This window comes from Pseudomonas sp. RW409 (assembly GCF_003184125.1).
Classification (GTDB): domain Bacteria; phylum Pseudomonadota; class Gammaproteobacteria; order Pseudomonadales; family Pseudomonadaceae; genus Aquipseudomonas; species Aquipseudomonas chlororaphis_I.
Genome location: NZ_QHHP01000041.1, coordinates 861,277 through 975,642 on the forward strand (window position 1 = coordinate 861,277; position 114,366 = coordinate 975,642).

Below are 114,366 nucleotides of genomic sequence, written 5' to 3' on the forward strand. Positions count from 1 at the left end.
ATCGGCGTCAGCCCCTGGGAATCCTTGTAGACACCGACGCCGAGGTCGAACTTGCGTGGGTTGCTGTCCGACGCATAGGCCTCCATCAGGCCAAGAATCGGGTCGCCGGGTACTCGGCCTATGGCGTCGAAATGCATTACTTGCGTCCTTCTGCGGTCTTGGCCACTTCGTCGGTGCGAGCGGCCATGATGAAGTCGTTGCGGTGCAGGCCCTTGATGGAGTGGCTCCACCAGGTCACGGTGACCTTGCCCCATTCGGTGAGCAGGCCAGGATGATGACCTTCTGCCTCGGAAATTTCACCCATTGCGTTGGTAAAGGCCAGGGCAAATTTGAAGTTTTTGAACAGGAAGACTTTTTCCAGCTGCATGACGCCATCGCGCACTTCGATGTTCCAGTCGGGGATCTGCTTGATCAGCACCGGCAGTTCTTCGTCGCTGACTTGTGGGGCATCGGCGCGGCAGGCTTCGCAATGGGCTTGGTTGAGAGCGGTCATGGTGGGTTCCTGAAATCGGTTCTTGTTGGAAATTACGGGTTTTATGAGCGCTGCGCGAGGGCAGGGTGCTCAGGCCGCCTTGGGTTTGGGCGGAAACTTGGGTGCGTGCAGGCCCATCTGCATGCCCTGGTGCACCAGGGCCATGATGTCTTCATGGGCCAGGTCGAACAGGCGCTTGAGGTTGGGCAGCACAAAGTAGATAGGTTGCAGGATGTCGATGCGGTACGGGGTGCGCATCGCTTCCAGCGGGTCGAAGGCCTGGTGTTCGGGCACGTCCGACAGGCAGTAGACGGTTTCCTTCGGCGAGGAGAGGATGCCGCCGCCGTAGATGCGCTGGCCTTGCGGGGTGTCCAGCAGGCCGAATTCGATGGTCATCCAGTACAGGCGCGCCAGGTACACCCGTTCTTCCTTGGTGGCCTGCAGGCCGAGCTTGCCGTAGGTGTGGGTGAATTCGGCGAACCAGGGATTGGTCAGCAGCGGGCAGTGGCCAAAGATCTCGTGGAAGATGTCCGGCTCTTGCAGGTAGTCCAGTTCTTCGCGGGTACGAATAAAGGTCGCGACCGGAAACTGTTTGCTGGCGAGCAATTCGAAGAAGGTCTGGAAGGGGATCAGCGCCGGCACCCGGGCTACCTGCCAGCCGGTGGTTGCGCCCAGCACCTTGTTGATTTCGCCCAGCTGCGGGATGCGGTCGTGGGGCAGGCCGAGTTTCTCGATGCCGTCCAGGTATTCCTGGCACGCGCGACCCTCGATCACTTTCAGCTGACGAGTGATCAGGGTGTTCCACACCGCGTGTTCTTCATCGGGGTAGTGGATAAAACCTTGCGCGTCGGGCTCGCGGGCCACGTACTGCGTCTGCTTCATGCTGCTCTCCTGTCAGGGGCTGCTTCTTGTTATCAGTTGACGCTAGAGATAACCCAAGGTTGCAGCCCATGCAGCAGGTTGACGTGAACGTAATGGGCGGATCAGGGCTGATTTCGTAAAGTTTTCGTTACGAAAGCGTCGCAGGTCCGCTATTACTGAGAATAGTCGATTTGAAAAGGCCGGTGACTGTCACATAATCTTGACGATTATCTGCGCCACACCGCAGAAAGTTCGTGCCGGACGGTGCCAAAAACGCCGCTTTCTGGCGTTCACGCCCTCCATTACCTGTTTCGGGCCTTTCCTTTATGCGTATCAAAGTCCACTGCCAGAATCGCATCGGCATCCTGCGCGACATTCTCAACCTGCTGGTGGAGTACGGCATCAACGTCGCCCGGGGTGAGGTGGGCGGCGAGCATGGCAATGCCATCTATCTGCATTGCCCGAACCTGATCAACCTGCAGTTCCAGGCGCTGCGGCCGAAGTTCGAGTCGATCGCCGGGGTGTTCGGGGTCAAGCGGGTCGGGCTGATGCCCAGCGAGCGGCGGCATATGGAGCTCAATGCCCTGCTCGGGGCGCTGGAGTTCCCGGTGTTGTCCATCGACATGGGCGGTTCCATCGTCGCCGCCAACCGCGCGGCGGCGCAGCTGTTGGGCGTACGGGTGGACGAGGTACCGGGGATTCCGCTGTCGCGCTATGCCGAGGATTTTGACCTGCCGGAACTGGTGCGGGCCAACAAGTCGCGGATCAACGGCCTGCGGGTCAAGGTCAAGGGTGACGTGTTTCTGGCGGACATCGCGCCGCTGCAATCGGAGCACGACGACAGCGAGGCCATGGCCGGCGCGGTGCTGACGCTGCACCGCGCGGATCGGGTGGGCGAGCGTATCTATAACGTGCGCAAGCAGGAGTTGCGCGGCTTCGACAGTATCTTCCAGAGCTCGAAAGTCATGGCCGCGGTGGTGCGCGAAGCGCGGCGCATGGCACCGCTGGACGCGCCGCTATTGATCGAGGGCGAAACCGGCACCGGCAAGGAACTGCTGGCGCGCGCCTGCCACCTGGCCAGCCCGCGCGGACAATCGCCGCTGATGGCGCTCAACTGCGCCGGCCTGCCGGAATCCATGGCCGAGACCGAGCTGTTCGGCTACGGGCCGGGGGCCTTCGAGGGCGCCCGGGCCGAAGGCAAGCTCGGGCTGCTGGAACTGACCGCCGGCGGCACGCTGTTTCTCGACGGGGTCGGGGAGATGAGCCCGCGCTTGCAGGTCAAGCTCCTGCGCTTTCTGCAGGACGGCTGCTTTCGTCGGGTCGGCAGCGACGAAGAGGTGTACCTGGACGTGCGGGTGATCTGCGCGACCCAGGTCGACCTGTCGGAACTGTGCGCCCGCGGTGAGTTCCGCCAGGACCTGTATCACCGGCTCAATGTCCTGTCCCTGCATATCCCGCCGTTGCGCGAATGCCTCGACGGCCTGACGCCGCTGGTGGAGCACTTCCTCGACCAGGCCAGCCGACAGATCGGCTGCGCCTTGCCCAAGCTGGCGCCGGCGGCCATGGAGCGCCTCAGCCATTACCACTGGCCAGGCAACGTGCGGCAGCTGGAAAACGTGCTGTTCCAGGCGGTGTCCCTGTGCGACGGCGGCACGGTCAAGGCCGAACACATCCGACTGCCGGACTACGGCGTGCGCCAACCCCTTGGCGACTTCTCCCTGGAGGGTGGCCTCGACGAAATCGTCGGGCGTTTCGAAAAGGCGGTGCTCGAACGCCTGTATTCCGAACACCCCAGCAGCCGCCAGCTGGGCAAGCGCCTGGGCGTGTCGCACACCACCATCGCCAACAAGCTGCGCGAATACGAAGTGGGCAAGGGCGCTGGCGAGAGCTGAACTCTTGTAGCCGCTGCCGCAGGCTGCGATCGAGTCCGAAGGACTCGCAAGGCTGGCAGCGTATTACCTCGATCAGATCGCGGGTATGGGGTTGGCGTCTGCTTCGCAGTCAATCGCAGCCTGCGGCAGCGGCTACAGAGCCTTGTTGCGCTGCAGAGGCCGAGCCTTGCCGTAAGCGGCATATCTGCGCCGGTTTTTCGTCTTTGACACAATCGCTCGATTTCCTTCGATCGCCCTCAAGCTCCCGGATTTCCTGCCTTCGGCCGCCCGAAAAACAAGTTGGTGCGCTTATTGCTTATGGCTCAGCAGTACAGCGGTGGACGGCAAACGTCCGACATGCAGAGGAAAGACTGTGGACAAGTACCTTTATGTGGCCATGACCGGTGCCAGCCAGAATGCGCTGGCGCAAAAGGCGCATGCCAACAACCTGGCGAACATCTCCACCAACGGTTTTCAGCGCGACCTGGAGCAGGCGCGTTCGATGCCGGTGTTTGGTGACAGCTTTCCGGCGCGGGCCTTTGCCATGTCCGAGCGTCCGGCTACCGATTTCACCCCGGGCTCGCTGGTGGAAACCGGTCGTGATCTCGACGTGGCGGTCAGCGGCAATGGCTGGATCGCCGTGCAGACCCCGGATGGCGGTGAAAGCTACGTGCGCACCGGCAGCCTGAATATCGACGCCCTGGGCGTGTTGCGTGCCGGCAACGGCATGCCGGTGATCGGCAACGGCGGCCCGATCGCCGTGCCGCCGGAGCAGCAGGTGGAAGTCGGCCAGGACGGCACCATCAGCATCCGCGCCATGGGTGAAGGCCCACGGGTGATGGCCGAGGTCGACCGCATCAAGCTGGTCAACCCGGACCTGAAGAACATGACCAAGGGTCTGGACGGTTCGATCCATACCAAGGACGGCAAGCCGGCAGCGGCTGACGCCAATGTGCAACTGGTCTCGGGTTTCCTCGAGTCGAGCAACGTCAATGCGGTCGAGGAAATGACCTCGGTGCTGGCGCTCTCCAAGCAGTTCGAACTGCACATCAAGATGATGAACACCGCCAAAGAAGACGACCAGGCCATGGCTCGGGTCTTGCAGATCAGCTAATTACCAGTACGTCGCGCCGTAAAACAGGCGCACGAGGAGAATCGAATGCTTCCGGCTCTGTGGGTTGCCAAAACAGGTCTGTCCGCCCAGGACACTAACCTGACCACCATTTCCAACAACCTGGCGAACGTTTCGACCACGGGTTTCAAACGTGATCGCGCCGAGTTCCAGGACCTGCTGTATCAGATCAAGCGTCAGCCTGGCGCCCAGTCGACCCAGGACAGCGAGCTGCCGTCGGGCCTGCAGCTGGGTACTGGTGTGCGCATCGTCGGCACCCAGAAGAACTTCACCGCCGGCAGCCTGCAGACCACCGAGCAGCCGCTGGACATGGCCATCAACGGCCGCGGTTTCTTCCAGATCCTGCAACCGGACGGCACCACTTCCTACACCCGTGACGGCACCTTCCACCTGGACTCCAACGGCCAGATCGTCACCGCCAACGGCTTCGCGCTGGAACCGGCGATCGTCGTACCGAACGATGCCCAGACCTTCACCGTGGGCCAGGACGGCACCGTCTCGATCACCACCGCCGGCAACCCGGCCTCGCAAGTGATCGGCAACCTGCAGACCGCCGACTTCATCAATCCGGCCGGCCTGCAAGCGACGGGCAACAACCTGTTCCTGGAAACCGCCGCCAGTGGCGCGCCGCAAGTCGGTACCCCGGGCCTCAACGGTTTCGGCACCACCCTGCAGAACACCCTGGAAACCTCCAACGTCAGCACCGTTGAGGAGATGGTCAACATGATCACCACCCAGCGCGCCTACGAGATGAACTCCAAGGTGATCTCCACCGCCGACCAGATGCTCTCGTTCGTCACGCAGAATCTGTAATCAAGTCCTAGGGGCGGCCCAGCGGCCGCCTGCAGCACCATGAGGTAGGGTCATGAATCGCTTTGTATCTGTTCTCGCACTGAGTGGGTTCGTCGTGCTCGCGGGCTGCGTGGCCCCGCCACCGAAGCCCAATGACCCGTATTACGCTCCGGTGTTGCCGCGTACTCCGTTGCCGGCTGCGGCCAACAACGGCTCGATCTACCAGGCCGGCTTCGAGCAGAACCTGTACAGCGACCGCAAGGCGTTCCGCGTGGGCGACATCATCACCATCACCCTCAACGAGCGGACCCAGGCGAGCAAGAACGCCAACTCGCAGATCGACAAGAACAGCAAGACCGGCATCGGCCTGACTTCGTTTTTCGGTGGCGGCCTGAGCACCAATGACCCGATAGGTAGCGGTGACCTGAGCCTCGATGTCGGCTACAGCGGCGACCGGGCCACCAAGGGCGACAGCAAGTCCGGCCAGAGCAACAGCCTGACCGGCTCGATCACCGTGACGGTGGCCGACGTGTTGCCCAACGGCATCATCGCCGTGCGCGGCGAGAAGTGGCTGACCCTCAACACCGGCGACGAGCTGGTGCGGATTGCCGGCCTGGTGCGTGCCGACGATATCGCCACCGACAACACGGTGTCCTCGACCCGCGTCGCCGACGCGCGCATCACCTATTCGGGCACCGGTGCCTTTGCCGATGCGAGCCAGCCGGGCTGGTTCGACCGTTTCTTCCTCAGCCCGCTGTTCCCTTTCTAGGTGGCTACGTTGAATTTCAAACGCCTCATGCTGGCCGCGCTGTTGCTCTCGGCGGCCTGCAACGCTCACGCCGAACGGCTGAAGGACATCGCCAGCATTTCCGGCGTGCGTTCCAACCAGTTGATCGGCTACGGCCTGGTGGTCGGGCTTAACGGCACCGGCGACCAGACGACCCAGACACCCTTCACCCTGCAGACCTTCAACAACATGCTGTCGCAGTTCGGCATCAAGGTACCGCCGGGTTCCGGCAACGTGCAGTTGAAGAACGTCGCGGCGGTATCGGTGAGTGCCGATCTGCCGGCGTTCGCCAAGCCGGGGCAGCAGGTGGATATCACCGTGTCCTCCATCGGTAACTCCAAGAGCCTGCGCGGCGGCACCTTGCTGCTGACGCCGCTCAAGGGGATCGACGGCAACGTCTACGCCATCGCCCAGGGCAACCTGGTGGTGGGCGGTTTCGACGCCGAAGGTCGTGACGGTTCGAAGATCACGGTCAACGTTCCGTCGGCCGGTCGCATCCCGGGCGGCGCCTCGGTGGAGCGCGCGGTGCCGAGCGGTTTCAACCAGGGCAACAGCCTGACCCTGAACCTCAACCGTTCCGACTTCACCACCGCCAAGCGCATCGTCGACAAGATCAACGACATGCTCGGCCCGGGCGTGGCCCAGGCCATCGACGGCGGTTCGATCCGTGTTACCGCGCCGCTCGATCCGAGCCAGCGCGTCGACTACCTGTCGATCCTCGAGAACCTGGAAATCGATCCGGGGCAGGCGGTGGCCAAGGTCATCATCAACTCGCGTACCGGCACTATCGTCATCGGCCAGAACGTCAAGGTCTCGCCAGCCGCCGTGACCCACGGCAGCCTCACCGTGACCATCACCGAAGACCCGATCGTCAGCCAGCCGGGTCCGCTGTCCAACGGCCAGACCGCGGTCGTGCCGCGTTCGCGGGTCAACGCCGAGCAGGAAGCCAAGCCGATGTTCAAGTTCGGCCCGGGCACCACCCTCGACGAGATCGTGCGTGCGGTGAACCAGGTCGGCGCGGCACCGGGCGACCTGATGGCGATCCTCGAAGCCTTGAAACAGGCCGGCGCGCTGCAAGCCGACCTGATCGTGATTTGAGGTAGGGGTCATGGATATTCGCAAGAGCGGTCTGGTCAGCAGCGGCGATTCGGGTTCCTACTCGGACCTCAACCGGCTTAACCAGCTCAAGGTCGGCGACAAGAACAGCGACGCCAACATGCGCAAGGTGGCGCAGGAGTTCGAGTCGCTGTTCCTCAACGAAATGCTCAAGTCCATGCGCTCGGCTACCGAAGCGCTGGGCAAGGACAACCCGCTCAACACTCCGGCGGCCAAGCAGTACCAGGAAATGTACGACCAGCAGCTGGCGGTTTCCATGTCCCGCGAGGGCGGTGGTATCGGCCTGGCCGATGTGCTGATGCGCCAGATGTCGAAGAACAAATCCACCACTGCGGCAGCGGCCTCGACCTTGCCCGGTGGCCAGGCTGAAAAGGTCGCGCTGACTGAAAAGGTCGCGACGCCAACCGCCATCGCTGCCGGCACCACGGCATTGGGCGGCCCGTTGTCGCGGGTCAATGGCCAGCGTCCGCTGTGGGCCTCCCGTGCGCTGGAGCCACAGCGCGCCGCCGACAGCGGTACCCATAACGATATGGCGCTGCTCAACCAGCGGCGCATTTCCCTGCCGAGCAAGCTGACCGATCGCTTGCTGGCGGGCATCGTGCCGTCGGCCGACAGTGCCGCCACCAACCGGACGGCCTTGCCGGAGCGCACCACGGCCGCTACCGACGCGCTGGTCAAGAACAGCTCGCGCAGCTTTGCCGCGGTGCCGCACGGACGCATGCAGATCTACGGCCGCGCCGTGGCCCAGCCACCGTTGGCGCCGGCGAAGAAAGCCTTCAGTTCGGCGGATGAATTCGTCGCCACCATGCTGCCGATGGCGCAGCAGGCCGCCGACCGCATCGGGGTCGATCCACGCTACCTGGTCGCCCAGGCGGCGCTGGAAACCGGTTGGGGCAAATCGGTGATGCGCCAGCAGGACGGTAGCAGCAGCCACAACCTGTTCGGCATCAAGGCCGGCAGCAGTTGGAAGGGCGACCAGGCACGGGCGATCACCAGCGAATTCAGAAATGGGCAGATGGTCAAGGAGACGGCCGAGTTCCGTTCCTATGCCTCGTATCAGGACAGCTTCCACGACCTGGTGACCTTGTTGCAGAGCAACAATCGCTATCAAGAAGTGCTGAAGGCGGCCGATAACCCCGAACAGTTTGTACGTGAATTGCAGAAAGCCGGGTATGCAACCGACCCGGACTACGCAAGCAAGATTTCGCAGATTGCCAAGCAGATGAAGAGCTACGAGAACTACGCTGCGGCGGGCGCTTCCACGAATTTATAAGGTCTGAATCATGAGTTTGCTCAATATCGGGATGTCGGGGCTGTCAGCCAGCCAAACGTCGTTGATGACCACGGGTAACAACATCGCCAACGCCGATACCGCCGGTTACTCGCGCCAGCAGACCGTGCAGGGCAGCAAGGCTTCGAACCAGTACGGTAACGTCTTCATCGGCAGCGGTACTACCCTGGCCGACGTGCGCCGGGTGTACAACAGCTACCTGGATGCCCAGCTGCAGACCACCACCTCGCTGAACAGCGATGCCGCCGCTTACCTGGGCCAGATCACCCCGGTGGACAAGCTGCTGTCGGACAGCGGCACCGGTATCACCGGCGCGCTGACCAAATTCTTTGCCTCGATGCAGAACGTCAACGCCAAGCCGGCCGACGATGCCTCGCGCCAATTGCTGCTCAGCGACGCGCAAGCCCTGAGCAACCGCTTCAATTCCGTTTCCAGCCAGTTGAACGAGCAGAACGCCAATATCAACGGCAACCTGAGCAGCATGGCTGACCAGGTCAACAAGCTGGCGGCCACTGTCGCCCAGCTGAACCAGAAGATTTCCGAAGTCTCCAGCGGCGGCGGAATGCCCAACGACCTGCTCGACGCGCGCAACGAGACGCTGCGCCAGCTGTCGCAGTTCGTCAAGGTGGATGTCTCGGAGCGCGGCTCGAGCGTCGACCTGTACCTGGGCAGCGGCCAGCCGCTGGTCGTGGGTAACACCACCAGCAAGCTGGAAGTGGTCCCTGGCAAGACCGACCCGACCCGTTCTTCGCTGCAACTCAATCGCGGCTCGAGCACTATCGATGTGACCTCGGTGGTCACCGGTGGCGAGATCGGCGGCCTGTTGCGCTATCGCAACGAGGTGCTGGACCCGGCGATGAACGAACTGGGGCGCGTGGCCCTGGTGATCGCCGACCAGGTCAACAGCCAGCTCGGACAAGGTATCGACAAGAACGGCGAGTTTGGCGCGGCGCTGTTCAACAACATCAACAGTGCGGCCCTGATCAGCCAGCGCAGCATTGCCAACGGTAACAACAGCGCCGGCTCGGGCAACCTCAATGTGACCATCAAGGACACCGGCAAGCTGACTATCAGCGACTACCAGGTGACCTTCACCAGCGCCACCGACTACACCGTCAAGCGCTCCGACGGCACCAGCCTGGGCGCGTTCAGCACCACCACCACGCCGCCACCGGTGATCGACGGTTTCACCCTGAGCCTCAATGGCGGGGCTATGAGCGCCGGCGACAGTTTCAAGATCACCCCGACCCGCAACGCGGCGACCACGATCAAGACCGAACTGACCGACGCCAAGCGCCTGGCCATCGCCGCGCCGCTGAATGCCGAAGTGCTGCCAGGGGCCACCGGTTCGCTGAGCATTCCAGGCCTGCCGACAGTCAAGCCGGCGCTGGACATCTACAACTCGGCCGCCAACGCCGAGATGCAGACCGCGATCAAGAACTCGGTACCGGTCAAGCTGGTCTTCGACGCCCCCGCGGGCGGTAGCCAGGGCTACAAGTACTACGATGCCAAGGGCACGTTGATGGGCACCGGTTCGATCGTACCGGGGCAGAACAACACGCTGAACCTGCAGATCAAGATGGTCGATGCCAGCGGCAACCCGATCACCGACGGCGGCACACCGCCGGTGCAGAAAACCTTCACCGTGGAAATGAGCGTCGCCGGCTCGCCGAAGGACGGCGAAGGACTGAACGTCAAGTTCAACGGCGCCGGTTCCACCGACAACCGCAACGGCATCGCGCTGGCGGGGCTACAGACCAAGCAGACCGTGGATACCGGTTCGGCCAGCAAGGGCATCACCCTGGTCGACGCCTACGGCAAGCTGGTGGAGAACGTCGGTGCCAAGGCCAGCCAGGGCAAGCTCGACAGTGCGGCCACCGAGGCGATCCTGGCCAACGCCAAGGGCGCGCGGGACTCGTTGTCCGGGGTCGACCTGGATGAAGAGACCGGCAACCTGGTCAAGTACCAGCAGTACTACACCGCGTCCTCGCAAATCATCAAGGCGGCGCAGGAAACCTTCGCCACCCTGATCAACAGCCTTTAAGGAGTCGTAGTCCATGCGTATTTCCACCGCCCAGTTTTACGAGTCCTCGGCTGCCAACTACCAGAAGAACTTCGCCAATGTGGTCAAGAGCAGCGAAGAGGCCAGCAGCCTGGTTCGCGTCAACACCGCGGCCGACGATCCGGTAGGCGCCTCGCGCCTGCTGCAACTGGGCCAGCAGGCTTCGCTGTTGAGCCAGTACTCGGCCAACACCACCTCGATCAAGGCATCCCTGGGCCAGGCCGAATCGGTCCTGACCAGCATCACCAACGTTCTGGCACGTGCCCAGGAACTGGCGAGCGGAGCCGGCAACGCCGGTTACACCGACGATGACCGCAAGGCCAATGCCGCCGAACTGGCGCAGATCGAAGAGCAGCTGTTGAGCCTGATGAACACTCAGGACGAAAACGGCAAATACATCTTTGCCGGTTCCCAGGGCGACACCGTGCCGTTCACCCGCAATTCCGACGGCACCTACAGCTACAACGGCGACCAGACCACGCTGAACCTGCCAGTGGGCGACACCATGTCCATGGCCACCAACACCACCGGCTGGGCCGCCTTCCAGCAAGCCATCAACACCAGCCGCAGCCAGGTCAGCATGACTGCCCCGGCAGTGGATGACGGTCGGGTGACGCTGTCCAACGGCCAGGTGTCTTCGAATCCGAAGTACAACAGCGAGTTCCGCAGCGGCGAGCCGTACACCATCAGCTTCCTCAGCAGCACTCAGTTCAAGATCACCGACAGCGCCGGCAACGACGTGACGTCCGAGGCCAGCCAGAATGGCTCCTTCTCCTCCAGCAAGGGCGCCGAGGCACAGACCGTCAGTTTCCGTGGCGTCGATCTGCGCCTGAGCATCAACCTGAAACCCGGCGATGCCACCCCCCCGAACACGGAGATCGCCGGTCACAGCTTCACCCTGGCGGCCAAGCCCGACTCCTTCAATGTCTCGCGCAGCCCGGGCAACCCGTCGACCGCGGTCGTGACTGGTGCCAGCGTCAGCAACAACAACGCCTACAACGCCAGCTTCCCGAGCGGCGGTGCGATCCTCAAGTTCACCAGCGCCACCGACTACGAGCTGTATGCGTCGCCGTTGACTGCTGACAGCAAGCCGGTTTCCACCGGCACCATGGCCGGCTCCACCGCCACCGCGTCTGGTGTGAACTTCACCTTCAGCGGTACCCCGGCGGCGGGCGACCAGTATGTGGTGGCGGTCAACAACCACCAGACCCAGAACGTCCTCGATACCATCAGCCAGCTGCGTACGGTGCTGAATACACCGACCAACGGGGATCCGGTCGCCATCCAGAAACTCAATGCCGGGTTGCAGGCGGGGATGGCCAACCTGGCCAGCGGCGCCAACCAGGTGGCGAGCGCGGTCAGCGACATCGGCGGCCGGGGTTCGGCGCTGGATATCCAGAACGAGACCAACCTGAGCCTGAGCGCGGCCAACACCCAGACCCAGTCGGCGATCCGCGATTCCGACCCGGCCGAGGTGATGACCCGCCTGACCCTGCAACAGACCATGCTGCAAGCTTCGCAACTGGCCTTCAGCAAGATTGCCCAGCTGGGCCTGTTCAACAAGGTCTGAGCCTGAGCCGGTCGCGCTCCTGTGAGCGCGGCCGCGCCGTCGAGCCGTCAACCGTCTTCATTAAGCGGTTTCGGGGCCCGCGCCTGACCAGGCCGGGCCCGCCGCTCGAGAGTTTCCCGCCGTGAATCAACGCCCTCTAGTCAGCATCGTCATCCCAGCCTTCAATCCGCGCTTCTTCAGCCAGGCGTTCGAGAGTGCGCTGGCCCAGACCTGGGAGCGGGTCGAAATCGTCATCTGCGACGACTCGGCCGGCGACGAGATTCGTGAGGTGGTCGAGGCCATCGTAGAACCTCCCCATCCGGTGCGTTATCTGCGCAACCCGCAACGCCTGGGCCTGCAGAAGAACCTGCTGCGCTGTGTCGAAGAGGCGCGGGGCGAGCTGATCAAGATCCTCTGTGACGACGATCGCCTGTTCGCCCCGAGCATCGCCCTGCAGGCCCAGGTGCTGGTCGATCATCCCGAGATCAATCTGGTCTGCGCCCTGCGCATGATGAGCGATGCCGGTAACTTCATTCTGCCGCCGCGGGTCGAGAACGCCCGGCTGTCGCCGAACGACGCCATGCTCAAGGGCGACGACATGCTGGCGATCCTCGAGAGCACGCCACGCAACTTCCTTGGCAATTTCAGTTCGACCCTGATGCGTCGCGCCGACGTGCTCGAGCTGTTGCCAGCCTTGACCCAGGAGGGCGCAGGTTTCCTCGCGTTGCTGGATCTGGCGCTGTTCGTGTGCCTGATGCGGCGTGGCAACCTGGCGCTACTTAACACTGTGCTGAGCACCGAGCGCCTGTATCCGGAACGCTTGAGCAAGCAGCCGGAAATGCAGCGGGCGGAGAAGATCGAATGGGACTGGCTGGCGCAGATGCTCGCCGCGCGCAGCGGCGAGTCGGCCCCGGCCTCGGGCTGGGTGCGTTGCGTCGACCTGGCAAAAATGTCCGAGCCATCCTGGCAGTGGGACGAACTCTGCGTGACCCGGGTGCTCGGCAACCGCAACACCGTGGTCAGTGGTCGGGTCGGCGGCGAGAGCGAAAGTTATGCCGACTTCTACCAGGAGTGGCTGGCGATCCGGCGTTTCAGCGAGACCGAGAAACGCCATCTGCCACAGCGTATCGCCAGCTGGTCAGCGCGACCGCAGATCGTGCCCGTGGTGATCGATGTGGATGCGGATGGTGTGGCACTGGAGTCGACCTTGCAAAGCCTGGCGCAGCAGCTGTATGCGCCGCAGGCAATCCTGGTCCTGTCCAATGCCGAATGCGCGGAGCACGAACGCGTGCTGCAACTGCCACTGGAAACACCGTGGCCGCAGCAGCTCAATGCGCTGGTGCCGCAGCTGGAAGGTTGCCACTGGTTTTACCTGCTGCGCGCCGGCGACCTGCTCCAGGAATCGGCGCTGCTGATCCTCGCCGAGCGCATCGCCGCGACGCCGGGCGCGCTGTGCATCTACAGCGATGAAGGCGCGCGGATCGAGGGCGAGTCCAGCGATCCGGTGTTCAAGCCGGACTTCAACCTGGACCTGATGCGCGGTTACCCCTATGTCGGCCGGATGCTGGCATTCGAGCGCGAGCGTTTTCTGGCTCTGGGCGGTTTCGATCCGGCCTTCGGCGAACTGGCCCCCCATGACGTGCTGTGGCGCCTGGTGGAAGAGGCGGGGCCACAGACCATCGGACACATTGCCGAGATCCAGGTCGAGAGCCCATACAATTTCGCCGACTGGCTGTCGCTGCCCGAAGTGATCGAGGGCAACGCCGGCCTGGTCGGTGCGCATCTGGACAGGATCGGTGTCGAGCACCGGATTCGTCATGACGAATTGCCGCTGCTCAACCACATCGACTACCTGTTCCCGCAGCGGCCGCTGGTGTCGATCATCATCCAGGCCGGCGATTCGCTGGCGGCCTTGCAGCGCTGCACCGAAAGCCTGATCGAAAAGACCGCCTACAGCCATTACGAGATCCTGATCGTCGATAGCGGCAGCCGCGACCCGGCCATGGCCGCTTGGCTGGAGGCGATGGCGCAGCTGGGCGCCGACATGCTGCGGGTGTTGCCGTTCGCCGGCAGCGGCACTGAGGCGGCGGTACGCAATTACGCAGCGCAACAGGCGCGCGGCGAATACCTGCTGTTGCTCAGCGCCAATGCCCTGATCTGCTCCGGTGACTGGCTGGACGAACTGCTCAATCACGCCCGGCGGCCGGAAGTCGGCGTGGTGGGAGCACGGATGCTCGGCCTGGACGGCTCGATTGTGCATGCGGGGCTGATCCTTGGCCTGGCCGGCGCTGCCAGTTCGCCGTTCCAAGGCGAGGCCGCCAGCGCCCGCGGTTACATGCAGCGCTTGCAGGTGCCGCAGAGCTGGAGTGCGGTCAGTGGCGATTGTCTGATGGTGCGCAAGGAAGTCTTTGACAGTGTCGGCCAGCTGGATGAGGTCAGCTATTCCCGGGGGCTGAGTGATGTCGACCTGTGCCTGCGGGTCAACCGCGACGGTTACCTGGTGGTCTGGACGCCCTATGCCAGCTTGATGCTGGCGCCCGTCGAGCAGGCGCCGCAAGAGCCAGGAGCCCTGGAGCGACAGGAGCGCGAGCACGACACCTTCTATCGCCGCTGGATGCCTCTGGTCGCCCGCGATCCGGCCTACAACCCGGCCCTGAGCCTGGGGTATTCCAGCTTCAGCCTGGAGGTGGGGCTGCGCGACAACTGGAACCCGTTCTCGACCCGGGCCTTGCCGCTGGTGCTCGGCTTGCCGGTAACCAAAACGGCAGTGGGCCATTACCGGGTGACCGCGCCCCTCATGGCGCTGGAAGAGGAAGGGCGGCTGCTCGGTCGGTTCGCCTATGAGTCCCCGTCGAGTGTGGAGATTGAGCGCCTGTCCCCCGATTCGATCATTCTGCAATGTCGCTACAGCGGCGGCGCGGAGAGCGATATCCAGCGTATGAAAAACTACTCCAGTGCCCTGAGGGTATTCGAGCTGGACGACTACGTGATCAGCGCGCCGAAGAAAAACTCCCATGCGCGCAACACGCCGGTCAATACCGAAGAAATGCTGCGCCAGAGCATTGCTCTGTGTGATCGGGTAGTGGTCACCACGCAACCGCTGGCCGATACGCTGTCGGGAATGCACAGCGATATCCGGATCGTGCCGAACATGCTGCCGGTCGATCCCTGGGGCAGTCTGACCAGCCGCCGCGGCACCTCGAGCAAGCCACGGGTAGGCTGGGGGGGAGGGACCAGCCACACCGGCGACCTGGAAATTATTGTCGATGTGGTGCGTGAGCTGGCCAATGAAGTCGAGTGGGTGTTCTTCGGCATGTGTCCGGACGAGCTGCGGCCTTATGTCCATGAGTTCCACTCCGTCATTAGTCTGCAGGCCTACCCGTTCAAACTGGCCAGCCTCAACCTCGACCTGGCCCTGGCGCCGCTGGAGTTTCACATCTTCAACGACTGCAAGAGCAACCTGCGCCTGTTGGAATACGGTGCCTGCGGTTACCCGGTGATCTGCACCGACACCGAGGCCTATCGCGGCTACCTGCCGTGTACCAAGGTCGTGAGTAACAGCACCCAGGAGTGGATCGAGGCGATCCGCATGCACCTGGCCGACCCCGACGCCAGCTACCGCATGGGCGATGCGCTGCGCGAAGAAGTCCTGCGCGACTACATGCTGCGGGGCAACAACCTGAATCTATGGCTGCAGGGGTGGCTGCCGGATTGATGGGGTGCGGGAACACAACCAGCCAGGCTTAGACGCCTGGCTTTTTTATGGCGGCGATTCAGGGGCAGGTTTCGCCGCTCAAGCACCTCTTGTCGTACTGTCCCATGGCCTATTCCACAGCCCCAGGGTCATGGACCCGGGACCCAGGAGCTGGCGCGTTTCCTGCAAGCCCCCCTCGATATCGCCATAAAACGAGCGTTTTCGCTGACCCGCGAAACGCCGTCAACGGCACAAGGTTTTATCCAGAAGGCCCGCAAAAAGCTCGGTACAGCTTGGCAGAGCCCTGTGACGAACAAGAGGGGAGACGATGAAGGCAGTTATTTTGGCGGGTGGCCTGGGTACGCGCATCAGCGAGGAGTCCCATCTCAAGCCCAAGCCGATGATCGAGATTGGTGGCAAGCCAATTCTCTGGCACATCATGAAGCAGTACTCCGCCCACGGCATTCACGACTTCGTGATCTGCCTGGGCTACAAGGGGTACGCGATCAAGGACTTCTTCGCCAACTACTTTCTGCACACCTCCGATGTCACCTTCGACATGCGGGAAAACCGCATGGACGTTCACCAGAACTACAGCGAGCCCTGGCGCGTGACGCTGATCGACACCGGTGAGGAAACCATGACCGGCGGCCGTCTGCGCCGGGCCGGGCGTTACCTGGAGAACGAAGAAGCCTTCTGCTTCACCTACGGCGACGGTGTGTCCGACCTGAATATCGGCGCCCTGGTGGACTTCCACCTGGCCCACGGCAAGCACGCGACCGTCACCGCGGTGCAGCCGCCCGGCCGTTACGGCGCTCTGGAGCGCGACGGCGACAGCGTCCTGGGCTTTACCGAAAAGCCCCGCGGTGACGGTGGCTGGATCAACGGTGGCTTCTTCGTGCTGTCGCCCAAGGTGTTGCCGCTGCTGAGCGCCGACGACACGGTGTGGGAAGCCGAGCCGCTGACTACCCTGGCCCGGCAAGGCCAGTTGCACGCCTTCCAGCACGACGGCTTCTGGCATCCGATGGACACCCTGCGTGACAAGAACCACCTGGAGCAGCTCTGGCAGAGTGGGGAGGCCCCATGGAAGCAATGGGACTGAGCCCGCAATTCTGGCGCGGCAAGCGGGTCCTGCTGACCGGCCACACCGGCTTCAAGGGCAGCTGGCTGACCCTGTGGCTGCAAAGCCTGGGGGCCGAAGTCAGCGGTTTTTCCCTGGACCCTGCGACCGAGCCGAGCCTGTTCGAGCTGGCGCGGGTCGCCGAGGGCATCAACGACCAGCGTGGCGACCTGCGCGATCTTGGCGCCTTGCTGGAGCTGATCGCCGAGACGCAGCCGGAAATCGTCCTGCACCTGGCGGCGCAACCGTTGGTACGCGAGGGCTATCGTGACCCGCTGGGCACATACTCGAGCAACGTGATGGGTACGTTGAACCTGCTGGAAGCGATCCGCCAGGTCGGCGGCGTGCGCGCCTGCGTGCTGGTGACCACCGACAAGGTCTACGCCAACCAGGAATGGCTGTGGCCCTACCGCGAAAACGAAGCCCTGGGTGGGCATGACCCCTACAGCAGCAGCAAGGCGTGCTGCGAATTGCTGGCGCAGTCCTATGCCGCCTCATTCTTCCCGGCCGACAAGTACGCCGAACACGGCCTGGCCCTGGCCACCGCGCGTGCCGGCAACGTGCTGGGCGGCGGCGACTTTGCCCCGGAACGGCTGATTCCCGATGTGCTCAAGGCCTGGTCGGCCGACGAGCCGGTAACCCTGCGCTACCCGCAGGCGGTGCGCCCGTGGCAGCACGCCCTGGAGCCACTGGCCGGCTACCTGCAACTGGCCGCCGGGCTCTACGAACAAGGGCCGCAGTTCGCCGGGGCCTGGAACTTCGGGCCAAGCGAAGCGGACATGTGCAGCGTCGGCGAAGTGGTCGAGTTGCTGGCCGCGCGCTGGCCGGCGGCCCCCGGCTTGCGCATCGAACCGAGCGACCTGCACGAGGCCGGCCTGTTGCGCCTGGACAGCAGCCGCGCACGCCAGCTGCTGGCCTGGCAACCGCGCTGGTCGCTGCAGCAATGCCTGGCGCAGACCCTGGATTGGCACCTGGCCTGGCAACGTGGCGACGATATGCGCGCTGTGACCCTCGCCCAACTGAACCTGTACCGGGGCGCGCTGTGAGCGAGTTTTCCTTGAAACAGCTGCCGCTGGCCGGGCTGTTCAGCGTCCAGCACAAACGCTTCGAAGATCAGCGCGGACACTTCGCCCGGCTGTTCTGCGAAGGCAGTCTGAGTGCATTCGGCAGCGAGTTTCATATCCGCCAGATCAACCATTCCTGTACCCGCGAGAAGGGCAGTGTGCGCGGTCTGCATTACCAGAACGCCAATGCGCCGGAAGCCAAGCTGATTACCTGCCTGCGCGGCGAGGTGTGGGATGTGGCGGTGGATCTGCGTCCGGACTCCGAGACCTTTCTGCACTGGCACGCCGAGCACTTGAAGGCCGGCGATGGCCGCAGCCTGCTGATCCCGACCGGATTCGCCCACGGTTTTCAGACCCTCACCGACGACGCCGAGCTGCTCTACCTGCACAGCGCCGATTACACGCCGGAGCACGAGGGCGGTCTGTCGGTGAATGATCCACGGCTGGCGATTGCCTGGCCGTTGCCTGTCAATAATCTGTCGGCCCGGGATTCCAGCCATCCCGCGCTCGATCAACACTTTGCTGGAGTGCGTCTATGAACTGCCGTGGGTGCGCCGCGCCGCTGAGCCTGCCGTTGATCGACCTCGGCACCTCACCACCGTCCAACGCCTATGTGCATGCCGAGCGTCTTGAACAGGCCGAGCAATGGGTGCCGCTGAAGGTTGCCGTGTGCCAGCAATGCTGGCTGGTACAGACCGAGGATTACACCAGCGCCGAAAGCCTGTTCGATGCCGAATACGCCTATTTCAGTTCGTTCTCCAGCACTTGGCTGGCCCACGCCGAGCGCTATGTGGCCGAGATGGTCGAGCGCTTTGGCTTGACGGCTGACAGCCGTGTGGTGGAAGTCGCCGCCAACGACGGTTACCTGTTGCAGTACGTGGCCGCTCGCGGGATCAAATGCCTGGGCGTCGAGCCGACCCGCAGCACCGCGCAAGCCGCGCGGGAAAAAGGCCTGGAGATTCGTGAGCTGTTCTTCGGTCGCGACACCGCCGCGCAGCTGAAAAACCAAGGCTGGGCGGCAGACCTGATGGCGGCCAACAATGTGCTGGCCCATGTACCGGACATCAACGATTTCCTCGGTGGTTTCGCGACGCTGCTCAAGCCGACCGGCGTGGCCACCTTCGAATTCCCGCAACTGCTGACGCTGATGGCCGGCGCGCAGTTCGACACCCTATATCACGAACACTATTCCTATCTATCCCTGACCGCCGTGCAGGCACTGTGCGAGCGCAACGGACTGGAAGTCTTCGACGTCAGCCAGTTGACCACCCATGGCGGTTCGCTGCGGGTTTTCGTCCAGCGCAAGGACGGCGAACGCCGCGCCGTGCAACCGGCGGTGCAGCAGCAGTTGCAAACCGAGTTCGACGCGGGCGTGAAGACCCCCGAGTACTACGCAACCCTGGCGCCGGCCGCCGAGCGCATCAAGCATGAGCTGCTGCGCTTCCTGCTCCAGGCCAAGGCCGAAGGCAAGCGCGTGGTGGGTTACGGCGCCGCGGCCAAGGGCAACACCTTGCTCAATTACGCCGGGGTCAAGCCGGACCTGCTGGCCTGGGTCGCCGACGCCAGCCCGCACAAGCAGGGCAAGTTCCTGCCCGGCAGCCGGATTCCGGTGGTCGCGCCAGAGCGTATCGACAGCGAGCGCCCGGACTATGTGCTGGTGCTGCCGTGGAACCTGTTGGCGGAAGTCAGCGAGCAGCTGGCCCACGTTCGCCAGTGGGGCGGACGTTTCGTGATCGCCGTGCCCGAGTTGAAGCTGCTGTGAGTGGCTTGAAGGTACTGGTCACCGGGGCCAGCGGTTTTGTCGGCCGGCATCTGGTCGCCGCCTTGCTGGCCCGCGGCTGCCAGGTGCGGGCGCTGGCCCGTGATCCACAAAAGCTGGCCGCCATGCCCTGGGCTGGAGCGGTGGAGCGGGTGGCCGCGGACGTGCATGCCGTCGATAGCGATATCGCCTCCCTGGTCGAGGGCGTCGATGCCTTGGCGCACCTGGCCTGGCCGGGGCTGCCGAACTACAAGGCGCTGTTCCATCTCGAGCACAACCTGATGGCCGACTACCGGTTCATCAAGGCCGCGGTCGAGGCGGGCGTGCCCCAGGTCATGATCACCGGTACCTGTTTCGAATACGGTATGCAGAGCGGTCCGCTCGACGAGCAGACACCGGCGCAGCCGAGCAATCCCTATGGGTTGGCCAAGCACAGCCTGCGGCTGTTCCTGGAAAACCTGCAGCAGCAGCTGCCTTTCACCTTGCAATGGGCGCGGCTGTTCTATCTGCATGGTGTTGGGCAGAACCCCAACAGCCTGCTGGCCGCCCTGGACCGGGCGATCGACGCCGGCGATGCGGTGTTCGACATGTCCGCCGGCGAACAGCTGCGCGATTACCTGGCCATCGAGGACGCCGCCGCCAGCCTTGCGGCGCTGCTGCAACGGCGGGATTTTTCCGGGGTGGTCAACTGTTCCAGCGGCCAGCCTATATCGGTTCGTGCGCTGGTCGAACGACGGGTGCGCGAGCGCGGCTCGATGATCCGCCTGAACCTGGGGCATTACCCCTATCCCGCCCATGAGCCCATGGCGTTCTGGGGGGCGAACCAGCGCCTGCAACAACTATTGGGAGCAGAACATGGGGCATGAGTTGTATCGGGTCATGGACCTGCCGGTGCTGCAGAACCGCACCTTCGCCGACGCGCAGAGCGCCAGGGCGTCGGCCTCTGCCGACATGGTGCTGGTGCAGGACGAGGAGAGCGGCCTGATCTTCAACCAGGCTTTCGACCCCGACAAGCTGAGCTACGACAGCGACTACCAGAACGAGCAGGCCCACTCGGCGCAGTTCCAGCGCCACCTGCAGGATGTCGAGGGCATCATCGCCCGGCATTTCAAGGGTCGCGAGTTGATCGAGGTCGGTTGCGGCAAGGGCTATTTCCTCGAACTGCTGCGTGAGCGGGGCTACCGCATTACCGGTATCGACCCGGCCTACGAGGGCGATAACGCCGATGTGATCAAGGCGCCCTTTACCCGTGGCCTGGGCCTGTCGGCCGATGCCGTGGTGTTGCGCCATGTGCTGGAGCATATCGCCGACCCGCGGGCGTTCCTGGCGGAGATGGCCGAGGCCAACCAGGGCGGGCAGATCTACATCGAAGTACCGTGCTTCGACTGGATCGTCGAGCATCGCGCCTGGTTCGACGTGTTCTACGAGCATGTGAACTACTTCCGCCTGGATGACCTGCGGCGGATGTTCGGCACCGTGCACGAAGCCGGTCACCTGTTCGGCGGCCAGTACCTGTACGTGGTGGCCGACCTCGGCACCTTGCGTGAGCCGGGCGAGACAGCGGTCGAGCGCCTGGAGATGCCGCTGGATTTCACCGCCAGCATCGAGCGCGCCAAGCAGATCATCCAGGCCCAGCCCGAGGCGGGTTCGGCGATCTGGGGCGCGTCGTCCAAGGGCGTGATCTATTCGCTGTTCCTGCAGCGCGCGGGCGTTTCGGTGGACCAGGTGGTGGATATCAATCCGGCCAAGCAGGGCCGTTATCTGCCCCTGAGCGGCGCCCGCGTGTCGTCCCCCGAAGAAGTCATGGCGACCTTGCCCGAGGGCGCCAACCTGTTTGTGATGAATTCCAACTATCTCGACGAAATCAAGCGCATGACCGATGGGCGTTATGTCTATCACGCAGTCGACAGCGCTTCGTTCCAATGACGTTTATTGAGACCCGACCATGACCGACAACAGCATCAACCAAGCCTTCGAAGCCGAGTGTCAGGCGCAGATCCGCGCCCAGGGCGAAGACCAGAAACTCAAGGGCCTGGCGCGCGACTTCTTCAACGAGTCCGCCGGCCACAAGTACAGCTATCACTTCTCCTGGATGGGCCGCCCGATCATCCAGCTGCCCCAGGACATGATGGCCATGCAGGAGATCATCTGGCGGGTCAAGCCGGACCTGGTGATTGAATGCGGCATCGCCCACGGCGGCTCGATCATCTACTACGCCTCGCTGCTCGAACTGCAGGGCCACGGCGAAGTGCTGGGCATCGACCTGGATATCCGCGCCCATAACCGCGAAGCCATCGAAAGCCATCCGATGAGCAAGCGCATCAAGATGATCGAAGGCTCGAGCATCGATCCGGCGATTGCCGAGCAGGTGCGTGCCGCGGCCGCGGGCAAGAAAGTCATCCTGGTCCTGGACTCCAACCACACCCACGAGCACGTGCTCGAAGAGCTGCGCCTGTATGCGCCGCTGGTGTCGGTGGACAGCTACTGCGTGGTGATGGACACCGTGGTCGAGGATATGCCGGCGGACTTCTTCCCGGACCGTCCATGGGGCCCGGGCGACAACCCGAAAACCGCGGTCTGGGCCTACCTGGAAGAGAACCGCGACTTCGAGATCGACTACCAGATGCAGAACAAGCTGCTGATCACCGTGGCGCCGGATGGCTATCTGCGTCGCGTTCGTTGAATTCAATGGTTTGCAGGTAACAGCACTTTGCCGGTTGTGGGGAAACACTGATGCAGGTTCAAGACAAGGCTCAAAACACTAGTGCACCGTTGAGCGAGCGTTTCACGCTGGTGGTGATGTCCCACAATCGCAAGGCGTTCTTGCGCCGCACCTTGCAGTACTACAGCACCTACCCCTGCAAGATCCTGGTGCTGGACTCTTCGCTGCACGCCGACGCAAGCCTGGCCGGGCAGTTCCCCCAGGTCGACTACCGGCATCTGCCGCAGTACACCTACAAGGGCCTGCAGGACAAGCTGACCTACGGTGTCGGGCAGGTGACGACGCCGTACATGGTGTTTGCCGCCGACGACGACTTCCTGCTGCATGGCGCGCTGACCGAGTCGGTGGAGTTTCTCGAAGCCAACCCCGACTACGGCCTGTGCCACGGCTACGGGATGATGTACCTGGCCCGCGCCGCCGAGGTGAACTACTACCGGCGCGATTGCCGGGTGATCGAGGACTACGCCTCGGAAGATGCCGGCGAGCGGGTCATGGCGTTCATGAGCCATTTCCTGCCGCCGTTCTACGCGGTGACCCGCACCGACCTGCTGCAACAGTGGTACAGCCTGCTGCCGCCGGGGACCAGCTTCGAATGGCAGGAAATCGGCCATACCTTCTTCCTGCTGGCCTCGGCCAAGGCACGGATCCTGCCGATCCCGTTCGCCGTGCGGGAGGTCAACTACAACGCATCGGAGCACAACACCGATGTGTTGACGGTGCTGACCTACGGCGACGCCAAGTCGGTGGCCCAGCGCGAGGAGTTCGCCGGGTTCCTGGCGTCGTTGCCCACCGGCTTGAGCGCCCAGGGGCCGCAACAGGCCAAGCAGCTTGCCCTGGACAGCTTCAGGGCCATGGCCGAGTGCCTGCTCACCGGGCGCTCGCTCAATGGCAAGATGATTTTCCGTTCGGCCTGGGTCGAGCCCGGGGCCGAGCCGGTGCGTTCGTTCGGCCCGGAGCAGTTCGTCGAGATGCCGTTCTACAACAAGCCGATGTTCGACCTGTTGACCGAGTTCGAATTCCTCATGCATGCGATGCCGGCTGGCCGCCTGCAGCTCCAGGAGCTTGAAGGCGTACTGCTCAAGCAGCAGGAACTGATGCAGGTACAACCCAACGACACCAACCGCACCCTGCGCAGCCGCTTGTGGGAGGCGCTGTCGTGCAACCTGTTCAACCTTGAGGTGGTCCGGCGTCTGGCGGCCTCGCTGCAGGCTTCCACGGAGCAGGACTCCGAGGAACAGAACGATGCCCGCAAATTGCAGGCCTGGGCCGAGCGCCTGGCGTCGGTGCCTTTCCAGGACGGCCCGGGGCTGCTGGAGAACATGCCTTCGGGTCGCCTGCTGAAGTGGCTGGAGGCGCGCAACCCCGAGGCGCAGCAGCTCAAGGCGATCAACGAGCACCTGGCCCGGCACAACGGTGGGCCGAGCTTCGGCATCCTGCTGCTCGACCTCGACGCGGACATGGTCAAGTTGCAGGCGACCTTCGACAGCCTGGTCAACGGCCATTGCCGGTCCTTCCAGGTGGTGGTCTTCACCACGGGCGACCTGCCGGCGACCACCACTGCCCAGGACACCGTGCATTTCGTCAAGGTCAGCGCCAGCAACTATGTGGAACGAATCAACCAGGTCGCGGCGCAATCCTCCCGTGACTGGTTGCTCCTGGCCCGTGCCGGCGAGCGTTTCACCGCCAGCGGCCTGCTGCGCGCGAGCCTGGAACTGCTCGGCGCGCAAGGGTGCCGCGCGGTGGCCATGGACGAAATCCACTACGGCGCCGATGGCGCGCTGAAGGATGTGTTCCGCCCGGGTATCAACCTCGACCTGCTGCAAAGCGTGCCGGACATGATGGCCGGCCACTGGCTGATTCGCCGGGATGTGCTGGCGGCTGCCGGCGGCTATTCGACGGCCTTTCCACAAGCCATGGAATACGACCTGCTGCTGCGCCTGATCGAAGACGGCGGGCTGGCGGGCCTGGCCCACCTGGCCGAACCGCTGTTGCTCGGCCAGGCCCCGACAGCGCAGGAGAACACCCAGTACAGCCAGGTGTTGACCCGTCATCTGGGCAAGCGTGGCTACCGGGCCCAGGTCAGCTCGGCGCAAACCGGCGTCTACCAGATCAACTACGGTCATGGCGAACGTCCACTGGTCTCGATCATCCTGCGCAGCGAAGACAACCTGGAGCAGTTGCAGCCTTGCCTGGTCAGCGTGCTGCAACGCACGCGCTACCAGCGTTACGAAGTGGTCATCAGCGACAACCATAGCCAGTCCGAAGAACTGGCCAGCTGGCTCACCAGCCTGGAACAGAAGGGCGATCGTATCCGCGTGCTGCGCAGCCCGCAGCGCCTGAGCGGCGCGGCGCTGTACAACGCGGCGAGCCAGGAGGCCCGCGGCGACTACCTGGTGCTGCTGGCGGCCGACGGCGAAGTGGTCAATGCCGACTGGATGGAAAGCCTGCTCAATCAGGCGCAGCGGCCGGAAGTGGGGATCGTCGGCGCGCGCCTGGTGGACGCCAAGGGTGGGACCACCTCGGCCGGCCTGGTGCTCGGGCTGAACGAGCATCTGGGCGCGGCATTCGCCGGTGAGCCGAAAGGCGCCAGTGGCTACCTGAACGGCTTGCTGGCCGAGCAGAACTATTCGGCCGTCTCCGGCGCCTGCCTGATGATTCGCAAGGACGTCTACAACGCCGTCGGCGGCCTGGACGAAGAACATTTCGCCGAGGCATTCGCTGATGTCGACCTGTGCCTGAAGGTCGCCGATGCCGGGCTGTTGACGGTCTGGACCCCGCAGGTGCAGATCCTCCATCCGGGCACCCTGGCGGACGATGCCCAGGCCGCGGCGGCGCTGCGTGACAAATGGCAGGCCCGCTTCGAGCACGATGTGGACTACAACCAGAACCTGAGCCGGAGCGGCAAGGGCTTCACCCCTGGCGCTCCTGCCAGTGTCGACTGGGCGCAGCTGCTCGCATAAGCCTGGCTGACAGGAAAAAGGACTCAAGGCATGTTCAACGGCAAATCGATTTTCATCTCCGGCGGCACCGGTTCGTTCGGGCGCAATTTCATCCGGCGTCTGCTGGAGCAATACCAGCCCAAGCGGGTGGTGGTGTTCTCCCGCGATGAACTGAAACAGTACGAAATGCAGCAGACCTTCAATGCGCCCTGCATGCGTTATTTCCTTGGCGACGTGCGCGATGCCGAGCGCCTGCGCCAGGCCATGCGCGGGATCGACTATGTGGTGCACGCCGCGGCCCTGAAGCAGGTGCCGGCCGCGGAATACAACCCCACCGAGTGCATCCGCACCAACGTCAACGGCGCGGAAAACATTATCGCCGCGGCCATCGACAATGGCGTGAAGAAAGTGGTCGCGCTGTCCACCGACAAGGCGGCCAGCCCGGTCAACCTGTATGGCGCGACCAAGCTGCTGTCGGACAAGCTGTTCGTCGCGGCGAACAATATCGCCGGCGACCAGCCGACCCGTTTTGCCGTGGTGCGCTACGGCAACGTGGCCGGCTCCCGGGGTTCGGTGGTGCCGTTCTTCAGCAAGCTGATCGCCGAAGGCGCCCGCGAGCTGCCGATCACCGACGAACGCATGACCCGTTTCTGGATCACCCTGGATCACGGGGTGCAGTTCGTGCTCGACAGCTTCTCGCGCATGCATGGCGGTGAAGTCTTCGTGCCGAAGATCCCGTCGATCCGGATCGTCGACCTGGCGCGTGGCATGGCGCAAAACCTGCCGCACAAGCAGGTGGGCATTCGTCCGGGGGAAAAACTCCACGAGCTGATGGTGCCGCTGGATGACGCGCGCATGACCCTGGAGTTCGCCGATCACTACACCATCCAGCCGTCGATCCGCTTTACCAACGTCAATGTCGATTTCGCCGTGGACGGCCTGGGCGAGCGCGGGCGACCGGTGGACGAGCAGTTCGAATACCGCTCCGACACCAATCCGCATTTTCTCTCGGTGGGCCAGATCGCCGAGCTGCATGCCGGGCTGTCGGCATGATTCCCTACGGGCGCCAGAGTCTCGACCAGGCGGACATCGATGCGGTGGTCGCGGTGCTGCAGTCCGACTGGCTGACCCAGGGGCCGACCATCGAACGCTTCGAACAGGCCATGGCAGCCCGCTGCGAGGCCGGCCATGGGGTGGCGGTATGCAACGCCACGGCGGCCTTGCACATTGCCTGCCTGGCCGCCGGGCTGGGACCGGGAGACCGGCTGTGGACCACGCCCAATACCTTCCTGGCCTCGGCCAACTGTGGCCGTTATTGCGGCGCCGAGGTGGATTTCGTCGATATCGATCCGCACACCTGGAACATGGATGCCCGGGCGCTGGCGCACAAGCTGGAGGCCGCCGAACGCACGGGCCGCCTGCCCAAGGTGGTGGTGGCGGTGGCGTTCTCCGGGCAAAGCTGCGACATGCACGCCATGGCGCAGCTGGCGCAGCGTTATGGCTTCGTGCTGATCGAGGATGCCTCCCACGCGGTGGGTGCCTCCTATGCCGGGCGGCCGGTGGGCTGTGGCGAATTCGCGACGATGACGGTGTTCAGCTTTCATCCGGTGAAGATCATCACCAGCGCCGAGGGCGGCATGGTCCTGACCAACAGCCCGCAACTGGCGGACCACCTGCGGCGCTTGCGCAGCCACGGCATGACCCGCGACCCGGCGCAGATGACCGAGCCCAGCCACGGACCCTGGTACTACCAGCAGACCGAGCTGGGCTTCAATTACCGCATCACCGATCTGCAGGCGGCCCTGGGCTTGTCCCAACTGGACAAGCTCGACGCGTTCATTGCCAGGCGCCGGCAGCTGGCGGCCCGTTATGACCACCTGCTGGCCGATCTGCCGCTGACCCTGCCGCAGGCTCAGGAGCAGGCGCAGTCGGCATGGCATCTGTACGTGGTGCGCTTGCAACCCGAACGCATCCGCCGCTCCCATCGCGAGGTATTCGAGGCATTGCGCGAGGCCGGGGTCGGGGTCAATCTGCATTACATCCCGGTGCATCTGCAGCCGTATTACCGCGACCTGGGATTCGCCGCGGGGGATTTCCCCGAGGCCGAGCGCTACTACGCCGAGGCCATCAGCCTGCCGCTGTTTCCGGCGCTGGAGGATGATCAGCAGGTGTATGTGGTCGAGCAATTGCGCCAGCTTATCCAGGAGCCCGCCCAGCCTTGAGTGCCATCGCCATCATTCCCGCCCGTGGCGGCAGCAAACGCATCGCGCGCAAGAACCTCAAGCCGTTCGACGGCGTGCCGATGATTGCCCGCTCGATTGCGACGGCGCTGCGCTCCGGGTTGTTCGATCAGGTGCTGGTCAGTACCGACGACCCGGAGATCGCCGAGCTGGCCAGGGCCAGCGGCGCCACGGTGCCGTTCATGCGCCCGGCCGAGCTGGCGGACGATTTCACCGGCACTGGGCCGGTGATCGTGCATGCCTTGAATACGTTGCGCGAGCGTGGCGAGACCTTCGATTACACCTGCTGCATCTATGCCACCGCGCCCTTGCTGCAGCTGCGCTACCTGCGCCAGGGCCTGGCGGCGCTGGAGGCTCATCCTGAGAAGTCCTTCGCGTTTTCCGTGTGCAGCTTCGCGTTTCCGGTGCAGCGGGCCCTGACCCTCGACGAGCAGGGCGCGCTGACCTCACTTTATCCGGAGTTTCGCAACACGCGCTCCCAGGACCTGCCGCCGGCCTATCAGGATGCCGGGCAGTTCTACTGGGGGCGCAGCGAGGCCTGGCTGCGCGGCGACCTGGTGTTTTCCCCGCTCAGCCTGCCGGTGATCCTGCCGCGCCATCTGGTGCAGGACATCGACACCGAGGAAGACTGGCTGCGCGCGGAGTACCTGTACGCGGCGCTAAAAGCCGGTGGAGAGCTGGAGTGAGGGTGCTGATCCGGGCCGATGCCTCGCCGGCCATTGGCAGCGGCCATATCGCCCGCTGCCTGACCCTGGCCAGGGCGTTGCGCGAGCAGGGCGCCACAGTGGCATTCGCTTGCCGAAGCTTGCCCGGGCAGCAGTTGGAGCGTCTGGCCGAGCTGGGTTTCCAGACGTTCGCCCTGCCGGCGAGTTATCCGGGTGAATGCGCGCAGGACATCGAGGCGCCGCTGCCCTGGCAGGCGGATATCGCCACCTTGCAGGCTGCGTTGCAGGATCAGCCGCGATTCGACTGGGTGCTGGTCGATCACTACGGCCTCGACTGGCAGTGGCAGCAGGCGGCGCGGCAATGGGCACCGCGGATTGCCGCCATCGATGACCTGGCCAACCGACGGCATGCCGTCGACCTGTTGCTCGACCAGAATTTCAGCGGCACACCGCAGGCCTATGCCGGCCTGATCGACGCTGAATGCCGGGCGCTGTTGGGGCCGCACTTCGCCTTGCTGCGCGAGGAGTTCCGCTGCCCGCCGATCGCCATTCGCGAGCGAGCGAATCGGGTGCTGGTGAATTTCGGCGGTTTCGATGCGGCCAGCCAGACATACCAGGCGATGCTGGCCTTGAGTGCGTTCGACGGCCTGGAAGTGGATTTTGTCGCCGGGGCCGCTAACCCGGCCTGGGCGCAGATGCAGGAACTGGCGGCCGGTCGCGGGCATTGGCGCTTGCACGCCTATGTCAGCGACTTTTCCCGCTTGATGGCCGAGGCCGACCTGTTTATCGGTGCCGGCGGCGGCACCAGCTGGGAGCGCGCCGCCCTGGGCCTGCCGACCCTGTGCATCAGCGTCGCTGGCAATCAAGAGGCCAATGCCCGGCTGTTGGCCGAGGCAGGCATGCATGTCTACCTGGGGCCCAGCGAGCAGGTGAGCGTCGAGCAGATCCGTCAGGCGGTCGCGGCGCTTGTCGGCGATTACCCGCAGCGCCAGAGCCTGGCGCAACGCTCCCGGCAATTGGTCGACGGGCAGGGCGCATCGCGGGTGGCGGCGGCCCTGTTCGAGATGACCCGCAATCCATTGCGTCGCGCCGGGGATGACCTGGCCACCGGCGAATTTACGCGTGAATCGAAGGAAAACCCCAATGACTAGCTTCAAGATCGGCTCGCGCTCGATTGGCGCCGGCTCGCCGCCGTTCATCATTGCCGAGATGAGCGGCAACCATAACCAGTCGCTGGACGTTGCCCTGCAGATCGTCGAGGCCGCGGCCAAGGCCGGCGCCCATGCCCTGAAGTTGCAGACCTATACCGCCGACACCATGACCCTGGACCTGGAGCATGGCGAATTCTTCATCAAGGATCCGGCCAGTCTCTGGGCCGGTTCCTCGCTGTATGCCCTGTATGAAAAGGCCCACACACCCTGGCAGTGGCACGCGTCGATCTTCGCCCGCGCCAGGGAGCTGGGGATGCTGGCGTTCTCCACGCCGTTCGATGAGAGCGCGGTGGACTTCCTCGAAAGCCTCGACGTGCCGGCCTACAAGATCGCCAGTTTCGAAAACACCGACCTGCCGCTGATTCGCCGGGTCGCGGCCACCGGCAAGCCGCTGATCATTTCCACCGGCATGGCCAGCATCGCCGAGCTGGACGAAAGCGTGCGCGCCGCCCGGGAGGCGGGTTGCAAGGACCTGGTGCTGCTCAAGTGCACCAGCACCTACCCGGCTTCGCCGGAGAACAGCAACATCCTGACCATCCCGCATTTGCGCGAGCTGTTCGGCTGCGAGGTCGGTTTGTCCGATCACTCCATGGGCGTCGGGGTTTCGGTGGCCGCCGTGGCGCTGGGCGCCACGGTGGTGGAGAAACACTTCACCCTCGACCGCGCCGCCGGCGGGGTGGATGCGAGTTTTTCCCTGGAGCCGGCGGAGCTGCACAGCCTGGTGGTGGAAACCGAACGTGCCTGGCAGGCTCTGGGCCAGGTGCGTTACGGCGCGACCGAGGCCGAGCGGCAATCGGTGTTGTACCGCCGTTCCCTCTATGTCACCCGCGATATGGCGGCGGGGGAGGTGTTCAGCAGCGATAACGTCAGGGCCATTCGTCCGGGCCTGGGGCTGGCCCCCAAGCACATCGACGCAGTCCTCGGGCGTTGCGCGCGCCAGGCCCTCAAGCGCGGCACCGCACTGGATTGGGCATTTGTCGAATAGCCGTTTGTATGGCTGATTCGGCAAAATAGCGTGACCTGCGAGTCATAACGCGCATCTTCACTGTATTGTATTGACCGGGGAGATGGCGCCTGGCCGGTAAACGGTGCAGTGATAGCCTTCTATTCTTCCCGCTGTCGCCCGTCAGGGGCGCCAGGATGTCTGTTTGTCGGCAGCCCCGGTCCCGGTGGTCGGGGTATTCAGCTGTTTATTATTGGGAAGCCGTAATGATTGGCATAAAGAGCATTGCGAGCTACGTGCCTGTAGCCGGCGTAGACAATTACGCACAAGGTGCAAAATTCGAGAAGGATGAAGAGTTCATCCTGGGCAAGATCGGTTCGGCCTTCCTGCCGCGCAAAGACGCCACGCAGGAAACCTCGGACCTGTGTGTCGAAGCAGTCAATGCGCTGTTCGCCAACAACCCGCAACTGTCGCGCGAGTCGATCGACGCGCTGATCGTCGTCACCCAGAACGGCGACGAAGAAGGACTGCCGCACACCGCCGCTATCGTCCAGGACAAGCTGGGCCTGCCGACTCACGTCGCGGCCTTCGATATTTCCCTGGGCTGCTCCGGTTATGTCTACGGCATCTACGCGCTCAAGGGCTTCATGGAAGCCGCGGGCCTGAAGAACGGCCTGCTGGTCACCGCCGACCCTTACTCGAAGATCGTCGATCCGGAAGACCGCAACACCACCATGCTGTTCGGCGATGCGGCGACCGCGACCTGGATGGGCGAAGACGCTCCCTGGCAGCTGGGCAAGGCCAAGTTCGGCACCGACGGTTCCGGCGCTCCGCACCTGAAAGTCACCGATGGCGTGTTTTTCATGAATGGCCGTCAGGTGTTCAACTTTGCCTTGCTGAAAGTCCCGGCGCACTTGAACGAGTTGCTGGATGAGTCGGGCCTGAAGGAGGAGCAGATCGATGCGTTCTGTATCCACCAGGGCAGTGCGGCGATCGTCGACGCCGTGGCGCGCCGTTTCGAAGGCGAGCCGGAAAAGTTCATCAAGGACATGGTCGAGACCGGTAACACCGTGTCGTCGAGCATTCCGCTGCTGCTGGAAAAGCACGTGCTCGAATCGAAGTGGCAACGTGTGGCCCTGAGTGGCTTCGGTGTGGGGCTGTCCTGGGGCTCGGCGATTATCTATCGCCCATGAGTTGATCCCGCGGCATCCAAAAATAGCGCCCAGGGTGTACCCTGAGCGCTATTTTTTTGCATGAAGATAGGCGAGACAGCATGAGCGAAAGCTTCGAGGGCAATGCCCAGGCAATACAGGCTCGCTGGCCACGACTGCTTGAACGGTTGCTGGCGGAAGACAGTGCCGGGTTGCAGGCGGATCTGGTCGAAGGCCTGGGTTCGACCTTGAGTATTTCCGGCATTCAGCTCACCAGCCGCCACGATCGCACGGCGGAAGCACGAACCCAGGCGGCGAGCCTGCCGGCCGACAGCCCGGTGATCCATCTGTACGGCACCGGCTTGGGCGACTTGCAGCAGATACTGCTGGAAAACCCGGCGCTGCAACGTTTGCAGGTGCACATCCTGAACGGCGCCGTATTTGCGCTGGTACTGCAATTGCTCGATCAGCAGGCCTGGTTGAACGATCCTCGAGTCGAACTGGGGTATGCCGGCGATCTGGCGGAAATCCAGTTGCCGTTCTTTGCCTTGCCCTCCGAGCTGGTGCTGGCGGATGACTACAACGCCAAGATCCGCGATCGCCTGGTCAGTGAGGTACACCTGGCCTTCAATAACCGTGATTTCGTGGCCGATTCCCCGGAGGTCACCCTGCGCCTGCAATCGAGTGCCGAACTGGTAGCCAGTGACAGTGACGTGGCCCAGTTGTTCGGCACCCAGCCGGGGCGCGAGGTCTTCGTGATTGCCACCGGGCCGAGCCTGGAACGGCATTTCGAGCGCCTGCGCGAGATTCGCGCCCAAGCCCGGCGTCCTCTGTTTATCTGTGTCGATACCGCCTACCGGCCGCTGCTCAAACAGGGGATCGAGCCGGACATTGTGGTCAGCATCGATCACCGGATTTCCGGCCTGCACCTGCCGCCAGAAAAATCGGCAGCCATCACCCTGGTTTATCTGCCGATGGTCGATCCGCAGATTCTGGCGCTCTGGCAGGGGCCGCGTTATGTCGGGTATTCCGCCAGCCCGATTTATGCGCGGATGCGCGAGCAACTGCCCAAGGCACAGCTGTATGTCGGTGGCAGCGTGATTCATCCGGCGGTGGACCTGGCTGTGAAAATGGGCGCCGAGCAGGTCACCCTGTTCGGTGCCGACTTTGCCTTCCCGATGAACAAAACGCATGCCGGCTGGCTCGACGGTGAGCTGGGGCCGCAGCTGGGCGCGGCTAGGCACTGGGTGCTGGATGGGCATGGCCAGCGGGTCAGGACCCAGCTCAATTTCCGCAGTTACCTGTGCGAGCTGGAGCGCTTTATCGCCGGTCATCCGCGGGTGCGCTTCTATAACAGCAGTCGGGACGGGGCGATGATCGCCGGGACGACCTATCATCCGGAGTTCAGCCAATGAGCGAAATCGAAGGGTTGATCGCCCGCTTGCAGCAATGCGCCCAGGGCTTTCGCCTGGGGCGTGATGTTGAGGCGGCCATGACCATGGTCCAGTTGATGGGGGCGATCCAGCCGGTGATCGATAGCGCGTCGCAAGAGCAGCGCCAGGACTGGGGGGCGTTGCTTGGCCTGATGTTCGAATGCCAGCAAGAACAAAACTGGCTGGCCCTGGCCGACTACCTGCAATACGAATGTGTTGAAGTGCTGTGTTCCCTCTCGACGGACTGAAATATTTCCTGCCTGCCCGGGCGACCTCCTCGCTCGGGCCCTCTCCGGCATTTTTCTGGCGTCATTTTTCCACGGCTTAAGAACGCCGAGCCCTTGATTTACGAGGGGTGGCACGCTGATGGCAAAATTTTTTGAAAATCCCCTAAAGCAACTTGCATTGCCGACGATAACTATTACGAAGGTTCTCTAGGCCATACCCGGCGGTTGCCAGGGCCGGAAGCCGCAGTACCCAACCAACGAGGAATTCGTCATGGCTTTAACAGTAAACACTAACGTCACATCGTTGAACGTTCAGAAGAACCTGAACCGTGCTTCCGACGCTCTGTCGACTTCGATGACTCGCCTGTCTTCCGGCCTGAAAATCAACAGCGCAAAAGACGACGCCGCCGGCCTGCAAATCGCTACCCGTATGACTTCGCAGATCCGCGGTCAGACCATGGCGATCAAAAACGCCAACGACGGTATCTCCATCGCTCAGACCGCTGAAGGCGCGATGCAGGAATCCACCAACATCCTGCAACGTATGCGTGAACTGGCCGTTCAAGCACGAAACGACTCCAACGGTACTGCTGACCGTGTTGCACTGAACAAAGAATTCGCTTCGATGTCGGACGAGCTGACTCGTATCGCCAAGTCGACCAACCTGAACGGCAAGAACCTGATCGACGGTACTGCTGGCACCATGACCTTCCAGGTCGGTTCCAACACCGGTGCTACCAACCAGATCACCATCACTCTGGCCAGCGGCTTCGACGCTACCACCCTGGGTGTTAACTCCGGTGCTATCGCCATTACCGGTAACAACAGCACCACCGCCGAAGCCAGCTCCAAGGCTTCGATCGACGCGATCGACAAGGCTCTGGCAACCATCAACTCCAGCCGTGCTGACCTCGGTGCTGCACAAAACCGCCTGACCAGCACCATTTCCAACCTGCAGAACATCAACGAAAACGCCAGTGCTGCACTGGGTCGCGTACAAGATACCGACTTCGCTGCTGAAACTGCACAGCTGACCAAGCAACAAACTCTGCAACAAGCTTCCACCGCAGTTCTGGCACAGGCCAACCAACTGCCGTCCGCTGTACTGAAACTGCTTCAGTAATAGCTGACTAAGCTTTGGCGGGGGAGTGCGCTGGTCGTGCTCTCTCGCTTTTTACTTTAAGAGGTGATGGACATGGATATGAGCATGAAGCTGAACTTGTCTTATCCTGCGGCCAAGCCGGCAACGCCTGTTGCTGACAAGCCTGTGGAGAAGCCTCGAGCGGACGTTGTGGCGCTGCCGACTGTCAAGGAAGAGAGTAAGAGTGCGCAAACCGAGCAGGACAAACTGAAAATGGCCATTAAGGAAATTGAAGAGTTTGTGCAATCGGTCAAACGTAACCTGGAATTTTCTATCGACGAGCCTTCTGGCAAGGTTGTCGTCAAGGTCATTGCCAGTGACTCCGGTGAGGTGATTCGTCAGATCCCCAACGAAGAAGTCCTGAAGTTGGCCAATAGTTTGAATGATGCGAGCAGCTTGTTGTTCAGCGCTAAAGTCTGACAGCTGGCATGAAAATTGTTGCTATGTTCTTTTGGACGTTGTAATGGTCAAAAGACCGGCGACACACTGAAGGGAGATCTCCATGGCAAGTCCAATTCTACCGGGTACCGGTCTAGGCTCCGGCCTCGATACCGGTGCTATCGTCAAAGCCTTGGTGAACGCTGACAAAGCGGCCAAGCAAGGTCAGATCGACCGGGGAACTGCGAACAACACCGCAAGCATCTCCGGCATTGGCACCTTGAAGTCCTTGTTGTCGACCTTTCGGACCACCATTACCGAACTCAGCAGCAAAACCAACCCGCAGTTTCCCGGCTATGCCGCCACTACTTCCGACAACAAGTATGTAACAGCGGTCGCTGGCAATACCGCGGTCAATGGCAACTATGTTGTCGCTGTGCAGAATCTTGCGACTTCCTCGAAAGTCACCAGTGCTGCCTTCGCTGGCGGTACTACAAGTGCTATTCCGACTGGTACCCTGAAAATCAGTCAAAATGGCACTAACTACAACCTCGATGTAAAAGCCGGCGCTACCCTGCAGTCGGTGCGTGACTCGATCAACGCCGACGCATCGCTCAAAAGCGCGGGTATCAGCGCGAACATCGTGACCGACTCCTTTGGATCGCGTCTGGTGGTGGGCTCGACTACTACCGGTGCGGGCTCCGATATTTCCCTTAGCGGTATTGCTGGCCTGGAAATCGACGGCAGTACTGTCGTTGGTGCTCCCGGTTCGCCGATGACTGCGACCTCTGCCGGTTCCATTGGTGCCCTGGCAGTGGATGCCAAGTTCACCGTCGACGGCATGGCGCTGACCAGCAAGAGCAACTCGGTGGACAAGGCGGTTTCCGGGATGACCTTCAACCTGGTCGCTCCAGGTACCTCGACCATTACCGTCGCGGCCAACACCGATGGCTTGAAGGCTTCGATCCAGAAGTTCGTCGATGCTTACAACGCAGTGGCCAACAGTGTTACCGCGCTGACCAAGCCGTCCCTGGATGACGACGGCAAGCCGACCATCCCGGCCCAGTTGACTGGCGACTCGTTGCCACGCTCGATCCTGGCGGCCATTCGTGCGCCGCTGTCGGAAGTCGGGTCCGGCGACAAGCTGACCGTTCTGGCGCAGTTGGGGATTACCACCAACCAGAAGACCGGTGCCCTGGACTTCGACTCCACCAAGTTCACTGCGGCGATGAACGACAAAAAGCTCGGTGGCGAGGTGCAGACCCTGTTCACTGGTGAAAACGGCCTGCTGGACCGCATGGACAAGGCCATCGCGCCTTTTGCCCAGACTGGCGGCGTTCTCGATCAGCGCACCACTGCGCTGAACAAGACCAAGACCAAGCTGGCTTCGGATCAGGCTGCCCTGGACCGCCGTATCGAGACCCTGACGGCAGTACTGACCAAGAAGTACAACGACATGGACACCCTGGTGGGCAAGTTGAAAGCCACCGCCAGCAACATCACCTCGATGTTCGAGGCGTTGACCGCGCAACAGAAAGGCTGATTGATACAAGGCGACAAAAGCCCGGCAACGTTCATGACGTCCCGGGCTTTTGGCTTTTGATCTAAAGTTTTTTGACGCCAGGTCGATACGCTGGTTATACGAACCCTTGAGTTTTGATGAGGTAGAACATGAATCCGATGTTAGCCCTTCGGCAATACCAGAAGATTGGTGCCCAGGCGCAGACTTCCGAAGCCAGCCCCCATCGTCTGGTGCAGATGCTGATGGAAGGCGGCCTGGATCGTATCGCCCAGGCCAAGGGGGCGATGGAGCGCAAGGATATTCCCAACAAAGGTATATTCATCAGCAAGGCCATCGGCATTATCGGCGGCTTGCGTGAAGGGCTCGATCTGGAAAAGTCACCTGACACCCTGGGTGATCTAGACAGCTTGTACACCTACATGATGACGCGCCTCACCGAGGCGAACATCAAGACCGATCCAAAGATTCTCGACGAGGTCGCCGATCTGCTGCGCACCGTCAAGGAAGGCTGGGACGCCATCGCTGCGCCGGGTCCGCAGTTCTAAGGAGATCACCATGAGTCTTGTATTGCAGCGCATCGAAGAAACCCGTGAAGCACTGGTCGCCGCCCTGGCCGAGCGTAACTGGGAAGCGATCGGTCAGTTGGATCTGGCCTGCCGTTCCTGCATGGAAGACATCTTGAGTGAAACTCCGGAAGATGAAGCCGCGTTGCGCGAGAATCTGCAGGAGCTGCTTGGGGTTTATCGGCAGCTTCTGGAAGTGACGACAGGGGAGCGTCAGGCGATAGTCGACGAGATGTCGCAGATCCATCAAGCACAGAACGCAGCAAAGGTTTACCATCTGTTCGGTTAATTAACCCCTAAGTTAATCCGAATCCAGTGCGCCATAAATTTGACTGTGCACGCTTTTTTGACTTAACTAGTGGCTGTTTTCAGATTTCAGACGTCTACCAGGCTCAAAATGCCTACAAGCGTCTAGCTTGCCCTGATTCCGGGCATTGAGTTGACTAGGGAAGTTGCTATTGCATGTGGCGTGAAACCAAAATTCTGCTGATTGATGACGATAGCGTCCGCCGCCGCGACCTGGCGGTGATTTTAAATTTTCTTGGCGAAGAAAATTTACCCTGCGGTAGCCATGACTGGCAGCAGGCTGTCGGCTCATTGTCATCAAGTCGTGAAGTAATCTGTGTCCTCATCGGGACTGTAAATGCTCCTGGTGCACTTTTGGGCCTGTTAAAGACACTCTCAACCTGGGATGAGTTCCTTCCAGTTTTGTTAATGGGCGATAATTCTTCCATTGACTTGCCGGAAGACCAGCGTCGTCGAGTGCTTTCCACCCTGGAAATGCCACCCAGCTACAGCAAGTTGCTCGATTCTCTGCACCGTGCCCAGGTCTATCGTGAGATGTACGATCAGGCCCGCGAGCGCGGTCGCCATCGCGAGCCCAACCTCTTTCGCAGTCTGGTCGGCACCAGCCGGGCGATCCAGCATGTGCGGCAGATGATGCAGCAAGTGGCCGATACCGACGCCAGCGTGCTGATCCTCGGCGAGTCCGGGACTGGCAAGGAAGTGGTTGCGCGTAACCTGCACTATCACTCCAAGCGTCGCGAAGCGCCGTTCGTGCCCGTCAACTGTGGCGCGATTCCGGCCGAGTTGCTTGAGAGCGAACTGTTTGGCCATGAGAAGGGCGCCTTCACCGGAGCTATCACCAGCCGTGCCGGGCGTTTCGAGCTGGCCAACGGCGGCACCCTGTTCCTCGACGAAATCGGTGACATGCCGCTGCCGATGCAGGTCAAGCTGTTGCGCGTGTTGCAGGAGCGTACCTTCGAGCGCGTGGGTAGCAACAAGACCCAGAGCGTCGACGTGCGGATCATCGCGGCGACTCACAAGAATCTCGAGAGCATGATCGAGGTCGGCAGTTTCCGCGAAGATCTGTACTACCGCCTGAACGTGTTCCCGATCGAGATGGCGCCGCTGCGTGAGCGCGTGGAGGACATTCCGCTGCTGATGAACGAGCTGATCTCGCGCATGGAGCACGAGAAGCGTGGTTCGATTCGCTTCAACTCCGCGGCGATCATGTCGCTCTGTCGCCACGGCTGGCCGGGCAACGTCCGCGAGCTGGCCAACCTGGTGGAGCGCATGGCGATCATGCACCCCTACGGCGTTATCGGCGTGGTCGAGTTGCCGAAGAAGTTCCGCTATGTCGACGACGAAGACGAGCAACTGGTGGACAGCCTGCGCAGCGACCTGGAAGAGCGGGTGGCGATCAATGGCCACACGCCGGACTTCGCCGCCACCGCCATGCTGCCGCCGGAAGGCCTGGACCTGAAGGACTACCTCGGTGGTCTGGAGCAGGGCCTGATCCAGCAGGCGCTCGACGATGCCAACGGCATTGTCGCGCGGGCCGCGGAGCGCCTGCGTATCCGCCGCACCACGCTGGTGGAAAAAATGCGCAAGTACGGCATGAGCCGTCGCGAGGGTGATGAACAGGCGGATGATTGACGCCTGTTTTTTAACCTGTTGAAAACCGGGCGGTTTTTTTTCGGCACGGGTATTGCTAAGTCTCTCTCAACGTTCCGTTTAACTGACGGTCAGCCACGCGAGAGAGCACGATGCCCCAAGCCGCCCAGATGTCTCCTGTTCCTGAAACCCAGGGGCAATCGTCGTCCGTAGAGCAGGCAAGCCGGCTTGGCCTTGAGCAGGCGTTCGCCTTGTTCAACCAGATGTCGAGCCAGCTTACCGACTCCTACAGCATGCTTGAGGCTAGGGTGACCGAGCTCAAGGGCGAGCTGGCCGTGGTCAGCGCCCAGCGCATGCAGGAGCTGGCGGAAAAAGAGCGTCTGGCCAACCGTCTGCAAAACCTCCTCGATCTGCTGCCTGGCGGCGTCATCGTCATCGATGCCCAGGGCATTGTCCGTGAAGCCAATCCTGCTGCCTGCGACCTGCTGGGCCTGCCTCTCGAGGGCGAGCTATGGCGGCATGTGATCGCCCGCTGCTTCGCGCCACGAGAAGACGACGGCCATGAAATTTCCCTGAAGGACGGGCGGCGATTGTCGATCGCCACTCGTTCTCTGGATGCTGAGCCAGGCCAGCTGGTGCTGCTCAATGACCTGACTGAAACCCGTCACCTGCAAGATCAGCTGGCCCGTCATGAGCGCCTGTCGTCCCTTGGGCGCATGGTGGCGTCCCTGGCGCATCAGATTCGTACGCCATTGTCCGCCGCGCTGTTGTACGCCAGTCACTTGACCGAGCAAGAACTGCCCGTCGCCACCCAGCAGCGCTTTGCCGGGCGGCTGAAGGAGCGGTTGCATGAGCTGGAGCATCAGGTCCGCGACATGCTGGTGTTCGCCCGGGGCGAACTGCCGCTGACCGATCGCGTGACGCCCAAGGCGCTGCTGCAATCGCTGCAGGCAGCGGCCCTGACCCATGTGCAGGACGTGCCCGTGCGCTGGCAGTGCGACAGCCATGCCGGCGAGTTGCTGTGCAACCGCGACACGCTGGTGGGGGCGGTGCTCAACCTGATCGAGAACGCGATCCAGGCGAGTGCCGGCCAGGTGCGCCTGAAAGTCCATCTTTATACCCGTGGCAGCAGCCTACGGCTGTGCGTCAGCGATAGCGGCAGTGGTATCGACGCTGCTGTGCTGGAGCGCCTGGGTGAACCGTTTTTCACCACCAAGACCACGGGAACCGGCCTGGGCCTGACAGTCGTCAAGGCGGTGGCGCGTGCCCATCAGGGAGAATTGCTGCTGCGCTCGCGTCCTGGGCGCGGCACATGTGCGCTGGTGGTTCTGCCACTGTTCTGCGGCGCTCAAGGAGTGGAGTGAAGGTAATGGCAATCAAGGTTCTACTGGTTGAAGACGATCGCGCCTTGCGCGAGGCCCTGGCGGATACGCTGCTGTTGGCCGGTCATGACTACAAGGCGGTCGGCAGCGCGGAAGAAGCGCTGGAGGCGGCGTCTGGCGAGTCGTTCAGCCTGGTGGTCAGCGACGTCAACATGCCGGGCATGGATGGCCATCAGTTGCTGGGCCTGCTGCGTGCGCGCCAACCGCAATTGCCAGTCTTGCTGATGACCGCCCATGGCGCGGTCGAGCGGGCGGTTGAGGCTATGCGTCAAGGCGCCGCCGACTATCTGGTCAAGCCCTTCGAGCCCAGGGCCCTGCTGGATCTGGTGGCGCGACATGCCCTGGGTTGCCTGGGGGCGGCCGAGGGTGAAGGGCCGGTGGCATTCGAGCCGGCCAGTGCGCAGTTGCTCGAGCTGGCAGCGCGGGTCGCTCGCAGTGATTCCACGGTACTGATCTCGGGCGAGTCCGGCACCGGCAAAGAGGTGCTGGCGCGCTACATCCACCAGCAGTCCCATCGCTCCAGCCAGCCCTTTATCGCCATCAACTGCGCAGCGATTCCGGACAACATGCTCGAGGCCACACTGTTCGGTCACGAGAAGGGTGCCTTTACCGGCGCCATCGCCGCTCAGCCTGGCAAGTTCGAACAGGCCGATGGCGGCACCCTGCTGCTGGACGAGATCTCCGAAATGCCCCTGGCTTTGCAGGCCAAGCTGCTGCGGGTGCTGCAGGAGCGCGAAGTCGAGCGGGTCGGGGCGCGCAAGCCCATTGCCCTGGATATCCGGGTGGTGGCGACCACCAACCGCGACCTGGCCGGCGAAGTGGCGGCGGGGCGGTTCCGGGAGGATCTTTACTATCGGCTGTCGGTATTCCCGCTGGCCTGGCGTCCGCTGCGCGAGCGCACCGCCGATATCCTGCCGCTGGCCGAGCGTCTGTTGGCCAAGCACGTCAATAAAATGAAACACGCGGCCGCCCGATTATCCGCCGAAGCGCAGGCATGCCTGCTCGGTTATCCGTGGCCGGGCAATGTGCGTGAACTGGATAACGCCATCCAGCGTGCGCTGATTTTGCAGCAGGGCGGCCTGATCCAGCCGGAAGATTTCTGCCTCGGCGGACCGCTGGCCTGTGCGCCCTTGCCGGCCGTGGCCCCAGCCGTGGTAGCGGCGGCGCGCAGTGCGCCGGTGGAGGCCGAAGTGCCGCCCGCCGAGTCGGCGGGGGCCTTGGGCGACGATCTGCGGCGTCGGGAATTCCAGATGATCATCGACACCTTGCGGGCCGAGCGCGGCCGGCGCAAGGAAGCGGCCGAGCGCCTGGGTATCAGCCCGCGAACCTTGCGCTACAAGTTGGCGCAAATGCGCGATGCCGGAATGGATGTCGAGGCGTATCTGTTTGCAACATGAGTCGTTTAAGGCTGAAGCCGTGCAGGCTTTTGTTCGGTGTCTCCGCGGAGCTGGCACCCTTGTTGCTAACACCTCACTAACCGCTGCGTGAGTGTCAAAAAATTGCGGGTCGTCGGAGAGAGTAGACCATGAGCCAAGGTATTGAATTTAATCGGTTGATGTTGGACATGCGGGCCATGCAAATGGACGCCATGGCCCAGCCAAAATCGGCCGCGGTGCCGCAGGTGAGCGGCAGCAGTTTTTCCGACATGCTTGGGCAGGCGGTGAACAAGGTCAACGACACTCAGCAGGCGTCCAGCCAGCTGGCCAGCGCCTTCGAGATCGGCAAGAGCGGTGTCGACCTGACTGACGTGATGATCTCCTCGCAGAAGGCCAGTGTGTCCTTCCAGGCGTTGACCCAGGTGCGCAACAAGCTGGTTCAGGCGTACCAAGACATCATGCAGATGCCGGTTTAAGGACGAGATTGAGTCATGGCAGAAGCAGTCGCCGATAACGTACCGGCCAAGGCCACTCCGACAGAAGGCAAGCCGCCGCTGTTCGGGTTGTCTTTTCTGGAAAACCTCTCCGAGATGACCATGTTGCGTCAGGTTGGCCTCATGGTCGGTCTGGCTGCCAGTGTGGCGATTGGTTTTGCCGTGGTGTTGTGGTCCCAGCAACCCGATTACCGTCCGTTGTACGGCAGCCTTGCCGGCATGGACGCCAAGCAGGTCATGGACACCCTGGCCTCCGCCGACATTCCCTATACCGTCGAGCCCAATTCCGGCGCCTTGCTGGTCAAGGCCGACGACCTGCCGCGTGCGCGCCTCAAGCTGGCCGCTGCCGGCGTGGCCCCGGGCGACGGCAATATCGGTTTCGAGATTCTCGATAAAGAGCAGGGCCTGGGCACCAGCCAGTTCATGGAAGCGACCCGTTACCGTCGCGGCCTGGAAGGCGAACTGGCGCGGACCATTTCCAGCCTGAACAACGTCAAGGGCGCACGCGTGCACCTGGCGATCCCGAAAAGCTCGGTGTTCGTGCGCGACGAGCGCAAGCCCAGCGCTTCGGTACTGGTCGAGCTGTATTCCGGTCGTTCGCTGGAGCCGGGCCAGGTGGTGGCCATCGTCAATCTGGTGGCGACCAGCGTTCCCGAACTGAGCAAGTCGCAGATCACCGTGGTCGACCAGAAGGGCAACCTGCTCTCCGACCAGGCGGAAAACTCCGAACTGACCATGGCCGGCAAGCAATTCGACTACAGCCGCCGCATGGAAAGCATGCTGACCCAGCGGGTGCACAACATCCTGCAACCGATTCTGGGCAACGACCGCTACAAGGCTGAAGTGTCCGCCGATGTGGACTTCAGCGCCGTCGAGTCGACTTCCGAACAATTCAACCCGGACCAGCCGGCCTTGCGCAGCGAGCAGTCGGTCAACGAACAACGCTCCAGCAGCCTGGGCCCGCAAGGCGTTCCTGGCGCCCTGAGCAACCAGCCGCCGTCGCCGGCCAGCGCGCCTCAGACTACCGGTGGCTCTACCGCTGCCGCTGGCATGGTGCAGCCAGGCCAGCCGCTGCTGGACGCCAACGGCCAGCAGATCATGGACCCGGCCACCGGCCAGCCGATGCTGGCGCCGTACCCCAACGACAAGCGTCAACAATCCACCAAGAACTTCGAGCTGGATCGCTCCATCAGCCACACCAAGCAACAGCAGGGTCGTCTGAACCGGCTGTCGGTGGCGGTGGTGGTGGACGATCAGGTCAAGGTCAATGCGGCCAACGGCGAAACCACCCGCGCACCCTGGAGCGCCGACGAATTGGCGCGCTTTACCCGCCTGGTGCAGGACGCCGTGGGTTTCGACGCCAGCCGTGGCGACAGCGTCAGTGTGATCAACGTGCCGTTCTCCGCCGATCGCGGTGAAGTGATCGCCGACATTCCGTTCTACTCGCAGCCCTGGTTCTGGGACATCGTGAAGCAGGTCCTGGGCGTGCTGTTTATCCTGGTCCTGGTGTTCGGCGTGCTGCGCCCGGTGCTCAACAACATCACCGGTGGCGGCAAGGGCAAGCAACTGGCGGGTCTCGGCAGCGATGTCGAACTCGGCGGCATGGGCGGCCTGGATGGCGAACTGGCCAACGATCGCGTCAGCCTCGGCGGCCCGCAAAGCATCCTGCTGCCGAGCCCGAGCGAAGGCTATGACGCACAGTTGAACGCAATCAAGAGTCTGGTGGCAGAAGATCCGGGTCGCGTGGCCCAGGTCGTGAAAGAGTGGATTAACGCAGATGAGTGATAACCGAGCCGCTACCGCCAAACTGACCCGGGTCGACAAGGCCGCGATTCTGCTGCTGTCCCTGGGCTCCACCGATGCCGCGCAGGTGCTGCGCCACATGGGCCCCAAAGAGGTCCAGCGAGTGGGCGTGGCCATGGCGCAGATGGGCAACGTGCATCGCGAGCAGGTCGAGCAGGTGATGAGCGAGTTCGTCGACATCGTCGGCGACCAGACCAGCCTGGGCGTGGGCTCCGACGACTATGTGCGCAAGATGCTCACCCAGGCCCTGGGCGAGGACAAGGCCAACGGCCTGATCGACCGCATCCTGCTGGGCGGCAACACCAGCGGCCTGGACAGCTTGAAATGGATGGAGCCGCGCGCTGTGGCGGACGTGATCCGTTACGAGCACCCACAGATCCAGGCGATCGTGGTGGCGTACCTCGATCCGGACCAGGCGGGCGAAGTGCTCGGCAACTTCGACCACAAGGCGCGCCTGGACATCATTCTGCGGGTTTCCTCGCTCAATACCGTACAGCCGGCCGCCCTGAAAGAACTCAACCAGATTCTCGAGAAGCAGTTCGCCGGCAACTCCAACGCCTCGCGTACCACCTTGGGCGGTATCAAGCGTGCTGCCGACATCATGAACTTCCTCGACAGCTCGATCGAAGGCCAGTTGATGGACTCGATCCGCGAAGTCGACGAAGACCTGTCCGGTCAGATCGAAGACCTCATGTTCGTGTTCAACAACCTTGCCGATGTCGACGACCGCGGCATCCAGGCGTTGCTGCGCGAAGTGTCTTCCGACGTGCTGGTCCTGGCCCTCAAGGGGTCGGACGAAGGCGTCAAGGAAAAGATCTTCAAGAACATGTCCAAGCGGGCTGCCGAACTGCTGCGCGACGACCTCGAGGCCAAGGGCCCGGTGCGCGTCAGCGATGTGGAAACCGCGCAGAAGGAAATCCTCACCATTGCCCGCCGTATGGCCGAAGCCGGAGAAATCGTTCTCGGCGGGAAGGGCGGCGAAGAAATGATCTAAGGTCGCTTTATGTCGTCCAGCAGTGATGAATCCCACAGCGACTTGATTCGCGCTCGGGACGTCGGTGGTTTCGATGTCTGGGCGCTGCCCAGTTTCGACCCCCATGTCCCCGAGCCCGAGCCGGAGCCGGTTGAAGAGCCGCCAGCGGAGATCGAGGAAGTGCCGCTGGAAGAAGTCCAGCCACTGACCCTCGAAGAGCTCGAGAGCATTCGCCAGGAAGCCTATAACGAAGGCTTCGCCACGGGCGAAAAGGAAGGTTTCCACAGCACCACGCTGAAGGTCCGCCAGGAAGCCGAAGTGGCCCTGAGCGCCAAGCTGGCAGCGCTGGAAACGCTGATGGGCAATTTGTTCGAGCCGATCGCCGAACAGGACACACAGATCGAAAAAGCCCTGGTCAACCTGGTGCAGCACATGACGCGCCAGGTGATCCAGCGCGAGCTGGCCATCGACTCCAGCCAGATCGAGCATGTCATGCGCGAAGCCCTCAAGCTGCTGCCGCTGGGCGTGGGCAATGTGCGCCTGTACGTCAATCCGCAGGACTTCGCCCAGGTCAAAAGCCTGCGCGAGCGCCATGAGGAAAGCTGGCGCATTGTCGAGGACGAAGCCCTGTTGCCGGGCGGTTGCCGGGTCGAGACCGAGCACAGCCGTATCGACGCGACCATGGAAACGCGGATCGCCAAGATCATGGACAAGCTGTCCGACCAGCTTCACGAACAGGCTTTGCATCCCGCCGAACCGGACCTGAGCGTCGAGCTGGGGGCCGCCACGGGCAAGCCCGCCGCGGATGTCGACCCTGTCGACCTCGCGCAGGACCCCACCGATGCGCCTTGACCGCACCAGCTTCGGCAAGCGCCTGAGCAGCTACGCCGACGCCACCGAACTGCCGAACCAGCCCATTCTCGAAGGTCGCCTGCTGCGCATGGTCGGCCTGACCCTGGAGGCCGAAGGCCTGCGGGCGGCCATGGGCACGCGCTGCATGGTGATCAACGACGACAGCTATCACCCGGTGCAGGTCGAGGCTGAGGTGATGGGTTTCTCCGGCAGCAAGGTATTCCTGATGCCGGTCGGCAGTGTCACTGGCATCGCGCCGGGCGCTCGGGTCGTGCCGCTGGCCCATACCGGCCGCCTGCCGATGGGCATGAGCATGCTCGGCCGGGTTCTCGACGGCGCCGGCCGTGCGTTGGACGGCAAGGGTGGAATGAAGGCCGAGGACTGGGTGCCGATGGACGGTCCGACCATCAACCCGCTCAAGCGCGACCCCATCAGCCGGCCGCTGGACGTGGGCATTCGCTGCATCAACGGATTATTGACGGTGGGTCGCGGTCAGCGTCTTGGCCTGTTCGCCGGTACCGGCGTGGGCAAGAGTGTGCTGCTGGGCATGATGACCCGCTTCACCGAGGCCGACATCATCGTGGTCGGGCTGATCGGTGAGCGGGGCCGTGAAGTTAAAGAATTCATCGAGCACATCCTCGGTGAGGAGGGGCTCAAGCGCTCCGTGGTGGTGGCGTCGCCGGCGGACGATGCGCCGCTGATGCGTCTGCGTGCGGCCATGTACTGCACGCGTATCGCCGAATATTTTCGCGACAAGGGCAAGAACGTCCTGTTGCTGATGGATTCCCTGACCCGTTTCGCCCAGGCCCAGCGGGAAATCGCCCTGGCCATCGGCGAGCCGCCCGCGACCAAGGGTTATCCGCCGTCGGTATTCGCCAAGCTGCCGAAACTGGTGGAGCGCGCGGGCAACGCCGAGGCCGGTGGCGGCTCGATCACCGCGTTCTACACCGTGCTGTCCGAAGGCGACGACCAGCAGGACCCGATCGCCGACTCGGCCCGTGGCGTGCTCGACGGGCACATCGTGCTGTCACGGCGCCTGGCGGAAGAGGGGCATTACCCGGCCATCGATATCGAGGCGTCCATCAGCCGGGTCATGCCGGCGGTGGTGACCCCGGAGCACATGACCCGCGCCCAGTATTTCAAGCAGCTGTGGTCGCGTTACCAGCAGGCGCGCGACCTGATCAGCGTCGGCGCCTATGTACCGGGCGGCGATCGCGAAACCGACACCGCCATCTCGCTGCAGCCGTCGATGGTCACCTACCTGCGCCAGGGGCTCAACGACAGCATCAGCCTGGGTGAAAGCGAAGCCCATCTGGAGATGGTTTTCGCTCCGGCGCCGGGCGGCTGATCCACCATGGCCAACAGCCGTGCCGCGCGTCTGGCGCCCGTGGTCGAAATGGCCGAAAGCGCCGAGCGCACCGCCGCCCAGCGCCTGGGGCATTTCCAGGGTCAGGTGCGCCTGGCGGAAAGCAAGCTGGGGGACCTGGAGCGCTTTCGTGCCGAATACCAGCAGCAGTGGATCGAGCGGGGCAGCGGCGGGGTTTCCGGCCAATGGCTGATGAACTACCAGCACTTCCTCAATCAGCTGGAAACCGCCGTGGGGCAGCAGCGGCAAAGCCTGGCCTGGCACCAGAACAACCTCAATCGCGCCCGGGAAACCTGGCAGCAGGCCTATGCCCGGGTCGAAGGCTTGCGCAAGCTGGTGCAGCGCTACATCGATGAAGCCCGCCAACTGGAAGACAAGCGCGAGCAGAAGCTGCTCGACGAGCTGTCCCAGCGCCTGCCGCGCCAGGATCCGTACTGAGCGCCATTCCGTTCGTCGCCGCCAGGTGCTCGTCAGCGACGCTTCGGCGGTTCGGGTTGCCCATGCTTGTACGGGGTGCTAAACCTTGTACAGATTGCCAATCACAAGGAAGCGGTATCATGTCAGTCGTTACTGAAGTATCACCGGACGGGCAAAAACTGACGATTTCGATCAAGGGACGTTTCGATTTTGGCCGACATCAAGAGTTTCGCGAGTCCTACGAGCGCCTCAACAAAAAGCCCGAATCCATAGTGGTGGACCTGAAAGACGCCACCTACCTCGACAGTTCTGCCCTGGGCATGCTGCTGTTGCTGCGCGATCACGCCGGCGGCGACGATTCCGACGTGCGAGTGATCAACAGCAACTCGGACGTGCGTAAGATTCTCGCCATTTCCAATTTCGACAAACTGTTCGACATCAGTTGATCGACATGCAGTCGATCGAGGCACCCCTGTGCGTGCTGATCGCCGAAGACGGCACGAGCGATCGCATGTTGCTGTCGAGCATCGTCCGGCGCCAGGGGCACGAGGTGCTGACGGCGAGTAACGGCGCCGAGGCGGTGGAACTATTCGTCCAGCAGCGCCCGCACCTGGTGCTGATGGACGCGATGATGCCGGTGATGGACGGTTTCGAGGCGGCCCGGCAGATCAAGCGCCTGGCTGGCGAAGCGCTGGTGCCGATCATTTTCCTGACCTCGCTCACCCAGAGCGAGGCGCTGGCGCGCTGCCTCGAAGCCGGCGGCGACGATTTTCTGGCAAAACCCTACAGTCCGGTGATCCTGGCGGCCAAGATCAAGGCCATGGATCGCTTGCGGCGCCTGCAGGAAACCGTGCTGCAGCAGCGCGACCAGATCACCCAGCACCATGACTACCTGCTCAACGAACAGCGGGTGGCCAAGGCGGTGTTCGACAAGGTGGCGCATTCCGGCTGCCTGAGCGCGCCGAATATCCGCTACCTGCAATCGCCGTACGCGCTGTTCAACGGTGACTTGCTGCTGGCTGCCTTTACCCCGACGGGCGACATGCATGTGCTGTTGGGGGATTTCACTGGCCACGGCTTGCCGGCGGCCGTGGGCGCGATGCCCCTGGCCGAGGTGTTTTACGGCATGACGGCCAAGGGTTACGGGCTGCCGGAAACCCTGCGCGAGATGAATGCCAAGCTCAAGCGCATCCTGCCGGTGGGCATGTTCTGTTGTGCGACGCTGCTGTGCCTGAGTTTCCAGCGGCGGGCAGTGGAGGTGTGGAACGGCGGCATGCCGGATGGCTACCTGCATCGCCTGGCAAGCGGGGAGCGGGTGCCGCTGGTGGCCCATCATCTGCCGTTGGGGGTGCTGGGCGCCGAGGCATTCGACGACCGCACCGAAGTCTTTCCCATGGCCCTGGGCGACAGGGTGTTCCTGTTGTCCGATGGGGTGATCGACACCTGCGACGCCAACGAACAATTGTTTGGTGTCGAGCGCCTGCAGCAGGTGTTTGCCGCCAACCGCGAGCCGGACCTGCTGTTCGAGGAGATCCAGCGGGCCCTGAGCGAGTTTGGCGGCGATGCGCGGGACGATGTGAGCATGGTCGAGGTCAGCCTGCTCGAGGCCCGGCAGCTGACGCCGCCGGCGCTGGTGTATTCCGACAGCGGTCAGTCCTGCCCGCTGGACTGGTCGGTGAGTTTCGAGTATCGCGCCGCCACCCTCAAGCGCTTCAATCCTCTGCCTTACCTGCTGCAACTGTTGCTGGAGGTGCATGGCCTGCGGGCGCAGAGCGGGGCGCTCTACAGTGTGCTGGCCGAGTTGTATTCCAACGCCCTGGAGCATGGCGTATTGCGCCTGGATTCAAGCCTCAAGCGCGATGCCCAGGGCTTTTCCCGCTATTACCAGGAGCGCGCGGTACGCCTGGAAGCGTTGCAGGAGGGGTTTGTGCGGGTGCACCTGCAGGTGGAGCCTCAAGGTGCTGGCGGTCGTTTGCTGATCCGGGTCGAGGACAGTGGCAGTGGTTTCGATGTCGGCCGGGTGATGGCGCGGCCCGTCGATGGCGACCGTCTGTCCGGGCGCGGCGTCAGCCTGATCCGTCAGCTCAGCCGGCGTGCCAGCTGGTCTGACGATGGTCGTAGTGCCTGCGTGGAGTTTTCCTGGGAGCCTCTGGCATAATTCGCCGATTCTTGATCAAGGAGTGAGCAAGTGGCTGAAATTCATCTGGATCACGAGGTGCTGAACGCATTGCAGGAAGTCATGGAGGATGAGTATCCGTTGTTGCTCGACACCTTCCTCTGCGACTCCGAAGAGCGTTTGCGCCAGTTGCACAAGGTCGACGACCCCCGTCAACTTGTCGCCACTGCACACAGCTTCAAGGGCAGCAGCAGCAATATGGGGGCGATTCGCCTGGCCGAGCTCTGTCATCAGTTGGAGCAGCGTGCCCAGGACTCGTCGTTGCGGGGTATCGAGCAGCTGGTGGGCGAGATCGATGGCGAATTCGCCATTGTCCGGCAGCTGTGCCAGCAGGAACGCCAGCGTTTTCACTGCTGAAAAACCGTAGCAACCCAGGCTTTTTCCCGCGAGCCAGCAAAGCTGGCTCGACCTTTGCAATCAAGTCTCTCAACTGTACCTACGATCCCAGTGCAGCGGAGACCGTTTTCATGCCCCTTACCCCGAACATGCTGCTTCAGGCCGCCTCCCAGGCCAAGACTCAAGCGGCTTCCGCCACCCCCCAGGCCAGCACCGCCGAGCCCGGGGATAAAGGCGCAAGCTTTGCCCGGGTGTTCGCCAAGGAAGCGCTCGGCAAGCCGGCAGCGGCCGCCGACGGCCCCATCAAGCCGGCTCGCGACAAGGGTGTCGAAACCGCTGCCAAGGTGGAACCGGGCAAGGGCAAGGCTGCCGCCCCCGAGCCGGCGGTTGCCGATAGCGGCAAAACCTTGCCTGCCGACAAGGCCGCCGCCAGTGACGACAAGGTTGCCGATGACCAGGCCGCGAGCAGCGATCAGTCGCTGGCCGACGGCACGCCGGTCGACCCCTCCCTCGATCCGGCGCTGATGCAGGCGGCCCAGCCGGTGCCATTGCCGGCGCCTGAGCCGGAAGTGGCGGCAACGCCGGTCCCGGCACAGCCGCCAGTGCAGCCGCAGACGCCGCCGGTTGTACCGGTGGTGGCCAGTAGCGTGGCGCCGGTGCCGGTCGATCCGGAATTCGACCCTGAAGCCGACCCGCTGGACGCGCTGCCGGTAGTACGCCTGGCGATGGAGCAGAGCGGCCATGTCTCGGCTTCCAGTCAGGCGCAGAACAAGGCGGCGCCGACCGTGATTGCCGATGACGGGCCGACTTCGGCCCAGACCTTCGCCAGCGGTATGGCCAACATGCTGGACCTGCAGGTGGACAAGGACAGCACCGAACAGGGCGGCGAAAAGGCCTTCAGTGGTCTGCTCGATGACGGTCTCAAGGACCTCAAGAGCGCTGCCAGCGACACCCGCGTCGACGATTTCGCCAACCGCCTGGCGGCCCTGACCCAGGCGGCCACGCCCAAGACCGCCAACGCCGTCCCGGTGAACCAGCCGCTGGCCATGCATCAGGGCGGCTGGACCGAAGAAGTGGTCAACCGGGTCATGTACCTGTCCAGCGTCAATCTGAAGTCGGCCGAGATCCAGTTGCAGCCGGCCGAGCTGGGGCGTCTGGATATCCGCGTGAACATGGTGCCGGACCAGCAGACCCAGGTGACCTTCATGAGTGCCCATGTCGGCGTGCGCGAAGCCCTCGAAGGGCAGATGCATCGCCTGCGCGACATGTTCCACCAGCAAGGCATGGGGCAGGTGGACGTCAACGTCTCCGACCAGTCGCGCAACTGGCAGGGTGGCCAGGAGCAGGCCCAGCAGGGGCAGCATCGCAGCAATGGCGCCAGTGCCAGTGGCGGGCGCCTGGATGGCGTGGATGAAGAGTTGCCGCCGAGCGCCGCCGAAGTCGCCGCCAGCACCAGCACGGTCATTGGCACCAGCGCCGTCGACTATTACGCCTGACCCGCTTCAGGCGTCATTGAACAGAAGATCGCCAGTCGCGTGGTACCGCGGCTGGCGATCTTTTGCTTTGCGCTGCCCTATCCCTTCGGTTCAGACAAATCTGGCATAACACTTGCTCTTGCCTTGCCGTGCGACTGTGAAAACCCGATTAGTGACGGATTATTGGCATGGCGAAGAGCGAAGCAGCAGAGAAAAACCCCGCCGGGAAAGGCAAACTCAAGCTTATCCTCTTGATTGTTCTGGCCTTGTTGCTGGCGATCGGTTTGTCCGTCGGGGCTACCTGGTACTTCATGCACAGCAGTGCCCAGAGCAAGCCTGCCGAGACGGCCGAGGCGACCAGCAGCGTCAAGCCGGCGGCCATCTACGAGCCCATGGCGCCGGCCTTCGTGGCCAATTACACGCAGAACGGCCGCCAGCGCTACATGCAGGTGAGCATCACGATGCTGGCGCGCAACCAGGCCGATCTGGACGCGCTGAAAGTGCATATGCCGGTGATCCGCAACAACCTGGTCATGCTGTTCTCCGGCCAGAGCTTCGACACCCTGGCGACTCCGGTCGGCCAGGAAATGCTGCGCCAGAAGGCCACCGCCAGCGTGCAGGAAGTGGCCCAGAAAGAGGTCGGCAAAGTGGTGGTCGAGCAGTTGCTCTTTACTAACTTCGTACTGCAGTAGGAACACGACATGGCCGTGCAGGACCTGCTGTCCCAGGATGAGATCGACGCGCTGCTGCATGGCGTCGATGACGGTCTGGTACAGACCGAACACGCCGCCGAGCCCGGCAGCGTCAAAAGCTACGACCTGACCAGCCAGGATCGCATCGTCCGCGGACGCATGCCGACCCTGGAGATGATCAACGAGCGTTTCGCCCGCTACACCCGTATCAGCATGTTCAACATGCTGCGCCGTTCGGCGGACGTGGCGGTGGGCGGCGTACAGGTGATGAAGTTCGGCGAATACGTGCACTCGCTGTACGTGCCGACCAGCCTCAACCTGGTGAAGATCAAGCCGCTGCGCGGTACCGCGCTGTTCATCCTCGACGCCAAGCTGGTGTTCAAGCTGGTGGACAACTTCTTCGGCGGCGACGGTCGTCACGCCAAGATCGAAGGCCGTGAATTCACCCCGACCGAATTGCGCGTGGTGCGCATGGTGCTGGAGCAGGCCTTCGTCGACCTGAAGGAAGCCTGGCAGGCGATCATGGAAGTCAACTTCGAGTACATCAACTCCGAAGTGAACCCGGCCATGGCCAACATCGTCGGCCCGAGCGAAGCGATCGTGGTCTCGACCTTCCACATCGAGCTCGATGGCGGTGGCGGCGACCTGCACGTGACCATGCCGTACTCGATGATCGAGCCGGTGCGGGAAATGCTCGACGCCGGCTTCCAGTCGGACCTGGACGACCAGGACGAGCGCTGGAGCAAGGCCCTGCGCGAAGACGTGCTGGACGTGGATGTGCCCTTGAGCGCCACCGTGGCCCGCCGGCAGTTGCGCCTGCGCGACATCCTGCACATGCAGCCAGGGGATGTGATCCCGGTGGAACTGCCCGAAGACATGATCATGCGCGCCAACGGCGTACCGGCGTTCAAGGTCAAGCTCGGTTCGCACAAGGGCAACCTGGCCCTGCAAGTGATCGAGCCGATCGAGCGCCGTTGAGCGGCGTTGTTATGAATTCGCTTTGTTAATGATTTTTTGCCCGCCGAGGACAACATGGCTGACGAACACGAAATGACTTCCGCAGAAGACCAGGCCCTGGCTGATGAGTGGGCGGCCGCCCTGCAGGAAACCGGCGATGCCGGGCAAGACGATATCGATGCCTTGCTGGCGGCCGACGCGGCCAGCGCGCCGGCGTCCAATCGCCTGCCGATGGAAGAGTTCGGCAGTGTGCCGAAGAACAACGAGCCGGTGACCCTCGATGGGCCGAACCTGGACGTGATCCTGGACATCCCGGTGTCGATCTCCATGGAGGTCGGCAGCACCGACATCAACATCCGCAACCTGCTGCAGCTCAACCAAGGGTCGGTGATCGAGCTCGATCGCCTGGCCGGCGAGCCGCTGGACGTGCTGGTCAACGGCACGCTGATCGCCCATGGCGAAGTGGTGGTGGTCAACGAGAAGTTCGGCATCCGCCTGACCGACGTGATCAGCCCGAGCGAACGCATCAAGAAGCTGCGCTAAGTGAGAAAGGCACTCGCGCTGTTCCTGGTCTGGCCGCTCTGGGCGCTGGCCGCCGAGCCGACGGCCGGTACCGCCGCGCCAGTGGTTGGCAGCAGCGGCGTGGCCGGGCAGCTGACCCAGCTGGTGCTGGGCCTGTTGCTGGTGGTGGGGCTGATCTTCTTCCTCGCCTGGCTGTTGCGCCGGGTGCAGCAGGCCGGACCGGCCGGCAAGGGGCAGGTCATCGAGCTGGTCGGCTCGCGGGCGCTTGGCCCGCGGGACCGGCTGGTGCTGGTGCAGGTCGGCAACGAACAGATTCTGCTCGGCCTGACGCCGGGCACCATCACGGCGTTGCATGTGCTCAAGGAGCCGGTGCAGGTGCCGAGCACCGAGCAGGCGACTCCGGAGTTTGCCCAGCGCCTGATGGAGCTGCTGGGCAAGGATCAGAAGGATAAGAAGTAATGCCGTTGCGCCTCCTCTTGACGTTGGCCCTGATGCTGGCGGCGCCGCTGGCGCTGGCGGCCGACCCGTTGTCGATCCCGGCGATCACCCTCGGCACCAATGCCGACGGCCAGCAGGAATACTCGGTCAGCCTGCAGATCCTGCTGATCATGACCGCGCTGAGCTTCATTCCGGCGTTCGTCATGCTGATGACCAGCTTCACCCGGATCATCATCGTGTTCTCGATCCTGCGCCAGGCCCTGGGCCTGCAGCAGACGCCGTCGAACCAGATCCTCACCGGCATGGCGCTGTTCCTGACGATGTTCATCATGGCCCCGGTGTTCGACCGGGTGAACCAGGATGCCCTGCAGCCGTACCTGGCGGAGAAACTCAACGCCCAGGACGCGGTGGCCAAGGCCCAGGTGCCGATCAAGGACTTCATGCTGGCCCAGACCCGCAGCAGCGACCTGGAGCTGTTCATGCGTCTGTCCAAGCGCACCGACATCGCGACACCGGACCAGGCGCCGCTGACGATCCTGGTACCGGCCTTCGTCACCTCGGAGCTGAAGACCGCGTTCCAGATCGGCTTCATGATCTTCATTCCGTTCCTGATCATCGACCTGGTGGTCGCCAGTGTGCTGATGGCCATGGGCATGATGATGCTGTCGCCGCTGATCATTTCCCTGCCGTTCAAGATCATGCTGTTCGTGCTGGTCGATGGCTGGGCCCTGATCATCGGTACCCTGGCGGGCAGTTTCGGTGGTGTTTAGAACCTTGTTGGCGGGTGACGCGCTATGACGCCTGAAGTCGCAGTAGACCTGTTTCGCGAAGCGCTCTGGCTGACCACCATGATGGTCGCCATCCTGGTGATTCCCAGCCTGCTGGTGGGCCTGCTGGTGGCGATGTTCCAGGCCGCCACCCAGATCAACGAACAGACCCTGAGCTTCCTGCCGCGCCTGTTGGTGATGCTGGTGACGCTGATCGTCGCCGGTCCCTGGCTGGTGCAAACCTTCATGGAATACATCCTGCAGTTGTACGGCAGTATTCCGCAGTTGATCGGCTAAGCCATGTCTCTGCTGGCGCTTACCGATACGCAGATCAGCACCTGGGTCGCGAGCTTCATGCTGCCGCTGTTCCGTATCGGCGCCGTGTTGATGACCATGCCGGTCTTCGGTACGACCCTGGTGCCGACCCGTATCCGCCTGTATTTCACCCTGGCCATCACGGTCGTGCTGGTGCCGGGCCTGCCGCCCATGCCGGCGGTCAATGCGCTGGATCTCAGCGGGCTGCTGCTGATTGCCGAGCAGATCATCATCGGCGCCTTGTTCGGCTTTTCCTTGCAGTTGTTCTTCCAGGCTTTCGTGATCGCCGGGCAGATCATTTCGACGCAGATGGGCATGGGCTTCGCGTCCATGGTCGACCCTACCAACGGCGTTTCGGCGGCAGTGATCGGGCAATTCCTGACCATGCTGGTGACCTTGCTGTTCCTCGGCATGAACGGTCATCTGGTGGTCTTCGAGGTGCTGACCGAAAGCTTCACCACCTTGCCGGTGGGCAGCGCGCTGCTGGTCAACCATTTCTGGGAAATCGCCGGCAAGCTCGGCTGGGTGTTGGGCGCTGCGCTGTTGCTGGTATTGCCGGCGATCACCGCGCTGCTGGTGGTGAACATCGCCTTTGGCGTGATGACCCGCGCGGCGCCGCAGCTGAACATCTTCTCCATCGGCTTTCCGCTGACCCTGGTGCTGGGCCTGGTGATTTTCTGGGTCAGCCTGGGCGACATTCTCAACCAGTACCAACCGCTGGCCGTCGAGGCCCTGCAGTTGCTGCGCAACCTGGCGCAGGCGCGGTGAACCATGGCTGAGAGCGAGAGCGGTCAGGACAAGACAGAAGACCCCACGGAGAAACGTAAAAAGGACTCCCGGGAAAAGGGTGAGATCGCCCGCTCCAAAGAGCTCAACACCCTGGCAATCACCATGATCGGGGCCGCCGGCCTGCTGATCTACGGCGCGGGGGTGGCGCAGGACCTGCTGGAAATCATGCGCCTGAACTTCTCCCTGCCGCGCGAGGTGTTGCTCAGTCCAGGCGCCATGGGCCTGTACCTGCTGCATTCGGGCAAGATCGCGATTATCGCCGCGATGCCGATCCTGCTGCCCCTGGTGCTGGCGGCGCTCATCGGCCCTATCTCCCTGGGCGGCTGGCTGTTTTCAACCAAGAGCCTGGCGCCCAAGTTCAGTCGCATGAACCCGCTCAGCGGCATGAAGCGCATGGTGTCGCCGACCTCGCTGATCGAGCTGCTCAAGGCCTTCGCCAAGTTCGTGGTGATCCTGATCGTGGCCTTGTCGGTGCTGCGCTCGGATATCGACGACCTGCTGCGGATCGCCCACGAGCCGCTAGAGCAGGCGATCATCCACAGCGTGCAAGTGGTGGCCTGGAGTACCTTGTGGATGGCCTGCGGGCTGATCCTGATCGCCGCGGTGGACGTGCCGGTGCAGCTGTACCAGAGCTACAAGAAACTGCTGATGACCAAGCAGGAAGTGCGGGACGAGCACAAGGACCAGGAAGGGCGTCCGGAGGTCAAGCAGCGGATTCGCCAGGTCCAGCGCGAGATGTCGCAACGGCGAATGATGGCGGCGATTCCCGAGGCGGACGTGGTCATCACCAACCCGACCCACTACGCCGTGGCGCTCAAGTACGACGCCGAGAAGGGCGGGGCGCCGGTGTTGCTGGCCAAGGGCAGCGATTTCCTGGCGCTGAAGATCCGCGAGATCGCCGTGGCCAACGAAGTGCTGCTGCTGGAGTCGCCGGCACTGGCGCGTTCGATCTACTACTCCACTGAGCTGGAGCAGGAAATCCCCGCCGGGCTTTATCTGGCGGTGGCCCAGGTGCTGGCGTATGTCTATCAGATTCGCCAGCACCGGGCGGGCAAGGGCAAGCGTCCCGATCCGCTCAAGGACCTGCCGATTCCGCCGGATTTGCGGCGCGATTCCTGAGGTCGGCGTTTGGCTGTGCCGACGTTATCGCGAGCAAGCTCGCTCCTACAGAATTCACGCCCGGCCTGTAGGAGCGAGCTTGCTCGCGATGGCGCTGAAAGCGCCTTTTATGACGACTGATGGCGCAACGCCATAAATCAGTTTTCCTTCCGGGCCAAAGTTGGAAGGCTTCTTGCAATACCCGCCCTGCGCCGCCTCCAGGCGTCAAAAGTTTGCTTCAAGGGAACGGGGAATACCGGTGGATCGCTCTCAGTTAATCAGTACGGCTCGCACTAACCTGGCTGACCTCAGTCGGGGGAACCTGGGTGTGCCGCTGTTGCTGCTGGTCATGCTGGCCATGATGATGCTGCCGGTGCCGCCGTTCCTGCTGGATGTGTTCTTCACCTTCAACATCGCCCTGTCGATCGTCGTCCTGCTGGTCTGCGTGTATGCCTTGCGGCCGCTGGATTTCGCGGTATTCCCGACCATCCTGCTGGTGGCGACCCTGTTGCGCCTGGCGCTGAACGTGGCCTCCACACGGGTGGTGATGCTCCACGGCCAGGACGGTCACGCCGCCGCGGGCAAGGTGATCCAGGCCTTCGGCGAGGTGGTGATCGGCGGTAACTACGTGGTCGGTATCGTGGTGTTCGCGATCCTGATGATCATCAACTTCGTGGTGGTGACCAAGGGCGCCGGGCGGATTTCCGAGGTGAGCGCGCGTTTCACCCTCGATGCGATGCCGGGCAAGCAGATGGCTATCGACGCCGACCTCAACGCTGGCCTGATCGACCAGGCCCAGGCCAAGGCGCGCCGCCAGGAAGTGGCCCAGGAAGCCGAGTTCTACGGTTCCATGGACGGTGCCAGCAAGTTCGTCCGCGGTGACGCCATCGCCGGCCTGCTGATCCTGTTCATCAACCTGATCGGCGGCATGGCGGTCGGTATCTTCCAGCACCACATGTCCTTCGGCGATGCCGGCCGGGTCTACGCCTTGCTGACCATCGGTGACGGTTTGGTGGCGCAATTGCCATCGCTGCTGCTGTCCACCGCGGCCGCGATCATGGTGACCCGTGCTTCCGGTTCCGAAGACATGGGCAAGCAGATCAACCGGCAGATGTTCGCCTCGCCCCGGGCCCTGGCCGTCGCCGCCGGCCTGATGGCGGTGATGGGCCTGGTGCCGGGCATGCCGCACTTTTCCTTCCTGAGCATGGCGGCCCTGGCGGCCGGCGCCGCGTACCTGTTCTGGAAGCGCCAGAACGTGGTCAAGGTCAAGGCGCTGGAAGAGGTCAAGCGCCAGCAGGAACTGCTGCCTTCGCCGGCCCGCGCCATGGAAACCAAGGAGCTGGGCTGGGATGACGTGACCCAGATTGACATGATCGGCCTGGAAGTCGGCTATCGCCTGATTCCCCTGGTGGACCGCAACCAGGGTGGGCAGTTGCTGGCGCGGATCAAGGGCGTGCGCAAGAAGTTGTCCCAGGACCTCGGCTTCCTCATGCCGACCGTGCATATTCGCGACAACCTCGACCTGGCGCCCAGCGCTTACCGGCTGACGCTGATGGGGGTGATTCTGGCCGAGGCCGAGATCTATCCGGATCGCGAGCTGGCGATCAACCCGGGGCAGGTCTACGGCACGCTCAATGGCATCACCGCCAAAGATCCGGCCTTCGGCCTGGAGGCGGTGTGGATCGAGATCAGCCAGCGCGCCCAGGCGCAGTCGCTGGGCTACACCGTGGTCGACGCCAGTACCGTGGTCGCCACCCACCTCAACCAGATTCTGTACAAGCACTCCAGCGAGCTGATCGGCCACGAAGAAGTCCAGCAGCTCCTGCAACTGCTGGCCAAGGGCTCGCCGAAGCTGGCGGAGGAACTGGTGCCGGGCGTTCTGTCGTTGTCCCAGCTGCTCAAGGTGCTGCAGGCGCTGCTGGCCGAACAGGTGCCGGTGCGCGATATCCGCAGCATTGCCGAAGCCATCGCGAACAATGCCGCCAAGAGTCAAGATACTGCCGCTTTGGTGGCCGCAGTGCGTGTCGGATTGTCGCGCGCCATCGTGCAAAGCATTGTAGGGACTGAGTCCGAGCTGCCTGTGATCACCTTGGAGCCCAGGTTGGAACAGATTTTGCTCAATAGTCTGCAGAAGGCAGGACAAGGCTCGGAAGAGGGTGTTCTGTTGGAGCCAAGCATGGCTGAGAAGCTGCAGCGTTCGTTGATCGAAGCCGCGCAGCGCCAGGAAATGCAAGGTCAACCGGTGATTCTGTTGGTAGCCGGTCCGGTCCGCGCGATGCTCTCGCGGTTTGGACGCCTGGCAGTCCCGGGCTTGCACGTGTTGGCTTACCAGGAAATCCCTGACAACAAGCAAGTGACCATCGTTGCGACAGTAGGGCCCAACGGCTGAGGTAGTGGGTTATGCAAGTTAAGCGTTTTTTCGCCGCCGATATGCGTCAGGCCATGAAGCTGGTTCGTGATGAGCTGGGCGCCGACGCCGCCATCATTGGCAATCGCCGCATCGCCGGCGGTGTCGAGCTGACGGCTGCCCTGGATTACAAGCTGTCGGCGCTGGCGCCCCGGGTTCCGAACATGGAACTCGAGGACGAACTGCGCAAGACTCAGTCGCGCATCGTCACCGCCCAGGCCGAACTGAGCCTACGTGGCGATGGCGACGGCAGCACCAATCGCCAGCTGTTCGCCGGCCTGCCGCTGACCGCCGCCGAGCCACTGATCGAACCGACGTTCAACGAGCCCCATCGCCCGGCCCCGGTGGCCGCCGCGCCGGCTGTCGATCAGCGGGCACTGGACTCGATGCGTTTTGAACTCAACGGCCTGCGCGAGCTGCTGGAAGTCCAGCTCGGCTCCCTGGCCTGGAGCCAGCTGCAAGGCAGCCGGCCCGAGCAGGCCAACCTCTGGCGGCGCCTGCAGCGTATCGGTTTGTCCGGTCCGCTGGCCCGCGACCTGCTGGCGCTGATCACAGAAATCGACGAGCCCCGCCAGGCCTGGCGCATGCTCCTGGCCCACCTGGCGCGGATGATCGTGACCCCGGAAGTCGAGCCGTTGGAAGAGGGCGGTGTGATCGCCATGGTCGGCCCTGCCGGCATGGGCAAGACCACCACCCTGGCCAAGCTGGCGGCCCGTTACGTGCTCAAGTACGGCGCGCAGAACATCGCGCTGGTGAGCATGGACAGCTACCGCATCGGCGCCCAGGAGCAGCTCAAGACCCTGGGCCGGATCCTCAATGTCTCGGTGACCCATGTCGATCCGGGCCAATCCCTGGCGCAAGCCCTCGATCCGCTGCTGCGCAAACGCGTGGTGCTGATCGACACCGCCGGCCTGCAAGCCAGCGACCCGGCCCTGCGCATGCAGCTGGAAAGTCTGGCCGGACGCGGGATCCGGGCAAAAAATTATCTGGTATTGGCAACCACCAGCCAGAAACAGGTTCTAACCGCCGCGTACCACAGCTACAAGCGTTGCGGGCTGGCCGGCTGCATCCTGACTAAACTGGATGAAACCGCCAGCCTTGGTGAGGTGTTGAGCCTGGCGATCAGTCACGAACTCCCCGTTGCCTATCTGACCGATGGCCCACGGATTCCGGACGATTTGCACTTGCCACGCCGTCATCAGCTGGTCAGTCGTGCGGTGAGCGTGCAGATGCAGGAAGAACCCAGCGAAGAAGCCATGGCTGACATGTTCGCTGACCTCTACCACAACCCGACCAAGCGGGTTGGCTGAGGGAATCATGAAAAGATTGCAATGTACCTACATCGATGGTCTGCCAGGCATTGTTCCGTTAGTGAACGCGCAGCCAGTTATGTGGCCCCGTCTAAGTAAGACAAGGTAAAGAACGAACATGGGCAGCATGCATCCCGTACAGGTGATCGCGGTGACCGGCGGCAAAGGTGGCGTCGGCAAGACTAACGTGTCAGTGAACTTGTCCCTGGCCCTAGCGGAGCTCGGCCGGCGCGTCATGCTGCTGGACGCCGACCTGGGTCTGGCTAACGTCGACGTGCTATTGGGGCTGACCCCCAAACGGACCCTCGCCGACGTGATCGAAGGCCGCTGCGAGCTGCGCGATGTGCTGCTGCAGGGGCCGGGTGGAATCCGTATCGTGCCGGCGGCGTCCGGCACCCAGAGCATGGTTCATCTGAGCCCGGCGCAGCATGCCGGCCTGATCCAGGCCTTCAGCGACATTGGCGACAACCTCGATGTGCTGGTGATCGACACCGCTGCCGGCATCGGCGACTCGGTGGTCAGCTTCGTCCGCGCCGCTCAGGAAGTCCTGCTGGTGGTCTGCGACGAGCCGACCTCGATCACCGACGCCTACGCGCTGATCAAGCTGCTCAACCGCGACTACGGCATGAACCGCTTCCGCGTGCTCGCCAACATGGCGCAGAGCCCGCAGGAAGGCCGCAACCTGTTCGCCAAGTTGACCAAGGTCACGGACCGCTTCCTGGACGTGGCCCTACAATATGTCGGCGCCGTGCCTTACGACGAATGCGTGCGCAAGGCCGTGCAAAAGCAGCGTGCGGTCTATGAAGCGTTTCCGCGTTCGAAGTGCGCGCTGGCGTTCAAGGCCATTGCGCAGAAAGTCGATACCTGGCCGTTGCCGGCCAACCCACGTGGACATCTGGAATTTTTCGTCGAGCGGCTAGTGCATCAGACAGCGGGACCGGTGCTATGAGCGCCAGCGGCTACAACCTTTACAAAAAGTCGGCACGCGACAGCCAGTACGAATTGATCGAGCGTTATGCGCCCCTGGTCAAGCGTATTGCCTATCACCTGCTGGCGCGCCTGCCGGCCAGTGTCCAGGTCGAGGACCTGATCCAGGCCGGGATGATCGGCCTGCTCGAGGTGTCGACCAAGTACGACGCGAGCAAGGGCGCGAGTTTCGAGACGTACGCGGGTATCCGTATCCGTGGTGCGATGCTCGATGAGGTCCGTAAAGGTGACTGGGCGCCGCGTTCGGTACATCGCAATACCCGGATGGTGAGCGATGCCATTCGCGCAATTGAAGCTAAAACCGGTCGTGACGCTAAAGATCATGAAGTTGCGGCCGAACTTCAATTGAGTCTCGACGATTATTACGGGATTTTGAACGACACCTTGGGCAGTCGCCTGTTCAGCTTCGACGACCTGTTGCAGGACGGCGAGCATGAAGGGCTGCATGAGGATGGCGCGAGTGCTCATCTCGAGCCGTCGCGCGACCTGGAGGACGAACGTTTCCAGGCTGCGCTGGCGGACGCGATTGCCAATTTGCCGGAGCGTGAGCGACTGGTCTTGGCGCTGTACTACGACGAAGAGCTGAACCTCAAGGAAATCGGTGAGGTCCTGGGGGTCAGCGAATCGCGGGTCAGCCAGTTACACAGCCAGTGCGCGGCCCGTTTGCGGGGGCGTTTGGGAGAGTGGCGAGCGCGCTGACAGGCAGTGTGGGGGACACTGCGGACGAGACTGGCACGACGTTGCCGGCCTCGCGGTGTGTATTCCATGCAGTCGTTGAGTGCTCTGCCTGATTGATTGAATGGCGCGTTCAGGTGCTGGACGCGTTTAAGACTGCTTGGAGGTCGAATTGGACAAGAACATGAAAATCCTCATCGTTGATGACTTCTCAACGATGCGGCGGATCATAAAAAACCTGTTGCGTGACCTGGGTTTCACCAACACGGTCGAGGCTGACGATGGCACCACCGCCATTCCGGTCCTCAACAGTGGGAGCATCGACTTTCTGGTAACGGACTGGAACATGCCTGGCATGACCGGTATCGATCTGCTGCGCCATGTGCGCGCCGATGAAAAACTCAAGCACCTGCCGGTACTCATGGTGACCGCTGAAGCCAAGCGCGAACAGATCATCGAAGCTGCCCAGGCCGGCGTAAACGGCTATGTGGTCAAGCCCTTCACGGCCCAGGCGTTGAAAGAAAAGATCGAGAAGATCTTCGAACGCATCGGTTGAGATGTGGAACCATTCCGCCACGGGGGAGCTATGGAGCACAACGAATCTTCATTGGGCGATTTTGAATCGACCCTGAAAAAACACGCACTCGAACTGGTCGACAGCCTTGAAAAAGGCAAGTTCGGCGAAGCCGTGCAACTGATCCATGAGCTCAACCAGACCCGTGACCGCGGCCTGTACCAGGAAGTCGGCAAGCTCACCCGCGAGCTGCATAGCGCCATCGTCAATTTCCAGATTGACCCGCATATGCCGCAAGCCGAGGAAGTTTCACAGATCACGGATGCCACCGAGCGCCTGTCCTATGTGGTCAGGCTGACCGAGGCCGCGGCCAACCGCACCATGGATCTGGTCGAGAGCGCCACCCCGTTGGTCAATGGCCTGAGCAGCGAAGCCCAGGCCCTGAGCGCCGACTGGGGACGTTTCATGCGTCGCGAACTGGGCGCCGAAGAATTCCGCGACCTGGCCCGCCGGGTGGACGGTTTCCTGACCCGCAGCGAGCAAGAGACGCGGGCGGTATCGAGCAACCTCAACGACATTCTGCTGGCGCAGGACTACCAGGACCTGACCGGTCAGGTGATCAAGCGCGTGACCCAGTTGGTCACCGAAGTCGAGAGCAACCTGCTCAAACTGGTCCTGATGGCCAGCCAGGTCGATCGTTTTGCCGGCATCGAACATGACCGTGAATCGATCCTCGCTGAAAAAGATCCGCAAAAACATCTGGCCAAGGGTGAAGGTCCGCAGATTCATGCCGATAAACGTGAAGACGTTGTATCCGGTCAGGACGATGTCGACGATTTGCTTTCCAGCCTTGGATTTTAGGTCGTGACGACGGTTAATGACGGTCGCGCCGCCGCCCCGCAAGGCGCAAGACTAGGCACGAGGAGAGTGGTTTGGTTTTTCCAAATGAGCGACGAGTAACGACGGATTGCGCCTTGCGGGGCGCGGCCCGAAGGGTTGGAACTGTGAGCGCGCCATGCGGCGTTGCGAGACTCGGCAAGGAAACGACCCTTGCCAGCGTCTCGCGCCTTGCCTGGCACGCTCACAGTTCCAACGCGATCCGTCATTAACCGTCATCACGACCTAGTAGGAGCACCCATACATGAGCTTCGGCGCCGATGAAGAAATCCTTCAGGATTTTCTGGTTGAGGCCGGCGAGATTCTAGAGCAACTGTCCGAACAACTGGTCGAGCTGGAAAGCCGGCCGGACGATGCGGATCTGCTCAACGCAATTTTTCGCGGTTTTCACACTGTAAAAGGGGGCGCCGGCTTCCTCCAGCTCAACGAGCTGGTGGAGTGCTGCCACATCGCCGAGAACGTGTTCGACATCCTGCGCAAGGGTGAGCGTCGCGTCGACGCGGAACTGATGGACGTGGTGCTCGAAGCACTGGACGCGGTGAACGGCATGTTCGGCCAGGTGCGCGAGCGTACCGAGATCACCGCCGCCACTCCGGAACTGCTGGCGGCCCTGGCCCGCCTGGCCGAGCCTGCCGGAGCCGAGGAGGTCGCCGCGCCGGTGGCCGAGGTTGAGACAGTTGTTGAGCCGGTTGCCGAATCGGCCGAAAGCGAGTCCGGCGATATCACCGACAGCGAGTTCGAGCAGCTGCTCGATTCGCTCAATGCCGCCAAGGCCGAGGCCGAAGCACCGGCCGCTGTTGCCCCCACTGCGCCCGCGGCCGGTGGCGAAGCAGCCAGCGACGAAATTACCGACGCCGAGTTCGAATCGCTGCTCGACCAATTGCATGGCAAGGGCCAGTTCGCACCGGATGCGGTGGCACCTTCGGCCACGGCGCCTGCCGCGGAAAAATCCGCGGCCAGCGACGAAATCACCGATGACGAATTCGAAGCACTGCTGGATCAGTTGCACGGCAAAGGCAACTTTGCGGTAGAGGCGCTGGATTCCGCAGTGGCCGCGGCGGTACCGCCGGCTGCACCGAGTGCGGCCGCCGCCGGTAGCGACCTGATCACCGACCAGGAATTCGAATCCCTGCTCGACGAGCTGCATGGCAAGGGCAAGTTCTCTGAAGTAGCGGCTGCTGCCGCGACCAAGGGGAGCGCAACGGCGGTCACGGCTTCGGCGCCTGCCGCTGTCGCCAAGCCGGCAGTGAAGAAAGCCGAAGCCAAGGTCGAAGCACCGAAACCGGCAGCCGCCGCTGCTCCGGCACCTGCTCGTGCTCCGGCAGCCGCCCCGGCGGAAAAGCCGGTCAGCGAAGCTGAAACCACGGTGCGGGTCGATACCGCGCGGCTGGACGAAATCATGAACATGGTCGGCGAGCTGGTGCTGGTGCGTAACCGCCTGGTGCGCCTGGGGCTCAACAGCGGCGACGAAGCCATGTCCAAGGCCGTGTCGAACCTCGACGTGGTCACGGCCGACTTGCAGACCGCGGTGATGAAGACCCGGATGCAGCCGATCAAGAAGGTCTTCGGGCGCTTCCCGCGCCTGGTTCGCGACCTGGCCCGCCAGCTCAAGAAAGAGATCAACCTGGAGCTGGTCGGCGAAGAGACCGACCTCGACAAGAACCTCGTCGAGGCCCTGGCCGACCCGCTGGTGCACTTGGTGCGCAACGCCGTCGACCACGGTATCGAGTCGCCGGAAGAGCGCGAGGAGGCGGGCAAGTCCCGTGGCGGCAAGGTGGTGCTGGCGGCCGAGCAGGAAGGCGACCACATCCTGCTGTCGATCTCCGATGACGGCAAAGGCATGGACCCGAACGTCCTGCGCGCCATTGCGGTCAAGCGTGGGGTGATGGACAAGGATGCCGCCGATCGCCTGAGTGACACCGAGTGCTACAACCTGATCTTCGCCCCGGGCTTCTCGACCAAGACCGAGATCTCCGATGTGTCCGGCCGCGGTGTGGGCATGGACGTGGTGAAGACCAAGATTTCCCAGCTCAACGGTTCGATCAACATCTACTCGACCAAGGGCCAGGGCTCGAAGATCGTCATCAAGGTGCCGCTGACCCTGGCGATCATGCCGACCCTGATGGTGATGCTGGGCAACCAGGCTTTCGCCTTCCCGCTGGTCAACGTCAACGAAATCTTCCACCTGGACCTGTCGCGCACCAACGTGGTCGACGGCCAGGAGGTGGTGATCGTTCGCGACAAGGCGCTGCCACTGTTCTACCTCAAGCGCTGGCTGGTCAGTTCCGCGGCTCACGAAGAGCAGCGCGAAGGCCACGTGGTGATCCTTTCGGTCGGCACCCAGCGGATCGGCTTCGTCGTCGATCAACTGGTCGGCCAGGAAGAAGTCGTCATCAAGCCACTGGGCAAGATGCTCCAGGGAACTCCGGGCATGTCTGGCGCCACCATCACCGGTGACGGCCGCATCGCCCTGATTCTCGATGTTCCGAGCATGCTCAAGCGTTACGCCGCACGGCGTATTTGAATACCGGAGGGGCGGGGCCATTTGCCTTGCCCCGCCTAACGGAGTGTTTATGGCAGTCAAGGTCCTGGTGGTGGATGATTCGGGTTTTTTCCGCCGCCGCGTCTCGGAAATTCTTTCAGCGGATATCAATATCCAGGTCGTCGGTACCGCGACCAACGGTAAAGAGGCGATCGATCAGGCTCTGGCGCTCAAGCCGGACGTGATCACCATGGACTACGAGATGCCGATGATGGATGGCATCACGGCGGTGCGGCACATCATGCAGCGCTGCCCGACGCCGGTATTGATGTTCTCCTCGCTGACCCATGAAGGCGCCCGGGTGACCCTGGATGCGCTGGATGCCGGTGCGGTGGATTTCCTGCCGAAGAACTTCGAAGACATCTCGCGCAATCCCGAGAAGGTCAAGCAACTGCTGTGCGAGAAGGTCCACAGCATCTCGCGCAGTAACCGTCGTTTCAGCAGCTACAGCGCGCCGGCGCCACAACCGGCGGCGGCACCTGCGCCTGCTCCATCGAGCTCCAGCAGTTTCAGCGGCACGGCCCCGGCGCGTCCGGCTCCGGCGCCGGTTCCTGCCCGCGCGGCAGCCACTGGCTCGTCGGCGGCCCCCAAGCGCAAGGCCTACAAGCTGGTGGCCATCGGTACTTCCACCGGTGGCCCGGTGGCCCTGCAGCGGGTGCTGACCCAGTTGCCGGCCAACTTCCCGGCGCCGATCGTGCTGATCCAGCACATGCCGGCGGCCTTCACCAAGGCGTTCGCCGAGCGCCTGGACAAGCTCTGCCGGATCAGTGTCAAGGAAGCCGAGGATGGCGACATCCTGCGTCCGGGCCTGGCGCTGCTGGCACCGGGTGGCAAGCAGATGATGGTCGACGGCCGTGGCGCGGTGAAAATCCTCCCTGGCGACGAGCGTCTGAACTACAAGCCGTGCGTGGACATCACCTTCGGTTCGGCGGCCAAGTCCTACGGTGACAAAGTTCTGGCGGTGGTGCTCACCGGCATGGGCGCCGACGGTCGCGAAGGCGCGCGCCTGCTCAAGCAGGGCGGCAGCGCGGTCTGGGCCCAGGATGAAGCGAGCTGCGTGATCTACGGGATGCCGATGGCGATCGTCAAGGCGGAGCTGGCGGATGCGGTGTACGGCCTGGACGACATCGGCAAGCACCTGGTCGAGGCCTGTCTCTGATGGATGTGCTAAGCCTCATCGGGATCATCATGGCGTTCGTCGCCATCATCGGTGGCAACTACCTGGAAGGCGGTCATCTGTCGGCCCTGGCCAATGGTCCGGCGGCGCTGATCGTGCTGGGCGGGACCATCGGTGCGGCGTTGCTGCAGTCGCCGCTGAGCGCCTTCAAGCGGGCCATGCAGATCCTTGGCTGGATCCTGTTCCCGCCGCGGGTCGACCTGCCTGGCGGCATCGATCGCGTCGTCAACTGGAGCCTGACCGCCCGCAAGGAAGGCCTGCTGGGCCTGGAAGGCGTGGCGGATGCCGAGCCCGACACCTACTCGCGCAAGGGCCTGCAACTGCTGGTGGACGGCGCCGAGCCGGAATCCATCCGCAGCATCCTGGAAGTGGATTTCTACACCCAGGAAAGCCGTGACATCGAAGCGGCCAAAGTCTTCGAAAGTATGGGCGGCTACGCGCCGACCATCGGCATCATCGGTGCGGTCATGGGCCTGATCCATGTCATGGGCAACCTGGCCGACCCGTCGCAGCTGGGCAGCGGTATCGCCGTGGCCTTCGTCGCGACCATCTACGGCGTGGCCAGCGCCAACCTGGTGTTGTTGCCGATCGCCGCCAAGCTCAAGTCCATAGCCTTGCGGCAGTCGCGTTATCGCGAAATGTTGCTTGAAGGAATCCTGTCGATTGCCGAAGGTGAAAACCCTCGTTCCATTGAGTTGAAGCTGCAAGGCTTCATGGATTGATGGGAGTAATGGACTATGTCCCGTCGTCGCCGGCATGAAGAACATGTCAACCATGAACGTTGGCTGGTGTCCTACGCGGACTTCATCACCTTGCTGTTCGCCTTTTTCGTGGTCATGTACTCGATCTCCTCGATCAACGAGGGCAAGTACAAGGTCATTTCCGAAGCGCTGATCGGTGTGTTCACCGACTCGGACCGCGCCCTCAAGCCGATTCCCATCGGTGAGGAGCGGCCCCAGACCGTGACCCCGGCCAAGCCGCTGGTCAAGGACAGCGAGCAGACCGATGCCGGTATCGCCGGCGCCAGCGACCCGCTGAAAAGCATCGCCGACGATATCAGCGCAGCCTTTGGCGACCTGATCAGCTCCAACCAGATGACCGTGCGCGGCAATGAGCTGTGGGTCGAGATCGAACTCAACTCCAGCCTGTTGTTCGGCAGCGGCGATGCCATGCCCAGCGACCTGGCGTTCAACATCATCGACAAGGTGGCGGCGATCCTCAAACCCTTCGACAACCCGATTCACGTCGAGGGTTTTACCGACAACCAGCCGATCCAGACTGCGCAGTACCCGACCAACTGGGAGCTGTCGTCGGCCCGTTCGGCGAGCATCGTGCGGATGCTGGCGATGCAGGGGGTCAATCCGCAGCGCCTGGCGTCGGTCGGCTACGGCGAGTTCCAGCCGGTAGCCAATAACGCGACGGCCGATGGCCGTGCCCGCAACCGTCGGGTGGTGCTGGTGGTGTCGCGCAATCTCGATGTACGCCGCAGCCTGACAGGCACCGGCACCGCCCATGCAACACCGGATGCGGCATTGAAGCGGGCTGGCACACAAACTGCACCTACGCCAGTCAAGACGCCGGGACGCGAGAGTGCCGTCAATTCTCCGTCACCGGCTTTATAACTGGGTGCTATTTCTCGGTCGGCCCGCGCCTGCCGGGAGGAACAATCTGAATGAGAGTCTGGGCAGTTGCCAATCAAAAGGGTGGCGTCGGTAAGACCACCAGTTCCATCGCTTTAGCCGGGTTGCTGGCCGAGGCGGGCAAGCGCGTGGTCGTGGTCGATCTCGACCCCCACGGCTCCATGACCAGCTATTTCGGCTATGACCCCGACAGCCTGGAGCACAGTAACTACGACCTGTTCCTGCACAAGGGCAGCGTTCCCGAGGGCTTGCCCGGGCAGTTGCTGCTGTCGACCAGCGACGAACGTATTTCCCTGCTGCCATCGAGCACCGCACTCGCCACCCTGGAACGCCAGTCGCCGGGGCAGAGCGGCCTGGGCCTGGTGATCGCCAAGAGCCTGGCGCAGCTGTGGCAGGATTTCGACTATGCGGTGATCGACAGCCCGCCGTTGCTCGGCGTGCTGATGGTCAATGCCTTGGCGGCGAGCCAGCAACTGGTGATCCCGGTGCAGACCGAGCACCTGGCGGTCAAGGGCCTGGAGCGCATGGTCAATACCTTGGCGATGATTAACCGCTCGCGCAAACAGGCGCTGCCGTTCAGCATCGTGCCGACCCTGTTCGACCGCCGGACCCAGGCGTCCCTGGGCACCTTGCGGGTGTTGCGCGACAAGTTCCCGGATGAGATCTGGCAGGGCTACATCCCGGTCGACACACGCCTGCGCGATGCCAGCCGGGCCGGGCTGACGCCTTCGCAGTTCGACGGCAAGAGCCGTGGCGTACTGGCCTATCGCGCCTTGCTCAAGCACTTGCTGGCCCAGCAACTTGTCCCGCAGGTGGCCTGACGTGGCGGAGCATTCAAGTCTGCTGCCGGTCTGGCCGATAAACCCTACAGGTCACTGTGCTGGGTTTTATCCGTGGGCATCCTCATGAACCGTCCTGTCGACGTTACGTCCCGGCCGCAGCTGGCGCTGCAGTCCTACCTGGACGCGTTGCTGCAGGACGCCACCGAAGAAGAATTCGCGGTTCCCGAAGCACTGCCGCAGGTTCAGGCAGCGGTAGAAGCAGTAGCGGTGTCGAGCGAAGTCCTGGATGAGTTCCAGGCCGCGGTGCTCGAAGAACAGGCTCGCGATGCCCGGGTCCAGCGTACGCCGCCAGCCGCGGCTGTAGTCGCGCCGGTAGCGCCGGTCGAGGAATCCGTGGTCGTCCCCGTGCTGGAGGCGCCCGCGCCATTACCGGCCACCTTGTCGACCGTTGCGCCCTTGCTGCAAGGCCTGGTCGAGCCGGTGGTCGAGGTGCATCGGCCACCCAGCAGCACGCCACCCCCGGTGGCGGGTGACGACCGGCCGAGCTGGGCGGCGGAACCCTTCGAGTGCCTGCTGTTCGATGTCGCCGGGTTGACCCTGGCGGTGCCGCTGGTCTGCCTGGGGTCGATTTACTCTCTGGCGGGGCATGAACTGACGCCGTTGTTCGGCCAGCCGGAATGGTTCCTCGGGATCCTGCCGAGCCAGGCCGGCAACCTGAAGGTGCTGGATACCGCGCGCTGGGTGATGCCCGACCGCTACCGCGACGACTTCCGCCAGGGCCTGCAATACGTGATCTCGGTCCAGGGCTACGAGTGGGGGCTGGCGGTGCATCAGGTCAGCCGCTCGTTGCGCCTGGACCCGAACGAAATCAAATGGCGCAGCCACCGTGGCCAGCGGCCATGGCTGGCGGGTACGGTCATCGAGCACATGTGCGCGCTGCTGGACGTTTCCGAGCTGGCCGAGCTGATCGCCAGCGGCGGGGCGAAACACATGGCTATCAGCAAACCGGCGCCGAAGCCGATATAGACCAACAACAGGCTGCGCCGACGGTGCAGCCACACAGAACACACACCGTTTCCAACGGTTTTTTGAGGGGTCAGGGGTATGAATAAGTCGTCGTCTGCACAGAGTTCCGAAGATCCGATCCTGCAATGGGTAACCTTCAAGCTGGATAACGAGTCCTACGGCATCAACGTGATGCGCGTCCAGGAAGTCCTGCGCTACACCGAGATCGCACCGGTGCCGGGTGCCCCGAGCTACGTGCTGGGCATCATCAACCTGCGCGGCAACGTGGTGACCGTGATCGACACCCGCCAGCGTTTCGGCCTGGTGCCGACCGAAGTCAACGACAACACCCGCATCGTGATTATCGAAGCCGACAAGCAAGTGGTCGGGATCATGGTCGACAGCGTGGCGGAAGTGGTTTACCTGCGTCAGTCGGAAGTCGAGACCGCACCGAACGTCGGTAACGAAGAGTCGGCCAAGTTCATCCAGGGCGTGTGCAACAAGAACGGCGAGCTGCTGATTCTGGTTGAGCTGGACAAGATGATGAGCGAAGAAGAGTGGTCGGAACTGGAGAGTATCTGATTGATTCTCGAGGTTGCGGTTATTGTCCTGTTCCTCTTTTGGGCAGGCACGCTGGCGATGTTCCTGGCCTACATCCGCGCTCAGCGGCAGATCGCCGCCCAGCAGGCCCATGGCGATGCGCTGCGCGATCAGCGCATCAAGGATCTGGCCAAGCGCGTCGACGATTACCAGAACGGTACGGTGCGCATGGGCGAGGACCTGCATGAGCTGCGCGCGGTGGTCGGCCCGTTGCCGGACAAGCTGGCCCAGCTGGAGCAGCGCGATCCGTCGAGCCTGTCCTTCGCCCAGGCCGCGCGCCTGGTGGGCATGGGCGCCAGCGTCGACGAACTCACTCAGTCCTGCGGCTTGACCCAGGCCGAGGCCGAGTTGATGAGCAAGTTGCACAAAGGCTAGCTGCAAGTTACAAGCTACAAGTTTTTAGCTTGCGGCTTGCAGCTTGCAGCTTTCAACTACTTCTCTTCTCCAGCGCCGCTTCCTGCGGCTCATGCCCGGCCGGGAACTTGCCTTTGAGATTCCAGGCGAAGGCGATGATTTCGGCAATGGTCCGATACAACTCTTCGGGAATGCTGTCGCCCAGTTCCATGCGCGCCAGCAGTTTCACCAGTTCGGCGTTCTCATAGATCGGCACTTCATAGTCGCGGGCGATTTTCAGGATGGCTTCGGCCAGTTCGTCGTCGCCCTTGGCGGTCAGCGTGGGGGCGTGCTGGCCGTCGTACTTGAGGGCGATGGCCTGGCGTGGCGGGTTGGGATTATTCATGCTGTTTCATCGACCCAGCGTTGTTCCAGTCGGGTTTTCGGACCTTGCGGCGGCGTGCCGAGATGGCAGTCCAGGTCGCCGACATCCAGGCCGGACGCCAGCAGCCGTTCACGCAGGCTGCCCAGATGGCTTTCGATCAGGCTCGCGGTAAACGGTCGCTCGGCCCAGAGCTGGCTGGACAGGCGGCCCTTGAGCAATTGCGCCTGCACCTGCAGCGGGCCCAGGGGTTCGAGGTCGAACGCCAGTTCGACGCGCCACAGCTGCTGCTTCGGTTCGCGTTCCTGGCGTTTTTCCTCGGGCGGTTTTTCCGCCGGGTCTTCGCGCTGGAACTTGACCTGCAAGGGCACGACGTCCTGCATCGTGCGCATCGGGATTTCCAGTTGCCAGGTGGTCAGCAGCCGGCCGTCATCGGTCAGGCCGCTCTGTTCCAGGCTCGCCAGCTGATGGCTCTGCAAGCGCGAAACAGCGGCCGCGGCCAGGCGCAGCAGATGTTCCAGGTCGCCTTCCTCTTCGAGGCTTTGCAGCAGCCGCGAGGGCAGGGGGAAACCGCCCGGCTGGGGCCTGGCGCTGACCTGGCCGAGGGTACCCAGGGCGCTGCGGACAAAGCTCGGCAGCACCTGGGCCAGGGTATTGGCGGCAATGATCGCGTTGAAACTGGTGCTGCTCGGCAGGCCCGGCGTCATCTGGGCGATCAGCCGTAGCAGGTTGCCTTTCAGGTCGCCGGCCAGGGCCGGATTGTCACCGGCCAGCAGCCGTGATTCGAGGAAGGCGCCGCTGTTGCCCAGGGCCTGGGCCAGCGCCTTGGGGTTGCTCAGTTGCTGCAGGTCGGGCAGGCCGGCGAGCAGCTTGTCCACCGCGGCACGCAGCTCGCTGGAGGTACTGTCGGACGGCGGCAGATTCTGCAAGGTATTGATCAGGCCGGTCAGCGAGGCCTGGCGGCTTTGCTGGGTGGCCAGTTGCTGGGCGATCGCCAGTTGCTCCTGGCGCCCGCTCAGCTGAACGAAGTTCAAGCTCTGTGAGCCCTGCACCAGGGCGCTCAGCAGGCTGCCGATGCGCAAGGGCTGCGGGCTGTCGATGCTCAGGGTGCTGCCGCTCAGGGCGGTGTTGAGCAGACTCACCAGCGAGCGGTAGACCGCCGGTTGTCCGGCTGCCTGGGGTTGCAGCTGGGTGGTCAGCACCTTGCCTTGCAGCAGGGTGCCCACTGGAAGCTGCGCGGTGTCGATACGGGTCAGGGTGGCGACGCTGGCGGCAATCGCCTGCTGCACGGTGATGGCCAGGTTGCCGGCCGACGGCTGGGTCACCGCCAGGCTGGTGCCCAGGGGCAGCGGCTGGCTGCTGGTGGCCTGGACGGTGGTCTGCCGGCCGCTGTCGAGGGTCAGCTTGAGCAACAGCTGGAACGTCTGGTCCGCCTGCTTGAGCGACAGCACTTCGGCCTTGGCCGATTGGCCGGCGGCGATCAGGCCTTCCAGCGGCTGCAGCAATTTGAGCAGCTCACCGCTGATCGGCAGCGCGCGCACGGTTCCCGGCGTCAGCTGTGGCAGCGGAGGAAGGGTGATTTCGCCTGTCATCTGGACACAACCTGTGGAGAAATAAGCCCTCTTGAGAGTAGGGCATCGCATGTATAATGCCGCCCGTCTTCGGGGGGCGTGGCGAAAACATCGCAAAAGTTTGACGCAGCTCTCTGGAACAGGCCGCCGATGCGTTTATTCTGCATCTCTTTAACGGCTGCTCCACTGCCGACTTGAACCGTAAAGGCCCGCGATCATTTGACCAGTCCTCTTCTAGAAGCCGTAGCGCTTGCCTGTGAGCGCGACCTGCGGCTGCTCTTCGAAAAGCTCGAACTGCGTCTGGCCAGCGGCGACATGTTGCAGATCAGCGGCCCCAACGGCAGCGGCAAGACCAGCCTGTTGCGCCTGCTGGCAGGGCTGATGCAGCCGACCAGTGGCCAGGTGCTGCTCAACGGCCAGCCGCTCAACGCCCAGCGTGCGGAGCTGGCGCGCAACCTGTTGTGGATCGGCCATGCGGCCGGGATCAAGGACTTGCTGACCCCCGAGGAAAACCTCAGCTGGCTCTGCGCCCTGCATCAGCCCGCCGGGCGCGAGGCGATCTGGCAGGCCCTGGCGGCGGTCGGCCTGCGCGGCTTCGAGGATGTGCCCTGTCACACCCTGTCCGCCGGCCAGCAGCGCCGGGTGGCGCTGGCCCGGTTGTACCTGGACAGCCCGCCGCTGTGGATCCTCGACGAACCCTTCACCGCCCTGGACAAGCAGGGCGTGGCGCAACTGGAAGAACACCTGGCCGGCCATTGCGAACGTGGCGGCATGGTGATCCTCACCACCCACCACACACTGAGCCGCATGCCGGCCGGCTATCGCGACATCGATCTGGGGCATTGGGCCGTATGAGTGTTTTCGGACTGCTGGTTGCCCGCGAATCCCGGCTGCTGTTCCGCCGTCCCGCCGAACTGGCCAACCCGCTGGTATTTTTCGCGATTGTCGTCTCACTGTTCCCATTGGCGGTGGGACCTGAGACACAATTGTTGCAAACCTTGTCTCCAGGGCTAGTCTGGGTAGCGGCCTTATTATCGGTTTTGCTCTCGCTGGACGGGCTTTTTCGCAGTGATTTCGAGGACGGATCCTTGGAACAGTGGGTCCTTTCGTCGCACCCCCTGCCTCTTCTGGTTCTGGCCAAGGTACTGGCACACTGGGCCTTTTCCGGCCTGGCACTGGTATTGCTTGCGCCCCTGTTGGCATTGATGCTCGGTCTGCCCACAGCCTGTCTGCCGGTGCTGTTGCTGTCCCTGTTGCTGGGCACTCCGGTGCTCAGCCTGCTGGGAGCGGTGGGCGCGGCGTTGACGGTAGGACTCAAGCGTGGCGGCCTGTTGCTGGCGCTGCTGATCCTGCCCCTGTACATCCCGGTATTGATTCTCGGCAGCGGCGCCTTGCAGGCGGCCTTGCAGGGCATGCCGGCGACCGGTTATCTGCTGTGGCTTGGTAGCCTGACCGCCCTGGCAGTAACCCTGACACCTTTTGCAATAGCAGCTGGCCTGAAGATCAGCGTCGGCGAATAATGAGGTCTGATCAAATTTTGATCAGTAAAGACCCTGGCCGTGCGTGACAACGCGCGGCACCCGTGATGGAAACAGTATGAACTGGACCTGGTTTCATAAGCTCGGCTCGCCCAAGTGGTTTTACGGCATCAGCAGCAGGCTGTTGCCCTGGTTGAGCATCGCAGCGTTGCTGCTGATCACCGTCGGCGTCATTTGGGGCCTGGCCTTCGCGCCGCCGGACTATCAGCAAGGCAACAGCTTTCGCATCATCTACATCCACGTTCCCGCCGCCATGCTGGCCCAGTCCATCTACGTGATGCTGGCGGTGTGCGGGGTGGTGGGCCTGGTGTGGAAGATGAAACTGGCCGACGTCGCCCTGCAATGCGCGGCGCCCATCGGTGCCTGGATGACCGCCGTGGCGCTGGTCACCGGGGCCATCTGGGGCAAGCCGACCTGGGGCTCGTGGTGGGTCTGGGACGCACGCCTGACCTCCATGCTGATCCTGCTGTTCCTGTATTTCGGTCTGATCGCCCTGGGCAACGCCATCAGCAATCGCGACAGCGCCGCCAAGGCCTGCGCGGTGCTGGCCATCGTCGGGGTGATCAACATCCCGATCATCAAATACTCGGTGGAGTGGTGGAACACCCTGCACCAGGGCGCGACCTTCACCCTCACCGAAAAACCGGCGATGCCCGTCGAGATGTGGCTGCCGCTGTTGCTGACGGTGCTGGGCTTCTATTGTTTCTTCGGCGCCGTGCTGTTGCTGCGCATGCGCCTTGAAGTGCTCAAGCGCGAAGCCCGCGCCAGCTGGGTCAGGGCCGAAGTGCAGAACAGCCTGGAGGCCGCATCATGAGTTTCGCTTCCTTCGCCGACTTTCTCGCCATGGGCCATCACGGCCTGTATGTCTGGTCAGCCTACGGCATCTGCCTGGTGGTGCTGGTCCTCAACGTGGCGGTGCCGTTGCTGGCCCGCAAGCGTTACCTGCAACAAGAGGCGCGTCGTCTGCGCCGGGAGAACAATCAGTGAATCCGCTGCGTAAAAAGCGTCTGTTGATCATCCTCGGCGTGCTGGGCGGCGTGGGCGTTGCCGTCGGCCTGGCGCTGAGCGCCCTGCAACAGAACATCAACCTGTTCTACACCCCGACCCAGATCGCCAACGGCGAAGCCCCCCATGACACACGGATCCGCGCCGGCGGCATGGTGCAGATGGGCTCGTTGCAACGCTCGGCGGATTCGCTGGACGTGCGTTTCGTGGTCACCGACTTCAACAAGGCCGTGACCATCACCTACCGCGGCATCCTCCCGGACCTGTTCCGCGAAGGGCAGGGCATCGTCGCCCTGGGCAAGCTCAATGCCGACGGCGTGGTGGTGGCCGACGAAGTGCTGGCCAAGCACGACGAGAAGTACATGCCGCCGGAAGTGACCAAGGCCCTGAAAGACAGTGGGCAAATGGCGCCGGCGCCGGCCAAGGAGGGCTGACCGATGACATCCGCAATCTTCATTCCCGAGCTCGGCCATCTGGCGATGATCCTGGCCCTGTGTTTTGCCCTGGTCCAGGCCGTGGTGCCGCTGCTCGGCGCCTGGCGCGGCGACCGCCTGTGGATGGGCCTGGCGCAGCCCGCGGCCTGGGGCCAGTTCGCCTTCCTGACCTTCGCCTTCGGCTGCCTGACCTACGCCTTCATGGTCGATGATTTCTCGGTGGCCTATGTCGCCAGCAACTCCAACAGCGCCTTGCCCTGGTACTACAAGTTCAGCGCGGTGTGGGGCGCCCACGAGGGCTCGTTGCTGCTCTGGGCACTGATCCTCGGTGGCTGGACCTTCGCCGTGTCGGTGTTCTCCCGGCAGTTGCCGCAAGTGATGCTGGCGCGGGTGCTGGCGGTGATGGGCATGATCAGCACCGGCTTCCTGCTGTTCCTGATCGTCACCTCCAACCCCTTCGCGCGGATCCTGCCGCAGGTGCCCGGCGATGGCCGCGACCTCAACCCGCTGCTGCAGGACATCGGCCTGATCGTGCACCCGCCGATGCTCTACATGGGCTATGTCGGTTTCTCCGTGGCCTTCGCCTTCGCCATCGCCGCGCTGCTCGGCGGTCGCCTGGACGCGGCCTGGGCGCGCTGGTCGCGGCCCTGGACCATAGTCGCCTGGGCATTCCTCGGCATCGGTATCACCCTCGGCTCCTGGTGGGCCTACTACGAACTCGGCTGGGGCGGCTGGTGGTTCTGGGACCCGGTGGAAAACGCCTCCTTCATGCCGTGGCTGGTGGGCACCGCATTGATCCACTCGCTGGCGGTCACCGAAAAGCGTGGTGTGTTCAAGAGCTGGACCGTGTTGCTGGCCATCGCTGCGTTCTCCCTGAGCCTGCTGGGAACCTTCCTGGTGCGTTCCGGGGTGCTGACCTCGGTCCACGCCTTTGCCTCGGACCCCGAGCGCGGCGTGTTCATCCTGATCTTCCTGCTGTTCGTGGTCGGCGGTTCGCTGACCCTGTTCGCCTTGCGCGCGCCGGTGGTCAAGAGCCAGGTCGGTTTCAACCTGTGGTCGCGGGAAACCCTGCTGCTGGGCAACAACCTGGTGCTGGTGGTGGCGGCCTCGATGATCCTGCTGGGCACCCTGTACCCGCTGGTGCTGGACGCCCTGACCGGGGCCAAGCTGTCGGTCGGCCCGCCGTACTTCAACGCGCTGTTTATCCCGCTGATGGCGCTGCTGATGGTGGTGATGGCGATCGGCGTGGTGGTGCGCTGGAAAGACACCCCGGTCAAATGGCTGGTGAGCATGCTGACTCCGGTGCTGCTGGGCAGCGCCGCGCTGGCGGTGGTGGCCGGTATCGCCTATGGCGACTTCAACTGGGCGGTGCTGGCGACCTTCATGCTGGCGGCCTGGGTATTGCTCGCCGGAGTCCGCGACATCTTCGACAAGACCCGCCACAAAGGCCTGATCAAGGGCCTGCCGGGCCTGACCCGCAGTTACTGGGGCATGCAGCTGGCGCACCTGGGCATCGCGGTCTGCGCCCTGGGCGTGGTGCTGTCGAGCCAGAACAGCGCCGAGCGCGACCTGCGCCTGGAGCCGGGCGAGTCCATGGACCTGGCCGGTTATCACTTCATCTTCGAGGGCGCCAAGCATTTCGAAGGCCCCAACTTCACCTCCGACAAGGGCACGGTGCGGGTGGTCCGCGACGGCAAGGAAATCGCCGTGCTGCACCCGGAAAAACGTCTCTACACGGTGCAGAACTCGGTGATGACCGAGGCCGGGATCGACGCCGGTTTCACCCGTGACCTCTACGTCGCCCTCGGCGAGCCGCTGGGCGAGGGCGCCTGGGCCGTGCGCGTGCACGTGAAACCCTTCGTGCGCTGGATCTGGTTCGGCGGCCTGCTCACCGGTTTCGGTGGCCTGCTGGCGGCCCTCGACCGGCGTTATCGGGTCAAGGTGAAGACCCGGGTGCGCGAAGCCCTGGGCATGACAGGAGCCACTGCATGAGACGCTGGATAATGTTGTTGCCGCTGGCGCTGTTCCTGCTGGTGGCGGTGTTCCTGTACCGCGGGTTGTACCTGGACCCGGCCGAGCTGCCGTCGGCGATGATCGACAAGCCGTTCCCGGAGTTCTCCCTGCCGTCGGTGCAGGGCGACAAGACCCTGACCCGCGCCGACCTGCTGGGCAAGCCGGCGCTGGTCAACGTCTGGGGCACCTGGTGCATTTCCTGCCGTGTCGAGCACCCGGTGCTGAACAAACTGGCGCAGCAGGGCGTGAACATCTATGGCGTCAACTACAAGGACGTCAACGCCGACGCCCTGAAGTGGCTGGCCGAGTTCCACAACCCTTACCAGCTGGATATCCGCGACGAGGAGGGCACCCTGGGCCTGAACCTCGGGGTGTACGGCGCGCCGGAAACCTTCTTCATCGACGCCAAGGGCATCATCCGCGACAAATACGTCGGGGTGATCGACGAAGCGGTGTGGCGCGAGAAGCTGGCCGCCAAGTACCAGGCCCTGGCCGATGAGGCCAAGCCATGAAGCGCTGGCTGGCCGCGGCCGTCCTGGGCCTGAGCATCGCCGGTGTGGCCCACGCCGCGATCGATACCTACGAGTTCGCCAACGATGCCGAGCGCGAGCGCTTTCGCGAACTGACCAAAGAGCTGCGTTGCCCCAAGTGCCAGAACCAGGACATCGCCGACTCCAATGCGCCGATCGCCGCGGACTTGCGCAAGGAGATCTTCCGCATGCTCGGCGAAGGCAAGGACAACCAGCAGATCATCGACTTCATGGTCGACCGCTATGGCGACTTCGTGCGCTACAAGCCGGCCCTGACCGGCAAGACCGCCTTGCTCTGGTTCGGCCCCGCCGGCCTGCTGCTGGGGGGCGTGGTGATCATCGCCGTGATCGTCCGGCGTCGGCGCGTAGAGCGCAGCGACAGCCCGAGCACACTTTCCGCCGAGGAGCGTCAGCGCCTCGACCAACTGTTGGATAAAGACCGCGAATGATTGATTTCTGGCTCGCCGCAGGCCTGCTGCTCCTGGTAGCCCTGAGTTTTCTGCTGATCCCGGTTCTACGCGGCCGTCGCGCCCAGCGTGAAGAGGATCGTACCGCGCTGAACGTGGCGCTTTATCAAGAACGCGTGGCCGAGCTGCAAGGCCAGCAGGCCGAAGGCGTGCTCAGCGCCGAGCAGATGGACAGCGGCCGCGCCGAAGCCGCGCGCGAATTGCTGGCCGATACCGAGGGCGCGGAGCCAGCCCGGGTGTCTGGCCTGGGCAAGCCGCTGCCGTTGCTGGCGGCGCTGCTGGTGCCGCTGTTGGGCCTGGGTCTGTATCTGCATTTCGGCGCCAGCGACAAAGTCGAGCTGACCCGTGAATTCGCCCAGGCCCCGCAATCCATGGAAGAGATGACCCGCCGCCTCGAGCGCGCGGTCGCCGCCCAGCCGGATTCCGCCGAGGGCCTGTACTTCCTCGGTCGTACCTACATGGCCCAGGACCGCCCGGCGGACGCGGCGAAGATCTTCGAGCGCACTGTGGCCCTGGCCGGGCGCCAGCCGGAACTGCTCGGCCAGTGGGCGCAGGCGCAGTACTTTGCCGACGGCAAAAAATGGTCGGACAAGGTTCAGGCCCTGACCGACGAAGCGCTGAAGGCCGACCCGAAGGAAGTCACCAGCCTCGGCCTGCTGGGGATCGCCGCCTTCGAAGGCGAGCGTTATCAAGAGGCCATCGACTACTGGAACCGCCTGCTGGCGCAACTGCCGGCGGACGACAACTCGCGCGCTGCGCTGCAGGGCGGTATCGACCGGGCGACCGAGAAGCTGCTGGCCAGCGGCGGCAAAGTGGCCCAGGCGCCCGCGCCCAAGGCTGCCGCGCTGCTCAAGGTGCGGGTCGACCTGGCCGCCGATCTGAAAGCCAAGGTGCAGCCGGGCGACAGCGTGTTCATCTTCGCCCGCGCCACTTCCGGGCCGCCGGCGCCGCTGGCGGCCAAGCGCCTGACCGTGGCCGACCTGCCAGTGACGGTGGAGCTGGGTGATGCCGACGCGATGATGCCGCAGTTGAAACTGTCGAACTTCCCGGAAGTCCAACTGGTTGCACGCATTTCCCGCGCCGGCCAACCGACGGCCGGCGAGTGGGTCGGTCGCAGCAAGCCCCTGGCCAGCAGCACCACCGCGCCGCAACAATTGACCATCGACAGCCCGGATAAATAAGAGAAGCCGCCATGACCGCCATTGCCCGCATCACCCTGTTAACACTGGTCCTGGGGTTGAGCGCCTGTGCGGTCCAGGAGCCGACACCGCCCGAGACCCTGCCACCGATTCCGCCCGCGCAGCCCAGCACCAAGCCGGCGCCACCCAGCACCCCGAGCAAACCCGCCACGCCGATCAAGCCGGCTAAGCCGCTGCCGCGCACTTCCGCGAGCTTCGCGCCGCCGCCGGGTGGCAACAGCCACTGGGATCCGCGCCTGGGCGTCTATGTGCTGGATAACCAGACCAACACTTTCTACCGCCAGCGCACTTACTACCGCTGGAACAACGGTTGGAGCCGTTCCATCAGCCCCGACGGGCCATGGGAAGAGACCGATATCCACGGCGTGCCGTCGGGGCTGGGGCGCCAGTTCCAGTAAGCGGCTTGTGGTAAGCCGCGACCACTGAGCGGACCGCGGGCGGGTCCGGTTCAAGCAGCCGGTTGGGTGGCCGATACCCCGGGGTGTTCCTGAGTATCGCCATCCGAGCGCCCGATGAAGAAAAGCCTGAACAAACCCTATTTCGCGCCCATGGCCTTCTGGCTCTGTGTGGTCGCTGTCCTGCTCGCCCTGCATGGCTTCGCCGATGTCGAAGTTCCGCAACTGATCTACTTCTCCCTGGCGCCGGTGTATCTGCTGGTGCTGTTCATCTTTCTCTACTACTTCTTCTGCTGGAGCTTCATCTCGGTCTTTCCCCTGGGCGAGGTCGGCTGGAAGCGCGTGGATTACGGCTGGCTGCTGCTGGCCTCGCTGGCGCTGATCAGCGAGACCCAGAACGTCAGGACCGAATGGTTCCAGAGCGACTATCGACTGGCCGAATCCCATGAAGCCGCGACCCAGAGGCGCCTCAAGGCCGAGATCGACGATCTGTTGGGGCCGGATCATTGCCGTGCCGCCGCGACTGTCCATAGCGCCGCCGATGCCGCGCAGGTGAATGAGCTCTGTCAGCGCTTTGCTGCCCTAGAGAGAACGGCGCAGGGACAGCTGACGGCGCTCTCGGTGGGGACGGTGGTCCAGGCGCTGGATGAGCTTCGCGCCCGGTATTCGGCGCCGCCCGTCCTGGCCTGGCTCGGCCGGCTGGATGAAACCCTGGGCGACCAGCGCAAGGCCCGGGGCGAGGTGTCCAGGCTGTACCAGCTGACCCGCGCCACCAACGCCGAGACCGTCTATCGCTACTTCGTTCCGGTATTGCTGGTAATCGCCCTGGCCCTGCGGGCCTCGAAGGTCACCGGCGAGGTGCTGCTCAAGGCCCCGCGCAAGCGCAAGGTGTGGATGATCATCAACCGGCGCATGGTGATCGACGGCCTGGGTTTTGTCCGCGGCGCCCGTAGCCGCTTCGACGAAGCGCTGCACAACTGGCGCGTGGCGAAGTGGGACGTGGTGCACCTGGCCTGTCCGTTCCTGCCCGAGGTCAGCGCCCAGGACACCCGGGTCGCGGTGGCGCCGGGGTTCTATGAAAACGAGTTCCAGCTGGCGTCTGTCAGCACCTTCGAGCAGTGCGGCTTCGTCGAGTGGGCGGCCAGGCAGTCGATCGAGACCCTGTACCTGGTGGGCGAGACCGATCTGGCGCTGATCGAGCGGGTGCGCCAGTGGGGCGAGGCGGCCAAGGTCGAAGTGCTGGTGCGCGAGCGGATCTGAATCCGCGCGCACCCCGGCTCAGCCTTGGGCAGCGTCTGGCCCGGAGCTGGCCAGTTGCTGCTGGACAAACTCGACGAAGGCCCGGGCCTTGGCGCTGGTCAGCCGTCCGGTGGGAAACACCGCCCATAGCTCCTGGCGGGGCAGCGTCCAGTCCGGCATGGCCTCGCGCACCGCGCCGCTGGCCAGCTCGGGAGCGAACATCCATTGCGAGGCCAGGGTCAGCCCCTGGTGGGCCAGCACCGATTCGCGCAGCCCCTCCGCGGCACTCACGCGAATCCGCCCGCGGACCGTCACCGACTGCTGTTCGTCACCCCGTTCGAAGCGCCAGTGGGCACCGCCGCCGAGGCTGTAGATGATCGCCTGGTGCTGGCCCAGGTCGGCGGGGCAGGCGGGTTCGCCGTGTTGGGCGAAATAATCCGGGGTGGCCAGCACCACGCGCCGGCATTCGCCGATCCGCCGCGCGGTCAGCCCGGAGTCGCTCAAGGGGCCCATGCGCAGGGCGACGTCAATGCCGGCTTCCACCAGATTGATGTTGCGGTCATCCAGCACCACGTCGATGTCGAGGTCGGGATGGCGCTCGAGAAAGGTTCCCAGGTGCGGTACGACATGCAGGCGGGCGAAGGTCACCGCGGCGCAGATCCGCAGCGTGCCGCTGAGCCCCGAACCGGCCCCACGCGCCGCGAGATCGGCTTCGTCGGCCTCTTCGAGGGCCCGCCTGGCGCGCTCGAAAAACGCCATGCCGGCCTCAGTGGGCGTCAGGCCGCGGGTCGAGCGCAGCAACAGCCGTACCGCCAGCCGCGCCTCCAGCTGGGCGATGGTTTTCGACACGGCCGGCTGGCCGATATCCAGAAGCCGGGCGGCGGCGGAAAAAGACCCGCTTTCCACCACATGAACGAAGGTTTGCATGGCTGCCAGCCGGTCCATCGAGACTCCTTGTGTTTGAACGATCGAGCATGGCCCCCCGGTTTGCGATCCGAGAGGATCAGGATGCACTCAGGCCGTGACGGGCAGGGCCTTCTGCGAGGTGCTCAGGAAACGCAGCAGGGCCAGTAGCGGCAAGGCGCTGCCGACGCCGACTATGCCCAGCCAGCCGGCGTGTTCGTATACCGCGCTGGCAATCGACGAGCCGACGGCGCCGCCGATGAAGATGCTGGTCATGTACAGCGCGTTGAGGCGGCCGCGGCTATGGGCATCCAGTGCGTAGACCGCGCGCTGGCCAAGGACCATGTTCATCTGCACGCAGAAATCCAGGACCACGCCGGTCACCGCCAGGCCGATGACGCTGTAGGCCGGGTGGATAAAGGCCGGCAGGAAGCTCAGGGCGGCGAACAGCATGGCCAGCAACGAGGCGACGCGGGTGTGGCCGGCATCCGCCAGGCGCCCGCTGATCGGCGCGGCAATGGCACCGATAGCCCCGACCAGGGCGAACAGGGCGATCTGGCTTTGCGACAGGCCATGGTTGCGCGCCAGCTCCAGCGGCACCGCGGTCCAGAACAGGCTGAAGGTGGCGAACATGCAGGCCTGGTAAAACGCTCGCTGGCGCAGCACCGGTTGCTGGCGCAGCAGGCTGCCCAGCGAACCCAGCAGCTGGCCGTAGGTGGCGCTGTGGGCGGGCTGGCGCTTGGGCACGGTCAGCAGCAGGACCACACTGATGGCGGCCATCAGCACCGCGGCGGCAATGAACATCGCGCGCCAGCCGAACAGGTCGGCCACCACGCTGGACACCGGACGCGCCAGCAGGATGCCCAGCAGCAGGCCGCCCATGATGCCGCCGACCACCCGGCCACGGGATTCCTCCGGTGTCAGGTGCGCGGCCAGGGGAATCAGGATCTGCACCGACACCGAGCTGAAGCCGATCAGCAGCGAGACCAGCAGAAAGGCATTGGGCTGCTCGGTGAACGCGGCGCCCAGCAGGCTGGCGATGGCCACCAGGCTGGTGAGGATCATCAGCCGGCGGTTTTCCAGCAGGTCGCCCAGGGGCACCAGGAAGAACAGGCCCAGGGCGTAGCCGATCTGGGTCAGCGACACGATCAGGCTGGCCATGGTGCTGCTCAGGCCGATATCTGGGGCGATCAGCTCGATGATCGGCTGGGCGTAGTAGATGTTGGCGACTATGGCGCCGCAGCAGAAGGCGAACAGCAGCACCATGCCGCGGGTCATGGTCGTGGTGGCGGCAGGCAGCCGCTGGGTCGTGGCAGTCATGGCGATTCTCGTTGCAGCGAAAGGGATGCGGGCGAGGCTAAGGGGCTGGCCCGTGACGCGGTAGAAGCTGACGAGCGATAGCATTCATGCCGTGCAGGAATAAATGCCTGGCGAGACCGGCGCAGAGCGGCAGACGACCGGTCTCGCGTTGCGATGATACATTTACTTACATTCAGTTCCATAGCTCGCTCATTGTCCCGCGGACGCTGGAGTGCTTTCGTTTCGACGTCTGTACCACCTTTCATCACAGGAAGTCCGTCCCATGAATCTGTGTCTTCGCCGCCTGCTCGGCGGCGCTCAAGCGATCACCCTCGGTGCACTGCTGCTGGCCGGCCCGGCCCAGGCCCAGGACGCGCCGGGCATGCGCATCGGCGTGCGCGGGGAAATCACCAGCATCGCCGGCGACGCGGTGCGGGTCCACGTCAACAGCGGCGAGAACGTCACCATCAACCTCACGCCGCAGACCCAGGTCCGCGCCGTGACCCTGGCCAACATCGAGGACATCAAGCCCGGCAGCTACATAGGTTCGGCCGCCGTGCCGCAGGCCGATGGCAGCCTCAAGGCGCTGGAGGTCCATGTGTTCCCGCCGCAGATGGCCGGCACCGGCGACGGTCATCGGCCCTTCGACCTGGTCAAGGGCAGCAGCATGACCAATGGCAGCGTCGGCGACCTGGTGGTGAGCAACGGCCGGACCCTGACCGTCAACTACAAGGGCGGCCAGCAGACGATCCTGGTGCCGGACGACGTGCCCATCGTCAATCTGGTGCCGGGTGACCGCAGCCTGCTCAAGGCCGGGGTCAAGGTGGTGATGTTCGTGTCCCAGAGCGCGGACGGCACACTCACCGCGCAGTCGATCTCCGCCGGCAAGGATGGGGTGACGCCGCCGATGTAGCTGGCAGGCTGTTACGTTGCCGGGTGTTTCAACGGCCTGGTTTCGGATGGCCTTGGGCAGGGGCTTGGTTTAGGGTTTGCGGTCGTCTATCGCAGCGGAGTTCCCATGCACAAGTCAGTCTTCAATCCGCCCAGTGTCTTCAATTCCCTGCAGTACGGTTTCAGCCAGGCGGTGGAGGTACGCGGTGGGCGGCGCCTGCTGCTGTCCGGCCAGGTGGCTGTCGATGAGCGCGAGGTCTGCGTCGGCCCGGGGCTGCGCGAGCAGACCGAGCAGAGCTTCGACAATATCGCCCGGGTGCTGGCGGCGGCGGGCGGCGACCTGAGCCACGTGGTCATGCTGCGGATCTACATCGCCGAAGCGGCCCGCGAGCAGCAGGAGCAGATCAGCCAGGTGCTGCTGCAGCGTTTCCCCCAGCAGCCGCCAGCGTCTTCATGGATCATCGTCAGCGGCCTGTCCTTGCCCGAGTGGCTGATCGAGATCGAGGCGGAGGCGATGTTGCCGGAGCTGCAGCAGGCGGGGAAGGCAGTGTTGTTCGAAGCTGCCGCCGGGCTTTAGATCCCAGGCGACCCGAGCGTTAATACCAGTCAGTCAAGCGAAGGTGATTCTCTGTAGGAGCGAAACTTGCTCGCGATGGTCGTTAACGATAGCGCGCATTTACTGGGTAAACGCAGTGCTCTCAAGTCCATCGCGGGCAAGCCTCGCTCCTACAATTTCCTTATTTTCAATTGATGGGCATTAACCCGAAGGTCGCTTTTTTATGGCCGGGTAGTTATTTCCCGCCGTAGATCTGGTCGAAGACCCCGCCATCGTTGAAGTGGGTCTTCTGCACGGTGCGCCAGTCGCCGAAGGTTTTTTCCACCGACAGGAAATCGACTTTCGGGAAACGATCGGTGTACTTGGCCAGGACTTTCGGGTCCCGTGGGCGCAGGTAGTTGTTGGCGGCGATTTCCTGGCCTTGCGGCGACCACAGGTACTTCAGGTATTCCTCGGCCGCGGCGCGCGAGCCTTTCTTGTCGACCACCTTGTCGACCACCGATACCGGCGGCTCGGCTTCGGCGGAGACGCTCGGGTAGATGACTTCGAACTGATCGCGGCCGAATTCGCGGGCGATCATTTCCGCTTCGTTCTCGAAGGTCACCAGCACGTCGCCGATCTGGTTGGTCATGAACGTGGTGGTGGCGGCGCGGCCGCCGGTGTCGAGCACCGGCGCCTGCTTGAACAGCTTGCCGACGAAGTCCTTGGCCTTGTTCTCGTCGCCGCCGTTCTTCAGCACATAACCCCAGGCCGACAGGTAGGTGTAGCGGCCGTTACCCGAGGTCTTCGGGTTCGGCACGATTACCTGCACGCCATCCTTGAGCAGGTCCGGCCAGTCTTTCAGGGCCTTGGGGTTGCCCTTGCGCACGATGAACACGGTGGCCGAGGTGAAAGGCGCGCTGTTGTTCGGCAGGCGGGTCACCCAGTTGTCCGGCACCAGCTTGCCGTTGTCCGCCAGGGCGTTGATGTCGGTGGCCATGTTCATGGTGATGACGTCGGCCGGCAGGCCGTCGATCACCGAGCGCGCCTGTTTGCTGGAACCGCCGAAGGACATCTGCAGGGTGATGTTCTCGTTGTGCTCGGCCTGCCAGTGCTTCTGGAAGGCCGTGTTGTAGTCCTTGTAGAAGTCTCGCATCACGTCGTAGGAAACGTTGAGCAGGGTCGGGGCGGCCTGGGCGACGCTGCCCAGTGCCAGGCCGGCGGCCAGGAGAGAGGCGCTAACGAGTTTTTTCACTGCACATTCCTTTTTGTTGAGAGTGAAGTATTCGAGAGTGAAGGCAATTTGCCGCCGACTATAGCCGGGGCGGTATATCTCTTTAAAGATTAAAAAGTGCTTTGCTTATTCAGTTTCCCTGGACCACTTTCGGGAACAACGCATTGCCACACCGCGAGCAGAACGCGGCGCCGTGCTCATGGTCGTTCTTCCTGCACACCGGACAGTCGTGCCTGAGCTGTTCGCCGCGCAGGGCATTGGCCAGTTCCGCGGTGAAGATCCCGGTGGGCACGGCGATGATCGAGTAACCGGTGATCATCACCAGGGACGAAATCACCTGGCCCAGCGGCGTCTTCGGCACGATATCGCCAAAGCCCACGGTGGTCAGGGTGACGATGGCCCAGTAGATGCCCTTGGGAATACTGGTGAACCCATGCTCGGGCCCCTCGACCACATACATCAGGGTGCCGAACACCGTGACCAGGGTCGACACGCTGAGCAGGAACACGATGATTTTCTGCTTGCTGCCGCGCAGCGCCGACATCAGGTAGTTGGCCTGCTTGAGATACGGGCTGAGCTTGAGCACGCGGAAGATGCGCAGCATGCGGATCACCCGGATGATCAGCAGGTACTGGGCGTCGCTGTAATACAGGGCGAGGATCCCCGGCACGATGGCCAGCAGGTCCACCAGCCCGTAGAAACTGAAGGCGTAGCGCAGCGGCTTGGGCGAGCAGTACAGGCGCAGGCCGTACTCGATGGCGAAGATCAGGGTAAAACCCCATTCGATATAGGCCAGCACATTGGCGTAGTTCTGATGCACCTCGTCGATGCTGTCGAGGATCACGATCACCAGGCTGGCGAGGATGATCAGCAACAGGGTGCTGTCGAAGCGTCGACCGGCCACGGTGTCGGTCTGGAAAATCATGACGTAGAGACGCTCGCGCCAGTGCCGGTTGTTGTCCGTGTTGCTGTCCATGCTGTTCGCCTGAATGGAAGGTCAGCGAAGCCTAGGGGGATTGGCCCCGGTAGCGCAAGGCGTGCTGTCCACGGCGGCCTGGCGCACTACCCGCAGCGCGGCGCGGACCAGCCAGCAGGCGAGGATAAAGGGTGCGGTCAGAGCGGGCAGGCCCAGCGCGGCGAAGCCCGGGGTGAGCAGCAGCGCCAGGAGCATACCCGGCAGCGCCAGCCAGGACCGGCGGCGGTCCTGGCTCAGGGCCAGGGCCACCAGGGCGCTGTTGTAGCCGCCAAGGCCCAGCAGGGCGCCGGTAGGTTCCTGTTGCAGCAGGGCGAAGCCCAGGCCCGCCGCCGAGCCGAACAGCGCCCAGGCGGCCGCCCGGCGATCAGCCAGCAGCAACCCCAGGGCAATCAGCACCCCGGCCAGCGGATGTTCGAGGAACATCACCTGGCCGAGCCCCTGGATCAGTGCCTGCAACAGCGCCAGCGCATCGGGCTCGACCCAGGGCGCGTCGACGCTGGCGGGCAGCGGTGCGGCCAGGCCCAGCAGCAACCAGCCGAGGCCGACGAAGGGCGCGGTGTAGGCCGGTAGACAATATTGATCGCGGGCGCGTTTGAGCCATTGCTGGGTGAGGATCGCACTGAGGCCGCCGCAGGCGATGATCAGCGGTGGCAGCAGCACCGACCAGTCGAAGCGCAGGCTCAGGAGCAGGCCGAGCAGGACCCCGTTGTAGCTGAATAGCCCGGCTTGCCGGTCGGCCTTGGCATAGCCTCGGCGCTGCGCGGTGAGCAGCCCGGCCACGCCGCCCAGCAGCGCACCGCCGAGCAGCGCCGGAGCGCTCAGGAGGATGGCCAGCATGCACAGCAGGCCGCACAGCGGATGGCGCTGGAGGAAGATCTGGCTGAAGCCGTTGAGCAGGGCGGTGGCCCAGTCGGGACAGTGGGCGTTGAAGTGTTCTGAAGGCATGGAAAGTTGACTCCTGTAGCCGCTGCCGAGCCTGCGAGGCTGCGATCGGGCGCGTAGCGGCCGTCAATCAGGCAATGCCGTGTTCCAGGCAAGTCCAGTGCTCGGGCCTGGCGAGGACTGCGTCGGAGTGCCGCCCACTTCGATCGCAGCCTCGCAGGCTCGGCAGCGGCTACAGGGCTCAGATCAGGGTTTCGATGCGCAGCGAGTTGGTCGAGCCCGGTTGGCCGAATGGCACGCCTGCGGTGATCAACAGGGTGTCGCCGCGTTTGGCCATGCCTTGCGCCTGGGCGATTTCCAGGGCGGTGGAGCAGACCTCGTCGACCTGGCGCAGGCGGTCGTTGACCACCGAGTGCACGCCCCAGGCCACCGTCAGGCGACGCGCGGTGGACAGGTTCGGCGTCAGGTTGAGGATCGGCACCGTCGGCCGTTCCCGGGCCGCGCGCAGGCTGGAGCTGCCGGACTCGCTGTAGTTCACCAGCACCGCCACCGGCAGGATGCTGCTGATGCGGCGGATCGCGCAGCTGATGGCATCGGACACCGTGGCTTCGGCCTGGGGCCGGCTGACGTCGAGCTGGGTCTGGTAGTCCGGGCCGCTTTCCACCTGGCGGATGATCTTGCTCATCATCTGTACCGCCTCCAGCGGGTATTCGCCGGAGGCGGTTTCCGCCGAGAGCATCACCGCGTCGGCGCCTTCGGCCACCGCGTTGGCCACGTCCGTGACCTCGGCCCGGGTCGGGGCGGGGGAGAAGCGCATGGATTCGAGCATCTGCGTGGCCACCACCACCGGCTTACCCAGCTGGCGGCAGGTGCCGATGATGTTCTTCTGGATCTGCGGCACGCTTTCGGCCGGCACCTCCACCCCGAGGTCGCCACGGGCCACCATGATCGCGTCGCTCAGTTCGGCGATCTCGCGCAGTTGAGTGACTGCCGAGGGTTTCTCGATCTTGGCCATCAGGAACGCCTTGTCGCCGATTAGCGCGCGGGCTTCATGAATGTCCTCGGGGCGCTGCACGAACGATAGGGCGACCCAGTCCACCCCCAGTTCCAGGCCGAAGTCCAGGTCGCGGCGGTCCTTGGCGGTCAGCGGGCTGAGGTCGAGCACCGCCTGCGGGACGTTGACGCCCTTGCGGTCCGACAGCTCGCCGCCGTTGAGTACCGTGGTATCGATGGCGTCGGCGTGTTTGGCGGTGACCCGCAGACGCAGCTTGCCATCGTCCAGCAGCAGGTCCATGCCCGGCTCCAGGGCTTTGAGGATTTCCGGGTGGGGCAGGTTGACCCGGCGCTGGTCGCCCGGGGTGCTGTCCAGGTCCAGGCGCAGGGCCTGGCCGCGATGCAGCTGGACCTTGCCTTCGGCGAACGTGCCGACCCGCAGTTTCGGGCCTTGCAGGTCCATCAGGATGCCCAGCGGGTAGTTCAGCTGTTTTTCGACTTCGCGGATCCACTGGTAACGCTGGGCGTGATCGGCGTGGTCGCCATGGCTGAAGTTGAGGCGAAAGATATTCACCCCGGCTTGCACCAGCTCGCGGATGTCGTCGATGCCGTCGATGGCCGGGCCGAGGGTGGCGAGGATTTTGACCTTTTTGTCAGGCGTCATGTTTGGGGCTCTCGAGGATCAGGATGGCGCGGAAGTCGTTGACGTTGGTGCGGGTCGGTTCGGTGACGATCAACCCGTCCAGGGCCGCGAAGTAGCCATAGCCGTTGTTGTTGTCCAGCTCGTCGCTGGCACTCAGGCCCAGGGCGGCGGCGCGGGCGTAGCTGTCCGGGGCCATGATGGCGCCGGCATTGTCTTCGGAACCGTCGATGCCGTCGGTGTCGCCGGCCAGGGCGTAGACGCCGGGCAGGCCCTTGAGGCTTTCGGTGAGGCTCAGGAGGAACTCGGCATTGCGCCCGCCGCGGCCATTGCCGCGCACGGTGACCGTGGTTTCACCGCCGGACAGGATCACGCAGGGCGCCGCCAGCGGCTGGCCGTGCAGCACCACCTGGCGGGCGATGCCGGCGTGGACCTTGGCCACCTCGCGGGACTCGCCTTCCAGGTCGCCGAGGATCAGCGGGCTGAAACCGGCCTGGCGGGCTTTCACCGCGGCGGCCTCCAGCGATTGCTGTGGCCGGGCGATCAGCTGGAAGTGACTGCGGGCCAGGCTCGGGTCGCCGGGCTTGACGGTTTCCGACTCCGGGCTTTGCAGCCAGGTGCGCACCGCCGCCGGTACCTCGATGGCATAACGCTTGAGGATCGCCAGGGCCTCGGCCGAGGTGCTGGGGTCGGCCACGGTGGGGCCGGAGGCGATGACCGTGGCCAGGTCGCCCGGTACATCGGAAATCGCGTAGGTGTAGAGGGTGGCTGGCCAGCAGGCCTTGGCCAGGCGGCCGCCCTTGATCGCCGAGAGGTGTTTGCGCACGCAGTTCATCTCGCCGATGCTGGCGCCGGACTTGAGCAGGGCCTTGTTGATCGACTGCTTATCCGCCAGGCTGATGCCCGCGGCGGGCAGGGCCAGCAGGGCGGAACCGCCGCCGGACAGGAGAAAGATCACCCGGTCCTGTTCCGACAGGTCGCTGACCAGTTCCAGCACACGCTTGGCCACGGCCAGGCCAGCGGCATCGGGCACCGGATGGGCGGCTTCGACCACTTCGATTTTTTCGCAGGGCGCGCCGTGGCCGTAGCGGGTGACGACCAGCCCGCTGACTTCACCCAACCAGCAGCGTTCGACCACCTGGGCCATGGCCGCGGCGGCCTTGCCGGCACCGATGACGATCACCCGGCCGCTGCGGTCGTTGGGCAAATGGGCTTCGAGGACGTGCTGCGGGTGGGCGGCGTCGATGGCTGTGGCGAACAGCTCACGGAGGAATTGTTGCGGATCGACCGGCATGGCGGGCTCCCGGATTTCTTGTTATTCGAGGTGTGGCTGTAACGCAACCTGTAGCCGCTGCCGAAGGCTGCGATAAGGTTCGAAGAACCTTCCTGCGATGTGCAAGTGCGCGCCTGCTGCGTCGGAGTGCCGCCCAAGTCGATCGCAGCCTTCGGCAGCGGCTACAGGGGATTTACTGGCGTTCTCTTACTTGTCGCGGATCGAGAAGTTCGCCATGTGTTCCAGGCCCTTGATCAGCGCCGAGTGGTCCCAGTTGCTGCCGCCGATGGCCGCGCAGGTGCTGAACACTTGCTGGGCGTTGGCGGTGTTGGGCAGGTTGATGTTCAGCTCCTTGGCGCCTTGCAGGGCCAGGTTGAGGTCCTTCTGGTGCAGGCTGATGCGGAAGCCCGGGTCGAAGGTGCCCTTGATCATGCGCTCGCCGTGCACCTCGAGGATCTTCGAGGAGGCGAAGCCGCCCATCAGCGCTTCACGCACCTTGGCCGGGTCGGCGCCGTTTTTCGCGGCGAACAGCAGGGCCTCGGCCACCGCCTGGATGTTCAGGGCGACGATGATCTGGTTCGCCACCTTGGCGGTCTGGCCGTCGCCGTTGCCGCCGACCAGGGTGATGTTCTTGCCCATGGCCTGGAACAGCGGCAGGGCGCGCTCGAAGGCCTGGCTGTCGCCGCCGACCATGATGCTCAGGGTCGCCGCCTTGGCGCCGACTTCACCGCCGGACACCGGGGCGTCCAGGTACTGCGCGCCTTTCTCGTTGATCCTGGCGGCGAAGGCCTTGGTCGCGGTTGGCGAGATCGAACTCATGTCGATCACCACCTTGCCCGGGCCGACGCCCGCGGCCACGCCGTCGGCGCGCAGCAGCACGTCGTCGACTTGCGGGGTATCCGGGACCATGACGATGATGAATTCAGCTTCCTGGGCCACTTCCTTGGGGCTGGCCAGGGCGACCGCGCCGGCGGCGACCAGGTCGGCCGGGGCCGCGTCGTGGTGCTGGGACAGGAACAGGCTGTGACCGGCTTTTTGCAGGTTGGAGGCCATTGGGTGACCCATGATGCCGGTGCCGATGAATCCGATTTTAGCCATGAGAAAATCCTCTTTTTGTTAGGTAGCACGCCCTCTGTAGGAGCGAGCTTGCTCGCGAAAAATGGCAGGGCGCCGTGTTCATTCAGGATGCCTGCGTCATCGTTGACGACCTTCGCGAGCAAGCTCGCTCCTACAGCGATGAACGATGACGCGGTGTGCGATCAGATTGCGTTGTGGCTCTTGAGCCAGCCCAGGCCGGCTTCGGTGGTGGTCAGCGGCTTGTATTCGCAACCGACCCAGCCCTGGTAGCCGATCTTGTCCAGATGCCCGAACAGGAAGTGGTAGTTGATCTCGCCGGTGCCCGGTTCGTTACGCCCCGGGTTGTCCGCCAGCTGGACATGGTTGATCGCGTCCAGGTGGCCGGACAGGGTCCGGGCCAGGTCGCCCTCCATGATTTGCATGTGGTAGATGTCGTATTGCAGGTACAGGTTGCTGCTGCCGACCTGCTCGCGAATCGACAGGGCCTGGGCCGTGTTGTTCAGGTAGAAGCCCGGGATGTCGCGGGTGTTGATCGCTTCCATCACCAGCTTGATGCCCGCGGCCTGGAGTTTCTCGGCGGCGTACTTGAGGTTGGCGATAAAGGTCTTTTCCACCGTGGCATCGTCGACGCCTTGTGGGCGGATGCCGGCCAGGCAGTTGATCTGGGTATTGCCCAGCACCTGGGCGTAGGCGATGGCCAGGTCGACCCCGGCGCGGAACTCTTCGACCCGGTCCGGCAGGCAGGCGATACCGCGCTCGCCTTTCACCCAATCGCCCGCAGGCAGGTTGAACAGCACCTGGGTCAGGCCGTGGGCGTCGAGTTGCGCCTTGATCTCGGCGGAGCTGAATTCATAGGGGAACAGGTATTCGACACCACTGAAGCCGGCCTCGGCGGCGGCCTTGAAGCGGGCGAGGAAGTCCTGTTCGGTGAACAGCATGGACAGGTTGGCGGCAAAACGCGGCATGGTGGTCTCCTGTAGAGGTATCAATCCCTGTAGCCGCTGCCGCAGGCTGCGATAAGGCCGAAGGCCTTCGAGGATCCTGAGATCTTGCGCATCCTGCGGATGCGATCGCAGCCTTCGGCAGCGGCTACATAGGGGTGTCAGTCGAGCAGGGAAATCGCGGTCGGGGCGTCGTTGCCGACCAGCGCCAGGTCTTCGAATTCGTTGACCGCGTTGATCTCGGTGCCCATGGAGATGTTGGTGACACGCTCCAGGATGATCTCGACGATCACCGGCACCTTGAATTGCTCGAGCATTTCCTGGGCCTGGCGCAGGGCCGGCTGGATGCCCGCCGGCTCGAATACCCGCAGCGCCTTGCAGCCCAGGCCCTCGGCGACCGCGACGTGGTCCACGCCGTAGCCGTTGAGTTCCGGGGCGTTGAGGTTGTCGAAGGACAGCTGCACGCAGTAGTCCATGTCGAAGCCGCGCTGCGCCTGGCGGATCAGGCCCAGGTAGGAGTTGTTCACCACCACGTGGATGTACGGCAGCTTGAACTGCGCGCCCACGGCCAGCTCTTCGATCATGAACTGGAAGTCATAGTCGCCCGACAGCGCCACCACCTTGCGGCTCGGGTCGGCCTTGACCACCCCCAGCGCCGCCGGAATGGTCCAGCCCAGCGGGCCGGCCTGGCCGCAGTTGATCCAGTGGCGTGGCTTGTACACGTGCAGGAACTGCGCGCCGGCAATCTGCGACAGGCCGATGGTGCTGACATAGCAGGTGTCCTTGCCGAACACCTGGTTCATCTCTTCATACACCCGCTGCGGCTTGACCGGCACGTTGTCGAAGTGGGTCTTGCGCTGCAGGCTCGACTTGCGCTGCTGGCAATCCTGCAGCCAGGCGCTGCGGTTCTTCAGCTTGCCGGCGGCCTGCCATTCGCGAGCGACTTCGATGAACACGGTCAGCGCCGAGCTGGCGTCGGAGACGATGCCCAGGTCCGGGGTGAATACCCGGCCGATCTGGGTCGGCTCGATGTCCACGTGGATGAATTTACGGCCCTCGGTGTAGACGTCCACCGAGCCGGTGTGGCGGTTGGCCCAGCGGTTGCCGATGCCCAGGACCACATCCGACTTGAGCAGGGTGGCGTTGCCGTAGCGGTGGGACGTCTGCAGGCCGACCATGCCGACCATCTGCGGGTGATCGTCGGGGATGCTGCCCCAGCCCATCAGGGTCGGGATGACCGGGATACCGGTCAGTTCGGCGAATTCCACCAGCAGTTCGCTGGCATCGGCATTGATGATGCCGCCACCGGCAACCAGCAACGGCCGCTCGGCCTGATCCAGCAGGGCCAGGGCCTTTTCGACCTGGACCCGGCTCGCCGAAGGCTTGGCTAGCGGCAGCGGCTGGTAGGCGTCGATGTCGAATTCGATCTCGGCCATTTGCACGTCGAACGGCAGGTCGATCAGCACCGGGCCGGGGCGGCCGGAGCGCATTTCATAGAAGGCTTTCTGGAAGGCGTAGGGCACCTGGCCCGGTTCCAGGACGGTGGTCGCCCACTTGGTCACCGGCTTGACGATGCTGGTGATGTCGACGGCCTGGAAGTCTTCCTTGTGCAGGCGGGCCCGCGGGGCCTGGCCGGTGATGCAGAGAATCGGGATCGAGTCGGCCGAGGCGCTGTACAGGCCGGTGACCATGTCGGTGCCGGCAGGGCCGGAGGTGCCGATGCACACGCCGATGTTGCCGGCTTTGGTACGGGTGTAACCCTCGGCCATGTGCGAGGCGCCTTCAACGTGGCGAGCGAGGACGTGATCGATGCCGCCGACCTTTTGCAGGGCGGAGTACAGCGGGTTGATGGCGGCACCCGGGATGCCGAAAGCGGTATCGACCCCTTCACGGCGCATCACCAGAACGGCGGCTTCGATTGCTCTCATTTTGCTCATGGTTTTGTGCCTCTTACGTTTTGTAATTGTATACAAGTGGCTTTGCGCTGAGTGTATTCATGGCGAGTGTTGCAGGTCAATCCATTTTCTCTCGCGCTTGGATGCGTTCGTCCGGTGCCGATAAACAGGCAGCTTTTCGTCGGAAGCAGGGATTTGCGAAAATTATTGTATACAAAAACAAGGTTTGTTGTGTTCTATTTGTTATATCGATCTTCTTATCGGAACACCCCAATTTTTCCCAATAACAAAATAAGGACGGCACCCATGAGCGCTTTAACCTTGAACGTTGCAGTCAGCCTGGCCGGCAAGGCCCTGGCCTTTGGCCGTGAGATCGGCGCGGCACCCTTGACCATTGCGGTGCTCGATGCCGGCGGGCATCTGGTGACCTTGCAGCGCGAAGACGGGGCCAGCCTGCTACGGCCACAGATCGCCATCGGCAAGGCCTGGGGCGCGATCGCCCTGGGCAAGGGCTCGCGCCTGCTGGCGCTGGATGCGCAGCAGCGGCCGGCCTTTATCGCCGCGCTCAATAGCCTGGGGCAGGGCAGCGTGGTGCCGGCGCCGGGTGGGGTGTTGATTCGTGATCAGCAGGGGGTGGTGGTGGGTGCGATCGGCATCAGTGGCGACACCTCGGACATCGACGAGCAATGTGCGATCAGCGCCATCGAGGCGCAGGGCTTGCGGGCGGATGCGGGTGTGAGTGCCTGATCTGTAGCCGTGTAGCTGCTGCCGCTACCGCTACCGCAGGCTGCGATCGCACACCACGGGTGCGCAAAATCTGAAGATCGCTGAAGACCTTCGGCCTTATCGCAGCCTGCGGCAGCGGCTACAGGGGCTGGCTTACTGGTCCGTTTCGCAGCCCTTGAGCACCAGGCGGATGATGGTCTGGGCGGCGGCTTCGTAATCGGACTCGTCCAGCTTGGCCTTGCCGGTCACCACCGAGATCTGCCAGTCGAAGTCGGCGTAGGTCTGGGTCGCGGCCCAGATGCTGAACATCAGGTGGTGCGGGTCGATGGGCGCGATCTGGCCACGATCGATCCAGGTCTGGATGCAATCGATGTTGTGCTTGGCCTGGGCGTTGAGCTGCTCGACCTGGTCCGGGCTCAGGTGTGGGGCACCGTGCATGATCTCGCTGGCGAACACCTTGGAGGCGAAGGGCAGGTCGCGGGAGATGCGGATCTTCGAGCGGATGTAGCCGCTCAGTACTTCGCTGGGCACGCCGTCGGCGTTGAACGGGGTCGAAGCCTGGAGGATCGGCTCGATGATGCTTTCCAGGACCTCGCGGTAGAGGTTTTCCTTGGATTTGAAGTAGTAGTAGACGTTGGGTTTGGGCAGCCCCGCCTTGGCCGCGATGTCGCTGGTTTTGGTCGCAGCGAAGCCTTTGTCGGCAAACTCTTCACTGGCGGCACGCAGGATCAGTTCTTTGTTGCGCTCGCGGATGGTGCTCATAAACCAGGTGATTCCTTGCCTGTTCGGGCGGTTGCGCATGGTAGCACCGGCCTTGCGCGAGGCTCAAGAATGCCCCGCCGGCCCTCGTTGCGCGCTATGCTTCGCAACATTTATGACCTCAAGGAACCCTGATCCATGGCCGGAAGCAGTTTGCTGGTGCTGATCGACGATATTGCCACGGTACTCGACGATGTGGCGCTGATGACCAAGATGGCGGCGAAGAAGACCGCCGGGGTGCTGGGGGACGACCTCGCGCTCAATGCCCAGCAGGTTTCCGGGGTGCGCGCCGAGCGCGAATTGCCGGTGGTCTGGGCGGTGGCCAAGGGCTCGTTCCTGAACAAGCTGATCCTGGTGCCCGCGGCGCTGGCCATCAGTGCCTTCGCGCCCTGGCTGGTGATACCGCTGCTGATGCTCGGCGGTGCCTACCTGTGTTTCGAGGGCTTTGAAAAGCTCGCCCACAAGTTTCTCCACAGCAAGGCCGAGGATCAGGCCGAGCACCAGCAACTGATCGAAGCCGTGGCGGACCCGGCCACCGATCTGGTGGCCTTCGAGAAGACCAAGATCAAGGGCGCGATCCGCACCGACTTCATTCTCTCGGCCGAGATCATCGCCATTACCCTGGGCACCGTCGCCGACGCGCCGTTGATGCAGCAGGTGGTGGTGCTTTCGGGCATCGCCATCGTCATGACCGTCGGCGTGTATGGCCTGGTGGGCGGCATCGTCAAGCTCGACGACCTCGGCCTGTGGCTGACGCAGAAGCCGGGCCAGGTCGCAAAAAGCATCGGCGGCGCGATCCTGCGCGCAGCGCCCTACATGATGAAAAGCCTCTCGGTGATCGGCACCGCGGCCATGTTCATGGTCGGCGGCGGCATCCTGACCCACGGCGTGCCGGCGGCGCATCACTGGATCGAGACTGTCACGGCGCACACGGCCGAGGTGGTTGGCGGGTTTTCGCTGATCATGCCGACGCTGCTCAATGCCGTGGCCGGCATTATCGCCGGCGCCGCGGTACTGGTCGTGGTGTCGCTGGGTGGCAAGCTGTGGCGTGCGGCCAGGGCCTGATTCGTTGAAGGCCCTCGCCGCTGCAGGACGAGGGGCGGGGGCAAGGGGCTGTCAGGCAGGGAGCAGTTGCGCGACCGCCAGGCCGATCTTGTTGATCGCCTGTTCGATCTTGCGGTTGGGCACGCCGGCAAAGTTCAGCCTGAGGCAATTGCGGTACTTGCCGGCCGCGGAAAAGATATTGCCGTTGGCGATCTGGATGTCCTCGGCTTCCAGCAGCCGGTTCAGGGTGTAGGTGTCGAACTCGTCCGGCAACTCGACCCACAAGGTGAACCCGCCCTGGGGTTTGCTGACCCGGGTGCCTTCCGGCAGGTAGCGGCTGACCCACTCAGTCATCAGGTCGCGATGGCGCTGGTACTGTTTGCGCATCCGTCGCAGGTGCGGCAGGTAATGACCCTTGGCAATGAATTCGGCCACCGCCAGCTGCGGCTGGGTCGCGGTGGTGCCGGAGCCGACGTATTTCATGTGCAGCACTTGCGGCAGGTAACGCCCCGGGGCGATCCAGCCGATCCTCAGGCCCGGCGCCAGGGTTTTCGAGAACGAACTGCACAGCAGTACGCGCCCGTCGTCGTCGAATGACTTCAGGGTGCGCGGCCGCGGGTAGCGGAACGCCAGGTCGCCATAGATATCGTCTTCGATGATCGGCACGTCGTAGCGCTGGGCCAGGCGGATCATCGCGCGCTTGCGATCGTCTGGCATGATGTAGCCCAGCGGGTTGTTGCAATTGGGCGTGAGCTGGATGGCCTTGATCGGCCACTGTTCCAGGGCCATTTCCATGGCTTCCAGGCTGATGCCGGTGACCGGGTCGGTGGGAATCTCCAGGGCCTTGAGGCCGGCGGCCTTGAGCAACTGGATGATGCCGTGAAAGCAGGGGGAAGCGATGGCCACGATGTCGCCGGGTTCGCACAGGGCGCGGATGGCGATGGACAGGGCTTCCTGGCAGCCGCTGGTGACGACGATTTCCGCGGGCGTCAGGCGGCAACCGGAGTCGACGCCGAGGCGGGCAATCTGCTCGCGCAGGCTCAGCACACCTTGCAGGTGGTTGTATTGCAGGCTCGGGCTGTCGCTGCGCCGGCTGATTCGCGCCAGGGCGGTCAGCAGCGGCTTGAGGGTCGGCGCCGTGGTGTCGGGCATGCCGCAACCCAGTTGAATGGCATTGGCGTTCTGCTCCTGGCGCATCAGGTCCTGCACCAGGTCCCACTGGGAGATATCCACAGGCCGCAACGACGGCCGTCCCATCTTTGGCAGTTCCGGCAAACGCCGGCCGGCCGGGACGAAATAGCCCGACTTGGGCTTGGGAATAGCCAGTCCCGAGCTTTCCAGGACCCGATAGGCCTGTTGCACGGTGGTGAGGCTGACGCCGTGCTCGAGGCTCAGGGCCCGCACCGAAGGCAAACGCTCCCCCGGCCCGTATAACCCCTGCTCAATGCGGCTGCTGATGTATTCGGCGAGATTCAGGTATCGAGTCATGCGGGGGACTGTAGCGACTCATCTGTCGTATAAAAAGTTACAGATTCCACTTTTTTTGAAAATTTTTAGAGGCAAAAAAGCAATCTGTACTGAGAAAAATCATCCGGCGTGTACCTATAAGACAGTGGTTGCCTTTGGGAAGATGGCCCGCATCGCACTGTACTGGTTGTTCTTAAATACAGTTGCGACGCAATTCAGAGTCCCCCCCGGGCAACGTATAACGGGCTTCCCCCTCAGGCTACTTTAGACGATGACTTCTCAAGGAAGAGCAGGGTAATGACGGCAAGGATCAAACTGACTCCACAGATGGCTGAGTACGAGCAGAAGTTCACCGACGGTGGTGAGGTTCGCTGGCTGCCTTATTTGATGTATTTCCATCCTACCGACCACCGTTCGGAGGTGGTCAATACAGATACCTCGGGCTTCCGCTATTCGGAACTGCTGGGCATACAGTATTCAGTGGCCAACAGCCGTCACGCCAAGAGCGTGCGGGTGCTGGCCGGTAGCTCGACCGTGTTTGGCATCGGTGCCAGTTCGGATGCCTGGACATTGCCTTCGCGCCTGGCCGAGAACGATCCGGACAGCAAACCCTGGATCAACTTCGGCGGACGCAGTTTCAACTCGACCCAGGAACTGACGCTCTTCACCCTTTACCGTCATTTGCTGCCCAAGGTCGACGAAATCGTGCTGTTTTCCGGGTTCAACAACCTGGGGCTGGCCCGCCAGCCACAAAGCAGCCGTGGCGAACACGGCGCTTTCTTCAACTGCAACCAGTTCTTCGACGCCATGCGTCCGGAGACTCAGGCACCCAAGCGCGGCATGTTCCGCGCCTTGCTCGGCAAGGAACAGGAAGAGCCGACGCCCGAGCCGCCACCGTCCATGGAAGAGCAGATCGAATACGCCGCCGACCTGACCCTGCGTCACCTGGATACCTGGCGCGCGCTGGCGGCCGACATGGGCGCCAAGCTGACCTTCATTCTGCAGCCGCTGGCCGGCTGGGTCCGGGAAAAGGGCTGCGACGAGGAAGAACAGTTGTTCGCCGAGCTGGATCGCGCCGGCAGTTTCAGCGAGGTCTATGGCGACATCCTGCAGCCCAGCGTCTGCGAGGCCTATGCCGCCCGCCTGCGCGAGGGCGCCCAGAAGATGGGCGTGCGTTTCGTGAACATTACGCCGCTGCTGTCCGAGGCCCTGCGGCCTGAACAGTGGTTGTTCGTCGACCGTATTCACTTCACCGACCAGGGGAATGATTTCGTCTCGAAAATCATCCTCGATGTTCTTTAAAGGAGTCTGCCATGAGTTACATCAAGAGCTTGTTCCAACGCCTCTTCGGCAAGAAGAAAAAGAAGAAGCCGGACTCTTCGATCTACCCGATGTTCTGATCTCGACACCCGATGTCATTGCTTGCCGATGACTGAGGGCCGGCAATGGATTGCCTTGGTCTCCAACCTGGAAGGGAAGTAAACAGTATGTGGCGCCAGTTTTATCGATCAGTCAGCAACCCCGAGAGCTTTCTGGGGGATGTCAGTATTCGGCGTCTGATGGGCCTGGCCGCACCGGGTGAAGCCGGTGCGGATGGCTTGGCCGGGTTGCGGGTACAGATCGAGCACTGGCGTGACGAGCAGGCCCAGGCTTACCGCGAACTGGCCAGCCAGGCCGCGGAGCTGGGCAACCAACGGGAATTCGCCGAGGCCCTGCTGGTGCACTCGGCGCCATTGGCCTCGGTGCTGGGTTGCTGGCTGCAAGGCATGAGCGCCCCCGGGGTTTTCGAGGACAGCGCGCAGCTCAGGCTCATGGAGCTGCTGGCCCACGACGTCGGCGTCGGGCGGCCCCTGGCATCGCGCGCCGATCACTTCAAATCGCTGTTGGTGCAGGCGGGGCTGACCGCTTGTGCGGTTTCGCCGTTCGAGCTTTCCACGCTCCCCGACCTGCCCGACGAACTGTTCGAATTACCGGCATTGCTGCAAGCGGTCAGCCGCCGCAGCGATGCCTTTGGCGACACCCTGTGCGGCATCGATTATGCCTGGCGCGCCCTGGGGCTGAGCCCCTGGTGGGTGGTGCTGGACGCGCAGCAGCTGGATGTCCGCCGACTCGACCTGAACCAACTGGATGAAAGCGCGGGCGACAGCTCGGCGCTGGAGATCTCCCAGTGGGTCTGCGAGCAGGTCGCCAACCAGGGCAACATTCGCCGCCTGCAACTGGAGGCGGGCGCCCAGTGGTTGTTCGCGGCCCTGAAGACGTTCAACGAGCGGCTGCTGGCGCACTGTCGGGCCGCGGTATCGCCCGAGCGCCTGATGGGCAAGATGATCCAGCGCATGGCCCGGGCCGGCGCGGTCTATCACCAGGATTACAAGATGGAAGGCCGCAGCCTGGCGCAGTGGCTGCGTGAGGCCCAGGTCGACCCCGTGCCGCTGCTGGAAATGCTTTCGCGCAGCCGCCTGATCGTGCCGGGCAACGCCGAGAAGAGTTTGTTGGTCAACACCCTGGTCGCGCCGAACGGGCGCATGTTCCGGATTTTCAGCGAGGCCGACCTGAGCGTTATCCGCAAATGGATCGATGGCCTGTCCGGCCCGATCCAGCGCGCAGAAGCTGCCCAAGTACCAACGCCAAGCCCTTGCAATGCAGTGGTTCCACAGGTGCTGGGCGAGGACATTCAGGAGCAGGGCCAGTGGCCCAAGAGCCTGCGCGAGGCCTATTTCGTCTTGCAGGGCAGGGCGCTGGCGCCTCGCACCCAGGCTTTTGCCCAGGCTTATGTGACGCGCTGGCTGGAGCAGTCGCGCCGCTCGCTGCAAAACTCCGAACGCACCTTGCCCGAGTCCTGGAATGTCGGCGTATTGCGCGAATGGTTGCTGGACAAGCACGACCGCCACGGTCAGGAGTTCGAAGAAAGCGACCCGGCGGCCATGCCGTCGCGCGAGGAAATCGTCGACTCCACCCTGCAACTGGCGCCGCTGACCCTGATCGACGGCGCCTGGCTCCAGGGCTTCACCGACCTGACGCTGGCTTCGTCCCATGTCGGTTACGCGCTGTTCCAGACCTATTGGGACGAGCTGGGCAACGGCTCCTATGCGCTGAACCATCCGAAGATCTACCGCGACGGCCTGCGCCAGATGGGGCTGGAGCTGGCGCCTACCGGTGCCCGCGAGTTCGCCGAGGATGAGCGGCTGCGCGAGGCCTCGTTCCGCTTGCCGGTCTACTGGCTGTGCCTGGGCAAGCTGCCGGTGACCTTCATGCCGGAAATCCTCGGCATGAACCTGGCGATGGAGCTGTCGGGGGTGGGCGGCAGCTACCGTTCGGCCCGGCGCTTCCTCCGGCACTACGGCTTCAGCACGGCGTTCGTCGACCTGCACAACACCATCGATAACGTCACCACGGGGCATTCGGCCTGGGCGGTGGACGCCATCGACGCCTACATGCGCCAGGTCGCCGCGACGAAGCCGGCGGAACTGGCAGAACACTGGCTGCGGGTCCGCGTCGGCTACGAGTCCCTGGCACCGCAGCCGGACCGCTTGACGTCCTGGTTGCAGCGCCTGGGCATCGGCTCCGCGGGCGCGGTGCTGCCCCGGAGCAAGACGCGGGGCGAGGATCAGGCGCTGTTTCACCATGAACCTATTGTCCCTGCCGCGCCGGTTGGCGTAACGGCCTGAACATCAAGGAGTGTCCATGTCTCTGGTCAACGTGCACAACGAGTGGGATCCGCTGGAAGAAATGATCGTCGGCGTCGCCCAGGGCGCGCAGGTGCCGCGACCCGACCGCGGCCTGTTCGCCCTGGATTACAGCGAGCAGCATGACTACATCGAGGACATTCCATCCGGCCCCTATCCGCAGCAGGTGATCGAGGAAGCCAGCGAGGACCTGGACGCCTTTGCCGCCTTCCTGCGTTCCCACGGGGTCATAGTGCGGCGCCCGGACGTCACTGACCATCGCGCGGTATTCGGCACTTGGGCCTGGAAAACCGACGGCGAATACAACTACTGCCCGCGGGATGTGCTGCTACCCATCGGCCAGACCATCATCGAGGCGCCGATGGCGCTGCGCAGCCGCTACCTGGAACCGTTCGCCTATCGCCGGCACCTGGCCGAATACTTTGCCAGCGGCTCCAACTGGATTTCCGCGCCCAAGCCGCAGCTGCTGGACAGCACCTACCGGATCAACCCCAAGAACGGCTCGATCATTGCCAATGACGAGCCGATCTTCGACGCCGCCAACGTGATCCGCGTCGGCGAGGACATCCTCTATCTGGTTTCGCGCAGCGGTAACGAACTGGGTTGCCAGTGGCTGCAGCGGGTGCTGGGCGATCGTTACCGGGTGCACCCGGTGAGCGGCGTGTACGACGGCACGCACCTGGACACCACCATCACCGTGGTCCGCCCGGGGCTGGTGGTGCTGTGTCCGGAGCGGATCCGCAAGGACCAGGTGCCGGCGCTGTTCAAGAACTGGGACATCATCTGGGCGCCGGAAATGGTCGACACCGGCTATTGCTGGTCCTACCCGCGCGCGTCGATCTGGCAGGGCATGAACTTCATCATGGTCAACCCGGCGCTGGCGGTGATCAACGACCAGCAAGTGCCGCTGATTCGCGCCCTGGAGAAACACGGTATCGATGTGGCGCCGCTGAAAATGCGCCATGCCCGCAGCCTCAGTGGCGGCTTCCATTGCGTGTCGGTCGACATTCGTCGCCGCGGCACCCTTGAAGACTATCGTTGAGCGGAGCCTGGGGCATGCAGAATCTGGACTACTACGCCGTCATCCTGTTCGCGATTTCCACCTGCGTGACGCCGGGGCCGAACAACGTGATGCTGATGTCCTCCGGGGTCAACTTCGGCATCAGCCGCACCCTGCGCCACGTCGCGGGCATCAACATCGGCTTTCCACTGATGCTGATCGCGGTGGGGCTCGGCGCCGGCGCGGTGTTCCATCGTTATCCCAGCCTGCATGACATCCTGCAGGTGATCGGTGCCCTGTACATGCTGTACCTGGCCTACCGGATCGCCACGGCGCCCACGGTCGATCTCGACGACCAGGGCGGGCGCCCGCTGGGCTTCACCGGCGCGGCGCTGTTCCAGTGGGTCAACCCCAAGGCCTGGATCATGGCGGTGGGCGCGGTCCTGGCCTACACCACGCCGGTCGGTTCCTACAGTGCGCAGATCCTGCTGATCGCCTTGATCTTCTTTCTCTTCGGCTCGCCCTGCTCGATGGTCTGGGTGCTGTTCGGACGTTATTTGCGGCGCTTTCTCAGCGAGCCGAACCGGCTCCGGCTGTTCAACATTTCAATGAGTGTGTTGTTGGTGGTGTCGTTGATTCCGGCATTAAAAAGCCTGCCGGTCTCAAGTTGGTTGCACGGATGACGGACTGTGCACAGACACAGGGAATTTCCATGGATTGGCATGAAGCTATGAGGATGAGCGTTTAAATGGCTACTTACGTATTAGGGATTTCGGCGTTCTATCACGACAGCGCCGCGGCGCTGGTGAAGGACGGGGTGCCGGTGGCTGCGGCCCAGGAAGAGCGCTTCACGCGGGTGCGGCACGACGCGGCGTTTCCGGCCAATGCCATCAAGTACTGCCTGGACGCCGAGGGGATCGGCCTCGATGAGCTGACCGCCGTGGTCTACTACGAAGACCCGCAGGAAAAGTTCTCGCGGATGATTTCCTCCTTCGCCAGTGGCGGCATCAGCGGCGCGCGCACCTTCATCAGCACCATGCCGGAATGGATCCGCTGGAAGCTCAATGTGCTCAAGTTCATCGACGAGAAACTCGAGGAACTGGGACGTGGTACCGGACCGCTCACCATCGCTTCGCAGCACCACCGTTCCCATGCCGCGGCGGCGTTTTTCCCGTCGCCGTTCGAGCAGGCGGCGGTGCTGTGCATCGACGGCATCGGCGAATGGCATTCGACCACGATCTGGAAGGGCGACGGTTCCAAGCTCGACCTGATGAACTCGATTTCCTATCCGCACTCGGTCGGCCTGTTCTACTCGGCGTTCACCTATTACTGCGGCTTCAAGGTCGACTCCGGCGAGTACAAACTCATGGGCCTGGCACCTTACGGCCGGCCGATCTATGCCGACAAGATCCGCAAGGAACTGATCAACATCCGCGCCGACGGCTCCTTCACCCTGAACATGAAGTACTTCGAGTACCTGCGTGGCGAGCGCATGGTCGGCGAGGCGTTCGAGGAACTGTTCGGCGGTCCGGTGCGCAAGCCGGAGAGCCCGATCACCCAGCGCGAATGCGACCTGGCAGCCTCGGTGCAGCAGGTGACCGAGGAAGTGGTGCTGGGGCTGGCCACCGCGGCCGTGCGGCAGACCGGTTACCGCAACCTGTGCCTGGCCGGTGGCGTGGCGCTCAACTGTGTGGCCAACGGTGTGCTCAGCCGTTCCGGACGTTTCGACGCGATCTGGATTCAGCCCGCGGCCGGCGACGCCGGTTGTGCCCTGGGGGCGGCCATGGACTATTCGGTCAAGCGCACCGGGCGTCCGCACCTGGGCAGCAAGAAGCTCGACGCCATGAGCGGCAGCCTGTTGGGGCCGGGCTTTGGCGATGAAGAGATCCAGGCGTTCCTCGACGCCAACCAGTATCCGTACCAGCGCTTCGAGGGGGCCGAGCTGTATGACGAAACTGCGCGGCACCTGGCCGACGGCGCCGTGGTCGGCTGGTTCCAGGGGCGCATGGAGTTCGGCCCGCGAGCCCTGGGCGCGCGCTCGATCCTCGGCGATCCACGCAATCCCGAGATGCAGCGCACCATGAACCTGAAGATCAAGTACCGCGAATCCTTCCGGCCCTTTGCCCCGGCGGTGCTGGACGAGGACGCCCAGATCTACTTCGACATCTGCGAGAAGAGCCCGTACATGCTGATGGTTTCGCAGGTCACCGATTCGATCAAGACCGCCGAGTCGTTGCAGCCCGGCGGCCCCGAGCGTGGCCTGGGCAGCATCAACTCGATCCGTTCGCAGTTGCCGGCGGTGACCCACGTCGACCTGTCGGCGCGGGTGCAGACGGTGACCGAAGAAAACAACGCGCCGTTCACCCATCTGCTGCGCAGCTTCAAGAAGCGCACCGGCTGCTCGGTGCTGGTCAACACCTCGTTCAACGTGCGCGGCGAGCCGATCGTGTGCAAGCCGGAAGAAGCCTACGCCTGCTTCATGCGCACCGAGATGGATGTGCTGGTGCTGGGCAGCTTCATTCTCGAGCGCACGACCCAGCCGGAGTTCGTCGAAGAGGTCGACTGGCGCAACGAGATCCCGCTGGACTGATCGCTCACTCACTTTTTATTCAGGAGACAAGGCCATGCTCAGGTTGCTTTCGTTGTTGATGTTCGCTGTGGTGTTGCTACCGATCGGCTGGGCGCGCCGGATATTCAATTCCTCGCGCTTCAGCCAGCGTTTCCATCAAGGCTCGACGGCGTGGGACCACCCGGAAAACACCCGTTAGGCCGAATAACTGCAAGGGCTCGGATCCATGTCAACGGTCATCTACAAGAACTTGAATGCCTCACCGATTCACGCCGTCAATGGCGCTGGGGTCTGGCTTGAGGATGCTTCGGGCAAACGCTACCTCGACACGTGCGGCGGGGTGGCCGTTTCCAGCCTGGGACATGGACATCCACGGATCGCCGCGGCCATCGAGCAGCAGGCGAAAAAGCTCAGTTGGGCCCATGCCGGCAGCTTCACCACGGACGCCGCCGAGGAATTGGCTGACCTGCTGGTGGGGGCCTCCGGCGGCTTGGCCAAGGCGCAGTTTCTCTCCGGCGGTTCCGAGGTCATGGAACTGGCGATGAAAATTGCCTACCAGTATCAGTGCGAGCGCGGGCTGCCGGGCAAATCGATCTTTATCTCGCGCCAGCAGAGCTACCACGGCAGCACCCTGGGGACCCTGTCGATTTCCGGCAACCTGCAGCGTCGCGGGGTCTTCGAGCCGTTGCTCGGGTCCGCCGAATTCGTCTCGCCCTGTTATGCCTATCGCCATCAGGGCACTGATGAAAGCGACGAGCAGTACGGGACGCGCCTGGCGCTGGAACTGGACGAAAAGATCAGGGCGCTGGGCAGCGACAGGGTGGCGGCGTTTTTCGCCGAGACCGTGGTCGGCTCCACCAACGGCGCGGTGCCGCCGGTGCCGGGGTACTTCCGCAAGATCAAGGCGGTGTGCGAACGTCACGACGTGCTGCTGATCCTCGACGAGGTGATGGCCGGCATGGGCCGCACCGGCAGGTTCTTCGCCTACGAAGACGACGGCATCGTGCCGGACATGGTCGCGGTCGGCAAAGGCCTGGCGGCCGGTTACCAGCCGATCTCGGCGTTGCTGGTCAGCAGCCAGGTGCATGAGGCCATGGCGGGCAACTCCGGGGTGCTGGGCAACGGCCAGACCCACGTCAATCATCCGCTGGCCTGCGCCGTTGCGCTGGAGGTGCAGCGGGTCATCCAGGACGAGAACCTGCTGCAGGCCGTGTGCCTGCGCGGCGAGCAACTGCGCCACGGCCTGCGCGAGTGCCTGGCGCGCTTCGAGCATGTCGGCGATGTGCGCGGGCGCGGTCTGTTCGTCGGCGTGGAGTTCGTTCAGGACCGGGACACCCGCGAGCCCTATCACGGTGGCGGCCGTTACGCTGCGAGCCTCAAGGCGCAGGCGCTGGAACAAGGGCTGCTGATTTATCCGGGCAGCGGAACCGCCGACGGTGTTCACGGTAACCACGTGCTGTTCGCGCCGCCCTTCATCTCCAGCGAGGCGGAAATCGCCGAAATGGTCGAGCGCTTCACGGCGGTAGTCGAGGCCTGCCAGCAGGGTTAGCGGGGAGGGCGGACCGGGGGTGTTTTCGAAATGTACCAACAGCCAATAGTGGAAAAGACTATGCAGACCATCGAACCATGCAAGGACAAAGTTCTATTGTCGGTGTGCACCATGGACTGGTGCGATCACGGCGTTGAATTCGCCAAGACGGTTTTTTCCAACCTGGAAGTGTTCTGTTGGGACCCGGGCGACCCCTATCCGTATCACCTGGAAGACTGGGAAGGCGACTGGATCATTTCCTATCGCGGCGACTTCATCTTCCCGCCGAGCATCTATCAGCGGGCCCGCAAGGGCGCGATCAACCTGCACCCGGCGCCGCCCAAGTACCGCGGCCTGGGCAGCCAGCACTATGCGATCTACTACCAGGACGAAACCTACGGTTCGACCTGCCATCACCTGGCGCCCTCGGTGGACAGCGGCGACATCATCCACGTCGCGCGTTTCAACATCGCCCCGGCGGAAACCGCGTCTTCGCTGCGCCTGCATGTCGGCGCCTATTGCCTGCAGCAGTTCATCCACCTGTTGACCGACTACATCCTGCAAGGCCGTCCGCTGCCGGTGTCGCCCGAGCGCTGGGGCGAGCGGCTGTACAAGCAATCCGAACTCAAACCCTGGATGGAAAAGATCCGGGCCGAAGAACCCGATCATCGCTGCTTCAAGTAGCGAGGAGGGATGCCGGCCCGCGCGGGGCGGCATCCCGGTTGGTAAACCCTGCTCCCGCGACTTCTACGAGAGACCGTCAAATGTTTGATTTATCGAGCTTTGGTGCTGCTATGGCCGTTTATGTCATCGGAACCGCCAGCCCTGGCCCGGGTAACCTGGCGATTGCCAACACCTCGCTCAGCTACGGGCGTACCCCGGGGCTGGCGCTGGCGGCCGGGGTCATTTCCGGTTCGTTGTGCTGGGGCGCGATGACGGCCGCGGGCGTCTCGGCCTTGCTGATGTCCAACACCCAGGTGCTGGTCTGGCTGAAGATCCTCGGCGCCTGCTACCTGTTATGGCTGGCCTACAAATCCATCCGCGGCGCCCTGAGCGCGAGCGCGGTCAACCTCAATCGCGCCCGGGCCAAACAGAGCCGCACGCTGGGGTTCTACCTGCAAGGGCTGGGCATCCACCTGACCAACCCCAAGGCGGCCCTGACCTGGTTCACCGTGACCACCGTCGGCCTCAGCGCCACGGCGCCCTCCTGGGCCAGCTTCGTGCTGGTGGGCAGCTGTGCGGTCGCCGGCTTCGTGATTTTCTGTGCCTACGCCCTGGCGTTTTCCGCGCGTTCGGCGGAGCCGTTTTTCGTCCGCACGCGCAAGGCTTTCGGCCTGGTCTGCGGCGCGTTCTACGCCATGGTCGCAGCGGGCTTCATCGGGTCCTTGCTGTAAGCGTGGATAAGCCTCGCCCGTGGCGATCGCCGGGGCGAAAACAATGACTCAGGGCTCTGTTCGGAGCATGTACTTCTCAGGATGACTGTATGCCGTTGTCGATCGACTTGTTGTTGGCTTTCGCCTTGTTTGCCTTTGTCACTTCGGTGACCCCCGGACCGAACAACACCATGCTGCTGGCCTCGGGGGTGAATTTCGGGTTCCGCCGCACGGTGCCGCATATCCTCGGGATCAGTTCGGGGTTCCTGGTGCTGGTACTGGCCGTCGGCCTGGGCCTGGGCGCCGTGTTCGAGGCCTACCCGGTGCTGTACAAGGTGCTGCGCTATGTCGGTGCGGCCTACCTGTTGTACCTGGCCTGGAACATCGCCCGTTCCGGGCCGGTGTCCCAGGAAGTCGACGGCAAGGGCCGGCCGCTGGGGTTCTGGGGGGCGGCGGCGTTCCAGTGGGTCAACCCCAAGGCCTGGGTCATGGCGCTGGGGGCCATCAGCACCTATACGCCATTGCAGGGCTACTTTTTCAACGTGGTGGTAATCGCCAGCCTGTTTGCCTTGATCAACGCGCCGAGCGTCGGAGTCTGGGCCGGATTCGGCAGCGTGCTGCGCAATGTCCTGCGCGATCCGCGCTGGCTGCGCCTGTTCAACTACGGCATGGCCTTGCTGCTGGTGATTTCGCTGTTCCCGCTGCTGCAAGCCTGAGGGGCTTTCCCAGGGCGTTATGCCGCCACCCGCCGCAACCGGCGCGTGGCGGTTTTTTTTGCCCGCTCATTGCCCCTGGGCGACAGCCGCCACGCCGGGTTCGTGGCGAGTCAGGCGGCACCATTTGTGCCAGGTGAATTGCAGTTGCAGCAGCGCCGCCCTGGCCATTTCCAGGTCCTGTTCCGGCAGTTGCGGCGCCTGCTCCAGGGCCTTGAGCAGGGCGACGGTCGGAGCATCCAGTCGATCGCTGCGGCGTGGCGTCGGTCCGCCCGACTTGAGCTGCGTGGCGATGCTCTGCAGGTAGTGCCCGCGCTCGACGCCCAGGGCGCCGACCGCGGCGCCCAGGCTGGCGCGCAATTGCAGCAGTTCGTCGCCCAGGTCGAGCCCGAGCAGGCCGTTGTCCCAGTGCTGGCGGCGTTCCTGGGGCAGGCTTTCGGAGTAGCGCGCCAGGCGGATCAAGCGGTCGGCCATGCGCCCGCCGAACCAGCTCTCGGCTTGCTCCAGCGGGCGCGAAGTGAGTTGCGCCAGGTCGAACAGCGAGGCGCGGAACATCCGCCGATAGTGATGTTCGCCGGGGTTGAGGCTGACCAGGCGAAACACCAGGACCGCGATGCCGACGCCGACCAGGGTCGCCATGGCCTTGTTGAGGAAGTTGGCCAGGTCGTAGGTCATCAGGTTGCCGGGGCCGACGTTGTTGACGAAAAAGATGCAGAACGCCGACGCGATTGGCGCCATCCGCGGTTTGCTCATGCACAGCGAAGCGCAAAACAGCGGCACCCCGAGCCCCACGCACAACAGCGGGAAACCATCCCAGCCGGGCAGCAATCCCAGGCCGACAAAGCCGGCGATCGGTACTGACAGGGCGATGCCCTTGAGGAAGTTGAGGCTGGAGGCGGAAGGGTTTTCCCGGCCGGCGAACAGGCTCAGCACCACCCCGCAGATCGATACCGCGCCCAGGCCGGAGGGCCAGGCCGAGAGCACCCAGAAGCCGGCCACGGCGAGAAACGCCAGGGCGCTGCGCAGGCCGCCGAGGATGCCTTGCTCGATATCCCGGTGCCAGGACAGGGCGCCAGGCGCGCCATGGGGTACCCGGCCCTGCTCGACGGCCTGCAGAGTCCGCGCGCTGCGTTCCAGCAGCGCCGGCACCTGGGCCAATTGCATCAGGCACAGATGTGCATCCTGCGACAGGCTGCGGTCCTGCAGTGCCTCTTGAAGGCGTGCCCACAGCTGGGCGATGTCTGCCTCGTGGCTGTGTTCCAGGGCCGTGGCCAGTTGTTCGATCAGCGCTGCCACCGCGGCATTCGCCGCGCTGTCGAGCATCAGCCGCTGGCGGGCCACGCCGCGGGCGGCGCGCAACAGGCTCAGCAAGTCGCGACTGAGCACCCGCAGGGCCTGGGAGCGCCGACGCCCCTGAGGCCCTTCGAACCAGGCGTGATCGCGCTGGGCATCGACCGCCACCAGCTTGCCGAGGGCTTCCAGCAATCCTTTGCGCTGGTCCTGGCCGATCAACTCGGAGGCCGCGGCGCGCATGCCGGCTTGCCAGGCGAGCTTGCCTTGGGTGGCCAGCGCCTGTTCGACCCGGCGCGGCCACAACACGGTGCTGGCGATCGCCGCGCAGATGATTCCCAGGCTGATTTCCGAACAGCGGGCCACGGCCTGGTCGAACACCAGCAGCGGATGGGTGGTGGCGGGCAGGGCGATGATCGCCGCGGTGTAGCCGGCCAGTACGAAGCCGTAGGAAGCATGATTGCGCAGCAGCGAAGCGCCGGTGGTGCAGAAGGCCAGCCACAGCGCCATCGCCAGCAGAAACAACAGGGGCGCCTGGCCGAACAGGCCGATCAGCAGGATCGAGGCCAGGGCGCCGCTAAAGGTGCCCAGCAGGCGGAAGGCGCCCTTGGCCAGGACCATGCCGCTGCTGGGCTGGCTGACGATGAACACGGTGGTCAGGGCCCATTGCGGCTGCTCGAGGTTGAAACGAAAGGCCAGGTACAGGGCGATGCCCCCGGCGATCATGTTCCTGATGGCGAACAGCAGGTCGTTGCGGCTGGGAGCCAGGACGGCCAGCCAGAAATCGGGGATTCGCAGGGTGGGGCTTTTCATTGGCAAGGCACATAGATAGCTAGCTAATGATTAGCATCGTATCTACTTGCTTGGGAAATTCCAATGAGGATTTTTCTGCTTCCGGAGAGGGTGCAGGTGCTGAGAAGGGCGAGGGTATCGGTGCGGCGAAGAAAAGGGCCCTGCACGAATGGCAGGGCCCTGGAGGGATCACTCGGCGATTTGCAGCTTGCGCGATTCGGTGTAGACGTAGCGGACTTTTTCGTACTCGAACGGCGAGTCCAGCTGGCCGTAGCGGAAGCTGGTCTGATAGCGCTTGTCGATACTGCGCAGGACCCAGAGTTCCGGGTGGTTCGAACTGACCTCGGAGACGTTGAGGAAGTTGATCGCCGACTCGGTGGTGTAGTCCACGGCCAATCCGGCGGTATCGCGAAGGTTCGAGGGGCCGAGGATCGGCAGGACGAAATAGGCGCCGCCCGGCACGCCGTAGAAGCCCAGGGTCTGGCCGAAGTCTTCGCTCTGGCGTGGCAGGCCCATGCTGGTGGCCGGGTCCCAGAGACCGCCGATACCGATGGTGGTGTTGACCAGCAGGCGGGCGGTGGTGTTCAGCGAGCGCTGGCCCTTGAACTGCAGCAGGCTGTTGACCAGGTTCGGCACGTCGCCCAGGTTGTTGAAGAAGTTGCTCACACCGGTGCGCAGGAAGCTCGGGGTGATGTAGCGGTAACCGTCGACCACCGGCAGGAACACCCACTGATCGAAGCGGTAGTTGAAGTGGTACACCCGGCGGTTCCACGACTCCAGCGGGTCGTAGACGTTCAGCGCGTTGAGGGTCGAGCGCTCGAACTCGCGCTGGTCCAGGCCCGGGTTGAACTTGAGCCGCTTGAGCGGTTGGGTGAAGCCATCCTCGTCTGCGACCACGGGTGTCGCGGTCTGGCCGTCGTCGGCATTGGCATAGCCTGCGCAGAATAACGCAGCGATGAGCAGGAGATGTTTAGCCACGGAAGAACTCCAGCATGGCGTCGCTGTTGACGCGGTAGTTGAGGTTGCCGCAATGGCCGCCATGGGGGTAGACCGTCAGCCGGTCGCCAAAGGTCTTGCGCAGGAACCCCAGGTCGCCGGGGCCGAGGATCACGTCGTCGGCGTTGTGCATCACGGCGATTTTCGGACTGTCCTGCAGGTAATCCTTGAGCGCGTACAGGCTCACCTGGTCGATCAGTTGCAGCACGCTGCCGCCGTCGGTGCGGGCGCGCCACATCGGGATCACCTGCTCGGTGAGGTAGCAGTCGAAGTCGCATTGCAGGGCGCGCTTGAGGAATGGCGTGAGGTTGGTGCCTTCGCTGATCGGGTACTTGGGCGGGGTGATCAGGCCGCGGCGGTTGATCAGGTCCGAGGTGAAGGCGATGTCGGCGGCGGAGAAGCGGAACGAGGTGCCG

Annotated in this window: 108 protein-coding genes and 2 pseudogenes (1 of these 110 only partly in view); 90 read left to right on the plus strand and 20 right to left on the minus strand. The window is 63.6% G+C overall.

Annotated features, from left to right (window positions below):
• The 3 genes and pseudogenes from DK261_RS24435 to phhA all read right to left on the minus strand — a co-directional run.
• A pseudogene (locus tag DK261_RS24435) lies at nt 1-137 on the minus strand (aromatic amino acid aminotransferase); the annotation flags it as partial.
• Entirely contained in the window at nt 137-493 is a 357-nt protein-coding gene (locus DK261_RS24440) for a 4a-hydroxytetrahydrobiopterin dehydratase (RefSeq protein ID WP_007930096.1), read from the minus strand. The gene DK261_RS24440 and the pseudogene DK261_RS24435, both read right to left, overlap by 1 nt.
• Before the next feature lie 69 nt (nt 494-562).
• On the minus strand, nt 563-1,354 hold the full coding sequence (gene phhA, locus DK261_RS24445) for a phenylalanine 4-monooxygenase (RefSeq protein ID WP_007930098.1): 792 nt from the start codon (nt 1,352-1,354) through the stop codon (nt 563-565).
• A gap of 305 nt (nt 1,355-1,659) precedes the next feature.
• On the opposite strand from phhA, the gene DK261_RS24450 reads away from it, so the two are divergent.
• The 65 genes and pseudogenes from DK261_RS24450 (at nt 1,660) to DK261_RS24770 (ending at nt 71,740) form a co-directional block, all read left to right on the plus strand.
• Nucleotides 1,660-3,225 carry a sigma-54-dependent phenylalanine hydroxylase transcriptional regulator PhhR gene (locus DK261_RS24450; protein ID WP_038581185.1) on the plus strand — a complete coding sequence of 522 codons (1,566 nt, stop codon included), beginning with the start codon at nt 1,660-1,662 and terminating at the stop codon, nt 3,223-3,225.
• Between the two features lie 352 nt (nt 3,226-3,577).
• A complete protein-coding gene (locus tag DK261_RS24455; protein WP_009047671.1) occupies nt 3,578-4,318 on the plus strand; it encodes a flagellar basal body rod protein FlgF in 741 nt (246 codons plus the stop codon).
• Nucleotides 4,319-4,363: 45 nt separating this feature from the next.
• Nucleotides 4,364-5,149, plus strand: coding sequence for a flagellar basal-body rod protein FlgG (gene flgG, locus DK261_RS24460; protein ID WP_009047672.1), 786 nt, complete (start codon nt 4,364-4,366; stop codon nt 5,147-5,149).
• A 52-nt stretch (nt 5,150-5,201) separates the two neighbouring features.
• Nucleotides 5,202-5,897, plus strand: a complete 696-nt coding sequence (gene flgH, locus DK261_RS24465) for a flagellar basal body L-ring protein FlgH (RefSeq protein ID WP_009047673.1) — start codon at nt 5,202-5,204, stop codon at nt 5,895-5,897.
• Nucleotides 5,898-5,924: 27 nt separating this feature from the next.
• Nucleotides 5,925-7,013 carry a flagellar basal body P-ring protein FlgI gene (locus DK261_RS24470; protein WP_053268480.1) on the plus strand — a complete coding sequence of 363 codons (1,089 nt, stop codon included), beginning with the start codon at nt 5,925-5,927 and terminating at the stop codon, nt 7,011-7,013.
• 10 nt (nt 7,014-7,023) lie between these two features.
• On the plus strand, nt 7,024-8,304 hold the full coding sequence (flgJ, locus tag DK261_RS24475; protein WP_016702269.1) for a flagellar assembly peptidoglycan hydrolase FlgJ: 1,281 nt from the start codon (nt 7,024-7,026) through the stop codon (nt 8,302-8,304).
• 10 nt (nt 8,305-8,314) lie between these two features.
• The gene (flgK, locus tag DK261_RS24480) at nt 8,315-10,366 is read left to right on the plus strand and encodes a flagellar hook-associated protein FlgK (RefSeq protein ID WP_110176672.1); all 2,052 of its coding nucleotides are present in this window, start codon (nt 8,315-8,317) and stop codon (nt 10,364-10,366) included.
• A gap of 13 nt (nt 10,367-10,379) precedes the next feature.
• Nucleotides 10,380-11,954: a flagellar hook-associated protein 3 gene (locus DK261_RS24485; protein ID WP_103331167.1), complete on the plus strand. Its 1,575-nt coding sequence runs from the start codon at nt 10,380-10,382 to the stop codon at nt 11,952-11,954.
• 121 nt (nt 11,955-12,075) lie between these two features.
• Entirely contained in the window at nt 12,076-15,648 is a 3,573-nt protein-coding gene (locus DK261_RS24490) for a glycosyltransferase (protein ID WP_110176674.1), read from the plus strand.
• A 307-nt stretch (nt 15,649-15,955) separates the two neighbouring features.
• Entirely contained in the window at nt 15,956-16,729 is a 774-nt protein-coding gene (gene rfbF, locus DK261_RS24495; RefSeq protein ID WP_009047679.1) for a glucose-1-phosphate cytidylyltransferase, read from the plus strand.
• Nucleotides 16,711-17,793 carry a CDP-glucose 4,6-dehydratase gene (gene rfbG / locus DK261_RS24500; RefSeq protein WP_029526189.1) on the plus strand — a complete coding sequence of 361 codons (1,083 nt, stop codon included), beginning with the start codon at nt 16,711-16,713 and terminating at the stop codon, nt 17,791-17,793. The genes rfbF and rfbG overlap by 19 nt, the downstream gene beginning before the upstream one ends.
• Complete coding sequence (locus tag DK261_RS24505; RefSeq protein WP_101281988.1) at nt 17,790-18,350, plus strand: dTDP-4-dehydrorhamnose 3,5-epimerase family protein; 561 nt, start codon at nt 17,790-17,792, stop codon at nt 18,348-18,350. The genes rfbG and DK261_RS24505 overlap by 4 nt, the downstream gene beginning before the upstream one ends.
• On the plus strand, nt 18,347-19,573 hold the full coding sequence (locus DK261_RS24510) for a class I SAM-dependent methyltransferase (RefSeq protein WP_103331170.1): 1,227 nt from the start codon (nt 18,347-18,349) through the stop codon (nt 19,571-19,573). The genes DK261_RS24505 and DK261_RS24510 overlap by 4 nt, the downstream gene beginning before the upstream one ends.
• Nucleotides 19,574-19,578: 5 nt before the next feature.
• On the plus strand, nt 19,579-20,436 hold the full coding sequence (locus tag DK261_RS24515; protein WP_174248215.1) for an NAD(P)-dependent oxidoreductase: 858 nt from the start codon (nt 19,579-19,581) through the stop codon (nt 20,434-20,436).
• On the plus strand, nt 20,426-21,496 hold the full coding sequence (locus tag DK261_RS24520) for a class I SAM-dependent methyltransferase (protein ID WP_009047683.1): 1,071 nt from the start codon (nt 20,426-20,428) through the stop codon (nt 21,494-21,496). The genes DK261_RS24515 and DK261_RS24520 overlap by 11 nt, the downstream gene beginning before the upstream one ends.
• Nucleotides 21,497-21,515: 19 nt before the next feature.
• Nucleotides 21,516-22,253, plus strand: coding sequence for a cephalosporin hydroxylase family protein (locus DK261_RS24525; protein WP_038631001.1), 738 nt, complete (start codon nt 21,516-21,518; stop codon nt 22,251-22,253).
• 50 nt (nt 22,254-22,303) lie between these two features.
• Nucleotides 22,304-25,252 carry a TIGR00180 family glycosyltransferase gene (locus DK261_RS24530; RefSeq protein WP_110176676.1) on the plus strand — a complete coding sequence of 983 codons (2,949 nt, stop codon included), beginning with the start codon at nt 22,304-22,306 and terminating at the stop codon, nt 25,250-25,252.
• Nucleotides 25,253-25,282: 30 nt separating this feature from the next.
• A complete protein-coding gene (gene pseB, locus DK261_RS24535; protein WP_009047686.1) occupies nt 25,283-26,284 on the plus strand; it encodes a UDP-N-acetylglucosamine 4,6-dehydratase (inverting) in 1,002 nt (333 codons plus the stop codon).
• Nucleotides 26,281-27,453: a UDP-4-amino-4,6-dideoxy-N-acetyl-beta-L-altrosamine transaminase gene (gene pseC / locus DK261_RS24540; protein WP_110176678.1), complete on the plus strand. Its 1,173-nt coding sequence runs from the start codon at nt 26,281-26,283 to the stop codon at nt 27,451-27,453. Before pseB ends, pseC begins: the two co-directional genes overlap by 4 nt.
• Nucleotides 27,450-28,157: a pseudaminic acid cytidylyltransferase gene (gene pseF, locus DK261_RS24545; protein WP_009047688.1), complete on the plus strand. Its 708-nt coding sequence runs from the start codon at nt 27,450-27,452 to the stop codon at nt 28,155-28,157. The genes pseC and pseF overlap by 4 nt, the downstream gene beginning before the upstream one ends.
• Nucleotides 28,154-29,197: pseudogene (gene pseG, locus DK261_RS24550) on the plus strand (UDP-2,4-diacetamido-2,4,6-trideoxy-beta-L-altropyranose hydrolase); the annotation flags it as partial. The gene pseF and the pseudogene pseG, both read left to right, overlap by 4 nt.
• Before the next feature lie 82 nt (nt 29,198-29,279).
• Nucleotides 29,280-30,332, plus strand: a complete 1,053-nt coding sequence (pseI, locus tag DK261_RS24555; protein WP_038631008.1) for a pseudaminic acid synthase — start codon at nt 29,280-29,282, stop codon at nt 30,330-30,332.
• Nucleotides 30,333-30,556: 224 nt separating this feature from the next.
• A complete protein-coding gene (locus DK261_RS24560; RefSeq protein WP_009047691.1) occupies nt 30,557-31,483 on the plus strand; it encodes a ketoacyl-ACP synthase III in 927 nt (308 codons plus the stop codon).
• 80 nt (nt 31,484-31,563) lie between these two features.
• On the plus strand, nt 31,564-32,856 hold the full coding sequence (locus tag DK261_RS24565; RefSeq protein WP_110176682.1) for a motility associated factor glycosyltransferase family protein: 1,293 nt from the start codon (nt 31,564-31,566) through the stop codon (nt 32,854-32,856).
• A complete protein-coding gene (locus DK261_RS24570) occupies nt 32,853-33,122 on the plus strand; it encodes a hypothetical protein (protein ID WP_009047693.1) in 270 nt (89 codons plus the stop codon). Before DK261_RS24565 ends, DK261_RS24570 begins: the two co-directional genes overlap by 4 nt.
• Before the next feature lie 250 nt (nt 33,123-33,372).
• The gene (locus DK261_RS24575; protein WP_009047694.1) at nt 33,373-34,224 is read left to right on the plus strand and encodes a flagellin domain-containing protein; all 852 of its coding nucleotides are present in this window, start codon (nt 33,373-33,375) and stop codon (nt 34,222-34,224) included.
• Nucleotides 34,225-34,296: 72 nt separating this feature from the next.
• Complete coding sequence (locus DK261_RS24580) at nt 34,297-34,662, plus strand: flagellar protein FlaG (RefSeq protein ID WP_009047695.1); 366 nt, start codon at nt 34,297-34,299, stop codon at nt 34,660-34,662.
• An 82-nt stretch (nt 34,663-34,744) separates the two neighbouring features.
• Nucleotides 34,745-36,163, plus strand: coding sequence for a flagellar filament capping protein FliD (gene fliD, locus DK261_RS24585; RefSeq protein ID WP_009047696.1), 1,419 nt, complete (start codon nt 34,745-34,747; stop codon nt 36,161-36,163).
• 128 nt (nt 36,164-36,291) lie between these two features.
• On the plus strand, nt 36,292-36,687 hold the full coding sequence (gene fliS, locus DK261_RS24590; RefSeq protein ID WP_016702257.1) for a flagellar export chaperone FliS: 396 nt from the start codon (nt 36,292-36,294) through the stop codon (nt 36,685-36,687).
• 10 nt (nt 36,688-36,697) lie between these two features.
• Nucleotides 36,698-36,994: a flagellar protein FliT gene (fliT, locus tag DK261_RS24595; RefSeq protein WP_009047698.1), complete on the plus strand. Its 297-nt coding sequence runs from the start codon at nt 36,698-36,700 to the stop codon at nt 36,992-36,994.
• A 173-nt stretch (nt 36,995-37,167) separates the two neighbouring features.
• The gene (locus tag DK261_RS24600; RefSeq protein ID WP_007922638.1) at nt 37,168-38,643 is read left to right on the plus strand and encodes a sigma-54 dependent transcriptional regulator; all 1,476 of its coding nucleotides are present in this window, start codon (nt 37,168-37,170) and stop codon (nt 38,641-38,643) included.
• Nucleotides 38,644-38,753: 110 nt separating this feature from the next.
• A complete protein-coding gene (locus DK261_RS24605) occupies nt 38,754-39,965 on the plus strand; it encodes a PAS domain-containing sensor histidine kinase (RefSeq protein WP_016702256.1) in 1,212 nt (403 codons plus the stop codon).
• A 5-nt stretch (nt 39,966-39,970) separates the two neighbouring features.
• Nucleotides 39,971-41,380 (plus strand): sigma-54-dependent response regulator transcription factor FleR, encoded by a 1,410-nt coding sequence (gene fleR, locus DK261_RS24610; protein WP_110176684.1) that lies wholly within the window; start codon nt 39,971-39,973, stop codon nt 41,378-41,380.
• Between the two features lie 128 nt (nt 41,381-41,508).
• Entirely contained in the window at nt 41,509-41,835 is a 327-nt protein-coding gene (fliE, locus tag DK261_RS24615; RefSeq protein WP_007922633.1) for a flagellar hook-basal body complex protein FliE, read from the plus strand.
• A 15-nt stretch (nt 41,836-41,850) separates the two neighbouring features.
• On the plus strand, nt 41,851-43,638 hold the full coding sequence (gene fliF / locus DK261_RS24620; RefSeq protein ID WP_009047701.1) for a flagellar basal-body MS-ring/collar protein FliF: 1,788 nt from the start codon (nt 41,851-41,853) through the stop codon (nt 43,636-43,638).
• Nucleotides 43,631-44,650, plus strand: coding sequence for a flagellar motor switch protein FliG (gene fliG / locus DK261_RS24625; protein ID WP_007922630.1), 1,020 nt, complete (start codon nt 43,631-43,633; stop codon nt 44,648-44,650). The genes fliF and fliG overlap by 8 nt, the downstream gene beginning before the upstream one ends.
• Before the next feature lie 9 nt (nt 44,651-44,659).
• Nucleotides 44,660-45,481 (plus strand): flagellar assembly protein FliH, encoded by an 822-nt coding sequence (gene fliH / locus DK261_RS24630; protein WP_028681930.1) that lies wholly within the window; start codon nt 44,660-44,662, stop codon nt 45,479-45,481.
• A complete protein-coding gene (fliI, locus tag DK261_RS24635) occupies nt 45,471-46,829 on the plus strand; it encodes a flagellar protein export ATPase FliI (protein WP_028681929.1) in 1,359 nt (452 codons plus the stop codon). The genes fliH and fliI overlap by 11 nt, the downstream gene beginning before the upstream one ends.
• Nucleotides 46,830-46,835: 6 nt before the next feature.
• Nucleotides 46,836-47,285, plus strand: a complete 450-nt coding sequence (fliJ, locus tag DK261_RS24640) for a flagellar export protein FliJ (RefSeq protein WP_009047704.1) — start codon at nt 46,836-46,838, stop codon at nt 47,283-47,285.
• 119 nt (nt 47,286-47,404) lie between these two features.
• On the plus strand, nt 47,405-47,710 hold the full coding sequence (locus DK261_RS24645; RefSeq protein WP_009047705.1) for an STAS domain-containing protein: 306 nt from the start codon (nt 47,405-47,407) through the stop codon (nt 47,708-47,710).
• 5 nt (nt 47,711-47,715) lie between these two features.
• Entirely contained in the window at nt 47,716-49,422 is a 1,707-nt protein-coding gene (locus tag DK261_RS24650; protein WP_016702252.1) for a fused response regulator/phosphatase, read from the plus strand.
• Nucleotides 49,423-49,452: 30 nt separating this feature from the next.
• Complete coding sequence (locus tag DK261_RS24655) at nt 49,453-49,797, plus strand: Hpt domain-containing protein (RefSeq protein WP_009047707.1); 345 nt, start codon at nt 49,453-49,455, stop codon at nt 49,795-49,797.
• Nucleotides 49,798-49,907: 110 nt separating this feature from the next.
• Nucleotides 49,908-51,272: a flagellar hook-length control protein FliK gene (locus tag DK261_RS24660; RefSeq protein ID WP_110176686.1), complete on the plus strand. Its 1,365-nt coding sequence runs from the start codon at nt 49,908-49,910 to the stop codon at nt 51,270-51,272.
• A 167-nt stretch (nt 51,273-51,439) separates the two neighbouring features.
• On the plus strand, nt 51,440-51,943 hold the full coding sequence (gene fliL / locus DK261_RS24665; protein WP_009047709.1) for a flagellar basal body-associated protein FliL: 504 nt from the start codon (nt 51,440-51,442) through the stop codon (nt 51,941-51,943).
• Nucleotides 51,944-51,952: 9 nt separating this feature from the next.
• Complete coding sequence (fliM, locus tag DK261_RS24670) at nt 51,953-52,921, plus strand: flagellar motor switch protein FliM (RefSeq protein WP_009042741.1); 969 nt, start codon at nt 51,953-51,955, stop codon at nt 52,919-52,921.
• A gap of 54 nt (nt 52,922-52,975) precedes the next feature.
• On the plus strand, nt 52,976-53,443 hold the full coding sequence (fliN, locus tag DK261_RS24675; protein WP_009042742.1) for a flagellar motor switch protein FliN: 468 nt from the start codon (nt 52,976-52,978) through the stop codon (nt 53,441-53,443).
• Nucleotides 53,444-53,881, plus strand: a complete 438-nt coding sequence (fliO, locus tag DK261_RS24680; protein WP_053268492.1) for a flagellar biosynthetic protein FliO — start codon at nt 53,444-53,446, stop codon at nt 53,879-53,881.
• Nucleotides 53,881-54,630: a flagellar type III secretion system pore protein FliP gene (fliP, locus tag DK261_RS24685; protein ID WP_016702247.1), complete on the plus strand. Its 750-nt coding sequence runs from the start codon at nt 53,881-53,883 to the stop codon at nt 54,628-54,630. The genes fliO and fliP overlap by 1 nt, the downstream gene beginning before the upstream one ends.
• A 24-nt stretch (nt 54,631-54,654) precedes the next feature.
• Entirely contained in the window at nt 54,655-54,924 is a 270-nt protein-coding gene (gene fliQ / locus DK261_RS24690) for a flagellar biosynthesis protein FliQ (protein WP_003184009.1), read from the plus strand.
• Between the two features lie 3 nt (nt 54,925-54,927).
• Complete coding sequence (gene fliR, locus DK261_RS24695) at nt 54,928-55,710, plus strand: flagellar biosynthetic protein FliR (protein WP_009047712.1); 783 nt, start codon at nt 54,928-54,930, stop codon at nt 55,708-55,710.
• Between the two features lie 3 nt (nt 55,711-55,713).
• The gene (flhB, locus tag DK261_RS24700; RefSeq protein ID WP_009047713.1) at nt 55,714-56,850 is read left to right on the plus strand and encodes a flagellar biosynthesis protein FlhB; all 1,137 of its coding nucleotides are present in this window, start codon (nt 55,714-55,716) and stop codon (nt 56,848-56,850) included.
• A gap of 238 nt (nt 56,851-57,088) precedes the next feature.
• Complete coding sequence (gene flhA / locus DK261_RS24705; RefSeq protein ID WP_009047714.1) at nt 57,089-59,218, plus strand: flagellar biosynthesis protein FlhA; 2,130 nt, start codon at nt 57,089-57,091, stop codon at nt 59,216-59,218.
• 11 nt (nt 59,219-59,229) lie between these two features.
• Nucleotides 59,230-60,546 carry a flagellar biosynthesis protein FlhF gene (gene flhF, locus DK261_RS24710; protein ID WP_009047715.1) on the plus strand — a complete coding sequence of 439 codons (1,317 nt, stop codon included), beginning with the start codon at nt 59,230-59,232 and terminating at the stop codon, nt 60,544-60,546.
• A gap of 118 nt (nt 60,547-60,664) precedes the next feature.
• The gene (gene fleN / locus DK261_RS24715) at nt 60,665-61,495 is read left to right on the plus strand and encodes a flagellar synthesis regulator FleN (RefSeq protein ID WP_007922506.1); all 831 of its coding nucleotides are present in this window, start codon (nt 60,665-60,667) and stop codon (nt 61,493-61,495) included.
• On the plus strand, nt 61,492-62,232 hold the full coding sequence (gene fliA, locus DK261_RS24720) for an RNA polymerase sigma factor FliA (RefSeq protein ID WP_007922505.1): 741 nt from the start codon (nt 61,492-61,494) through the stop codon (nt 62,230-62,232). The genes fleN and fliA overlap by 4 nt, the downstream gene beginning before the upstream one ends.
• A 160-nt stretch (nt 62,233-62,392) precedes the next feature.
• A complete protein-coding gene (locus DK261_RS24725) occupies nt 62,393-62,764 on the plus strand; it encodes a chemotaxis response regulator CheY (RefSeq protein ID WP_003183998.1) in 372 nt (123 codons plus the stop codon).
• 30 nt (nt 62,765-62,794) lie between these two features.
• Entirely contained in the window at nt 62,795-63,583 is a 789-nt protein-coding gene (locus tag DK261_RS24730) for a protein phosphatase CheZ (protein ID WP_009042749.1), read from the plus strand.
• Between the two features lie 280 nt (nt 63,584-63,863).
• Nucleotides 63,864-66,143, plus strand: a complete 2,280-nt coding sequence (locus DK261_RS24735) for a chemotaxis protein CheA (RefSeq protein WP_110176688.1) — start codon at nt 63,864-63,866, stop codon at nt 66,141-66,143.
• Between the two features lie 49 nt (nt 66,144-66,192).
• Nucleotides 66,193-67,320, plus strand: a complete 1,128-nt coding sequence (locus DK261_RS24740) for a chemotaxis response regulator protein-glutamate methylesterase (RefSeq protein ID WP_053268494.1) — start codon at nt 66,193-66,195, stop codon at nt 67,318-67,320.
• On the plus strand, nt 67,320-68,060 hold the full coding sequence (locus DK261_RS24745; protein ID WP_007922500.1) for a flagellar motor protein: 741 nt from the start codon (nt 67,320-67,322) through the stop codon (nt 68,058-68,060). The genes DK261_RS24740 and DK261_RS24745 overlap by 1 nt, the downstream gene beginning before the upstream one ends.
• Before the next feature lie 15 nt (nt 68,061-68,075).
• Nucleotides 68,076-68,960 carry a flagellar motor protein MotD gene (gene motD, locus DK261_RS24750; protein ID WP_009047719.1) on the plus strand — a complete coding sequence of 295 codons (885 nt, stop codon included), beginning with the start codon at nt 68,076-68,078 and terminating at the stop codon, nt 68,958-68,960.
• Between the two features lie 50 nt (nt 68,961-69,010).
• Nucleotides 69,011-69,799: a ParA family protein gene (locus tag DK261_RS24755; protein ID WP_007922498.1), complete on the plus strand. Its 789-nt coding sequence runs from the start codon at nt 69,011-69,013 to the stop codon at nt 69,797-69,799.
• Nucleotides 69,800-69,883: 84 nt separating this feature from the next.
• Nucleotides 69,884-70,786, plus strand: a complete 903-nt coding sequence (locus tag DK261_RS24760; protein ID WP_110176690.1) for a CheW domain-containing protein — start codon at nt 69,884-69,886, stop codon at nt 70,784-70,786.
• Between the two features lie 78 nt (nt 70,787-70,864).
• On the plus strand, nt 70,865-71,347 hold the full coding sequence (locus tag DK261_RS24765) for a chemotaxis protein CheW (RefSeq protein WP_007922496.1): 483 nt from the start codon (nt 70,865-70,867) through the stop codon (nt 71,345-71,347).
• Nucleotides 71,348-71,740, plus strand: a complete 393-nt coding sequence (locus DK261_RS24770) for a DUF2802 domain-containing protein (protein WP_016702241.1) — start codon at nt 71,348-71,350, stop codon at nt 71,738-71,740.
• Nucleotides 71,741-71,792: 52 nt separating this feature from the next.
• On the opposite strand, the gene DK261_RS24775 is transcribed toward DK261_RS24770, so the two are convergent.
• Nucleotides 71,793-72,104, minus strand: coding sequence for an EscU/YscU/HrcU family type III secretion system export apparatus switch protein (locus tag DK261_RS24775; protein WP_041987145.1), 312 nt, complete (start codon nt 72,102-72,104; stop codon nt 71,793-71,795).
• Nucleotides 72,101-73,672 carry a flagellar hook-length control protein FliK gene (locus DK261_RS24780; protein ID WP_110176692.1) on the minus strand — a complete coding sequence of 524 codons (1,572 nt, stop codon included), beginning with the start codon at nt 73,670-73,672 and terminating at the stop codon, nt 72,101-72,103. The genes DK261_RS24775 and DK261_RS24780 overlap by 4 nt, the downstream gene beginning before the upstream one ends.
• 198 nt (nt 73,673-73,870) lie before the next feature.
• Here DK261_RS24780 and ccmA point away from each other — a divergent pair, with 198 nt between their 5' ends.
• The 11 genes from ccmA (at nt 73,871) to DK261_RS24835 (ending at nt 82,492) form a co-directional block, all read left to right on the plus strand.
• A complete protein-coding gene (gene ccmA, locus DK261_RS24785; protein ID WP_009047724.1) occupies nt 73,871-74,506 on the plus strand; it encodes a cytochrome c biogenesis heme-transporting ATPase CcmA in 636 nt (211 codons plus the stop codon).
• Nucleotides 74,503-75,171, plus strand: coding sequence for a heme exporter protein CcmB (gene ccmB / locus DK261_RS24790; protein ID WP_009047725.1), 669 nt, complete (start codon nt 74,503-74,505; stop codon nt 75,169-75,171). Before ccmA ends, ccmB begins: the two co-directional genes overlap by 4 nt.
• A 76-nt stretch (nt 75,172-75,247) precedes the next feature.
• Nucleotides 75,248-76,003, plus strand: coding sequence for a heme ABC transporter permease (locus DK261_RS24795; protein ID WP_009047726.1), 756 nt, complete (start codon nt 75,248-75,250; stop codon nt 76,001-76,003).
• A complete protein-coding gene (gene ccmD / locus DK261_RS24800) occupies nt 76,000-76,176 on the plus strand; it encodes a heme exporter protein CcmD (protein ID WP_009047727.1) in 177 nt (58 codons plus the stop codon). The genes DK261_RS24795 and ccmD overlap by 4 nt, the downstream gene beginning before the upstream one ends.
• Nucleotides 76,173-76,628 (plus strand): cytochrome c maturation protein CcmE, encoded by a 456-nt coding sequence (ccmE, locus tag DK261_RS24805; protein ID WP_009047728.1) that lies wholly within the window; start codon nt 76,173-76,175, stop codon nt 76,626-76,628. Before ccmD ends, ccmE begins: the two co-directional genes overlap by 4 nt.
• Nucleotides 76,629-76,631: 3 nt before the next feature.
• On the plus strand, nt 76,632-78,620 hold the full coding sequence (locus DK261_RS24810) for a heme lyase CcmF/NrfE family subunit (RefSeq protein WP_009047729.1): 1,989 nt from the start codon (nt 76,632-76,634) through the stop codon (nt 78,618-78,620).
• A complete protein-coding gene (locus DK261_RS24815) occupies nt 78,617-79,153 on the plus strand; it encodes a DsbE family thiol:disulfide interchange protein (protein ID WP_038581077.1) in 537 nt (178 codons plus the stop codon). Before DK261_RS24810 ends, DK261_RS24815 begins: the two co-directional genes overlap by 4 nt.
• Entirely contained in the window at nt 79,150-79,620 is a 471-nt protein-coding gene (locus tag DK261_RS24820; protein ID WP_009047731.1) for a cytochrome c-type biogenesis protein, read from the plus strand. Before DK261_RS24815 ends, DK261_RS24820 begins: the two co-directional genes overlap by 4 nt.
• Nucleotides 79,617-80,819: a c-type cytochrome biogenesis protein CcmI gene (gene ccmI, locus DK261_RS24825; protein WP_103331182.1), complete on the plus strand. Its 1,203-nt coding sequence runs from the start codon at nt 79,617-79,619 to the stop codon at nt 80,817-80,819. The genes DK261_RS24820 and ccmI overlap by 4 nt, the downstream gene beginning before the upstream one ends.
• 11 nt (nt 80,820-80,830) lie before the next feature.
• Nucleotides 80,831-81,235 (plus strand): hypothetical protein, encoded by a 405-nt coding sequence (locus DK261_RS24830; RefSeq protein WP_110176694.1) that lies wholly within the window; start codon nt 80,831-80,833, stop codon nt 81,233-81,235.
• A gap of 114 nt (nt 81,236-81,349) precedes the next feature.
• Entirely contained in the window at nt 81,350-82,492 is a 1,143-nt protein-coding gene (locus DK261_RS24835; protein WP_110176696.1) for a hypothetical protein, read from the plus strand.
• Between the two features lie 18 nt (nt 82,493-82,510).
• Here DK261_RS24835 and DK261_RS24840 read toward each other — a convergent pair whose 3' ends face one another.
• Nucleotides 82,511-83,416: a LysR family transcriptional regulator gene (locus DK261_RS24840; protein WP_053268498.1), complete on the minus strand. Its 906-nt coding sequence runs from the start codon at nt 83,414-83,416 to the stop codon at nt 82,511-82,513.
• Between the two features lie 69 nt (nt 83,417-83,485).
• Nucleotides 83,486-84,694: an MFS transporter gene (locus DK261_RS24845; protein ID WP_028681921.1), complete on the minus strand. Its 1,209-nt coding sequence runs from the start codon at nt 84,692-84,694 to the stop codon at nt 83,486-83,488.
• A 262-nt stretch (nt 84,695-84,956) separates the two neighbouring features.
• Here DK261_RS24845 and DK261_RS24850 point away from each other — a divergent pair, with 262 nt between their 5' ends.
• Both DK261_RS24850 and DK261_RS24855 read left to right on the plus strand, forming a co-directional pair.
• The gene (locus DK261_RS24850) at nt 84,957-85,586 is read left to right on the plus strand and encodes a DUF5666 domain-containing protein (protein WP_101282001.1); all 630 of its coding nucleotides are present in this window, start codon (nt 84,957-84,959) and stop codon (nt 85,584-85,586) included.
• Nucleotides 85,587-85,691: 105 nt separating this feature from the next.
• On the plus strand, nt 85,692-86,141 hold the full coding sequence (locus DK261_RS24855; RefSeq protein ID WP_041987153.1) for a RidA family protein: 450 nt from the start codon (nt 85,692-85,694) through the stop codon (nt 86,139-86,141).
• A gap of 214 nt (nt 86,142-86,355) precedes the next feature.
• On the opposite strand, the gene DK261_RS24860 is transcribed toward DK261_RS24855, so the two are convergent.
• The 8 genes from DK261_RS24860 to gcl form a co-directional block, all read right to left on the minus strand.
• Nucleotides 86,356-87,354 (minus strand): sulfate ABC transporter substrate-binding protein, encoded by a 999-nt coding sequence (locus DK261_RS24860; RefSeq protein ID WP_009047739.1) that lies wholly within the window; start codon nt 87,352-87,354, stop codon nt 86,356-86,358.
• A 109-nt stretch (nt 87,355-87,463) separates the two neighbouring features.
• On the minus strand, nt 87,464-88,309 hold the full coding sequence (locus tag DK261_RS24865) for an ion transporter (protein WP_009047740.1): 846 nt from the start codon (nt 88,307-88,309) through the stop codon (nt 87,464-87,466).
• Nucleotides 88,310-88,330: 21 nt separating this feature from the next.
• Nucleotides 88,331-89,254 (minus strand): urea transporter, encoded by a 924-nt coding sequence (locus DK261_RS24870; protein ID WP_110176698.1) that lies wholly within the window; start codon nt 89,252-89,254, stop codon nt 88,331-88,333.
• Between the two features lie 178 nt (nt 89,255-89,432).
• Complete coding sequence (gene pyk / locus DK261_RS24875; RefSeq protein WP_009047742.1) at nt 89,433-90,848, minus strand: pyruvate kinase; 1,416 nt, start codon at nt 90,846-90,848, stop codon at nt 89,433-89,435.
• The gene (locus DK261_RS24880) at nt 90,838-92,118 is read right to left on the minus strand and encodes a glycerate kinase (protein WP_028681916.1); all 1,281 of its coding nucleotides are present in this window, start codon (nt 92,116-92,118) and stop codon (nt 90,838-90,840) included. Before DK261_RS24880 ends, pyk begins: the two co-directional genes overlap by 11 nt.
• Nucleotides 92,119-92,304: 186 nt before the next feature.
• Nucleotides 92,305-93,195, minus strand: coding sequence for a 2-hydroxy-3-oxopropionate reductase (locus DK261_RS24885; RefSeq protein WP_009047744.1), 891 nt, complete (start codon nt 93,193-93,195; stop codon nt 92,305-92,307).
• A gap of 161 nt (nt 93,196-93,356) precedes the next feature.
• Entirely contained in the window at nt 93,357-94,139 is a 783-nt protein-coding gene (gene hyi / locus DK261_RS24890) for a hydroxypyruvate isomerase (RefSeq protein WP_016702225.1), read from the minus strand.
• Nucleotides 94,140-94,276: 137 nt separating this feature from the next.
• Nucleotides 94,277-96,052, minus strand: coding sequence for a glyoxylate carboligase (gene gcl / locus DK261_RS24895; protein WP_028681915.1), 1,776 nt, complete (start codon nt 96,050-96,052; stop codon nt 94,277-94,279).
• 264 nt (nt 96,053-96,316) lie between these two features.
• On the opposite strand from gcl, the gene DK261_RS24900 reads away from it, so the two are divergent.
• The gene (locus tag DK261_RS24900; RefSeq protein WP_110176699.1) at nt 96,317-96,757 is read left to right on the plus strand and encodes a heme-binding protein; all 441 of its coding nucleotides are present in this window, start codon (nt 96,317-96,319) and stop codon (nt 96,755-96,757) included.
• A gap of 132 nt (nt 96,758-96,889) precedes the next feature.
• Here DK261_RS24900 and DK261_RS24905 read toward each other — a convergent pair whose 3' ends face one another.
• Entirely contained in the window at nt 96,890-97,498 is a 609-nt protein-coding gene (locus DK261_RS24905; RefSeq protein WP_009047748.1) for a TetR/AcrR family transcriptional regulator, read from the minus strand.
• 135 nt (nt 97,499-97,633) lie between these two features.
• Between DK261_RS24905 and DK261_RS24910 the strand changes: the two genes are divergently transcribed.
• Nucleotides 97,634-98,560 (plus strand): DUF808 domain-containing protein, encoded by a 927-nt coding sequence (locus tag DK261_RS24910; protein WP_016702222.1) that lies wholly within the window; start codon nt 97,634-97,636, stop codon nt 98,558-98,560.
• A 51-nt stretch (nt 98,561-98,611) separates the two neighbouring features.
• Here the strand turns inward: DK261_RS24910 and DK261_RS24915 are convergent, their stop codons facing one another.
• Nucleotides 98,612-100,027, minus strand: a complete 1,416-nt coding sequence (locus DK261_RS24915) for a PLP-dependent aminotransferase family protein (protein WP_009047750.1) — start codon at nt 100,025-100,027, stop codon at nt 98,612-98,614.
• Nucleotides 100,028-100,303: 276 nt separating this feature from the next.
• On the opposite strand from DK261_RS24915, the gene DK261_RS24920 reads away from it, so the two are divergent.
• From DK261_RS24920 to DK261_RS24960, 10 genes are all read left to right on the plus strand, one after another.
• Entirely contained in the window at nt 100,304-101,308 is a 1,005-nt protein-coding gene (locus tag DK261_RS24920) for an inducer of phenazine A (RefSeq protein ID WP_038631048.1), read from the plus strand.
• Between the two features lie 185 nt (nt 101,309-101,493).
• On the plus strand, nt 101,494-103,671 hold the full coding sequence (locus tag DK261_RS24925; RefSeq protein ID WP_110176701.1) for an iron-containing redox enzyme family protein: 2,178 nt from the start codon (nt 101,494-101,496) through the stop codon (nt 103,669-103,671).
• A 16-nt stretch (nt 103,672-103,687) separates the two neighbouring features.
• The gene (locus DK261_RS24930) at nt 103,688-104,731 is read left to right on the plus strand and encodes an inosamine-phosphate amidinotransferase 1 (protein WP_110176703.1); all 1,044 of its coding nucleotides are present in this window, start codon (nt 103,688-103,690) and stop codon (nt 104,729-104,731) included.
• A 14-nt stretch (nt 104,732-104,745) separates the two neighbouring features.
• On the plus strand, nt 104,746-105,372 hold the full coding sequence (locus tag DK261_RS24935; protein ID WP_009047754.1) for a LysE family translocator: 627 nt from the start codon (nt 104,746-104,748) through the stop codon (nt 105,370-105,372).
• Between the two features lie 65 nt (nt 105,373-105,437).
• The gene (locus DK261_RS24940; RefSeq protein WP_009047755.1) at nt 105,438-107,279 is read left to right on the plus strand and encodes a carbamoyltransferase; all 1,842 of its coding nucleotides are present in this window, start codon (nt 105,438-105,440) and stop codon (nt 107,277-107,279) included.
• Between the two features lie 34 nt (nt 107,280-107,313).
• Nucleotides 107,314-107,457 (plus strand): hypothetical protein, encoded by a 144-nt coding sequence (locus DK261_RS33250; RefSeq protein ID WP_007931463.1) that lies wholly within the window; start codon nt 107,314-107,316, stop codon nt 107,455-107,457.
• Between the two features lie 27 nt (nt 107,458-107,484).
• Complete coding sequence (locus DK261_RS24945) at nt 107,485-108,807, plus strand: aspartate aminotransferase family protein (protein WP_101282005.1); 1,323 nt, start codon at nt 107,485-107,487, stop codon at nt 108,805-108,807.
• A 60-nt stretch (nt 108,808-108,867) separates the two neighbouring features.
• The gene (locus DK261_RS24950; RefSeq protein ID WP_007931465.1) at nt 108,868-109,470 is read left to right on the plus strand and encodes a formyltransferase family protein; all 603 of its coding nucleotides are present in this window, start codon (nt 108,868-108,870) and stop codon (nt 109,468-109,470) included.
• Between the two features lie 80 nt (nt 109,471-109,550).
• Entirely contained in the window at nt 109,551-110,180 is a 630-nt protein-coding gene (locus DK261_RS24955; RefSeq protein WP_009047757.1) for a LysE family translocator, read from the plus strand.
• 89 nt (nt 110,181-110,269) lie between these two features.
• A complete protein-coding gene (locus DK261_RS24960; RefSeq protein ID WP_009042782.1) occupies nt 110,270-110,875 on the plus strand; it encodes a LysE family translocator in 606 nt (201 codons plus the stop codon).
• Between the two features lie 66 nt (nt 110,876-110,941).
• Here DK261_RS24960 and DK261_RS24965 read toward each other — a convergent pair whose 3' ends face one another.
• The 3 genes from DK261_RS24965 to DK261_RS24975 all read right to left on the minus strand — a co-directional run.
• Complete coding sequence (locus DK261_RS24965) at nt 110,942-112,975, minus strand: FUSC family protein (protein WP_110176705.1); 2,034 nt, start codon at nt 112,973-112,975, stop codon at nt 110,942-110,944.
• A gap of 168 nt (nt 112,976-113,143) precedes the next feature.
• Entirely contained in the window at nt 113,144-113,932 is a 789-nt protein-coding gene (locus DK261_RS24970) for a VacJ family lipoprotein (protein WP_009047759.1), read from the minus strand.
• Nucleotides 113,925-114,366, minus strand: the 3' portion of a protein-coding gene (locus DK261_RS24975; RefSeq protein WP_009047760.1) for a serine protein kinase PrkA. Its footprint extends 857 nt past the window's final position; only the last 442 of its 1,299 coding nucleotides appear in the window; its start codon lies beyond the right edge, outside the window — the gene reads right to left on this strand; it ends in the stop codon at nt 113,925-113,927. The genes DK261_RS24970 and DK261_RS24975 overlap by 8 nt, the downstream gene beginning before the upstream one ends.

Excerpts from the sequence above, each read along its gene's own strand:
- DK261_RS24920 (WP_038631048.1), top strand. The coding sequence starts at position 100,304 with ATGACGGCAAGGATCAAACTGACTCCACAGATGGCTGAGTACGAGCAG.
- DK261_RS24830 (WP_110176694.1), top strand. The coding sequence starts at position 80,831 with ATGACCGCCATTGCCCGCATCACCCTGTTAACACTGGTCCTGGGGTTG.
- pseI (WP_038631008.1), top strand. The coding sequence starts at position 29,280 with ATGACTAGCTTCAAGATCGGCTCGCGCTCGATTGGCGCCGGCTCGCCG.
- DK261_RS24930 (WP_110176703.1), top strand. The coding sequence starts at position 103,688 with ATGTCTCTGGTCAACGTGCACAACGAGTGGGATCCGCTGGAAGAAATG.
- ccmD (WP_009047727.1), top strand. The coding sequence starts at position 76,000 with ATGAGTTTCGCTTCCTTCGCCGACTTTCTCGCCATGGGCCATCACGGC.
- flgJ (WP_016702269.1), top strand. The coding sequence starts at position 7,024 with ATGGATATTCGCAAGAGCGGTCTGGTCAGCAGCGGCGATTCGGGTTCC.
- DK261_RS24925 (WP_110176701.1), top strand. The coding sequence starts at position 101,494 with ATGTGGCGCCAGTTTTATCGATCAGTCAGCAACCCCGAGAGCTTTCTG.
- DK261_RS24745 (WP_007922500.1), top strand. The coding sequence starts at position 67,320 with ATGGATGTGCTAAGCCTCATCGGGATCATCATGGCGTTCGTCGCCATC.
- DK261_RS24965 (WP_110176705.1), bottom strand. The coding sequence starts at position 112,975 with ATGAAAAGCCCCACCCTGCGAATCCCCGATTTCTGGCTGGCCGTCCTG.
- fliE (WP_007922633.1), top strand. The coding sequence starts at position 41,509 with ATGAGCCAAGGTATTGAATTTAATCGGTTGATGTTGGACATGCGGGCC.
- gcl (WP_028681915.1), bottom strand. The coding sequence starts at position 96,052 with ATGAGCAAAATGAGAGCAATCGAAGCCGCCGTTCTGGTGATGCGCCGT.
- DK261_RS24760 (WP_110176690.1), top strand. The coding sequence starts at position 69,884 with ATGAACCGTCCTGTCGACGTTACGTCCCGGCCGCAGCTGGCGCTGCAG.
- DK261_RS24880 (WP_028681916.1), bottom strand. The coding sequence starts at position 92,118 with ATGCCGGTCGATCCGCAACAATTCCTCCGTGAGCTGTTCGCCACAGCC.
- DK261_RS33250 (WP_007931463.1), top strand. The coding sequence starts at position 107,314 with ATGCTCAGGTTGCTTTCGTTGTTGATGTTCGCTGTGGTGTTGCTACCG.
- DK261_RS24755 (WP_007922498.1), top strand. The coding sequence starts at position 69,011 with ATGAGAGTCTGGGCAGTTGCCAATCAAAAGGGTGGCGTCGGTAAGACC.
- DK261_RS24810 (WP_009047729.1), top strand. The coding sequence starts at position 76,632 with ATGACATCCGCAATCTTCATTCCCGAGCTCGGCCATCTGGCGATGATC.
- fliF (WP_009047701.1), top strand. The coding sequence starts at position 41,851 with ATGGCAGAAGCAGTCGCCGATAACGTACCGGCCAAGGCCACTCCGACA.
- flhB (WP_009047713.1), top strand. The coding sequence starts at position 55,714 with ATGGCTGAGAGCGAGAGCGGTCAGGACAAGACAGAAGACCCCACGGAG.
- ccmB (WP_009047725.1), top strand. The coding sequence starts at position 74,503 with ATGAGTGTTTTCGGACTGCTGGTTGCCCGCGAATCCCGGCTGCTGTTC.
- flgK (WP_110176672.1), top strand. The coding sequence starts at position 8,315 with ATGAGTTTGCTCAATATCGGGATGTCGGGGCTGTCAGCCAGCCAAACG.
- DK261_RS24580 (WP_009047695.1), top strand. The coding sequence starts at position 34,297 with ATGGATATGAGCATGAAGCTGAACTTGTCTTATCCTGCGGCCAAGCCG.
- DK261_RS24650 (WP_016702252.1), top strand. The coding sequence starts at position 47,716 with ATGCAGTCGATCGAGGCACCCCTGTGCGTGCTGATCGCCGAAGACGGC.
- DK261_RS24485 (WP_103331167.1), top strand. The coding sequence starts at position 10,380 with ATGCGTATTTCCACCGCCCAGTTTTACGAGTCCTCGGCTGCCAACTAC.
- DK261_RS24740 (WP_053268494.1), top strand. The coding sequence starts at position 66,193 with ATGGCAGTCAAGGTCCTGGTGGTGGATGATTCGGGTTTTTTCCGCCGC.
- DK261_RS24510 (WP_103331170.1), top strand. The coding sequence starts at position 18,347 with ATGAACTGCCGTGGGTGCGCCGCGCCGCTGAGCCTGCCGTTGATCGAC.
- DK261_RS24870 (WP_110176698.1), bottom strand. The coding sequence starts at position 89,254 with ATGCCTTCAGAACACTTCAACGCCCACTGTCCCGACTGGGCCACCGCC.
- DK261_RS24735 (WP_110176688.1), top strand. The coding sequence starts at position 63,864 with ATGAGCTTCGGCGCCGATGAAGAAATCCTTCAGGATTTTCTGGTTGAG.
- DK261_RS24730 (WP_009042749.1), top strand. The coding sequence starts at position 62,795 with ATGGAGCACAACGAATCTTCATTGGGCGATTTTGAATCGACCCTGAAA.
- fliQ (WP_003184009.1), top strand. The coding sequence starts at position 54,655 with ATGACGCCTGAAGTCGCAGTAGACCTGTTTCGCGAAGCGCTCTGGCTG.
- fliD (WP_009047696.1), top strand. The coding sequence starts at position 34,745 with ATGGCAAGTCCAATTCTACCGGGTACCGGTCTAGGCTCCGGCCTCGAT.
- DK261_RS24840 (WP_053268498.1), bottom strand. The coding sequence starts at position 83,416 with ATGGACCGGCTGGCAGCCATGCAAACCTTCGTTCATGTGGTGGAAAGC.
- DK261_RS24815 (WP_038581077.1), top strand. The coding sequence starts at position 78,617 with ATGAGACGCTGGATAATGTTGTTGCCGCTGGCGCTGTTCCTGCTGGTG.
- DK261_RS24945 (WP_101282005.1), top strand. The coding sequence starts at position 107,485 with ATGTCAACGGTCATCTACAAGAACTTGAATGCCTCACCGATTCACGCC.
- DK261_RS24560 (WP_009047691.1), top strand. The coding sequence starts at position 30,557 with ATGATTGGCATAAAGAGCATTGCGAGCTACGTGCCTGTAGCCGGCGTA.
- rfbG (WP_029526189.1), top strand. The coding sequence starts at position 16,711 with ATGGAAGCAATGGGACTGAGCCCGCAATTCTGGCGCGGCAAGCGGGTC.
- DK261_RS24780 (WP_110176692.1), bottom strand. The coding sequence starts at position 73,672 with ATGACAGGCGAAATCACCCTTCCTCCGCTGCCACAGCTGACGCCGGGA.
- DK261_RS24575 (WP_009047694.1), top strand. The coding sequence starts at position 33,373 with ATGGCTTTAACAGTAAACACTAACGTCACATCGTTGAACGTTCAGAAG.
- DK261_RS24835 (WP_110176696.1), top strand. The coding sequence starts at position 81,350 with ATGAAGAAAAGCCTGAACAAACCCTATTTCGCGCCCATGGCCTTCTGG.
- DK261_RS24725 (WP_003183998.1), top strand. The coding sequence starts at position 62,393 with ATGAAAATCCTCATCGTTGATGACTTCTCAACGATGCGGCGGATCATA.
- fliH (WP_028681930.1), top strand. The coding sequence starts at position 44,660 with ATGTCGTCCAGCAGTGATGAATCCCACAGCGACTTGATTCGCGCTCGG.
- fliM (WP_009042741.1), top strand. The coding sequence starts at position 51,953 with ATGGCCGTGCAGGACCTGCTGTCCCAGGATGAGATCGACGCGCTGCTG.
- DK261_RS24795 (WP_009047726.1), top strand. The coding sequence starts at position 75,248 with ATGAACTGGACCTGGTTTCATAAGCTCGGCTCGCCCAAGTGGTTTTAC.
- DK261_RS24885 (WP_009047744.1), bottom strand. The coding sequence starts at position 93,195 with ATGGCTAAAATCGGATTCATCGGCACCGGCATCATGGGTCACCCAATG.
- pyk (WP_009047742.1), bottom strand. The coding sequence starts at position 90,848 with ATGACGCCTGACAAAAAGGTCAAAATCCTCGCCACCCTCGGCCCGGCC.
- DK261_RS24775 (WP_041987145.1), bottom strand. The coding sequence starts at position 72,104 with ATGAATAATCCCAACCCGCCACGCCAGGCCATCGCCCTCAAGTACGAC.
- DK261_RS24905 (WP_009047748.1), bottom strand. The coding sequence starts at position 97,498 with ATGAGCACCATCCGCGAGCGCAACAAAGAACTGATCCTGCGTGCCGCC.
- hyi (WP_016702225.1), bottom strand. The coding sequence starts at position 94,139 with ATGCCGCGTTTTGCCGCCAACCTGTCCATGCTGTTCACCGAACAGGAC.
- DK261_RS24605 (WP_016702256.1), top strand. The coding sequence starts at position 38,754 with ATGCCCCAAGCCGCCCAGATGTCTCCTGTTCCTGAAACCCAGGGGCAA.
- DK261_RS24850 (WP_101282001.1), top strand. The coding sequence starts at position 84,957 with ATGAATCTGTGTCTTCGCCGCCTGCTCGGCGGCGCTCAAGCGATCACC.
- fliJ (WP_009047704.1), top strand. The coding sequence starts at position 46,836 with ATGGCCAACAGCCGTGCCGCGCGTCTGGCGCCCGTGGTCGAAATGGCC.
- flgH (WP_009047673.1), top strand. The coding sequence starts at position 5,202 with ATGAATCGCTTTGTATCTGTTCTCGCACTGAGTGGGTTCGTCGTGCTC.
- DK261_RS24470 (WP_053268480.1), top strand. The coding sequence starts at position 5,925 with ATGCTGGCCGCGCTGTTGCTCTCGGCGGCCTGCAACGCTCACGCCGAA.
- pseB (WP_009047686.1), top strand. The coding sequence starts at position 25,283 with ATGTTCAACGGCAAATCGATTTTCATCTCCGGCGGCACCGGTTCGTTC.
- ccmI (WP_103331182.1), top strand. The coding sequence starts at position 79,617 with ATGATTGATTTCTGGCTCGCCGCAGGCCTGCTGCTCCTGGTAGCCCTG.
- fliI (WP_028681929.1), top strand. The coding sequence starts at position 45,471 with ATGCGCCTTGACCGCACCAGCTTCGGCAAGCGCCTGAGCAGCTACGCC.
- DK261_RS24525 (WP_038631001.1), top strand. The coding sequence starts at position 21,516 with ATGACCGACAACAGCATCAACCAAGCCTTCGAAGCCGAGTGTCAGGCG.
- flhF (WP_009047715.1), top strand. The coding sequence starts at position 59,230 with ATGCAAGTTAAGCGTTTTTTCGCCGCCGATATGCGTCAGGCCATGAAG.
- DK261_RS24915 (WP_009047750.1), bottom strand. The coding sequence starts at position 100,027 with ATGACTCGATACCTGAATCTCGCCGAATACATCAGCAGCCGCATTGAG.
- DK261_RS24660 (WP_110176686.1), top strand. The coding sequence starts at position 49,908 with ATGCCCCTTACCCCGAACATGCTGCTTCAGGCCGCCTCCCAGGCCAAG.
- DK261_RS24855 (WP_041987153.1), top strand. The coding sequence starts at position 85,692 with ATGCACAAGTCAGTCTTCAATCCGCCCAGTGTCTTCAATTCCCTGCAG.
- fleR (WP_110176684.1), top strand. The coding sequence starts at position 39,971 with ATGGCAATCAAGGTTCTACTGGTTGAAGACGATCGCGCCTTGCGCGAG.
- DK261_RS24820 (WP_009047731.1), top strand. The coding sequence starts at position 79,150 with ATGAAGCGCTGGCTGGCCGCGGCCGTCCTGGGCCTGAGCATCGCCGGT.
- DK261_RS24440 (WP_007930096.1), bottom strand. The coding sequence starts at position 493 with ATGACCGCTCTCAACCAAGCCCATTGCGAAGCCTGCCGCGCCGATGCC.
- fliA (WP_007922505.1), top strand. The coding sequence starts at position 61,492 with ATGAGCGCCAGCGGCTACAACCTTTACAAAAAGTCGGCACGCGACAGC.
- fliG (WP_007922630.1), top strand. The coding sequence starts at position 43,631 with ATGAGTGATAACCGAGCCGCTACCGCCAAACTGACCCGGGTCGACAAG.
- DK261_RS24955 (WP_009047757.1), top strand. The coding sequence starts at position 109,551 with ATGTTTGATTTATCGAGCTTTGGTGCTGCTATGGCCGTTTATGTCATC.
- DK261_RS24935 (WP_009047754.1), top strand. The coding sequence starts at position 104,746 with ATGCAGAATCTGGACTACTACGCCGTCATCCTGTTCGCGATTTCCACC.
- motD (WP_009047719.1), top strand. The coding sequence starts at position 68,076 with ATGTCCCGTCGTCGCCGGCATGAAGAACATGTCAACCATGAACGTTGG.
- DK261_RS24900 (WP_110176699.1), top strand. The coding sequence starts at position 96,317 with ATGAGCGCTTTAACCTTGAACGTTGCAGTCAGCCTGGCCGGCAAGGCC.
- fliS (WP_016702257.1), top strand. The coding sequence starts at position 36,292 with ATGAATCCGATGTTAGCCCTTCGGCAATACCAGAAGATTGGTGCCCAG.
- DK261_RS24600 (WP_007922638.1), top strand. The coding sequence starts at position 37,168 with ATGTGGCGTGAAACCAAAATTCTGCTGATTGATGACGATAGCGTCCGC.
- pseC (WP_110176678.1), top strand. The coding sequence starts at position 26,281 with ATGATTCCCTACGGGCGCCAGAGTCTCGACCAGGCGGACATCGATGCG.
- phhA (WP_007930098.1), bottom strand. The coding sequence starts at position 1,354 with ATGAAGCAGACGCAGTACGTGGCCCGCGAGCCCGACGCGCAAGGTTTT.
- DK261_RS24520 (WP_009047683.1), top strand. The coding sequence starts at position 20,426 with ATGGGGCATGAGTTGTATCGGGTCATGGACCTGCCGGTGCTGCAGAAC.
- fliT (WP_009047698.1), top strand. The coding sequence starts at position 36,698 with ATGAGTCTTGTATTGCAGCGCATCGAAGAAACCCGTGAAGCACTGGTC.
- DK261_RS24450 (WP_038581185.1), top strand. The coding sequence starts at position 1,660 with ATGCGTATCAAAGTCCACTGCCAGAATCGCATCGGCATCCTGCGCGAC.
- DK261_RS24910 (WP_016702222.1), top strand. The coding sequence starts at position 97,634 with ATGGCCGGAAGCAGTTTGCTGGTGCTGATCGACGATATTGCCACGGTA.
- DK261_RS24865 (WP_009047740.1), bottom strand. The coding sequence starts at position 88,309 with ATGGACAGCAACACGGACAACAACCGGCACTGGCGCGAGCGTCTCTAC.
- DK261_RS24845 (WP_028681921.1), bottom strand. The coding sequence starts at position 84,694 with ATGACTGCCACGACCCAGCGGCTGCCTGCCGCCACCACGACCATGACC.
- rfbF (WP_009047679.1), top strand. The coding sequence starts at position 15,956 with ATGAAGGCAGTTATTTTGGCGGGTGGCCTGGGTACGCGCATCAGCGAG.
- fleN (WP_007922506.1), top strand. The coding sequence starts at position 60,665 with ATGGGCAGCATGCATCCCGTACAGGTGATCGCGGTGACCGGCGGCAAA.
- fliN (WP_009042742.1), top strand. The coding sequence starts at position 52,976 with ATGGCTGACGAACACGAAATGACTTCCGCAGAAGACCAGGCCCTGGCT.
- DK261_RS24530 (WP_110176676.1), top strand. The coding sequence starts at position 22,304 with ATGCAGGTTCAAGACAAGGCTCAAAACACTAGTGCACCGTTGAGCGAG.
- fliR (WP_009047712.1), top strand. The coding sequence starts at position 54,928 with ATGTCTCTGCTGGCGCTTACCGATACGCAGATCAGCACCTGGGTCGCG.
- DK261_RS24765 (WP_007922496.1), top strand. The coding sequence starts at position 70,865 with ATGAATAAGTCGTCGTCTGCACAGAGTTCCGAAGATCCGATCCTGCAA.
- flgG (WP_009047672.1), top strand. The coding sequence starts at position 4,364 with ATGCTTCCGGCTCTGTGGGTTGCCAAAACAGGTCTGTCCGCCCAGGAC.
- DK261_RS24565 (WP_110176682.1), top strand. The coding sequence starts at position 31,564 with ATGAGCGAAAGCTTCGAGGGCAATGCCCAGGCAATACAGGCTCGCTGG.
- DK261_RS24645 (WP_009047705.1), top strand. The coding sequence starts at position 47,405 with ATGTCAGTCGTTACTGAAGTATCACCGGACGGGCAAAAACTGACGATT.
- DK261_RS24940 (WP_009047755.1), top strand. The coding sequence starts at position 105,438 with ATGGCTACTTACGTATTAGGGATTTCGGCGTTCTATCACGACAGCGCC.
- DK261_RS24950 (WP_007931465.1), top strand. The coding sequence starts at position 108,868 with ATGCAGACCATCGAACCATGCAAGGACAAAGTTCTATTGTCGGTGTGC.
- fliP (WP_016702247.1), top strand. The coding sequence starts at position 53,881 with ATGCCGTTGCGCCTCCTCTTGACGTTGGCCCTGATGCTGGCGGCGCCG.
- fliL (WP_009047709.1), top strand. The coding sequence starts at position 51,440 with ATGGCGAAGAGCGAAGCAGCAGAGAAAAACCCCGCCGGGAAAGGCAAA.
- DK261_RS24570 (WP_009047693.1), top strand. The coding sequence starts at position 32,853 with ATGAGCGAAATCGAAGGGTTGATCGCCCGCTTGCAGCAATGCGCCCAG.
- DK261_RS24960 (WP_009042782.1), top strand. The coding sequence starts at position 110,270 with ATGCCGTTGTCGATCGACTTGTTGTTGGCTTTCGCCTTGTTTGCCTTT.